Here is a 114,576-nt window from a genome sequence, read left to right as displayed (position 1 = left end):
TCGACCGCTGCGAGGAGCTGGCCAAGCGGGTGGTGTCCCAGGTGCGGTCGATGGGCATGGCGTTGACGGCGCCGACGGTGCCGCACGCCGGGCAGCCGAGCTTCGACCTCGACGCGGACGAGATGGAGATCGGCATCGGTATCCACGGCGAACCCGGCCGAGCGCGAGTGCCGTTGACCTCGGCCGAGGACATCGTGCAGCTGTTGCTGGATCCGATCGTCGAAGACCTGCCGTTCACTTCCGGCGACGACGTCCTGCTGTTCACCAACTCGATGGGCGGGACCCCGCTGCTGGAGCTTTACCTGGCGCACGGCATCGCCGAGCGGCTGCTGGCCGAGCGGGGCATCCGCGTCCAGCGGCGACTGGTCGGCCCGTACGTCACGAGTCTGGAGATGCAGGGCGTGAGCCTGACGCTGCTGAAGCTGGACGACGAGCTGACCGAGCTCTGGGACGCGCCGGTGCACACCGCGGCGCTGCACTGGTGAGGGAGAACGCCAGATGGGTTGCACTGCACACGACGTGATCGTCGCTCTGCGGGCGGGCGCGGCAACCGTCGCCGAGCATCGCGATGAGCTGATTCAGCTGGACCGGGAGATCGGCGACGCCGACCACGGCGAGAACATGGATCGCGGTTTCCGCGCCGTGGTATCCAAAGTGGACACTGTGGCGCCGGAGACACCGGGCGCGGCGCTGAAGCTGACCGCCACGGTCCTGATCTCCACCGTCGGCGGCGCATCCGGACCGCTCTACGGCACCGCGTTCCTGCGCGCCGCGGCAGCGGTGGCCGACGCCGACGAACTCGACGGACCGGCGGTCGCCAAAGCGCTGCAGGCCGGGATGGAGGGCGTTGTGGCGCGCGGCCGCGCGGTCGTCGGAGACAAGACCATGGTCGACGCGCTGTCCCCGGCGGTGGAAGCCGCCAAGAACGCCGCGGACTCCGGTGAGGGCCCGGCGAAGGTGCTGGCCGTTGCCGCCGAAGCCGCGCACCGGGGTGCGCAGGCGACCGAACCGCTGGTGGCCCGCAAGGGGCGCGCCTCGTATCTCGGTGAACGCAGCGCCGGGCACATCGATCCGGGCGCGCGTTCGACCGCGTTGCTGTTGTCCGCTTTCGCTGAAGCCGCGAGGTCCCGCTCATGAACGTCGGACTGGTCATCGTCTCGCACAGCGCCCGGCTCGCCGAGGGAGTCGTCGAACTCGCCTCGCAAATGGCCCCGGACGTGCGCGTCATCGCAGCAGGTGGGCTGCCGGACGGCAGCCTCGGCACCGACTTCGAGAAGGTGTCGGCCGCCCTGTCCGACGCCAACACCGGCGCCGGTGCCGTGGTGCTCTACGACCTCGGCAGCGCGCAGATGCTCGCCGAACTCGCCGTGGAATCGCTCGGTGATCCGGGCACGGCGATCGTCGCTGACGCGCCGCTGGTGGAGGGTGCGGTCGCGGCTGCCGTCGCGGCGCAGGGCGGCAGCGACATGCAGGGCGTCGCCCGAGCCGCCGAGGCGGCGGCCGAAGGAGGTGAGCTCGTCGAGCCCGGTGCGCCGAATGCCAGGGACGAAGTCCGCCAGGAACTGGAACTGGCCAACGAAGTCGGCCTGCACGCGCGCCCGGCGGCCCTGTTGGCCCGGAGCCTGACCGGTTTGCAGGCGGACGTGAAGATTTCGTTGGGCGACAACGAAGCCGACGCCGCCAGCGTGCTGGGCGTCATGGGCTTGGGGGCGCGCAAGGGCGACCAGATCGTCCTGCACGCCAGCGGCCCCGACGCGCGCCAAGCCGTCGAACGCATCCTCGACCTGGCCAAACGCAACTTCGACGAATAACCGCCGTACCTTCGGGAGCAAGGGAACCTTCCTGTCACGACGGGCCGGAAGGTTCCCTTCTTCATGCGCCGGGTTCGGCAGCGCAAGTGACAGGAAGGTTCCCTTCCTCGCAAACCGGACGCCGATCGTCGCGGCCGTGGTTGACAGGAAGGTTCCCTTCCTCGCACGGCCGGTGGGATCGGTGACAGGAAGGTTCCCTTCCTCTGGTCACGGCGGTGGTGTCGGTGGCTGCTGCTGGGGGTGGCCGCGGTTAGGCTGAGTCGATGTCGCCGCGTCTCCGTCACCGAGGCATGTCGCTGCTGCTCCTCTGGGTGCTGCTGGTGGCGGGGTGCACGCCGGAGAATCCGCAGCACGACCAGGCGGGCGGCCAACGCGGCGATGCTGGGACCGCTCAAGCGATGCTCGGAGATCTGCGGACGGTGGATCCCTGCACGCTGGCTGATCCGGCTGGCTTGCAGGCGTTCGGCCCGACCGAGAACGCGGGCACGGTGTCGTTGGATTACTGCCTGCTGCACGTGCGGCTAGGCGATGGCTCACTGGTTCAGCTCGCGATCGGCGAGTTGATCAACGCCGATCCGAATCCCCAAGGCGACCCGGTCGTTCAACGCGGCCCGCTGCGGATCGTGCAGAACGCACCGCTGCCGGGGCATTGCACTCGGCAAATCCTTTTCACCGACAACATCGCGATGCAGATCAGCGCCGACCTGCTGACTGGCGACCCGGCCGCCGGGTTGTGCTCGATCGCCCAGTCCGGCGCCGACGCGGCTGCCGAAGCGCTGGAGCAGCACCGCGTCGGCCACCGGACGTTCGCGGCGAATTCGCTGGCCCTGGTTGATCCGTGCACGCTGCTGGATTCCGCTGCCGTGCGGCAGATCCCGGGGTTGGAAGAGGCGCAACCCCAGTCGAGCCCCGCCGGGCACCAGTGCAGGTGGGGCGAGCAGGCGGCGGATGCGCCGCGGGTTCAGTTCATGCACACCGCCGGTGATCCGCCGAAGGTGCTGCACGGCGCCGCGGTCGAGGAATCGATCGCTGGTCGGCGCACCGTGCTCAGCGTCGTCGGCGGGGACCCGCAGGTTCCGCTTTGTTCCGCCGAGACCGGTCATATCCCGTTCGGCGATCCGGCTGCCGGGCAGGTCGAGGTGGCGCAGCTGGTGGTCGCGGTTCCCGGCATGACCGGAACCGATGCGTGCGAGTACGCCCGCGGCCTGGCCGGACAAGCCTGGCCGCACCTGCCGCCGTCCGGCCCGTAGTCGAACCGTTACCGTTGAGCACGTGCCCCGACGTAACCGCCCGCAGCGCCCGAAAGGTTTGACCGCGGACACCAGCCACCGCGCGACGGGTACCCCATTCGACATGTCCCGCGTCGAGCACGGGTCCGACGGCGACTGGATGGTGCGCGCCATTCCGGCAGCGCAGGCAACGAAGATCTACCGGTGCCCAGGCTGCGACCACGAGATCCAGACCGGCGTCGCGCACGTGGTGACCTGGCCGAGCGCGGAGCACGGCAGCGTCGCGGATCGGCGCCACTGGCACACCAGCTGTTGGAAGGCGCGCGATCGGCGCGGGCCGACGCGGCGCTGGTCGTAGCACGTCACACCATCTTGGCCACTCGTTCGTGGCAGGATCTGAGGTGATGAGCACCGAGATCCGCGCCAACACGATACTGCCAGCCAACCGCGAGCAGATCACCCTGCACACGGCCGACGGGCTGAAGTTGATCGGTGAGCTGGCGCTGCCGGAGTCCCGGCGGCCGAGGGCGACGCTGATCTGCCTGCACCCGCTGCCCACCCACGGCGGCATGATGGATTCGCACATCTACCGCAAGGCGGCTTTCCGGTTGCCCGCGCTTGCCGACATCGCGGTGCTGCGGTTCAACACGCGCGGCACGGTCAGCGAGGCCGGTCGCAGCGAGGGAAGTTTCGACGGCGGCGACACCGAGCGGTTCGACGTGGCGGCGGCATTGGAGTTCGCCGAGTTCCAGGATCTGCCCAACGTGTGGCTGGTGGGCTGGTCGTTCGGCACCGATTTGGCGCTGGTGCACGGTTTGGATCCGCTGGTTCGAGGTGCGGTGCTGATCTCCCCGCCGCTGCGTTGGAGCACCGAGGAGCACCTGCGGGCTTGGGCGGAGTCGGGCAAGCCGGTGCACGCGCTGGTCCCGGAATTCGACGACTACCTGCGGCCCGACGAGGCGCGTCGGCGGTTCGCGGCGATCCCGCAGGCCGAAGTGATCGGTTTCCCCGACACCAAGCACCTCTGGGTCGGCAAGGCCGAAGCCGCGCTGGACGCGATCGTGCGGGCGGTCGCGCCGGAGGTGCCGACACCGCTGCCGCGCACCTGGGACGGTCCTTCGGAGACCCGCCAGGTCACCATCATCGGTTCCTGACCGCCTGCCCCGCCGACCGGTCGAACGGGCAGGGCGATCGCGGCGGCGATCAGTTCGGCGCGAAGCTCCGGTGGCCCGACCCGATCAGGCTGTGGGGCAACGCCGTAGCGAACAGCGAACCGCGGGTCGGCGAAGAAGTGCGGTTGGATCGGGCCCCCGGACGGCAATCGGACATTGTGGACAGTCGCTGTCAGTGGGCCGGTGACGAAGCTCCCCAGGCGAATCGACACATCGAGTCCTGCTCGATCAGCGCCAGCCTCGGTACTTCCGAGGCGAATTCGCCACGGCCTCAGCCAACTTCCGCCGTCGGGCGGTGGTGAGTGACAGGAAGGTTCCCATGCTCACGTCAGGGGCCCGTGGGGACCGCGTCGCTGAGGGCGTGTCCTGGGGCCGGTGGGTGGGGCAGCGGTGCTGTCGGGCGGTGGTGAGTGACAGGAAGGTTCCCATGCTCACGTCAGCGGCCCGTGGGGATCACGGCGCCGGGTGGGTCCTGGGGCCGGTAGTCGGAACAGCACCTCGGGCTGGCCGTCGCGCTCGCGTTCCAGGTGACGCACGAACCCGAGCTTCTCCGCGACCCGCACCGACGGGGTGTTGTCGGACTTGGTCACGATCAACACCGGTCGGTCGGGCCGGTTTCGGTTTGCCCATCGCACGGCGGCCTCGGCCATTTCCGGCGCATAGCCGTTGCCCCAGGCCACCGGGCGGAGGCGGTAGTAGAGGTTGAGCACCGACTCGCCTTCCTCCACCCAAAGCCGCAGGCCGCCGAATCCGATCACGTCTTGGGATCCGATGCGGCGGATGGTCCAGTACCCGATGCCGTCGGTGCGCCAGCAGTCCTGGAAGCGTTCGAGGAGTTCGAGGGCCTGCTGCGGGGTTCGCAGGTCGAAGGGGTCGTAGCGGTAGGTTGCCGGGTCGGTGTGGACCGCGACGAACGCGTCGCTGTCGCCGGGCTGGATGCGTCGGAGGATCAACCGCCGGGTGCGAATCTCTTCAGGCTCGACCACCCGACAAACGCTATCCCCTCAACCGCCGCAGAGCACTTGTGTTTCCGTCCAGCAGGGATGGTCCGAATCGCCATCGAGGACAACGAAGTTGTGGGTCCACCACACATAGGCGGCGGGGTGGGTGCGGCCTAACGTCCTGTGCATGGGTGACAACCGGCTGGCGTTGGACGGGCGCGTTGCGCTGGTGACCGGCGCGGGCAGCGGGATCGGGCAGGCGTGCGCGCGGGCGCTGGCGGCAGCCGGGGCGAAGGTGCACGTCGTCGACCTCCACGGCGCTGCCGCCGAGCAGACCGCTGCGGAGGTCGGCGGCTGGGCGCATGTCGTCGACCTGGCTGATCCGGCGGCTGTCGACGAACTGCCCCGCGAGGTCGACATCCTGGTCAACAACGCGGGTTTTCAGCACGTCGCCGCGCTGCCGGACTTTCCGCCGGAGACGTTCAACCGGATGCAGCAGGTGATGGTGACGGCCCCGTTCCTGTTGACCCGCAAGGTGTTGCCGCACATGTTCTCCCGGCGTTGGGGACGAATCGTGCACATCTCCAGCGTGCACGGCCTGCGCGCCAGCCCGTTCAAGGCCGGTTACGTCGCGGCCAAGCACGGACTCGAAGGACTGTCCAAAGTGGTCGCTTTGGAAGCCGCCGAGCACGGGGTGACCAGCAACTGCGTGAATCCTGGTTACGTCGACACTCCGCTGGTCCGCGACCAGATCGCCGATCAGGCCGCAGCGCACGGACTTGCGGAGTCCGAAGTGGTCGAGCAGGTGCTGTTGAGCCGTGCCGCGCTCAAGCGGCTGATCGACGCCGACCGGGTCGCCGCGCTGGTGTGCTGGTTGTGCGGGGACCACGCGGCGCACCTGACCGGCGCATCCATCCCCATGGACGGCGGCTGGACCGCAGCCTGATCCGGCCCGACACGAAGGAGTGTTCGCCTTGGCCAGCAACCAAACCGGCGTCGAGCGGCGCGGCTCGATCGCGCGGGTCGTCGGCGCCAGCCTGATCGGCACGACCATCGAGTGGTACGACTTCTTCCTCTACGGCTCGGCCGCCGCGCTGGTGTTCAACCGGCTGTTCTTCCCGGACGCCGACCCGCTGACTGGCACCCTGCTGGCGTTCACCACCTATGCCATCGGGTTTTTGGCCCGGCCGCTGGGCGGCCTGGTGTTCGGCCACTTCGGTGACCGGGTGGGGCGCAAGAAGCTGCTGGTGCTGAGCCTGCTGCTGATGGGCGGATCCACTTGCGCGATGGGTCTGCTGCCCAGCTATGCGGCGGTGGGGGTGCTCGCCCCGATCCTGCTCACGCTGTTGCGGCTGGTGCAGGGCTTCGCGCTGGGCGGCGAGTGGGGTGGCGCGGTGCTGATCGTGTCCGAGCACGGCGACGACCGGCGTCGCGGGCTTTGGGCGTCGTGGCCGCAGTGCGGCGCGCCCGGCGGCAACCTGCTGGCCACCGCGGTGCTGGCGGTGCTCGCCGCGACGCAGTCCGATGCGGCGTTCCTGGCGTGGGGCTGGCGGATTCCGTTCCTGCTCTCCGGGGTGCTCGTGGTGATCGGTCTGTGGATCCGGCTCGCGGTCAGCGAGTCGCCGGTTTTCCTCGCCGCGCAGGCGAGAGCCGAGCAGCGCGAGGAGACCAAGCAGGTCCCGGTGGTGGCGGTGTTCCGGTCGCACTGGCGCGAGGTGCTGGTCACCATCGGCGCGCGGATGGCCGAGAACGTGTCGTACTACGTGATCACCGCGTTCATCCTGGTCTACGTCACCGGGCCGCTGGGGTTGCCGAAGTCGGTCGGGCTGAACGCGGTGTTGATCGGCTCGGCGGTGCATTTCGTGACGATCCCGCTGTGGGGCGCGCTGTCCGACCGGGTCGGGCGCAAACCGGTCTACCTGTTCGGCACGGTCGCGATGGCGGTGTGGGGTTTCGCGTTCTTCGCCCTGCTGGACAGCAGGTCAGCCGTGCTGATCACGACGGCGACGACGGTGGGATTGGTGCTGCACGGCGCGATGTACGGGCCGCAGGCGGCGTTGTTCGCCGAGCAGTTCGCGACCAGGGTTCGCTACACGGGGCTTTCGGTTGGCGGGCAGTTGTCCTCGATCGCGGCTGGCGCGGTCGCGCCGATCATCGCGGTGGCGTTGCTGCAGAGCTTCGGCAGCACCTTGGCGGTTTCGGTGTACGTGCTCGCGATGTGCGTGCTGACGCTCGTCGCGGTTGTGCTGGCGCGCGAGACAGCGGGCAGTTCGCTGCACGACGATGCATCGCAAAGCCGCTTGGCGCCGACGGCGCGGTGACAAGATGAGCAGGTGAACGACGACGCGGTCCGACTGCTCGACCTGCTGGCCAGCGGCGCGAGCAGTGAGCAGTTGGCGCACGTCGCGGTCGAGAACCCGCAGCTGCGCGAGGCCACCTCGCTGGCTTTGCGGATCCAGGCCACGTTGAGTGCGCATCGCCGCCGTGAGGCCGAGCTGAGCGCGCTGTTCGACACGGCCAGCGACCTGGCCCGGCTGCGCGACACCGATGGCGTGCTGCGGTCGATCGTGCGGCGGGCCCGCATGCTGCTGGGCGCCGACGTCTCCTACCTGAGCCTCAACGACGAGGCCGCTGGACGCACCTACATGCGGGTCACCGATGGATCGGTGTCGGCGCTGTTCCAGAAGGTGACGCTCGGCATGGGGGAAGGGCTGGGCGGGCTGGTCGCGCAAACCGCCCAGCCGTACGCGACCCGCGACTACTTCGGTGACGAGCGATTCCAGCACACCTGGCCGATCGATTCGGCGGTTCGCGACGAGGGGCTGACCGCCATCCTGGGCGTGCCGCTGGCCCTTGGTGATCAGGTCATCGGCGTGCTCTACGCCTCGGACCGCACGCGCCGCGAGTTCACCCCGGACGAGATCGCGCTGCTGTCCTCGCTGGCCGACCACGCGGCGATCGCGCTGGACAACGCCGCCCTGTTGGAGGAGATCAGCGCGCACAGCTCGGCGCTGCACCGCGCGGAGGAAGCCCACGACCGGCTGATGGACTTGGTGCTGCGCGGCGGTGATGTGCCCGAGGTGGCCGCGGCGGTGGCCGATGTGCTGCACGGCGCGATCGGGATGTTCGACGCGGACGGCACCGCGCTGACCAATGCCACACCGGTGCCGCCCGCACCCCCGGCGGAGGCCGTCGCCACTTCGCGCGCCGCAGGTCGCGCAGTATCCACATCGGACGGTTGGGTGTGTGCGGTGCAGGCCGGGCCAGAACTGCTCGGCAGCATCGTGCTGGCCGGGCGGGCCGATCTGGTCGACGCCGATCGGCGGTTGTTCGAGCGGGCCGCGGTGGTCACCGCGCTGCTGCTGATGCTGCGCCGGTCCGTGGCGAAGGCGGAGGACGAGGTGCGCGGCGAGCTGCTCACCGATCTGCTGACCGCGCCCGATCGCAATCCCGGAGCGCTGCTGGCCCGCGCCGAACGACTCGGGTTGGATCTGGTCGAACCGCACGCGGTGCTCATCGCGCACGCTGGCGAGGTGCCCCGCACCAGGCTGGCGGTGGCGGCCGGGCGGCTGGCGGCACTTGCCGGAATACATGCAGAGGAGGTCGTCCTCCTGGTTCCGGCGGGAGATCCCGGGCCGCTGGCGGCCCGGATCGCCGAGGCGTTGCGGTCTGCTGTGGACGGTCCGGTCACGGTCGGTGCGGCTGGCCCCGCGCACGGTCCGCAGGAGATCGCCGCAGCGCACGCGGAAGCCGCCCGCTGCCTGCGGGCCCTGCTCGCACTCGGGCGCATCGGCGAGGGCGCCTCGATGGCCGGGCTGGGGTTTCTCGGTGTGCTGCTGGGCGAACACAACGATCTGAGTGGTTTCGTGCGCCGAACGATCGGACCGGTGCTCGACTACGACGCCCGGCGCGGCACCGAACTGGTCGGCACGTTGAACGCCTACTTCGCCGCTGGTGGGAACCTCTCCCGCGCCAAGGGCGTGCTGCACGTGCACGTCAACACGGTCGTGCAGCGGCTGGATCGGATCGGATCGTTGCTCGGCTCAGATTGGCAGACCCCGGACCGAGCCTTGGAGGTCCAACTCGCGCTGCGCCTGCACACCCTGCGGGGCTCGGCCTGAGCAGCGCGTGCAGCCCGGCTGACGGGCCACCTTGTTTCCACCCGTCGGTGGCCGGGTGATCGGAGCTCTGGACGGGAACAGCTGGGCAAGAGCCGCGCTCACCCAGCAATTGCCGCAGAAGATGGACCGCTGGGGCAAGTTGATGCACTCACGCAGTCCAGGACATACATGAGTCGGGGATCCCGGAGTCGAGAAGGCCTCTGAGGGCCTGTCTTCGAACTCGTTTTGCGTGCGGGTGGGGGTGGCAGACGGGGCGATTTCGCGCTAATACGCCACCCGCCCCGGGTGGGAGCGGGGGATTTCGCGCGAAATCGCCCACCTCACCCGAGGTGGACGGCCCGACACGACCACTTCAAAAACAGGCACTGAGGTTCCGCCACCCAAACCAACCCGCGCACTCTCCAAGAACCGGGATTTTCGCTCACGAGCAGGTGCTGCCGATCGTGTCCGCTGCTGGGTTGCCGTCGAGCCAGCCTTCGAGTTCGGTGAACGCGGTGCGGAAGCACGGGGCCAGCGGGCGCAGCCGGTCCGGGAACTCGTCGACCAGGCCGTCGGTGTGGTTGCCGCCCTCGACCCGGTGATAGCGGTGCAGGTCGGATCTTCCCGACTCGGCCACCATCCGCGCGTAGACATCCGAATCGCGACTGATCGGCAGCAGCGTGTCGAGGGTCCCGTGCAGGGTGATCAGCGGCTTGCCGATCCGGCCGGTGAGCGCGATCCGCTGCACCGCGCGGTGCACCTCGGCCGGGCGGTCGGCGTAGTCGTAGTCCGCGTCGCAGCCCTCGGTCCCGCTGGTGCAGAACGGGATCCCGGCCAGCCGGTCGCCGTCGTAGCCGGGATCGAGTTCCTCGCGGTAGATCCGCTGCGTCAGATCCCAGTAGACGCGGTAGTGGTAGTCCCACAGGAATTGCGAGCCCGGCGCGAAACCGGCTGCCAGGATCGCTGATTCGTCCCTGGCTGGGAAGGCGCGCAGTGCTGGTGGCAGGAAGGTCAGCGGGTTGTCCTGCTGCGTCCACAGGGTTCCTTCCCAGTCGACTCCGCCGTCGTAGAGCCAAGGCCGGTTCTCCAGTTGCCAGCGCACCAGGTAGCCGCCGTTGGACAGCCCGGCGGCGATCGTCCGGGACGGGGGTCGGCCGTAGTACCGCGAGGTGGTGATCTTCGCGGCGACCGCGAGTTGGGTGACGCGCTGGTTCCACTCGACGAGGGCGTCCCCTGGTCGGTCGCCGTCGGTGAAGAACTCCGCACCGGTGTTGCCCTTGTCGGTGGCGGCGAAGGCATAACCCGCGGCCAAGGCCTGGTCGGCGATCGCGCGATCGTTGGCGTACTGCCTGCGGTTGCCGGGAGTTCCGGTGATCACCAGGTCGCCGTTCCACCGCTGCGGCAGGCGCAGCACGAACTGGGCATCGTGGTTCCAGCCGTGGTTGGTGTTGGTCGTGGAGGCGTCCGGGAAGTACCCGTCGATCTGGATGCCCGGCACCTCGCTCGGCGCGGGCAGGTCCTTGGCCGTCAGGCCCGCCCAATCGGCCTGCACCGTGTGCCCGGATTCGAGCGTGCCGGTCGTGGTCAGGTCGTCGAGGCAGGCCGATTCCTGATGCGCGGCACCGGGAACTCGTACCGCGGGACGGCAGTCGGCCGGTTGCGCGGCGGATTCACCCGCAACGAGCAACGTGCTGGCGAGTACAGCGGCGGACAGCAGAGCGGTTCGGCTGGGCACGGCGCACCTCCTTGTGCTGGCCGTGACGGTAGGACGTGTCTCGGCAGCCGAATATGTGGATTGAACACACAAAACGCGTTCGCGGTGTATCGCGGTCAGCTGTGGAACTGGTTGCACCATACCCATACCTTTTGTGGCATAAGCCACAAGGAGGTGGTCTGGGTGCGAATCGTCTCCCTGGTCGCGGCGGTGCTGCTGGCCATGCTCGCCGTCGCCCCGACGGCGTCGGCCGCTGAAATCCGGGAAGTGACCGGATTCGGCACGAATCCGGGCGCACTGCGCATGTTCGAGTACGTCCCGGACGGTCTACCGCAAGGCCGACCTGTTGTCGTCGCGATGCACGGCTGCACTCAGAACGCAGCTGGCTATGGAGCCGGCGCGGGATGGGTCGAGCTGGCCGAACGCTCGGCGTTCACGCTAGTGCTGCCGCAACAGGAATCCGTAAACAACATCAGCCGGTGCTTCAACTGGTTCCAACCCGGCGACACCACGCGCGGCCAGGGCGAAGCCGCGTCGATCGCGCAAATGGTCCAGCGCGCGATCGCCGACACCGGAGCGGACCCGTCCCGGGTTTACGTCACCGGCCTGTCAGCGGGCGGTGCGATGACCTCGGTGCTGCTCGGCGCCTATCCGGACATGTTCGCTGGCGGCGGCGTCGTAGCCGGTTTGCCGCTGGGATGCGCGGCGAGCTCGCTGGAGGCGTTCACCTGCATGAATCCCGGCAAGAACCTGACACCGGCGCAATGGGGCGACAAAGTGCGCGCTGCCGCCGGTTCGCACCAGGGGCCGTGGCCAACGTTGAGCGTCTGGCACGGCACGGCCGACTACACCGTGGCGTACGCGAACCAGCGCGAGCTGGTCGAGCAGTGGACCAACGTGCACGGCATCCCGGACACCCCATCGGCCACCGACACCATCGCTGGCTACCCGCACGCGGTCTACCGCGACAGCACCGGACGACCCCTCGTCGAAACCTTCTCGATCACCGGAATGGGTCACGGCCAACCGATCGACCCCGGCACCGCCGACCAACAGTGCGGCCAAGCAGGCGCGTACCAACTCGACGTCAACATCTGCGCAGCCTGGCACCTGACCCAATCCTGGTCCCTCCAACCCACCGCCGGATGACAGGAAGGTTCCCTTCCTCACCCCCAGCGGCCAAGGAGTGACAGGAAGGTTCCCTTGCTCCCAGGCCTCCGGCCGGTGGTCGGCTGGCCTGGGTGACAGGAAGGTTCCCTTGCTGCGGTCGAACCAGGTGCCGTGGGCCGGGCGGTGACAGGAAGGTTCCCTTCCTCGCGGGTCGGGCGGGCGCGAGCGCGCTCCGGTGACAGGAAGGTTCCCTTGCTCGCACGGCCCGGCCGGTTGGGGCGCGGTTGGTGGGGGGTTCCGGCAGGATGGGGTCGTGCACTACATCGAATCGGGAGTCGGAACACCGCTGGTGCTGCTGCACGCCTTCCCGCTGGACGCGCGGATGTGGAATCCGGTGCGGGCCAGGCTGGAAGATCAGGTGCGGGTGATCACCCCGGATCAGCGTGGGCTGGGCGAGAGCGCGCTGGACGGCTCGTCGGCGCGGAGCCTGGCGGAACCGGTTGCGAACCGCCTGGTGACCGAGCGCCCGAGCATCGACGTCGCCGCGGCCGACATCCTCGCCCTGCTGGATCGGTTGGAGCTGCCGCGGGTCGTCCTGGGTGGGTGCTCGATGGGCGGTTACGTCGCGATGGCGGTGTTGCGGGCCGCGCCGCAGCGGGTCGCGGGCCTGCTGCTGGTGGACACGAAGGCCGTCGCGGACAACGACGAGCAGCGCGCCAACCGCTTCGATGTCGCGGATCGCGCCGAACGCGATGGCACGAGTGGCTGGTTGACGGAGAGCATGCTGCCGAAACTGCTCGGCCGCACGACGCACGAACGGCGGTCCGAGGTGGTCGCGGCGGTGCGGGAGTTGATCGATGCGCAGCCACCGGATGGTGTCGCGTGGGCGCAGCGGGCGATGGCGAATCGCCCCGACAGCGCCACCGCACTGCGTTCTTTCCCCGGTCCAGCCCTGGTCGTCGTCGGCGCGGAGGACACCCTGACGCCTCCGGAGAACGCGCGCGATCTCGCGAACGCGCTGCCGAACAGCGAACTGTTGGTATTGCCCGACACCGGTCACCTGCCGTCGATGGAATCGCCAGACGCCTTCGCCGACGCTGTCATTCCCTGGCTTTCCCGCATCGACCGGGCGTGACCCGCATCGTCGGCAGCACCAGCCGAATCCACAGACCAGACCGAAGTGAACGCCCACCGGTGCTGCGACGAGGATGCCGATCCAGTACCGGTATCGGGGAACAGCTACCAAGATGTTGCCCGGATCGGCGCGCGCGGCGTCTGGGGCCAGTGGGTGGTTGCCCCGGTAAGAACCGGATGCTCTAGTTCAAGACATCTCTGACACTTTCTGTCTCAGCACATCGCGGACACGCACAGCCGCTAGCTGGACTTTGAGCAAGGTTGTCGTGGCGGACGTGCTGACACTTCGTGTGATCTGACCGATGCGTCGACGTCCGTGTGTGCCGCGCGGGCGCCACACACGGAAAACGTCCTGGTACGCGGCAAGCGCCACGTCAGCGGTCAACTGGCCGTGCGGTCCGGAGGCATGACGTCCAGTGAGAACCGGGATTTTCACTCACGAGCACGGGTATTGCCCGAGTCCCAGTCCGCGCGTCTTCTGAACCCGCACCACAGCTCGGCTGTGCGTTTCCGGGGCCGAAGCTCTCGCCGATCCAAGATGGGCGGCCAGCGGGGCTGGCAGATCCAGTGCTGCGGCTAGGGGCGCCCCCTCGGCCCGACGCGCATCGGCAGTTCCGGGTCAGGCGCGAAAAGGGCATGGAATCCGTTTTCTCCAGCCGAGTCCGGATTGCTTACGGCAAGACGCTCGGCGTCTTGCCGTAACCAGGGCACGACCAGCGGTTCACCGGTCGGATCGCGCCGCCGATCCGCACGGCACCGCGTCAACCACCGTCCTGTTCGGACACTGCGGAGGCGGCTCGACGCGGCCGATCGGCAAGCCCCGGCGGGCCTGGAACTACCCATTGTCCTTCTCCTCGATGGCTCGGTCCGGTGAGTTCTGCAGGTCCGCTTCGGTTCGTTTGAGTTCCTCGGCCACCTCGCTGGGCAACATGAAGTACCTCCCGGACTTCCGATCGGCCCGCGACTTGTCGTTATCACCAGATGGGAACTCCCGGTCCGCCATTGACCTGGTCCTTTCCGTAGGAGCGGGCGCGAAACGCCCGCGATCACCCTTCCCATAGGGACGCGGAAAATCCGAAACGATGACGCGGATACGCGCTGGCCAGGCAAAACATCAAATCGTCGCGATGGGCTCCTGGATTTCGGTCACCATCCCGGCCGGGTCCTCCGGGCACGCCAGGGTCACCTCGCGGTTGGTCCAGGTGGTGCGGTACCCGTTGTCCTCGATCCAGCGCGCCAGGGCCTGGTACGTGGGCAGGCAGTCGTCCATCGAACCCCGGTGAACGATCGTCGCCACCTTCTCGACAGCGGGCAGATCCACCACCGCGAAGTCGAAGGCGGCATTGGGCTCGACGTTGACGGGCAGTCCGGCGCGGTCCAGGGCCGCGCACAGGTCGTCGTAGAGACCCTGGATCACCGGGCCGATCGATTGCGGAATCCATGGTTCTGGCGGTGCCGGAGAGCTCGGCGACCCGCAACGCCGGGATCGACTTGATCGCCATGTCTTCGGTTGGCATTGTTCCCTCGGTTTCGATCATCCGCAGCATCGCCTGGACCTGCCCCAACCGGGCCGTGTCGGCCGCGATCTGGGTCTCCAGCTCCGCCTGCCGCAGTTTGAGCATTCCGCGCAGCTGTTCGGTGGTGATTCGCCGAGGATCTGCTGCACCTGTTGGCTGGGTGAAGCCCAACTCCTTCAACGCGACGATCCGGTTGAGCCGGGACAACTGGCTCGCGGTGTAGGCGCGGTGTCCGGTCGACGGGTTGACGTGTGCCAGTCGTGTTCAGCGGCTGTTGCCCCAGTGCTCCAGTGGCATGGGGCCGCGGCTGAGCACGGTGCGGATGGCGAAGGTGCTGCGGGCGTCGGTGACCGGCTCGATGGCGAGGATCTGGTCGAGCAGCAGCTGCTCGTAGTCGGCGAGGCTGGGCACCACGGCTTCGACCAGGAAGTCGGCTTCGCCGGATACGACGTGGCAGGCGACGACAGCCGGGATCGCGGTCAGCGCCGACTCGATCACGCGCGAGGTCTCGCGGGAGTGCTGCACGACCTTGAGCGAGATGAAGACGGTCAGGCCCAGCCCGATGCGCTCCCGGTCCAGCTCGGCCCGGTACCCGGCGATGATGCCGTCGGCTTCCAACGCCTTGGTGCGCCGCAGGCAGGAGGAGGGGGACAGCGATACGGCGTCGGCGAGGTCGACGTTGGCGATTCGCCCGTTGCCCTGCAGCTCCCGCAGGATGGTGCGATCTGTTCTGTCCCAGTTGTGTTCTGGCATTCTCTAACACCTCGATGCCGTTTGCGTCGAATTATATTGCGCGCCAACCTGCCTGGGCGGCCACATTTGCCATCGCGTGCCGGGCCGATTCGCGCAGTCTTGCGGCATGGCGAACACATCCCCGCAGGCACTGTCGAGCACTCGCGGTGCGGCGATGTACATCGGAGCGCTGCTCGGCCCCAGCTTGTTGTTGCTGCCGGGATTGGCCGCTGAGCTCGCTGGCCCGGCGTCGATCCTCGCCTGGGTGGGGCTGCTGGCCCTCTCCGGCTTGCTGGCCTGGGTGTTCACCGGTCTTGGTACGCGCATCGGCGGCGGTGGCGGGGTGGCTGGCTACGCCGCTGCCGGGCTCGGGGCTCGCGTCGGGCGCGCGGTCGGCTGGTGCTTCCTGACGGGGGTGATCCTCGGCGCGCCGGTCGTGTGCTTGATCGGCGGCACCTATGTCGCGGTGCTGCTCGGTGGTGGCCCGACCATGAGCCTGGTCGCGGGGGCGGCGCTGTTGGCCCTGGTCACCGCACTCACGTTGGGTGGTGCGCGGAGCACCACGGCGGTGCAACTGGTGCTGGTCGCGGTCCTCGTCGTGCTGGTGGCGGTCGCGGTGGTCGGCTCGGCGCCGACGGCACGGGCCGCGAACTGGGTTCCGTTCGCGCCGCACGGTTGGGCGTCGATCGGTTCGGCGGGCTCGGTGCTGATGCTGTCGTTCGTCGGTTGGGAGGCCATCGCGCCGCTGGTCGGTCGGCTGCGCGACCCGCGCACCCAGCTGCCGCGCGTCATCGGTGTGGCGTTCGTCGTGACCGCGGTCGTCTACCTGGCGTTGTCGACCTCGACGATCTCCGTCCTCGGTGCGCGGGCGGCCAGCAGTGTTCCGCTCGCCGACCTGCTGCGGGTGGCTGTCGGCGCGGCAGGACCGGTGGTCGCCACGATCGCCGCGGTCGCACTGACCCTCGCCGCCACCAACGCCTACCTGTCCGGTGCGGCGGCGCTGGCCGCCGAACTGCGGATGTCCCGGGTTGCACCGGGCGCATCGCGGGGGTTGCAGCTGGCCATCGCCGGTGCGGGAGTGCTGCTGCTCGGTGCCGCGGCCGCTGGTGTCGTGAACACGGCGCAACTGGTGGCGATCCCCACCACGCTGTTCCTCACGGTGTACCTGGGTTGCACCGCGGCGGGGGTTCGGATCCTAAGTGGACCGATGCGCATCGCATCCGCGGTGGCCTGCCTGGCGGTGCTCGGCGTGCTCGCGTTCAGCGGCTGGACACTGCTGATCGCACTGCTCACCATGCTCGCCGCATGCGCCAGACGCCCCAAAACACCCCCACTACCAACCCCAACCAGCACCATCAAAACGCGAACCCCATAACACCAAACCCAAACCGCACCGCTGGCGATGAGGACGGGGTGAAGGGCACCTTTTACCAAGTTACTTGGCGAAAGGTGCCCTTCACCTCTCGCTCGATTGGCGAATGCCAGCGCCACCGCTGCGGGACAGGAGTCCGCGCGAGGAGCTCGGGTCAGCCTCGGAAGTGGCCTTCGCCTGCGGGGTCGGTGATCAGCGGCGTTGCTGGTTGGAGACGTCGACGCGGGTCGCGCTGTGCGAGCGCTGCTGGCCGTTGCCGCCCTTGCCTTCGGGGACCGGAAGTTGGATGCGGCGGGTCGGCTCGTCGTGCGGGCCGTGGCCGCGGGCGGTGTCGCGGTGGATCTGCTCCGTCGGCCCGTCGTCGCCGCCTCCGGGGGGCTTGCCGCCCTGCCCCTTCGGCTTGCCCTGCTTCGCGGGGCCTGCACCGCTCGGCTGCGCCACCTCGGTCTGCCCGGCCTCGGTCTGCGCCGCCTCGGCCGCTGGCGGCTCCGGCTGGTCAGCGGACTTCGTGGGCTGCGCCGCCTCGGTCGGCTCGTCTTCGGTGTCGCGGCCGTCGCGGGCCAGGGCGGTTTCGGCGTCCTGGCGGGCTTGCTCGCGGGCTTCTGCCGCCGCTTCGCGGAGCTTGTCCTCTTCGGCGTCCTCCTGGTCGAGGCGTTCCAGGAGAGGAGTGGTTTGGCCGAGCATTTCGGCGGCGTCGCGCAGCTTCTTGGCCACCGCATCGCGCAGTTCGGTCAGCGAGTGGACGTGCTCGTCGGCCTTGGCCAGGCGGCGCTGGACTTCTTCGGTGGTCGAACCCAGGCGGCGCCGGGAGTCCTGGCGGGCCTCCGCGACCAGGCGCTTGCTCTCGCGGGTTGCGTCGTCGATGAGGCGGGTGGCCTCCTCGGTGCATTCGCGGATCATGCGTTCGGTCTTCTCGGTCGCCGCGCGGACCAGCCGCTCGGCTTCCTGCTTGGCCTCCCGCACCCGGAGTTCGGCGGCCTCGGTGCTCTCGCGCTCGCGCTGCGCGGCGGCTTCGGTGGATTCGCGGGTGAGCCGCTCGGCTTTCGCGGTCGATTCGCTGACCAGTCGGTTGGACTGTTCGGTGGCTTCCCGGACCCGGCGGTGCGCCTCGTTGGTGCCTTCCCGCAGGCGGCGGTTGGCTTCCTCGGTGGCTTCGCGGACGCGGCGCTCGGCCTCGGACTTGCTGGTGGCCTCCTGCTCGGCGAGGGTGCGCATGGCTTCGCTGCGACGCGCGGCCATGGCGATCTCGAAGTCCTCCTCGACCTGGGCCCGGCGTGCCTCGGATTCCTGGTCGGCGCGTTTGCGGTTCTCCTCGGCCTCGCGGGTGATCCGCTCGGCCTCGGCCTTGGCCTTGTCCATCAGCGAGCGGTGTTCGGTTTCCATCTCGCTGCGCCGGGCGTCGACTTCGGAGATCAGCCGCTCATAGCGGTTGCGCAGGTTGGTGGCCTCGGCTTCGGAGCGGGCCCGGATCTGGGTCGCGTCGTTCTCGGCGCGTCCCCGGATGTCGTTGGCTTCGTCCTGGGCCAGCCGGAGCATCCGCTGCAGGCGTTCGCTGAGTCCTTCCAAGGTGGTCGGCGGCTTGGCGAGCCGGTCGACCTGGCCGCGCAGGTTCTCGATCTCGGAGCGGGCCGCCTCCAGCTGCTTGGACAGGTCGCCTGCCTGGGAGACCGCGGCATCGCGATCCGCGGTGAGGATGCGGATGTCGGCGTCGAGCCGCTCTAGGTGCTCATCGACCTGGGCGCGGTCGTAGCCGTTCTTGCGAGCGAGGTCGAATCCCGATCCCAATGGCAGCAAATCGCGGTCGTCGGCAAGGCCCATGGCAACAAGCTACCTGGAAGACGACGTTGTTGTGGGAGGTGTGGCGCGTATCCGCCGGATTTCCCGCACCGGGTGGTCCGCCGCCGATCGGCGGTGTCCGGGCAGCCGAAGCTGCGGTTTTGCCCGGCGTGTCGGGCAGTGCCGGTCGAGCCGGGCGACACGAGTGACGGACAGGACAAAAGTTCCCGCCGCGATAACTTGACCGGCTGGCCAACCAAGAGTGAACATGGAGGTGTTCAAGACGGGTTCAGTGGAGGTGATCGACGTGGCCGATAGGTCGAGCGGTTCGACTGTGAAACCGTGGATCCGCTGGCAGGACTGGGTTGCTGTGGTGCTGGGCGCCTACCTGATCCTCGCGACGCTGTGGACGTCGACGAATGGTGCGGCGATGTCGGCGATGATCGTGCTGGGTGCGCTGCTGGTGATCGCCAGCGTGTGGTCGCTGGCCATCCCGGGATCGATGACCAGTGAATACAGCCACATGCTGCTCGGTGTGCTGCTGTTCATCTCGCCGTGGGTCCTCGGCTACACCGAGCTCATGGGTGCCTCGTGGACTTCGTGGATCGTCGGCGTTCTGGCCGTGATCGCCGGTGCCGCCGCACTGCCCGAGGCCAACGCCGCCCATCGCGGGGTGGCTGGCCAGCACTAACGGGTGCGCGGGTCGGTTGGCGCGAGCGACCCCCACGAACCTCGGACGTCGCCTCGGCGGCGGGTGCGTCCCGCGCGAGACGACGTCTGGGCACCCGCGAGTGGTCGCACGCGCACCGGCAGTGAGCGGTGGCGGCCCGACAGCGACCAAAACCACTCACGAATGCGACATAAGCGCGGTCCGGCGGTAACGTCCGGGCCGCGCGTTTTTGGTCAAGCAGCCCGGTGGTGCAAGCCGGCCGGAACTTGGAGGTCGGGTCCATGGCACCGGGTAACCGCGGCGCCCGCAAACGGCCGTCCACTTCGGACGTCGTCGAGGCGGAGTCGGCGGATCAGGGTGCTTCCGCGCGGGAGCGCATCCTGGCCGCGGCCGGGGAGCTGTTCGCCGAGCACGGCTTCAACGCGACACCCACCTCTCGGATCGCGGAGCGGGCCGAGGTCCCCAAAGGACTTATCCACTACTACTTCCGGCGCAAGCAGGACCTGCTGACAGCGCTGGTCGACGGGCTGCCCGACGAGCTCGTGGCATCCGATCGGGTCGCCGTGCGCGGTGATGTCGCGGGCAGTCTGCGCCGACTGGTCGGTGAACTGGACGCGAGGCTGGAGTCGTCGTTGCTGCTCAGCCACCTGCTGTGGCGGGAGGCGGACACGCACGTGGTGGTGCGGGAGGCTTTGCAGCGGCGATTTCGCGCGGTGGTGGAACAGATTCGCCTGGTGATCGAGCTGGCGCTGCCGCCGGGGCCGGCCAGCTGCGACATCGATACCGCGGCCCTGCTGCTGGCCAGAGTGGTCAACCACCGGCATTCGGTGGCTCGACACGGTGCCCACGACGACGAACTGGAGCGCGAGATCAGCTTCATCGCGCGTGCGCTGGAACTCGGCGTCGGCAAACCGCGAAAGGTCAAGCCCGCCTGACAGCCCGGTCCTGGAATTGTTCCGGGTGGGTCGAACGGCGGATTCCCAGGTGGCGCGGGTTGTTCGGGTGGGTTGAAGGCCCTCGGGACCATGCGCTGAAGCTGCTTCAGTCTTGTGAAAGATCGTTGCGCGCGCTAAAAATTCCTGCAGTCGGTCGATGCGGGAGGTCGTGGTGGGCGTTGGGCGCGTGCGGTTTTCTCGACGGCAAGGATTCGTCGCAACGGCGGCCGGTATCGCCGGGACGGGAGTGATGGCGTCCGCGACGCCAGCTGCCGAGGCCACCGGCGAAGTGAACTACCGGGTGCGGGGCCTGCGTGCCCCGGTGGAGTTGATCGAGGACCGCTACGGCGTCCCGCACCTCTACGCGCGCAGCGAAGACGACGTCTTCCTCGCGCAGGGTTTCAACGCGGCACGGGAGCGGCTGTTCCAGATCGACCTGTGGCGCCGCCGCGGCCTCGGGCAGCTCTCCGAAGTGCTCGGCCCCGACTACGTCGAGCAGGACCGCGCCACCCGGTTGTTCCTCTACCGGGGCGACATGGACGTGGAGTGGGCGCGCTACTCCAAGGACGCGCAGCGGATCGCGACCCAGTTCACCGCCGGGATCAACGCCTACCTGGACTGGCTCGACGAACACCCGGAGCAGCTGCCGGCGGAGTTCGGCATCCTCGGCTACGCACCGGCCCGCTGGGAACCCGGCGACGTGGTGCGCATCCGCAGCCACGGTCTGACCCGCAACCTGACCAGCGAGGTCAGCCGCGCCAAGGTCGCCTGCGCGGCCGGGGTGGACGCCGACCTCATCCGGCAGGGCCTGCAGCCGGATCACCGGACGACGGTGCCGGAGGGCTTCGACCCGTGCGCCATGCCGGATGACGTGCTCGCCGTCTTCGACCTGGCCACCCAGGAAGTCGAGTTCACCGACGGCGAGGTCCGCACCAAAGCGGTCCGCGACCCGGCCGGCGAGGGCAGCAACAACTGGGTGATCAGCGGGCAGCGGACCGCCACCGGACGACCGGTGCTGGCAAACGACCCGCACCGCGCCTACTCGGCGCCGTCGCTGCGCTACATCGCGCACCTGTCGACTCCCGGCCTGGACGTCATCGGTGCCGGTGAACCCGCACTGCCGGGCATCTCCATCGGGCACAACGGAACCATCGCCTTCGGGCTCACGATCTTCCCGCTGGACCAGGAAGACCTGTACGTCTACCAACTCGATCCGGCCGACCGCACCCGCTACCGCTACCAGGACGGGTGGGAGTCGATGTCGATCCTGCGCGAGCAGGTCGCCGTGCTGGGCGAGGCCGACCGCACCGTCGAGCTGGCGTTCACCAGGCACGGGCCGGTCATCCGCGTCGACGAGCAGCGGAACCTGGCGTACGCGGTGCGGACCGGGTGGCTGCAACCGGGCATGTCGCCGTACTTCGGCAGCGTCGCCTACATGCGGGCCCGCAACTTCGACGAGTTCACCGAGTCGATGCGCAACTGGGGCGCGCCGACGGAGAACCAGGTCTACGCCGACGTGGACGGCAACATCGGCTGGGTGCCCGGCGGCCTGGCGCCCAAACGGGTCGGCTACGACGGTCTGCTGCCGGTGCCCGGCGACGGCCGCTACGAGTGGAACGGCTTCTACACCGGTGACGACCTGCCCCGCCAGTTCAACCCGGCGGCGGGTTTCATCGCCACCGCGAACCAGTTCAACCTGCCGCCGGAATACCAGGACATGGGCCTCGGCTTCGAGTGGACCAACCCGTTCCGGCACCAGCGGGCCGTCGAAGTCCTGTCGCAGCAGCCCAAGCACACCGTGGCCGACTCGGCGGCACTGCAGAACGACCAGCTGTCCATCCCGGCCCGCCGATTGATCGCCCTGCTGTCCAACCTGGACAGCGGCGAGTCCGACCTGCGCCGCGCACTGCGTCTGCTGCGGGAATGGGACGCCGTCGAGGCGGCCGACTCCAACGCCGCAGCCCTGTTCGAGGTGTGGATGTCCAAGCACCTCGGGCCGGGCTTCGTGCGCGCCACCGTGCCGAAGGCGGCCGAGATCATCACCGACCCCGACACGTTGGTGCTGCTCGGCGAACTGGAGAAGCCCGGGAAGTGGCTGCCCGACGCGGCCGCCCGCGACCAACTGCTGCTGGACACGCTGCGCTCGGCCTACGCCGAGGTGCGGGAACTGCTGGGGCGCGGCGAGCCGAACTGGAAATGGGGCCAGCTGCACCACAGCTTCTTCCAGCACCCGGCGTCGGGCGCGTTCAACGAGGCCGACCGGGCCCGGTTCGATGTGGGACCGCTACCGCGCGGTGGTTCGCCGGACACCGTGAACCAGTCGTCCTACCGGACCAGCGACTTCCGGCAGACCAACGGCCCGTCGTTCCGGATGGTCCTCGACGTGGGCGACTGGGATTCTTCGATCGCGGTCAACACTCCCGGCCAGTCCGGCAACCCGGACGACCCGCACTACCGCGACCTGGCCGAATCGTGGCGCACCGGCGAGTACTTCCCGCTCGCCTACAGCAGGGCCGCGGTCGAGCGCATCGCCCAACGCCGGATGCTGCTGCTCCCGGCGTAAACCGGGTCCCGGGGGTGAGTGGCTTCCGTTGAGGATGAACCCGTGACTGCCCTGCCGATGAGCGTTGCCCGCCGACAGTTGCTCGACGAGGTGGCCTCCCGGGTGCCCGTTGCCGCTGGCGCGGACTGCGTCCGGGTGGCGGTCGACGGCGTCGACGGTTCGGGCAAGAGCGTGTTCGCCGACGAGCTGGCCGAGCGTCTTCGCCGCGCCGGTCGCGGCGTCGTGCGCGTCTCGGTCGACGACTTCCACCACGTCCGCGCCGTTCGCCACCGGCGCGGCCGCGACTCGCCGGAGGGTTTCTGGCTGGATAGCTACGATTACGCCACTCTGCGCCGCAGGGTTCTGGACCCGCTGGGCCCTGGCGGGTCACGCCGCTACCAGCCCGCAGCCCACGACCTGGCCACTGATCTACCGGTATCCCCACCACATCGGCATGCCGCACCCGGTGCAGTGCTGGTCGTGGACGGGTTGTTCTTGCACCGCGATGAGCTCGCCGATGTGTGGGACCTGTCGGTTTTCTTGCGGGTTCCATTCCACGTTTCCGTCGCCCGGATGGCCGCCCGGGATGGCGGCGTGGCCGATCCGGAGCATCCCGGTGTTGCCCGCTACGTCCAGGGTCAGCGCCGCTACTTCGCCGCCTGCACACCGTGGCAGCGCGCCGACCTCGTGATCGACAACACCGACTGGTCCGCGCCTACCCTGGTCAGCGTTCGATGATCAGAGCGCGAAACACCGCACCGTTTTGGCGGGATCCCCTGGAGGGCCACTGCGGAGGCGGTATCCGCAGTGGACGCTCCGGGGCGGTCAGCTCCACATGACGCCCGCCGGTTCCCTGATGGTGGTGTTGATGCGGTTGAAGAAGTTGGTCATGGCGATCACGAGGATGATCGCGGCCAACTGCTGTTCGTCGTAGTGCTCGGCCGCCTCGTCCCAGATCTCGTCCGGCACCGAATCCGCGGATCGGTCGGCGAGCCGGGTGGCCCGCTCGGCGAGCGCCAGGGCGGCGCGTTCGGCGGCGGTGAAAAACGGTGCGTCCCGCCAGGCCGCCACGGCGGCCAGCCGCTCGTCGGTCTCCCCGGCCTTCTTGGCCTGCTGCACGTGGCCGTGGACGCAGGCGCTGCAGCCGTTGATCTGGCTGGCGCGCAGGCCCACGAGCTCCCGCACGTGCTGCGGCAGGCCGCTGCGGTCGATCGTCTTGAGCAGGTGCTTGATGCCCGTCATCGCTTCCGGCAGGACCAGAGCCGGGTTCTTCATCCGGGATCGCATGTCGCCTCCATCGCCTAGGGTGCCGATGCGTGTCACATCGGCCGGTCTTCGCGGGTCACCGCTATGACACGAGCCGACGGAGGAATGTGACCGATGGACGACGACGATTTTCTGGCGGAGCTCTTCGAAGCCCACCGCGGCCGACTGCGGGCGGTGGCCTACCGGATGCTCGGCTCGCTCAGCGAAGCCGACGACGCCGTCCAGGAAACCTGGCTTCGGCTGAGCCGCTCCGACACCGGCGACATCGACAACATCGGTGGCTGGCTCACCACGGTCGCCGGGCGGATATGCCTGAACATGCTCCGCTCCCGCAGGTCGCGGCCGGAGGAGCCGCTGGGCGTGCACGTGCCGGACCCGATCATCAGCGGCGCCAGCGGCATCGACCCCGAAGACGAGGCGTTGCTGGTCGACTCGGTCGGTCTCGCGTTGCTCGTGGTCCTGGACACCCTGGCGCCAGCCGAGCGGCTCGCTTTCGTGCTGCACGACCTGTTCGCGGTGCCCTTCGACGAGATCGCCCGCATCGTCGGGCGCACCCCGACGGCGACACGTCAACTCGCCAGCCGCGCCCGCCGCCGGGTCCAGGGCACCGCGCCCGAACCGGACGCCGACCCGACCCGCCAGCGGGAAGTCGTCGACGCCTTCCTCACCGCTGCGCGCAGCGGCGACCTGGCGGCACTCGTCGCCGTCCTCGACCCGGATGTGGTGGTGCGCTCCGACAACGGCGCGCTGCGTCCGGGGAAGCTGCTGCGCGGTGCGGACGAGGTGGCCGCCGGGGCGGCTACCTTCGCGCGGTTCGGCGCCACCCGGCCGGTGCTCGTCAACGGCACCCCGGGAGCCGTCGCGGTCGTGGCAGGTCGGCCGGTTTCGGTCGCGGCCTTCACGATCGCCCGCGGGAAGGTGGTCGGGATCAACATCCTCGCCGACCCCGAACGCCTGCGCGGCCTGGACCTGACGTCCCTCGGCTGAGCCCGTCCTCAGTGGACGTCGGCGGGCTCGACCAGTTCGACCAACACGCCCCCGGCGTCCTTGGGGTGCACGAAATTGATGCGGCTGTTCGCGGTGCCGCGACGCGGTTGTTCGTAGAGCAGCCGCAACCCCTTGGCGCGGATGGCGTCCATGGCGGCCTCGATGTCGGTGACCCGGAAAGCGAGTTGCTGCAGGCCGGGACCGCTGCGGTCCAGGAACTTCGCGATGGCCGAATCGTCGCGCAGCGGCGCGAGCAGTTGTAGCTGCGTCGCGCCGGTGGCATCGCCTGGAGCGCGCAGCATCGCCTCGCGCACGCCCTGCTCCTCGTTGATCTCGGAGTGGGTGACTTCCAGACCGAAGACATCCCGCTGGAAAGCGATGGCCGCGTCCAAGTCGGCGACCGCGATACCCACGTGATCCACGGCCGTGACCAGGCCGTTCAGTTCCGCTCGCATGGCCGCAGCCTAACGCGCGGCGCCGGTTCGCAAAATGCTGGGAAAAGCGGCAAACCGCCAAGATCGAATTGCCCCGATAGGCGGAGTCAGGTGACCTTGCTATCCAACAGCATGTGGCTGATTCACGTGAGAGGGGCAAAAATGGCCAGCAAGCAACGTGGACCGGTCCGAAACTTCGTAACCCTCATCGCTTCACTGGGATTCACCGCAGGACTCGGCATACCGACCGCTTTCGCCGCCGGTGGCGACGGCGTGGTCGGCGGCGGGGGCGGGGAGAACCCGCGCGCGGACCAAATGCGTCGAGACCGGGCATGGGTGCTGCCCGGCCCGCTGATGTTCGGGGCCGAACCGCTCGAAGCCGTTCGCTCGGCGGCAAGCGACGCCGCCGAGCAGGCCGACTGCACGATCAGCGCAACCGACGCCACCCACCTGACGCTCGCCACGACCTGGCCCGAAGTGGCCGGTTCCGGAGAAGCACCGTCGCCGATGACCCTCTCCCGCTACGACGACCAAACCTCGCTGGCCGACCCCGAACAGCGCGCCGAAGGCCTGTTCTTCAACCCCGGCGTCGGCATCTGGCAACTCGACTCGGCCGGACTCGGCGCCCGGGAAACCGCCGCGACCGCCATCGACTCGGTCGGCGCCGCGCGGAAAATGGCGCCCTACATGGTCGGCAAGTACTGCAACGCGGTCAACGGCGGATCATCCGCCGCGCAGGCCCGCGACGCCGCGTGGACCGATTGGCACGCCTGCGACGCGGGCGCCTGCGAAACGATCTACCAACGGCTGGAATCCGAAGGCGTCACCGAGAACTCCAGTGTCACCCGATACGGCGGGGCCGAGCCGCGCACCTGCACCTATGAAGGCGCCGAATACGACTGCCTCTACGTCGACCCGAGCGCGGCACAAGGCGAAGACGCCTGGACCGCACCCGATTTCGGGCCCGCGCCCGTCCCGGCCCCGTTCTACGTCTTCGCCTACGCCGAAGGCGGCACCGACTACGAGGTCCGGTACTGGCTGAAAGCCGACTCCGGCGCGGACACCGACGTGTCGGCCTCTCGCGAACTCGGCGTCAACGCCCGGACCGAACTGTTCTGGGCCCCCGAATCCAGCCTTTGCGACACCACCACCGGCACCGGCAACTGCTGACCCGCAGAAGGGAACCTTCCTGTCACCCAACCCCAGCCGGACGCGGGGTGGGAGCAAGGGAACCTTCCTGTCACCGACCACCCCGCGAGCCCACCCCACCTGAGCCGAGCGGCGTGCGGAGGTCTGCGAGGAAGGGAACCTTCCTGTCACTCCGGGCCGGATCCGCCCGGTTGGCGAGGGCTGTGGACCGGGAGCAAGGGAACCTTCCTGTCACTCGCCGCCGCTGTGGTTATGGCGGGCGTCACAGGCGGCACTGGGTGTCATCGTGGGTATGGTCCCGGGGCGTCTGCCGGGCCATGATGGTGTCGCGACGTGGATGGCGTGGCAGTCAACGTGGACCGGGAGGTAGTGGTGGCTAGGTCTGTGATCGTGGCGGGAGCACGCACCCCGATGGGCAGGCTGCTCGGCTCGCTGAAGGACTTCTCCGGCGCCCAGCTCGGCGGGTTCGCCATCAAGGCCGCACTGGAGCGGGCCGGGGTGCGTCCGGACCAGGTCCAGTACACGATCATGGGCCAGGTGCTGACCGCTGGTGCCGGTCAGATCCCGGCCAGGCAGGCGGCTGTCGCCGCTGGCATTCCGATGGACGTACCCGCGCTGACGATCAACAAGGTGTGCCTGTCGGGGCTGGACGCGGTGGCGTTGGCCGACCAGCTCATCCGCGCCGGTGAGTTCGACATCGTGGTGGCCGGTGGGCAGGAGTCGATGACGCAGGCCCCCCACCTGCTCACCGGTTCCAGGGAAGGCTTCAAGTACGGCGACGTGCAGCTGCTGGACCACATGGCCCACGACGGGTTGTTCTGCGCGTTCGACCAGGTCGCGATGGGTGTGTCCACCGAGAAGCACAACGCCCGGTACGCCGTGACCCGCGAGGAGCAGGACGCCTTCGCCGCGCGCTCGCACCAGCGCGCCGCCGCGGCCGCGGAAAAGGGGATCTTCGCCGAGGAGATCACCCCGGTCGAGGTGCCGCAGCGCAAGGGCGATCCGGTGATCGTGGACACCGACGAAGGCGTCCGCGCCAAAACCACGGTCGAGACGCTCGGCAAGCTGCGCCCGGCCTTCGTCGCGGACGGCACGATCACCGCGGGTTCCTCGTCGCAGATCTCCGACGGTGCCGCCGCTGTCGTGGTGATGAGCAAGGCCAAGGCCGAGGAACTGGGCCTGACCTGGCTGGCCGAGATCGGTGCGCACGGCGTCGTCGCGGGACCGGACGCGAGCCTGCACGAACAGCCGTCCAACGCCATCAAGACCGCCTGCGCCAAGGAGCGGATCGACGCCGCCGAACTGGACCTGGTGGAGATCAACGAGGCCTTCGCCGCGGTGGGCGTCGTGGCCGCCCGCGCGCTGGGCATCGATGAGGACAAGGTCAACGTCAACGGCGGTGCGATCGCCCTCGGTCACCCGATCGGCATGTCCGGTGCCCGGCTGGCGCTGCACCTGGCGCTGGAACTGCGGCGTCGCGGCGGCGGTGTCGGCGCGGCGGCGCTGTGCGGCGGGGGCGGCCAGGGCGATGCGCTGATCCTGCGAGTGCCGACGGTCTGACCCCAACAGCCCTGAGATCGATTCGGAGATCCGGCCGCCACGATGATCAACTTGGCGTGCCCGGACTACCCTGGTCGGTATGAAGTGGCTTCCAGGGGGATGGCAGCGGGCCGACCGGGAGTGGGCGACCGTGCCCGGTCGACGCCCCAACCACGGCGACACGGCCCGGTATACCGCGGAACGCGCGGCCGGGCCGGAACGGGGGACGCGAGTGCAGCCGGGCGGCGGGCACCGTCCCACACTGCTCGGTGCCGACGCGCAGGACGTCGATGTCAGCGCCAGCAGCTTCAAGACGTTGGTCATCGGTGGCGGGCTGAGCGGGCTGATCACCGTGCTGATCGCCGCGACGCTGGTGAACAAGGGCAACACGGTCGGGATGTGGATCGCGCAGCTCGTCTTCGGCGTGATCTTCCTGTGGTTCATCTCATCCGCGCGCGGCATGTTCAGCAGCCGGGGTTTCCTGCTCGACCGCAGCGGCTTCTACGCCCGCACCCGCGGCGAGGTCTTCGGGGTCACCTGGGACGAGGTCGCGGCAGTCGGCGTCGGCACGCTGCCGTGGATCCAGCATCGGCGCCCGGTCGCGCCGGAACGCCGCCAGGCGCTTGAGATCTACCCGGCGGATCCGGGGTTCGCCGCGAGGCATCCCGAGTTCGACCGCTGGCGGATCGATGAGCCACCGTCGATGCCAGGGCTGCCCGGCGAGCGGTACCGCTTCCACTTGCCGCCGTTCAGCAGACTGCCGAAGACGCTGGAAGGCGCGGTGCAGAAGATCGCCCCGCACAAGTGGGTCGGCCAGTACCGCCGCCAACTGCCACCGCCGCAGGCTTAGCGGGCAGCTCTCGTGAGTGAAAATGCTGGCTCTTACCAGAACAACCGCTCACGACCCTCAGCACCACGCACGCCAATTCGTGCGGATTCGTAGCAGCGCTCGGGGTTTTCGCAGGTGATCCGAGTAGCGGAGGCACCGTCTCGCGGTCTACCCCCGACATTGTGTTGGCCCAATGCGCCAGGTCGGGGGAGTCCGGTTCAGTCGCTTTCCTCGCCAGGTAGCTGCCAACCGAGGCTGTCCGTTGGATCCGCCGAGGTCAGCAGCGGATCGTCGACGGCGAAAGTGCGGGCTGCTCCGCGCCCGGTGGTGGCCGTTTCGAACCGAACCGTGACGCGGCCGTGCCCGGCGCCCTGCACCCAGCCGTGCCCGAACTCGGCATGCCGAAGGTCGTCGCCCGCGCGCCAGGCTTGGAGAGTCGGCATGGGACTCGGTTTGTCGACCGGTTCGACGGCGGAAGTCGGGGCTTCGCCCTGGTGGACGGGGTTGTCGAACAGCGGCTCCTGCTCGGAGGTGGCCAGCCCGGAGTAGGACACGCCGACCAGCCGCACCGGCGTGCCGGGCGGAACCGCGATGTGCATGAGTCGCCGCGCCGCGGCGGACAGCGATGCGAGATCGCTGGTCGCCGAAGCGAAGGTCTCCGCACGGCTGATCGTGGTGAAGTCGGAATCCCGGACCTTGACGGTCACGGTCCGCGCAGCTCGCCCCGACGACACCAGCCGACGGTGCGCCGACTCCGCCATGCCGACCACCTCGGACAACAGCTGCACCTGGTCCGTGATGTCGACGTCGAACGTCGTCTCGGCACTGACCTGCTTCGCCTCGGCGCGCTCGGCCACCGGATGCTCGTCGATACCGTGTGCGAGGCGGTGCAGCTCCGTGCCGTGCGCCTGCCCCAGAAGCGACGTCACATCGTTGAGGTGCAGGGCGGCGAGCTCGCCGATCGTGTGGACGCCGATGCGGCGCAGTTTCGACTCAGTCACCGGGCCGATACCCCACATCTTGCGCACCGGTAGTCCGGACAGCAGCTCCAGCTGTTGTTCCGGCGGCACCACCAGCATGCCGTCCGGCTTGGCCAGGTCGGATGCGATCTTGGCCAGCTGCTTGCCCGCACCGGCCCCGATCGACGCTGTCACCCCGACCTCACCGAGCACCCGCGCGCGCAGCTGGGTGGCGAAGTGTTCCACCTGGGCTGTCGCGGCACCGGCGAGTTCGGTCGGCTCCAAGAACGCCTCGTCGACGGAAACCTGCTGGACCACGTCGGAAACCTCCCGAACGATGCCCAGCACCCGCTTGCTCACGACCTGGTACACGCGGAATCGCGGCGGCAGCACCACCGCGACGGGGCAGCGTCGACGCGCCTCCGCCATCGACATCGCCGACCGCACCCCGAACTCCCGCGCTTCATAGCTGGCGCCCGCGACGGTGCCGCGCGGACCGAGCCCGCCGACTAGCACCGGGCGGCCCCGGACGGTGGGGCGGGTCAACTGCTCCACGGATGCGAAGAACGCATCCATGTCCACGTGCAGCACCCACCTCCGCATACCTGCCATTCAACGGGACGACACCGACACCTCCCGCCACCCGACGCGCGGATGAGAGCAAGGGAACCTTCCTGTCACTCACCAACCGCGGGCACCGCGCGCGGTGGCGCGAGGAAGGGAACCTTCCTGTCACCAACACCGCAGGGAGCGGACCTCCGAGCGCGTGCCCGGGCCGGGTGGGAGCAAGGGAACCTTTCTGTCACTTCCCCGGGGAGGTGCTGGTCAACGCAGTCGTGCCCAGGCGTAGGTGGTCATCGCGTCGCGCAGGTACGCGGCCGTGCCCTTGGGCTTCTTGCGCTCGATTCGCCTGCGGAACTTCGGCTGGTTCACGTACATCTCGGCGAGCCGCAGGTAGGAGGCCCGGTCCGGGGTCCAGAAGTGGCAGATCCAGCGGAAGTGCTCGTGGATCACATGCTGGGTTCGGGGGTCGTTGCTGGAGACACCGGTCGCGAACAGCTCGGCGATGCTGGAGCTGATCCTGTTCCAGTCCTGGCCGATCTTGTACGCGATTGCCTGTCGTTGCTGAGGGGTGAGGGCTGCGTTGGATCCCGCGGGAGTGAGGTTTCCGATCAGCGCTGTGCCATCCTCGACGGCTTCGGCCTGGTCAAGACCAGGATTTCCAAACACCTTGTCCGGCTGCACGGCGTCCCTTCCTCCACTCACGCGCGCGGGCATGGCGCATGCCGAATGAGCACGCGCAGTGATCACTTGCTCCACGATTTCGGTAAAGTGTTCATCTGCCCGTGGCACATTAACGGAGCAAAGTCGACGCTGCGGGTGATTGCTGAGATCCGCTATCACCCTGTGATGACCTGCTGTCGGTCCCGTTCGACAGCGAGGGTCAATCCTGCTCGGGACCAGCGGAATCGTCGCGGTCGTCGGTATTGGGCTGCTCGGGTGGGGCGAGGAACACCACATCTCGCTCCAGATCCAACGGCCCGCCCGGATCGTGTTCGCGTGAAATGCCGCCCTGATCGCCCTCGTGCTTGAGCTTCCGACCGGGGAACAGCTCGCCATAGGTGGCCATAACCCCAAGGTAACCGCAGCCCGGCGCATTCGGAGCGGTCGCGGTGACAGGAAGGTTCCCATGCTCGCACCGCACCGGCGGAAAATGACAGGAAGGTTCCCATGCTCTGCTAGTCGGCCCGGTGGCTCGGGACGCGTGGACATCCCGAGCCACCGGGCCGGACGACGACATGAACCCGCCACGGCGCAGCCGGGCTCCGTGGCGGGTCGGGGCTCAGCAGTGCGACTTGTAGAAGTACTGGGACTGCTGGTCCAGGTTGTCGCGGGTGATGGCGATCATCTCGGTCTTGGTTTCCCGCTCGACCGGCTGGCCCTTGATCGCCGCGATGGCGCGCTTGACGCCTTCCTGCCCGATCTTGCCGGGGTTCTGCGCGATCAACGCCTGAACACGACCGTTGCGCAGGTCGTCCACCTGCTTGGGGCTGGCGTCGAAGCCGACCAGTTGCACCTGCCCGGAGCGACCCGCGTTGGACAGCGCGGTCGCCGCGCCCTCACCGGTGTTGAGGTTGGTGCCGAACACGCCGACCAGATCCGGGTTCGCGGCCAGCGTCGACGACACGATCTGGGCCGCGGTGGCCGGTTCGTTCTCGGTGTACTGGGTGGGCAGCAGCTTCAAGTTCGGATGCTTGGCGATCTCCTCCTCGAAGCCCTTGGCTCGCTCGTCGGTGGTCGAGGTGCCCGCCTTGGTGTTCAGCGCCAGCACCGAGCCCGGCTTGCCGCCGATCAGTTGCACCAAGGTTTGCGCGGCGAGCTGGCCGCCCGCGTAGTTGTCCGAGGACAGCGATGTGACCGCGATCGAGCGGTCCTCCAGCGCGGTGTCGACCTCGACGACCTTGATGCCGTTGTTCTTGGCCTGCTGCAACGGCGCGGCCAGTGCCTTGTCGTCGGTCGGTGCGATGATCACCGCACCCGGTTTGGTGCTGATGATGCCGCCCAGGATCTGCGACTGCTCGGCCTGCTCGAACTTCTCGGGAGCCTGCGCGTTTAGCTGGTAGCCCTGCGCGGCGGCTTCCTGCTGGGCCGCGCACTCCATGGACACGTAGAAGGGTTCGCCCCGCATCCCGGTGATCAGGGCGAGGTTCTTGTTGTTGGGGTCGGTCTGCCCGCTGCCGGTGTCACCGATCTGGCCTGATCCGCAGCCTGCCAGCAGCAGTGCCGCGCCCAGGGCCAGCACGGTCTTGTGCATTCTCATCTATTTCCTCCACACGCCGTTGTGCCGAAGCCGAAGGTCAGCGGTTGTTGCGCGCCCGCCGTCGGCGTTGGTCCATCCACACCGCGGCGACCAGCACTGCGCCGACCGCGATCGGTTGCCAGAAGGGGCGAACCCCGGCCATCACGAACCCGGCGTCCAGCACCGCCGGGATGAACACGCCGATGACGCTGCCGAGCACCGTCCCGATGCCGCCGAACAGGCTGGTCCCGCCCAGCACGACGGCCGCGATGGCATTGAGGTTGTCGTTGCTGTGCCCGCTGATCGTGGTGGTGCCGAAGTAGGCCAGCGACATGAATCCGGCCAGCCCCGCCAGCACCCCGGTCAGGGTGTAGACGGCGACCAGGTGGCGGGTGACCTTGATGCCGCTGCGGCGGGCGGCTTCGGCGTTCGAGCCGATCGCGTACGTGTAGCGGCCGAAGACGGTGGTTTGCAGCAGCCAGATGGTCAGCAGCGTGATCACTGCCGCGAGGATCACCAGGTTCGGCACCACCACGAACGATGTTCCGGTGCCGAGGGTTTGCCGCAGCGCGCTGGGCACCGTGCGCACGTCGACACCGTTGGTGAGCAGCTGGGCGGCACCGAGTGCCGCCCCGAACGAGCCGAGCGTGACGATCAGCGCGGGAACCCGCGCGACCGCCACGAGCAACCCGTTCAGCACACCCCACACGGCACCGCCGACGAGCGCCACCAGCAGGCCGATCGCGATCACGACCCAACCGGCGTTCGTGGCGTCACCGCCGCTGAGCCATTCCATGGTCATCGCGGAGATGACCCCGGAGAACACCAGAACCGAGCCCACCGACAGGTCGATGCCGGAGGTGATGATCACGAAGGTCATGCCGACGGCGAGCATCAGCAGCGGGGCGGCCTGCACCAGCAGGTTCTGGATGTTGAACAGGGTGGGGAACGCATCCGGGCGCAGCACGCTGAACAGCACGCACAACGCGACGAGCACCAAGCCCGTCCAGAGCGTGTTCGAGCTGGTCAGCCGCGCGCCGAGGCCCTTGGTCGGCGCGTCGGGCTTCTTCTCCACAGTGGACTCCGGTGTTTCCTGCTGGGTGGACATCAGCTCGCGTCCTCCTGTGACAGCGCGCCGGTCATGGCGCCGACCAGGTCTTCCAAACTCGCCTCGGCGGCGTTGAACCGCGCCACCCGGCTGCCGAGGCGCAGCACCTCGACCCGATCGGCCACCGACAGCACTTCAGGCATGTTGTGGCTGATCAGCACGACCGCGATGCCGGTGTCGCGAACTCTGCGGATCACGTCCAGGACGCGTTCGCGCTGCACGACACCCAACGCGGCGGTGGGTTCGTCCATGAACACGAGCTTGTTGGCCCATGCCACCGAACGCGCGACCGCGACGCTCTGCCGCTGTCCGCCGGACAGCGAGCCGATCGGCACGGACAGGTCCGGCAGCGACACCCCGAACTTGGCGAACTGCTCGGCGGCCTGGGTGCGCATTTTCGCCTTGTCCAGCATGCCGAGTCGCCCGAGCACGCCGGGCCGTCGAATTTCCCGGCCCAGGAACAGGTTCGCGGCCGGGTCGAGGTCCGGCGCCACCGCGAGGTCCTGGTACGCGGTTTCGATGCCGTGGGCGCGTGCCGCGGCGGGGGAGTCGAGCGTCACCGGCTTGCCGGAGACCAGGATCTGCCCGGAATCCGGCTGCTCGACGCCCGAAAGGCATTTCACCAGTGTTGATTTGCCCGCGCCGTTGTCGCCGATTAGGGCGACGACTTCGCCTGGTTGGACGGTGAACGACGCGCCGCGCAGTGCCTCCACGCTCCCGTATCGTTTGACCAGGTCACGGGCTTCCAGTAGTGGTTCGGTCATCTCCGGCTCCCAGCGGACGGCGGTCGGCAGTGCACCACGGTGAGGTCGCCTTCCAGTTGCGCGGCCCCGGCGGAGTGCGAGACGACGGCGGTGCTGCCGCGGTGCAGCGACAGGTCGGCGCCGTGGTCTGAGCGCAGGTTCCCGCTCCCGTCCAACACGATGAGGACACCGAAGGACGGTTCGAGTTCGACGGTCCCGTGCAGGCGGTCGGCGCGGAAGAACGGTGCCGCGTCCTCGGCGAGCAGCGGAACGCGGGAAGTCGCCTGGTCCGCGGTGTGCTTGATCAGCGAGTTCAGCACTGCGTCGTCGAACCCGCTGCGGTTGACCGTTTCGAGGGCGGTCGGCCGGTCCAAACCGAGGAACGCGCCCTCGGCGTCGGCGAGGAATCCCTGCCATTCCAGGGTGATCGAGAAGTCCGTCGGTTGCTGCAACTCCACGATGAACACGCCCGCACCGATCGCGTGCGGCGTCCCCGCCGGTACGTGCACGGTGTCACCTGGGCGGACCGGGATCTCGTTGAGTGAACCGAGCATCGCCGAGGAATCCTGGGTGGCCACCCATTCGGCAACCGTCTCCGGCGCGACATCATCGCGGAAACCCAGATGCACCACCGGGTTCGAGCCGGTCGTGCCGACCACGATCCACGCTTCGGTCTTGCCGAACCGGGAACCCAAGTGCTGCTGGGCGAAGCCATCCGACGGGTGGCAGTGCACCGGCAGTCGCTGCCCGGCATCCAACAGCTTGACCAGCAGCGCGGTGCTGTCGCCGAAGGCCGCCACGTGCTCGGCCCCCAGCCACCGTTCGGGTTCGGCTGTCACCGCGTCGCGCAGCCAGCGCCCGTCCGGTAGTCGGGAAAGCCCCGACTCGGGCTGGCCGAACCGCGTCGTGGTGGACGCGACCCAGTCTTCCGGGCCGAACTCGCGGTCGTCGCCGTCCCCGCGCAGCGCCGCGATCGACGCGCCACCCCGGTAGAACTGGCGGGGCTGATTGGCGGGCAGGGCGATCGCGGACGCCGGGCCGGTTTGCTCATTGTGGACAGAACTCAAGGTGTTACCTCTCCGGAACCTCGGGCCAACAGCCGAGTGGGGATGACCGCGCGGCGTGGCGGCGTGCTGTCGCCGTCCAGCCGCGCGAACAGCAACTCGGCAGCCGATCGTCCCAGCGCCCAGGTGTCGTGGGTGACCACGCTGATCGGCGGGTCAAGGAGATCGGCGAGTTCGAAGTCGTCGAAGCCGACGAGCGCCGGGCGCCGCGGCTGACCGGCCAGCGCGCGCAAGGCGTGGATGGTGATCCGGTTGTTGCCCGTCACCAGTGCGGTGGCGCGTTGCAGCGAGGTGCGCAACGCCTGTGCGACCGACTCGTCGGTGTGCGGGCCCATCAGGACCAGGTCCGGGTTGAACGGCACGTCGGCTTGTGCGCAGCCTTCCCGGAAGCCCCGCAGTCGTTCGGCGGCCGTGTGGATTTCCGGGGCGTCACCCAGGAACGCGATTTCCCGGTGCCCGTGCTCGGCCAGGTGCCGTGCGGCCTGAGCGGTGCCACCGGCGTTGTCGATCAGCACGGTGTCGGCGTCGAGATTGCCCGGCGGCCGGTCCACGAACACCACCGGGGTGCCCGCGTTGATCTCGTGCGCGATGTAACCGTGCTGGTGACCAGCTGGAACGACGAGCAGCCCGTCGACTCGACGTGCGCAGAACTCCAGAACCAGCTCGCGTTCCCGCGCCGGGTCCTCGTCGGATGAGCCGGTCAGGACCTGTTTGCCCTGGATCCGCGCGACTTCCTCGACCGCGCGGGTCAGCACCGAGTAGAACGGGTTCGCCAAGTCCTCCAGGACCAGCCCCAGCGTGCCGGTCCCAGTGCCCCGCCGGAGGTTGCGGGCGCTGAGGTTGCGGCGGAACCCCAACTGGTCGATCGCGGCCAGCACCCGTTCTGCGGTCGCTGGATGAACGCCGCTTTCGACGTTGACGACCCGCGACACGGTTTTGATGCTCACACCCGCGAGCCGCGCCACATCGTTCATCGTGGCGCGGCGGACGTTCCCAGAATCAGACAACGTTGTCATGGCGACCGGCATTGGATCGCAGACCGAGCCCGTTTGTCAATGGCACCGACCGACCACGCGCACACCCGACCCACGCCAGCCGCTGGCCGACCCAACCACCCGCCCACCGCCCGAACCCGAACACCACCCCAACCCGGGCCCGGAGTGACAGGAAGGTTCCCTTCCTCGCACCCACCGCAGCCGATGCCCAGCCCACCGCAGGACGCGTCCGCTGCGTGGCAGGTGACAGGAAGGTTCCCATGCTGCGGTTTTGCTGAGGCCGCCGTGACAGGAAGGTTCCCTTGCTCGCATCGTTGGCGGATGTTGGGTGACGAGGTTGTGGATCATCGCCGTTGGTCAAGTCCTCGGACGGCGGCATTCCGCGCGGCTGAACGGCACCCCCGCCATGTCGAAATCGGACAGGAACGGTGATTCGCATTGACCTGGATGTCACCGGGCGACCACGGTGGACTGGCTTGACAAGGTTGTCTAAGTGAGGAGGCGGCGATGCCCCGAGGCGTGCCCAGGAGAACCGCGCTGCGTCTGTTGGGAGGTGCGACTGTCGCAGGCGGGCTGCTGGCGATGTCATCACCGATGGCGTCGGCTCGCCGGGACTGGAAACCGGTCGCTGAAGCGGTGCGGCGCGAGTACCTGTGGGCATGGCAGCACTACGTCGAGCGGGCGTTGGGGGCCGACCACATCAAGCCGATCTCCGGCGGTCGCGAGGACTTCTTCGTCGAAGGCCACTCCATCGGGCTGAGCCTGGTCGAAGCAGTCGACACGTTGTGGCTGATGGAAGCCGACGCGGAAGTTCAACAGGCGGTGCAGTGGATCAAGGACAACCTGAGCTTCGACGTCGATGCGCCGTTCCAGGTGTTCGAGACCAACATCCGCATGGTCGGCGGGCTCGCCTCCGCCTACCACTGCACGGGTGACCAGCGGCTGCTGGAGTTGGCCGTCGATGTGGCCGACCGGCTGCTCCCGGCTTTCACCGAGTCGCCAACCGGTTTGCCCTACCGCTACGTGAACCTGGCGACCGGCGCGGTCAGCGTCCCGGAAACCAACATAGTCGAGATCGGCACCTATATCGCCGAATTCGGGGTGCTGTCGGAGTGGACCGGCGACCGGCGCTACTTCGACCTCGCCAAACAAGCCATGCGGGTCGCTTTCGACAAGCGGACCGAACTCGGGTTGCTGCCGCACGACATCCACGCCGAAACCGGTGAGTGGCGCAACCGCCAGGCGACCGTCGGCCCGCCGGGCGACTCCTACTACGAATACCTGTGGGACGGGTACGTGCTGTTCGGCGACGAGGAACTCCGCCAGTGGTACGACACGCTCACCGACGCGATCCTGGCCCACCAGGCCGAACGACACCAGAACCTGTTGTGGTTCCCGCAAGTTGACGCGTTCACCGGCGACGTCCTCAGCCGCGACCAGAGCGTGCTCGCCGCGTTCTACGCCGGTCTGCTCGGCGAGTCCGGCCGACTCACCGAGGGCCGGGCCTACCACGACGCGTTCAACATCGTGCAGGACGAGTTCGGCGTGATTCCGACCTCAGTGGACTACTCGACGATGTCGGCCACCGACCGGAGCAACGCGCTGCGACCCGAGTTCGCGGATTCCGCGTTCATGCTGTGGTTGGCCACCGGCGACGAGATCTTCCGGGAACGCGCGAACCTCCACTTCGAGAACATGCTGAAAACGTCCAAGACCACCTACGGGTTCGCCAGCCTCGCGGACGTCACGGCGAACCCGCCGTCGCAAGAGGACACCTGTCCGGGCTACTGGTGGTCGGAGCAGATGAAGTACTACTGGCTGCTGTTCTCCGACGCCCAGCGATTCGACTACCAGAACAACTACCTCAGCACCGAAGCGAACGTGCTGCGCGGCGCCCGCCGCTGACGGTGGCGTGACAGAAAGGTTCCCATGCTGCGGCGCCGACACCGCGCTCGGTGGATGACAGGTTGGTTCCCTTCTCCGCGCTTGGCGCCGGTCCGTGCCGGGTGCGGTGACAGGAAGGTTCCCTTGCTCTCATCGGCCTCGGTGTTTCGCCTTGGCTTTCTCCCGAGCGATGCGGCGTCGGTGTTGGGCTTGTTCGGCCTGTCGGCGTTTGTGGGCAGCCTTGTTCTCCACGGCGCGCTCCGCCATCGACTCCTGGAGCGCACGCTGGGCGGCCGTGCCCACCCCGTCGTCCTGCCCGGTTCTGCGGGCGCGCTTGGCAAGGCGACGATTGTTCGCTTCGGTCCGGTTGTTCGCAGGCGCCGCCGGTGCGGCGTGGGCGCGTCGGGCCAAGGCCGCGAAACCGGGCCCGGCAGCGAACTCCGCCAGTTCGGCGTTGGTGGGCTCGGCGCGGAAGACGTGTCTGGCCGCGCGGACGTGTCCGTCCTGGTGGATCTCGTAGATCCCGACCCAGAACTGCCCGTCGTGGAAAAGGGTGAACACCCCGCTTATGGAAACCTACCTCCAGGCATGACGAATCAGCCTGGCTGCACTGGTTTCCCTGCCCGTCCAGGGACAACGGGCCGAGGTGGGCTAACACCACCACCGGCCGCCCGGGCTACCTACCGGGCCGCGAGGTTCGTTCAGCCGAGGTCGTAGTTGACCGCGCCATGCTACGAGCCGAGCGGTGCCACTGGAAGATCTGATCAGCCACGCACGCGAGAGGCATCGGCACCGACGAGTTCGGCCAGGGCCAGGTGCACTCGGCCCGGATCGATCGTCGTGATCACGTACTCGCCGACGCCACGCACGACGAACGGGTCCTGAGCAACGATCTTCTCGACCTGAGCGCGGTCAACGCCCCGAGCCAGGATCGCACCCCCGAGCTCCGAGGGAATTGTCTGACCCGAGAGCACGAAAGTGCCGTCGCCGTGGTGCTGCTCCAGAAACTCGACGTGGGCCGCGACGAACGGTGCCGCTTCCTGCTCGGAGGCCGTGTACCGCAGCAACAACAGATGCAGCATGTCGTCCCTCACGTTCCTCGACTCCGGCACGCACATCCTGGCACCCGCTCCAGCCCGGATGCGGAGCAAGGGAACCTTCCTGTCACCACCGGGGCGGCAAAGCCGCAGCATGGGAACCTTCCTGTCATCCCAACGGCGCTGGGTGAGAGGAAGGGAACCTTGCTGTCATTCCTGGCCCCGGCTGGGGTGGGCTGGGCGCATGGCTGATCAGGTGCAGGTCGTGACGGCCGCCGACTCCGAGGAGTTGGCGGCCGAGTTGGCCCGCGGTGTCGTCGAGGTCCGGTTGGGGGCGTGCGTGCAGGTCGTGCCGATCCGCAGCTTCTTCGTGTGGCGGACGACACCGAGTGGCAGCTGCAGGTCAAGACCTCGACGGCGTGGCTGGCCGCACTGGTCGAGCATCTCAAGGCCAACCACGGCTACGACCGACCGGAGATCATCGCCACTCCGATCATCGGCGGCAACCCCGCTTGCCCGTCCTGGGGCGACGACCAGACCCGCCCGTAACGGACCGATATCGGTGTGACCGGCGACACCCGGCACACTCGCAGGGGAGTGCCGCTGAAACGGAAGTGGGTTTGACGTGCCGCGTACGTGTGCCGGTTGGTTCCGGTTGGTGGCGATCGCCGAGGCGTTCTCGTGGGCCGGTCTGCTGGTGGCGATGGCGTTCAAGTACGGCCTGCACCAGCCGCTGGGTGTGACGATCATGGGTTGGATCCACGGGCTGGTCTTCACCGCCTACGTGGTGACCAGCCTGGTGGTGTTCAGCCCGCTGCGCTGGCGGTTCCGGGTGCTGGTCCTGGCGTTGGTCGCGTCGGTCCCCCCGTTGGCGTCGGTGTGGTTCGAGCGTTGGGCGAACCGGCGCGGACTGTTGGTCGAGCCGGATTCGGACGAGCCGACGTTCTGGGGCCGCGTCCGGTACGTGCTGCGCGAGTTGAATTGACGCTCAGAAGTCGCCAGCCGCGTGCCGCACTTTGCCGAGCAGTTCGGTCAGCTGTTGGGTCTGCCGCTCGGTGATGCCGCGCAGCCCGAAGTCGATGTCGGTGACCGACTCGGTGGCTTTCTTCATCAGGTCGCGGCCGTCGTCGGTGATTTCCACCAGGGTGGTGCGGCGGTCCGTGGGGTGCGGCATGCGCCGCACCAGGCCGTCCTGCTCCAGTCGATCGACGATGTTGGTGACGCTGGTCGGGTGCAGCTGAAGCCGGTCGCCCATGACGCGCATCGGGAGGCTGCCGCGCCGCGAGAAGGTCAGCAGCACCAGCGCCTCGTACCGGGCGAACGTCAGGTTGTGCGGTCGCAGCGCGTTGTCGACCGCGGACTGCAGGATCTGCTGCACCCGCATCACGCTCGTCACCGCGGCCATGGTCGTGGACGGGCCTACCCGGTCGGCCCAGATCTCGGCCGCGCGCGCGATGGGATCGAAGGGCAGTGGACTTCGGGTGCTCATGGTGTTCGACGCTAGCAGCGGTTACCCGGCCAGTTGATGGCTGTGGTGCCACGACGCATGAAATCGGCGACAGTGGTGCCGTGCCGAGCATGATCGCAACGACCGGCGGACGAGGCCGGACTGGAACTTCGAGGAGCAGACGTGTTGGTGGCGTTCAGCGTGGCCCCGAGCGGTGCCGGGGACAGCGACAGCGTGAGCGAAGCGGTGGCGGCGGCGGTGAAGGTGGTGCGGGAGTCCGGTCTGCCGCACGAGACGACATCGATGTTCACCACCATCGAAGGGGAGTGGGATGAGGTGATGGACGTGGTGAAACGCGCCACGGAGGCGGTGTCGGCGCACGCCCCGCGCACCAGCCTGGTGCTCAAAGCGGACATTCGGCCTGGTTACACCAATCAACTGCACGAGAAGGTGCGTCGGGTGGAGGAGCACCTGCGGGAGACCTCTTGACCGGTGACCCGCGCTGGTGAACACGGCGAAAAGGTGTGGGGTGGCGTCGACGTCGAAGCCACCCCACACCCGTTAACGCGCGTGCCGTCAGCTGTCGGCCTTCGGGTGATCCACGATCGGCGCGTTGACGCATTCGTTGGCCTGCGGCGACAGGATCGGCACGACGATGCCGATCAGGGCGCCGACGTTGTTGCCGCACAGCTGCACCGGGATGGCGCTGACGTTGTTGTCGTCAAGCAGGTTGACGCCGTCGTTGTCGGCGCTGTCCGCGAATGCGGTGGTGCCGAGGGTCATGACGCCGAGAGCGGCGGCACCGGCGACACCGGCAACACGGGTTGCAATACGCACTGTTCTGTACCTCTCGTCGAACTACTGGCTGAAGGTCCTCTAATCGGAGGCCCCGCAGACCCGTGAGAAAACAACCGTCCCTCGCGGGCTCTGTTCCCCCTTCGGTGATCAAGGCCGCCGAACCTGAGGGGGCAACCCGCAATGCCACCTGTTCGAGTGGCATTAGTTCACTTTTTCGAATTGATCTTGAGAGGTTTCGGCGTGTCGTTCCCGGCCTCCCCTGGGGCACGCTGAGCGCGAACATCCGCCGCCCTGCCACCACCCGGCTCGTGGGACGTGTCAGGATGGTGGTGTGACGAGGCCGGATCCACGCCAGAACGCAGCAGCGATGTCCGCCGCGATGGCGGGCGCAGTCGACCTGTCGGCCCTGAAGAACCGGGCTGAGGCCACCGCTCGGGCGGCCAATCAGGCAGCCACCAACGGCGACGGCGGTGCCGCGTCGGCGAATTCGCCGATCGTGGAGGTCACCGAGGCCACCTTCCAGGCCGAGGTGGTCGAGAAGTCCATGCAGGTGCCGGTGGTCATCGACCTGTGGGCGACCTGGTGCGGACCGTGCAAGCAGCTTTCGCCGGTGCTCGAACGCCTCGCCACGGAAGGCAACGGCGCCTGGGTGCTGGCCAAGATCGACGTCGACGCGAACCCGCGGATCGCGCAGTTGTTCCAGGTGCAGTCGGTGCCCACGGTGATCGCGGTCGCTGGTGGGCAGCCGGTGGATGCCTTCGCGGGTGCGCAGCCGGAGCCGCAGATCCGGCAGTGGATCGACTCGCTGCTGGGCGCCCTGCGCGACCAGATGCCCGGAATCCGGGCTGCCGAGCAGCAGCAGGGTGCCGAGCCGGCCGCCGAGGAGCCCGAGGACCTGCGGTTCAGTGCGGCCGAGGAGGCCTTGGAGCGCGGCGACTACCCGACCGCCGAAGCCGCTTACCAGAAGATCCTCGACAGCGAGCCGAACAACGAGCAAGCGAAGGCCGCGCTCGCGCAGGTCCGCTTCACCGCGCGGGCCGAGCAGGCCGATCCGGCGGCGATCGAGCGGGCCGACGCGACACCCGAGGACATCGACGCGCAGCTCGCCGCCGCCGATGCCGAAGTGGCCGTCGGTCGCGTCGAGGCCGGTTTCGACCGGCTGGTTCGCGCGATCAAGCGCACCTCGGGCGATGATCGGGACCGGATTCGGCGGCACCTGATCGAGATGTTCGAGGTCTTCCCCGACGGCGACGAGCGGGTCGGCGCGGCCCGCCGGGCGTTGGCCAGCGCACTGTTCTGACGCGGCGCGCGCGGATCGGCGTGGTGCTGCGGGTCGCGAGCGGCCGCGCCGGTGGGAACCGGCCTTTTCGCTCACGAGCACGTGCTGCCCAGCGCCGACCCGCACGCCTGCTCAGGCGAGCAGCCGGTTGCGCAGCGCGGTCAGGTCCGCATCGGTGACACCGCTGGCGCGCAGGTATGCCGCAATGTCGCGCGAGGTCACCGCGGTGTGGATGAGTTCGTGCGCGGTGGTGCCTCGTTCAGCGATGATCTGCGCGATCTTCGGTGCGTCATCCGGCAGGCCCAGCCGCTCGTAGAGCGGTGCGAGGCGGGTGTGGCTGAGGGCGTGGTCCTCGGCGATGTCCGCCGGGCTGACACCGAGTACGGCCAGCAGGACCAGCACGATCAGGCCGGTGCGGTCGCGTCCGCCGCCGCAGTGCACCAGGACACCACCCGGCTCGGCCCGTGCGATCGCGGTGACCACGGCCGCGGTGCGCTGCGGGAACCGGTCCAGGAAAGCCTGGTAGTACAGCGGGGTGCAGGAAATGCCGCCGCCCCACCGCGCCCAGAACTCGGTGTCGGAGTGGTCGTCCAGCGGCAGGTGGGTGGTGGTCAATTCGGCCGGGCGGGGTGCGGTGTCCGGTTCTCGTTCGTCGTCCCCGGTGAGGTCGATGATCGTGCGGATGCCGTGTTGCCGTAGCGCCGACCAACCGGCTGCGGTGAGGGCGGCGGGGTCGTCGCAGCGAACCACCGCGCCCCAACGGATTTTCCGGTCGGTTCCCGCCACCCGGAGGCCACCGAGATCGCGTGCGTTGTGGCAACCGTCCCAGTCGAGATGTCGTTCGATGTCCATGGCCGTGGGACGTCCATGGGCGGTTCGGGTTGTCTGGTGCCGCGACTGGCCAATCCTCGAACGGCGGTGCGGGAGTTCATGCCAGTCCGGGTAGCAGTGCGTGCGCGTTGCCGTGCAGGACCTGCGCGAGGAGTTCGGGACGGGCCGCGAAGTGGTTGTCGACGTTGTTGGTGTACCAGCTGGCCATTTCCGGGCTCACCGCTGGGAAGTCGGTGCCGAAGAGGATCCGGTTTGGTGGCACGAAATTCTCCAGCGCGACCAGGTTGGTCTCGAAACCCGACAGCGCCGTCTCGAAGTAGAACGTGCGGAAGTCGGCGACGATCTCCTCGGGGGTGAGCTCGCAGCCCAGGTAGTGCGACAGCACGGCGACCCGGGCGGCGAGCACCGGTGTGCTGCCGCCGGAGTGCGACAGGATGATCCGCACGTTCGGGTACTGCCGTTTCCGGCCGCTGGTGACGAGGTCCGCGGCGGCTTTGTAGGTTTCGTTGGGCACCTCGCTCACCGGTGTGGGCAGGAACCTGTTCGGCATCCGGTTGCGCCCTGGGGTCTGCTCGCCGTGGAGGAAGACGAGCGTGCCGCGCCGGTTGAGTTCGGCCCAGAGCGGCTCGAAGATGTCGTCGCCCAGCGAGTGGGCTTGCTCGCCGGTGCCGTAGACGTTCGTAAACGTGACGCCGTCGGCGTCCAGTTCGTCGAGCGCGTAGGTCAGTTCGTCGAGCGCGGCGTCGATGTCCGTGGGTGTCGGGAGATGCGCGAAGAAGCCGAACCGGCCGGGGTGGTCGTCGACTGCCTGGCGGGCGAGCGCGTTGACGTCGCGGGCGAATGTTCGGCGTTGCTGCGCGGGCAGATTCCGGTCCAGGTCGTTGGGCAGCGAGAGGATCGCGGTCTTGATGCCGAGGCCGTCCATGAACGCGAGGCTGGTTTCGGGCGTCCAGCGCATCGCGCCGATGGGGAAGCGCCAGCCGGTTTCCGCGGCGAGCGTGCGCTGCAGGGATTCGGACAGCTCGCCGCTGGGGAAGATGTGGTGGTGGAAGTCGACTCGCGCCGGGCCAGGCGTGCTCGCGGTCATGTCCTCCAGTGAAGCAAATAATTGACATCTGTCAATAGTTGCCCTTGGTAGGCTGCTCGGGTGAGTGATCCGGCCCCGGAGCTGCGGCTCCTCGACGCCCTCTTCCGACTCAGCAAGTCTGTGCTGGCCGACGCGCGAACGCACGTCGCGGCCGCCGCGGACCTCGATCTCGCCGATTTCCTGGCGCTGCGCACCGTCGAGCTGGGGGTCGACACCCCAGGCGGGCTGGTGGCCGACCTCGGCCTCAACCCGGCCGTCGTGAGTCGTGCGCTGACCAAGCTCGCCAAGGCCGGTCTCGTCGAGCGGCGCATCGACCCCGACGACTCCCGGCGATCCCGCCTCGCGCTCACCGCGCAGGGTGCGCGCACCACCGCCGCGATCGCCGCGCGCGTCCGGCCGGGCCTGGCCCAACGCCTCCAGCGCCTCGACCCGGACCGACGTCAAACCCTCGTCGAGGCGCTCGAAGCACTCTGAAGGCCTGTCGTGAGCGCGGAAGCTCGGTCCAACCGCACGACGGTGCGGTCAGCTCACGCGCCGTATTTGGTGCTGCACGGGGCGAATCCCTCCTGGACGCCGACCCGGAAGGCCTCCACCCGAGCGAACCCCACGGGCACCTGGTCGCCGTTGACGTTCGCCGCGATCAGGCTGTTCTCACCGAGCAGCGCGGACACTCCCTCGTCGATGTCCTCCGGCACGATGCGCAGATTGCCGACCGGGTTGCGCTGCCCGAGCGGATCCTCGACCAGCAGGCCACTCCACGAACCGACCATGCACGCGGTGCGCAGCCCAGCGGCTTCGTCGTCCAGCGGCAGGCCCGCCGCCTTCTGCACCGACAGCGCGTATCTGGACGCGACCTGGGCGTAGGCGGCGAAATCGCCATAACCGGCGGAGTTCGCGTCCTTGCTCGGCGGATTCGCGATCTTCTGCAGCTCCGCGAGATCCAGCGAGACGGTGTTCGTGTCCGCGCAGTACGAAGCTGGTGCGGTGGACTGCTGTCGGCCGCACTGCGTCGGCTGCGTGACGATCCTCGGCGGCTCGGCGCCGGTGTCGCGGAAGACCGCCCGCAGGCTCTGCTCCACCGCGTCGAGGCTGGTCTGATCGATCGGCAGGTCGGTGTCCTGCTGCGCCTTCCAGGACTTGAACAGCGTGGTGCGCTCCTCGACGTCCTTGAGGTCCATCTCGGCGCACCGCTGCGGGCCGTCGCTGAAGCCGTACTGGAACGCCGTGACCCGGTCGAACGCGCTGCCATGCGCGTTGCTGCCGCCGTAGTCGGAGGTTCCCGGTGCGTCGCGGATGAAGTTCAGCACGCCCATGACCTGGTTGAGGCCCTGGCCGGTGGAAACCTGGAAGTACGGCGAGGAACCCTCGGCGACGTACCGGAAATACGCGCCGGTGAAGCAGTCGGCCTGCTGCTCCAGCACGATCACCTGGTCGTTCATGCTGGCCGTGCCCGCGCGGTGCTGCACCGCGTGCCCCATCTCGTGCGCGAGGACCGTCACCACGGCCATCGGCCCGAAACTGTTGCTGAGTTCCGGAAGCAGCGTGCCGCGATCCCAGGCGATGAAGTCTTCCGGTGGGCAGTAGAAGGCGTTGACCACACCCGCGGTGTTCGAGCCGCACAACTGGATGCCGGGGCCCGCCGAGTCGTAGGAGACCAGGCGCTTGACCGGATCGAACTGCTTGCCGGGGAACGCCTTCGGGAAGGTCTCCGTCCAGTAGGCCTCGACATCGGCGACCGCGTTGCGCGCGAGCTTGTCCATCGGACCGTTGTCCGTGCCCTCCACCGGCAGCGGCGAATCCGGTGCGCCGTCCTTCGGGCCGCTCGGGCCGTTGGTGGCGGGCAGCCCGGCCACATCCGTGGTCGAGTAGCCACCGAGCGTCGTGGGCGTGCCGCTGATCGCCTGCGAACACCCGCCGATCAGGGCGGCGCACGCGAGCACGGAGATCGCGGTGCCGAGGATCCGCTTCCGCCGTCGGTTTCTCGTCGATACCGATACCACTGACGCGCCCCATCCTGCTGAAGGTGCCCAAGTCCTCCTGCCACCGGTCGGCCTTGAGCCGTCCGATGCGCGAACCAGCCTATCGGGTCACTGATCAGCCTCACGGGCGATCTCGACGGATGCTCGCGCCGCCTGATGACAGGAAGGTTCCCTTGCTCGCACCGGGCGGTGGCGTGGTGGCAGGAAGGTTCCCTTGCTCTCCCGAACTCGCAGGTCGGGTGCGCAGGGCGGTGGCCGCGAGGAGCAGGGCGATGGCGGCGAAGGTCGCGCCGATGACGAACGCGAGGCGGTAACCGCTGGTGATCGCCGAGACCGGTGGTTCGCCGGTGGTCAGCAGCACATTGGTGTGCGCCGTCGCCAGGGAGCTGAGGATGGCGAGGCCGATGCGGCGCACCCCGGCCTCTGGGGCGAGCACGCGGACCGCCAGCAGCACGGCCCCGATCCCGATGGGCACGTTGACGATGAAGATCCAGTGCCAGCCGACCGTCTGGGTCAGCACGCCACCGGCGCGGATCGGCTCACGCGCCGCAGGCGGTGGCGCCGCCGAGAGCTCCGGTCCGAAACGCCGCGATCCGGTCGAATCCGGTCAGCGAGCTGGTGCCGTGCGCGTCGCGGGAGATGTCGTCGGATACGAGGACGATCTCGACGGCCTCGTCGAGATCCCCCGGCGAAAGTGCGGGTTGCGCGGCGGTGAAAGCACCGGTGAGGCAGCTGATCTGCACGCTGCTGGCGGGTCGGCCGAGTTCGGTGAGGGCGGCCAGCGCGTACCGCGAGGCGAGCAGGGTGGTGACGGCTTGATCACCGATGCCGCGGTGCGGTTCGGCGAGTGCCGCGCGGTCGACGACAACCGTCGGGGGCGGTGCGCAGAACGCCACCGGGCCGGTCGATTCGGGACAGCCGGGCGTGGAGCGGCGGATCGGCGCGGTCCACCGCCCGCCGCGCCGCGCGACGAAAGCGGCGAAGTAGCCGGACACGTCGTCGGCGCTCAGCACCGCATCCAGCGGCAGGTTGGGATCATCGGGCACCGGCGCGGCCAGCGCGGCTTCGGTCACGTCCGCGCAGCGTCGCGGACCGTCGAGAAAACCTCGCTGGAAGGCCGAGACGCGGTCGAAAGCGGTGCCGTGCGCATCGGTGCCGCTGCTGCCGACCGGGTCCCGGAACACGGTGATCGCCCGCATCGCGCCATCCAGCTGCTCGGGGTCGATGCGCAGGTGCTGGGAATGGCCGTCGACCACCCAGCGGATGAACGATCCCGCGTAGCAGTCGGCCATCTCTTCCAGCCGGGTCGAATCCTGCTGCTCGCCGAGGTTCATTCCGGCGCGCTGCTGCACCGCGTGCCCGAACTCGTGCGCGAGCACCACCACGACCGATGCGTCGCCGTAGTGCTCGCGCAGCACCGGTAGCAGCGCCGCGCGGTCCCAGGCGATGGCATCGACCGTGCCGCAGTAGTACGCGTTGCCTTCCAGGTCCTGCACATCGGCCGCACAAGGCGGTGGGCTGCCGGTGCCGGTGGTGTCGACCGAGAAGAACCCGCCGTCGAGATCCCGCCAAGGCGCACCGAACACCGCCGGGTACTGCCCCGCCCAGTACTGCTGCACGTCGGTGACGACCGTCGCCGCGAGCCGATCGGTGTCGCTGTGGTCGGTGCCGTGCACGAAGGACGGGTCGACGCTGTGATCAACCACACGGGGATCAACCACACGGGGATCAACCACACGGGGCGGCCCGGGCGGTGCCGGGGTGCAAGCGCTGATGATCAGCCCGACCACCATCGCGACCAGTCCGAGCGCGCGCACGCCGCCCAGCTTCCCATCAACGGGTCGGTGCTGCGGTCCTGGCGCTCCCGCACACGCCGGATCGGTCCGAGATATGGTCCGCTGCTGTGAGAGCCGTCCACCGCTTCACCGTGCGCGCCCACCTGCCCGAGCCGTTGAGCGCGCTCGGCACGCTGGCGACCAACCTCCGCTGGGCCTGGCACCCGCCGACCCAGGACCTGTTCGCGGCGGTCGACCCGCGGGTGTGGTCGACGGTGGGCGGGGATCCGCTGCGGCTGCTCGCCGAGGTGCCCGCCGAACGGTTGCGGCAACTGGCCGCTGACCAGGACTTCCTGGCGCGCACCAGGGCCGTTGACGACGACCTGCGCCGTTACCGGACCATGCCGCGCTGGTACCAGCAGCGGCAGGACGAGGGCGGCGAACTGCCCACCTCGATCGCCTACTTCTCGATGGAGTTCGGCCTCACCGAGGCCCTGCCGAACTATTCCGGCGGCCTCGGGGTGCTGGCCGGGGATCACCTGAAATCGGCTTCCGACCTCGGTGTGCCGATGATCGGGGTGGGGCTGCTGTACCGGTCCGGGTACTTCCGGCAGGCGTTGTCCACCGAGGGTTGGCAGGTCGAGCACTACCCGGTGGTGGATCCGCGCGGCCTGCCGCTGGAGATGCTGACCGAGCCGTCGGGGCGGCCGATCCTGGTGCGGGTCGCGATGCCCGCCGGGCGCACCCTGCACGCCCGGCTCTGGAAGGCGCAGGTCGGGCGAGTTCCGCTGCTGCTGCTGGACAGCGACCTGCCGGAGAACGACGACGACCTGCGCAGCACCACCGACCGGCTCTACGGCGGCGACGGGGAGCACCGGATCCGCCAGGAGATCCTCGCCGGGATCGGCGGCATGCGAGCGGTTCGCGCCTACTGCGAGCTGACCGGCCACCCGCAGCCCGAGGTGTTCCACACCAACGAGGGGCATGCCGGTTTCCTGGGGTTGGAGCGGGCCCGCGAGTTGCAGCACGATCCGGGGTTGCAGTTCGACCAGGCGGTGGCGGCGGTGCGCGCCGGGACGGTGTTCACCACGCACACCCCGGTTCCGGCCGGGATCGACCGCTTCCCGGTGGACCTGGTGCGGCACTACTTCGGTGACGGTCGTGAGCAGGCCCTGCTGCCCGGGATTCCCACGGATCGGGTGCTGGCGCTCGGAGCCGAGGACAACCCGGGCATGTTCAACATGGCCCACATGGGGTTGCGGCTCGCGCAGCGCGCCAACGGTGTTTCCGGGCTGCACGGCAACGTCATCCGCAAGATGTTCCGCAACCTGTGGCCGGGTTTCGGCACCGAGGAGATCCCGATCCGGGCGGTCACCAACGGGGTGCACGGGCCGACCTGGTCGGCGCGGGAACTCGGCAAACTGCTCGGGGAGTCCGAAATGGACAGCGGAGCGGGGCTGCGCGGCATGGAGCCGGTCAGCGACTCGCTGCTGTGGGAACTGCGCTGTTCGCTGCGGCAACGGCTGGTCGACGAGGTGCGCCGCAGGCTGCGGATCGCGTGGTTGCAGCGCGGCGCGTCGGATCTGGAACTCGGTTGGTGCGACTCGGTTTTCGATCCGGACGTGCTGACCATCGGATTCGCCCGTCGAGTCCCGACCTACAAGCGCGCGACGCTGATGTTGCGCGACACCGACCGGCTGCGGGAACTGCTGCTCGACGCCGATCGACCGGTGCAGATCGTGGTCGCCGGCAAGTCGCATCCGGCCGATGAGGGCGGCAAGGCGATGATCCAGAAGATCGTGCGGTTCGCCGACCAGGCCGATGTGCGCCACCGCATCGTGTTCCTGCCCGACTACGACATGTCGCTGGCCAGGTACCTGGTGTCGGGTTGCGACGTGTGGCTGAACAATCCGGTGCGGCCGTTGGAGGCGTGCGGGACCTCGGGGATGAAGGCGGCGCTCAACGGCGGCCTGAACCTGTCGGTGCGGGACGGCTGGTGGGACGAGATGTTCGACGGCCACAACGGCTGGGCGATTCCCAACGCCGACGGGGTCAACGACCCGAACCGGCGCGACGACCTGGAAGCCGCGGCGCTGTACGAGCTGATCTCCGAGCACGTGGCCCCGATGTACTACGAGCGCAACACCGACGGGGTGCCGGGCAAGTGGATGTCGATGGTGCGGCACACCTTGGCCACGCTGGGCCCCCGCGTGCAGGCGTCGCGGATGGTGCGCGAATACGTCGACAACCACTACACACCGGCCGCGCGGTCGGTGCGGGCGGTCACCGCGGACGGTTACCGCGGCGCGCGGGAGATCGCCGAGTACCGCGCCCGCTTGCAGGCGGCGTGGACGTGGGTGCGGATCAGCGACACCGAGATGTCCGTCGCCGACGGCACTCCGCTGCTCGGTGGGCAGGTGGCGGTGCGGGCGCGGGTCGACCTGGCCGGGCTCGATCCGTCCGATGTGGACGTCGAGGTGGTGGTGGGGCGCGTCGACGATTCCGATGTGCTGCACGACTTCGTCACCGCGTCGATGCATCCGGCCGAAGGCGGTCGCTACGAGGCGGAGGTGACCCTGCCGCACGCCGGGCCCGCCGGTTACACCGTCCGGGTCCTGCCCAGGCATCCGCTGCTGTCCGGCCCCGCAGAACTCGGCAAGGTCGTCCTCGCCAGCTGACCGCCACCGGCCCGTGAACGGTCGACACGCTCGGAGAACCGCCCTGCCGGAAGGCAGTGCGGCAGCCGTCCACGCAGCACGCCGTGGCGGTGCCCCGTCCACGGAGCGGAGCTCGTGAGCGATGGCCGATTTCGCGAAACCGGCGCCTCCCACGGGAACGGCGGGCGATTCCCGCGAAATCGCCCGCCGTCAAGTCCCGCGCACGGGATCAGCGCTCGGGTCGACTGCCGAAGTGCACGGTCTTCGCGGCCAGCAGGAACAGGTCCGCGCGCCGGTCGACACCCGCCGGGTCGGCGGGGTCGAGCAGCCGGTCCAGCGTCGCCACGTCCTCGGCGTCCAGCAGTTCACCGAGCATCGCGCGCTGTCGCTCCAGCGTTTGCCGCACCGACCGCCTCGGCCCCTCGGCCAGGGGTGCGGGGTGGTCCACGAGGAAGGTCCTGCTGCGCGCCTCGGTGAGTCCGGCGGCGCGCAGCATGCCGGGCCAGTCCTCGACCACCGACACCGAACCCGGCAGCTCCGCCCGCATCCGGTTGAACCGGTCCGCCAGCACCGCATCCACCCGGGCCTGCAGTCCGGGACGCCCGAAACCGAGGTCACCTGGCAGCCAGCGGGCCGGTAGACCGCCCTCGACGACGGCCAGCACGCCGCCGGGTTCGAGCAGCCCGGCCAGCTGGTCCAGCGCGCCCTGCTGATCGCCGACGTGGTGCACGACCTGCCCGGACCACACCAGATCCGCGCGCCCCAGATCGGCGAGTCCCGCCGGGAACTCGGCCAGCCGGGTACGCAGCCGGACACCGAGCCGGTCGGCCCGCTGCTCGGCGCGGGCCAGCAGTTCCGGTGTGCCGTCCACCGCGGTGACCTCGGCCTGCGGGAAGACCGCCGCCAACCGGCAGGCCGCCACTCCCGGCCCGCTGCCGATGTCCAGGATCCGCCGTGGAGTCAGGTGCTCCAGCTCCTCCAGAGCCTGGCGCACGTAGGGGCTGTGCGCTTCGCCTTCGAGTTCCAGCATGTCGGCCATCGCGGCCCAGTCGACGTCGTTCATCGCACCTGCTCCAGCATTTCTTCCTCGATCAGATCCATGTTCACCGCGATCGCCGCCTTCGCCCCGGCCGCCGCCGCGGTCACCACCTGGGTGGCGAAATCCACCACGTTGCCGACCGCCCACACACCCGGCTCGCTGGTCAGCCCACTCGGGTCCACCCGGACCCAGCCGGTGTCGTCGAGTTGGCAGCCCAGACCGGTGAGCAGCGCGTCATTGGGCGTGGGCCGGGCGGGCACGAACAGCGCGGACCGCGCCACGACGGTCCCGTCGGCCAGTCGCACACCGCGCAGCTCGTCGTTCTCGACCACCAGACCGCTGACCGAGCCGTCGATGATCCGCACACCGCGGGCGGCCAGCTTGGCGCGCCCCGCTTCGTCGAGTTCCTCGGCGAAGAACACCACGTCGTCCGACCACTGCCGCACCAGCAGCGCCTGGTGCACGGCCCCGGACCGCCAGCCGAGCACACCGAGCGGCCGGTCGCGGACCTCCCAGCCGTGGCAGTACGGGCAGTGCAGCACGTCCCGCGCCCAGCGTTCCCGCAGGCCAGGCACATCGGGCAGGTCGTCGCGCAGGCCGGTCGCCACGATCACCCGACGAGCCCGCACCGCGCCGTCGGCGAGCTCGGCCTCGAAGCCGCCGCCGTCCCGCCGCAGCACGCGCACTTCGCCCGCGACGATGCGCCCGCCGTACCGCTGGACCTCCGACCGGCCAGTGGCCAGCAGTTGCGCCGGTGGTGTGCCGTCCCGGGAGATGAACCCGTGCACCTCGTGCGCGGGAGCGTTGCGCGGCTTGCCGGAGTCGACCACCAGCACTCGGCGGCGGGCCCTGGACAGCACTAGTGCGGTGCTCAGACCGCCAGCGCCACCCCCGATGACCAATACGTCTTCCATGGGTTGAACACCTCCTCGGCCCACCATGCGGCGCGGCGGAGCGAGTTGACAAACTTCGTTGCTGTTTCTGCAATAAGGGAATGGAAGACGTACTCGCCGCCGTTGGACCCCGCCTCAAACGCATCCGCCAGCAGCGCAGCTGCACCCTCGCGTCGCTGTCGGAGACCACCGGGATCTCGGTGAGCACGCTGTCCCGGCTGGAATCCGGGCAGCGCAAGCCGAGCCTGGAACTGCTGCTGCCCATCGCCCAAGCCCACCAGGTGCCGCTGGACGAGCTGGTCGGCGCACCGCCGGTCGGTGACCCGAGGGTGCGGTTGAAGCCGGTCAAGCGCTGGGACGCGACGGTGGTGCCGCTGACCCAGCAGCCCGGCGGGTTGCAGGCCTTCAAGATGGTCATCGGTACCGCCCGCAGCAAACCCGAGCCGCGCACGCACGAGGGCTACGAGTGGCTGTACGTGCTGAGCGGGAAGCTGCGGCTGGTGCTCGCGCAGCACGACGTGGTGCTCAAGGTGGGGGAGGCCGCCGAGTTCGACACCCGGCTGCCGCACTGGTTCGGCAGCACTGGTGAGGCGCCGGTGGAGGTCCTCAGCCTGTTCGGACCGCAAGGCGAACGCATGCACGTCCGCGCCAAACCCCGTTCCTGACTCGCCAGCGCATTGGTTTCCGCTCAGCGGTCCGGGATTCCAGATCCCGCAGTCACATAGCCGCGTCCTGTGCACCCTCCACAAGGGACCGCGCAAAGTCGGCCGCGCGGTGGATGACATGCGGTTTCCCTTTCAATCAACCCGCTGGTTCGCGTATCGACAGGGCGCCACGAGTTGTCAACCAGTTGGTTGGTTGCGGGGTACAGTGCGGTTGTGTCCCGCAACGCCGAAGCCACCAGAGCCCGCATCTTCGAGGCGGCCATCGCCGAATTCGCCGCCTACGGCATCGCTGGCGCGCGCGTCGACCGGATCGCCAAGCAGGCGCACGCCAACAAGCAGCTGATCTACGCCTACTTCGGCAGCAAGGACGCGCTGTTCTCCGAGGTGCTGAACCGCACGATGGACGAACTGGCCTCCGAGATCCCGATCGAAGGGGACGACCTGCCCGGCTACGTCGACCGGCTCGCGGCCTACCACGTGGCGAACCCGCACGTCCTGCGGCTGTTGCTGTGGGAAGCCTTGGAACGCGGCGAGTCCGGCGTGCTCCCCGACTCCGAGCGCAGCGCCCACTACCGGGAGAAGACCGGCAGCGTCCGCCGCGCCCAGGAGACGGGCAAGGTCACCGACGAGTTCGACCCCGGGATGCTCGCGCTGCTGTCTGTCGGGATGATCAGCTGGCCGCTCGCGGTGCCCCAGCTGCTCCGCCTGTTCCACGGCAGCGCGAAGCTCGAAGACCTCCGAGCGGCCGCCCGAAAAGCCGTCGAGCGCCTCACCGAACCCCGCTGAACTCCCCGCCCGGCAACGGGTTTGGGCCAACTGTGTGATCTTGAAACGCAGGGTTCGGAAACTCCCGGTGACACGATGCTCGCGCACGGTAACTTTTCCTGATGCGTTGGATCTCGTGTTGGAGATCCGGCAGGCCGATGGGCTGGGGGTGTCGGGGAATGGCTGGCTTCGTCAACTCGGTGCTGAACCTGCTTCAGTTCGCAATTCTCGTTCTCATCGCGGTCGCTGGGATATCCGTGTGGCAGCGCCGATGGCCGCCCACACCCCCGTTCGCGCGGCCGCGCGGTACCAGCAGCGCCCAGTTGCGGTCCGACCAGAACGCGAAATTCTTCTACGACCGGGGTTTCCTGTTCCTGCGGCGCTGGTTCTTCGTCGGCACCGGCTGCCCACCGGCGCGCATCAACCGCCAGCGGTTGGGCGAAATGCGAACCGAGCAGGCCGACCAACCGGTCCGGGTGGCGTCCACCGCCGGTCGGACGTGGTGGTGGTTCGAGAACAACTTCTACTGGGAATCGGGCGGTTACTCGGCGTCGGATGTGATCGCCTTGGTGCGTGATCGGCAGCGCAAGGACAAGGCCAAGCTGGACCGCGCGCACGCGCAGCTCGACGGCGATCGGCGTTCACCCGCCCGCCGCCCGACGATTTCGCGCGAGGTCAAGATGCGGGTGTTCCAGCGCGACGGCGGCCGGTGCGTCCAGTGCGGCACCGATTTCGAGATCCAGTACGACCACGTAATCCCGGTCGCGCTCGGCGGCAGCTCGACAGAGCAGAACCTCCAGCTCCTGTGCGCCCGGTGCAACCAGTCCAAAGGCGCGAACCTGTGAAACCGCGTGGCCGAGAGCGGTTGTTCCGGTGAGAAACGGGAATTTCACTGACGAGCCCACACCGCCGATCCCAACCCGCATGCCTTCGGGCCTGTCTTCTCGCTCCTCTCGCGCGATGCGGGGCGGAATTTCGTAGCGCGCTCGGAAGGCGCGGCGGTCGAGCGGTCCGGTCGCCACCAGGACGAAGGCGCCCGTGCGTGTCGACGCGACGCGGGTCGGCGGCGCCGCCCAGCTGCGGTAGCTCAGCGATGATCCGCGGAACTCGGTATCGCTGCGTGGATGCCCGCCGACAGGACAGGTGAACGCCTCGCGCCGGCCTTCGAACGAAAACCAGTTCGGCAACGCCTAGTTCGGACGCGCACCCCGTCCAGCACCGGTGCGGCGCTCGATGCGCGACAAGATCCAGTCGAATGTCGACGACCCTGCCATTTCGCTGATCGCGACGAGACGGCAGGCTTGGGGGCATGACCGAAACCAGCACGATGCGTGCCATCAGCCAAGACGTCCTCGGTGGCCCCGAGGTGCTGCGGGAAGTGGAACTGCCACGGCCGGCGCCGGGGCTCGGCGAAGTGCTGATCCAGGTGCACGCCGCCGGGCTCAACCCGACCGACTGGAAGCACCGGGCCAACCGGCGATTCCTCGGCGAACCGCCGTTCGTCCTGGGCTGGGACGTCTCCGGCGTCGTCGAAGCCGTTGGGACGGGCGTCACCGTGCACAAGCCGGGTGACGAGGTCTTCGGGATGCTGCCCTACCCGCGTGGCGTGGGCTCGCACGCCGAATACGTCACCGGGCCCGCCCGCGCATTCGTGCCCAAGCCGTCCAATGTGGAGCATGTGCAGGCGGCCGCCATCCCGCTCGCCGCGCTGACCGCCTGGCAAGCCCTGGTGGACACCGCCGGGCTGCAGGCCGGGCAGCGAGTCCTGATCCACGCGGCGGCCGGAGGAGTCGGCCACCTGGCGGTGCAGATCGCCAAGGATCGCGGTGCGTACGTGATCGGCACCGCCAGCGCGGGCAAACACGAATTCCTGCGCGGTTTGGGTGCCGACGAGCTGATCGACTACCGGGAGGTCGATTTCGCGACCGCCGTCAGCGATGTCGACGTCGTGTTGGACACCATCGCAGGCGACTACCGAAGCCGTTCACTGCGCACCCTCCGGCCAGGTGGCGTCCTGGTGTCCATCCTGCCGTACGGGCGGGACGAAATCGCCGCCGAAGCAGATCGACTCGGCGTGCGCGTGGAACTGTTGATCGTCGAGGCCGACCACGCCGGGATGAACGCCATCCGCGAACTCGTCGAAGCAGGCCGCCTGCGCGCCGAGATCGCGGGGGTGTTCCCGTTGGCGGAGGCAGCGAAGGCGCACGCACTCGGCGAAACCGGCCGCACCACCGGGAAGCTGGTGCTCGCCGTGCGGTGAGCGGCTCACGCCACGGAAAGCCGTTCGCGGGTCTCGGCGACCCGTGGCGACCACGGAGCCAACTCCTCGGCCTTCGCCAAAGCGACACGTGCGGCGGCGTTGTCGCGGCACGCCATGTGCGCCCGCGCGAGGGTGGCGAAGTCGTCGGCGCGCGACAGCGGGGAGTGGTTGTACTCGGCGCCGGTCGTGGCGAGGCGGACCGCGTTGTCCGCGTCGCCTTCGATCAGCGCGAGCAGCCCGTTCGCGCCGCTGAGCTCGAACTCGGGATAGCCGAGCTGGATCGCGTCGCTGAGCGCCTTCTTCGCCGTCGGCAGCAGGGTTTCCGCAGGCAGCTGCCCGGCCTCCACCGCCTTGAACCCGAGACCCGCCAACCCCGCCAGCAGGTACGACATCTTCCGGGGCGGGATTTCGTCGTTGTCCGCCAGGTACTTCAGCAGCAACATGACCCCCGGCGCGTACTGGCCACGCGACTCCATCACGGCGACCCGACACGACATCGTGACGTTCAAACCGGGGTACTGCGCGGCCAGTTCGTCGGCGCGGCTCTGCGCATCGTCGACGTCGCCCTCGCGCAGCGCCTCGTACACGCGGGCGGCCAGCGGCGCGGCCAGGAACTCGGCGCGTTCGGGATCGGGCATGCGGGGCAAGGCGAACAGCAGCCAACCGGTCGAGGTGGTCAGCGGAACCCGCTTCGGCCACAACTTGTAGAGCATGAGCGGGGTCGCGGCGATCACGAAACCGCGACCGAACGGCCCATCGGCCAACAACCAGCCAGCGCCAACCACCGCGACCCCCACCAGCGCCGACAACAGCCCCGCCAACCAGCAGCGCAGGATCACCGGGGACCGCCACGGGCCGATCTGGCAGCGCAGCGTGATCGGAAGCGATCGAAGGGTGAACTTCACGCGGCCGAACTGCCACGACGCGACCTCACGCATGGCGCCGAAGATCACGTGCCGAACCCGCAACCCGAAAACCACCGAGCCGACCAGCAACCCGAGCTGGGTCGCGATGGGCAGCAAGATCACCCCGACCAGCGCGCCCAGCCAGCCGACGGCGGCACCACCAGCACCGGTGCCCACGACCTGCTCCACGGCCGCCACCACCGCGGCGCCCACAACGCCGCTCACGACCCAAGGGCGGAACCAAAAACTCTGCGCTCGCACAAGCCCAAAAGCGTACGGGACACACCCCAGGCCAATACCCGCTTTCACCCAGCCCCCGGCGCCAGGGTGCGAGCAAGGGAACCTTCCTGTCACCACGGGCCCGAGGAGGTCGCAGCAAGGGAACCTTCCTGTCACCGAGACCCTGGTGGTGTCGGCATCGGTGTTGGTGCGAGGAAGGGAACCTTCCTGTCACCGCACGGCCGCGCGACTCGTTGAGCACCCGGTCTGAGCGCAGCATGGGAACCTTTCTGTCACCTGGCGCCGCTCGGGGTTGAGGCCTGGGGAAGGGAAGGCATGCGGCCCGGCCGATCGCAGCAAGGGAACCTTCCTGTCAGGAATGACTGGAAGGTTCCCTTGCTGCGGATTGAACTGCTTGGTGGTTAGCCAGCGGCTGTGATCGGTAGGCCAGCTGCTTTCCAGGCTCGGAATCCGCCCGCGAGGTCGGTTGCTTGGGTAAGTCCGAGTTCCTGTGCTTGGGCAGCGGCGAGGCTGGAGGCGTAGCCCTCGTTGCATACCAGGACGACCGGGCGGTCAGCGTGCAGGCCGTCCAGCCGGTGGCCACCGGCTGGGTCCAGTCGCCACTCCAGCACGATTCGCTCGACCGTGAGCGCGCCGGGGATCTCGCCGTCGGCGAGCCGGTCGGACTGCGGCCTGATGTCGATGATCAAACCGCCCTTCCGTTGCAGCGCGAGGGCTTCTTGGGGCGAGACTCGGGTGAGCTTCGCGCGTGATTCCGCCAACAGGTGCTCGATGCCGAACGGGCCACTCGCGACACCGTCCGGTCGTTGCGGCGGGACTTCGGTCATCCGATCTCCTCGGGCTGCCGTGCTTGCGCTCGTTGCGGTGGGATCGGTGGCACGTCGGCCAAGTCCGAGTAGTAGCGGACCGGCAGCAGCGGCGGCGAATACGCGTGCACGCTCGCCGAATTCACCGAACTGACATTGCGGACCTGGTGTGCCCGCCCGCTGCCGAATCCGATGTCCGAGCCGATGTCGTGGTGCACGGTGCGCACCGGGCCAGCGGGATATCGGTAGTCCTCGCGCAGCGCCCCGAACAGCACCGAGAACGACCCGGAGGCGCCACCGTGCTCGTGCGGTTCGGTGCCCTGGCCGGGCGCCCAGGAAAGCAGCCACAGCTCGACGCCCGCGGTGAGCCCGAGCCTGGCCCACCAGCGCTTTTCGTCGTCGACGCGGACGATGTCGAGCAGCGCTCCGGTGAGTTCCGAGCTGACCAGGCCGGTGAGGTCGCGCAGCTCTCGTGGCGTCCACAACTGGCGGTCGGGGCGGATCAGGTCGTGCAGCAGCGGGACGTCGAGCCCGGGGTGCAGCTCCACCGCACCGGGTTCGGGAAGTGGTTCGATCGGGGTGTATTCGGACAGGTGGGACGATTGCTCGTCCCCGGGAAGGTGCTGTCGCACAGCGCTCATGCGTGTCTCCAGTTCGTGTTGCGGTGAGCACGGCGCGACAGGCACACCTGTGGAAGGTGTGCGTCAGGTGGATGGATTCGTCGTGCCGCGCGATGAAGGCCTGGAAATCCGGCGGTAGTGGACCGCTTCAGCGACAGGCAGAGGTGACGACCAGGAAAAGGTCGATCACGCGATCGCGGGTGAGCAACGAATCGGACACGTCAGCGATCGTGGCACGGTGTCGGCGAAGGTGCCAGCACGATCGCGGTCGTCCCGGTATTTGGACAGGCGTTGAGCGTAGCGTCGCGGATGGCCCGGCCAGGCGAGCGCTGGGTGCTCCCGGCCGTAGCTGTCGCAGTCGGAGCAGGAACAATGGGCCGCGGAGGGGACCTGCCGGTACCTGCGGCGGTCCGGACGGAGACGAACCGTTTGCGCGATGCCGCGCCGTTGCGGTCAGTCACGGCTGGGAGGTAGACGTGGACGACCTGGTCATCCGGATGGATGGCGTCGGTGTCCGGCGGGGCAAGACCACGCTGGTGGCCGACGTGAACTGGTCGGTGGAGCTCGACGAGCGCTGGGTGGTGCTGGGCCCCAACGGGGCGGGCAAGACGACCCTGCTGAAGATGGCCAGCACCGAGATGCATCCGAGCGAGGGCACGGTGGACGTGCTCGGTGAGCGGCTGGGCAAGACCAACGTGTTCGAGCTCCGTCCCCGCATCGGCTTGTGCTCGGCGGCGTTGGCGGCCCGCATTCCCGGCGACGAACTGGTCCGCGACGTCGTGGTCAGCGCCGGGTACTCGGTGCTCGGCCGGTGGCGGGAGGAATACGAGTCGCTGGACACCGACCGCGCGGCGGAGTTGCTCGACATGCTCGGGGTGGCGCACCTGGCCGACCGCGAGTACGCGACGTTGTCCGAAGGGGAACGCAAGCGCGCCACCATCGCCCGAGCCCTGATGACCGACCCGGAACTGCTGCTGCTGGACGAGCCAGCCGCCGGACTCGACCTGGGCGGTCGGGAGGACTTGGTGGCTCGGTTGTCCGCGCTGGCCATGGACCCGGACGCGCCGGCATCGGTGCTGGTCACCCACCACGTGGAGGAGATTCCACCGGGTTTCACCCACGGTCTGCTGCTGCGCGAAGGAAGCATCGTCGCGCAGGGCCTGCTCGACGATGTGCTCACCGAGGACAACCTGTCGAAGACCTTCGACCAGGACCTGGAACTGCAACGCAGCGGTGCGCGGTATTTCGCGCGGCGGCGTGGCTGAGAGAGCTCTTCCGCGAAGCACCGCAGCCGCTTGACGCGTTCGCGGTTGGCGTGGCGGGTGCCGGATTCCGCCCACCGGTGTTTTCTGCGCGGTATGTCCCGGCGTGGTGTATTGGTCGTGCCTGTTGTCGCGGATTGCGCAGCCAGAAGGCGTCTTCCGTCGTTCCGCCACCCGCACCGCCGCGCGGAACGGGTTCCGGGACTGGCGCTGAGATCAGTGACACAGCAGTCGTCGGGCGGCGCGCGATAGCCTCCGGCGTGGTGGCGGTTCGACGAGGAGGTTGCTGCGTGGGCGAGTTCGTCAAGCTTGAGGTGGACGGTGCGATCGGCACGATCCGGCTGGATCGGCCGCCGATGAACGCGCTGAACCGGCAGATCGAGATCGAACTGCGGGACGCTGCTGCCCAGGCAGCCGAGCGTGCCGATGTTCGCGCCGTGATCGTCTACGGCGGCGAGAAGGTCTTCGCGGCAGGCGCGGACATCAAGGAGATGGCCGAAATGTCCTACAGCGACATGGCGCGCAAGGAGCAGCGCGGCCTGTCGGATGCGATGAGCCAGGTCGCCGCGATCCCGAAGCCGACCGTGGCCGCCTTGACCGGATATGCCCTCGGCGGTGGCTTCGAGTTGGCGTTGAGCTGTGATCGACGCATCGCTGGGGAGAACGTCAAGGTGGGCCAGCCGGAGATCCTGTTGGGCGTGATCCCCGGTGCGGGTGGGACGCAGCGCCTGGCTCGCCTGATCGGACCCAGCAAAGCGAAGGACATCATCTACACCGGACGCTTCGTCGATGCGCGGGAAGCGCTGTCGCTGGGCATGATCGACGAGGTCGTCGCGCCTGACGAGGTGTATGCGGCGGCGCGGCGCTGGGCCGAGCAGTTCACCGGCGGTGCGGCTCGCGCGTTGGCCGCGGCCAAGGCGGCGATCGACGGTGGGCTGGACCTCGACCTGGACAACGGGTTGAAGCTGGAGACCCACCTGTTCGCCGGTACCTTCGCCACCGAGGACCAGAAGATCGGGATGCGTTCGTTCATCGAGAACGGACCAGGGAAGGCGAAGTTCACCGGGAACTGAACCCGGTGGACGCAACGAGTCGTGACAGATCGCCCCAGCCAACCATCCTGCCGCCGCGCCGCCGGGGTGTCGGCGAGTCGGTGTTCGCCGTTCGTCGCAACGCGGTTCGACCGGCGGTGTTGAGAGGCTCTGGTGGGATACACCTTCGATCTTGAGGACGTGGTCTTCCTGCGCTCGGCGACCGGCCGCGACGCTCTCGCCGAACTGTCCGGGCTCGCCTTGACCACTTCGACGCGGCTCAACGACGTCGCTGCCGCCCGCAAGCTCGTGGGAGAGCGGTTCGCCGCTGCCGCGCTGGAGACAGCCGTGTTGCGGCACCGTGCACGGTCCAAACTGGACGATTGCGCCGATTGGCTGGTCACCGATGCGGCGTTGCAGCAGGCCACGGCGAGTGCGGTGGCGCGGCACCGCGCGCGGCGGCTGGCCGGGCTCGACGTGCACGATGTGACCTGCTCCATCGGCGCTGACCTGCTGGCATTGACAGCCGTTGCGGCCCGTTGCGCGGGATCTGATCTTGACCGGGTTCGACTGTCGATGGCGCAGCACAACCTCGCGGTTGCCGGACGGTCGGCTGTGCTGGTCGAGGCCGACGCGCTGCGTCCGGTAACCAGGGGCACAGCCGTGGTCGCTGATCCGGCGCGTCGCGACGACACCGGTCGGCGGCGTTGGAGTCCGGCCGATCTCGTCCCGCCACTGGATGAACTGCTCGACGTGTACGCCCACCGGGATCTGGTGGTGAAATCCGCTCCCGGGCTCGATTTCGCGGCGGTTCCGACCGATGCCGAAGTCGAGGTGGTGTCGCTGGCCGGGCAGGTCCGGGAGGCCGCACTGTGGTTCGGCGGGCTGGCCGACCGTCAGATTCGGCGGCGGGCGACGGTGCTGCGGCCGGACGGAACCGGCTGGACGATCACCGATGCGGAGCCGGACGACTGCCCGGTCAGCGAGGTTCGGCAGTGGATCGTCGACCCCGACGGCGCTGTGGTGCGCGCCGGACTCGTTCGGCACTACGCCGCGCGGCACGGGCTGGCTCAGCTCGACCCGCACATCGCCTACCTGACCGGCGACGAAGCGCCGCCGGGAATTCGCGCCTTCCGGGTTTTCGAGCACACCCGATTCAGCGAGAAGGCGCTGCGCGCGGCGCTGCGCCGCCACGAGGTGGGGCGGTTGGAGATCCTGGTCCGCGGCCTCGATGTGGACCCGGATGTGCTGCGTCGCCGACTCAAGCTGAAGGGCGGGCAGGAGGCGACCGTGGTGTTGGCCCGCGTCGGCGACGCGGCGATGGCATACCTGTGCCATGCCGAGCGCACCTGAACAGGGCGGCCTGCGGTCTGCGGTGCTCGGGTGTCCCGCTGAGTCAGGCAGGCGGCGACGCCTCGTCCGGCGGGCTTGCGGCCAGTACCGCTGCGGGCGCGCAGGCGTGGCGTCGGGTTGACGGCGCCGGTGTGGTGTTTTGGCCGCAGCGGAGTCGGGGATCCCGGAGCGAGGCGGTATCCGCGGCCCCGTTACCCGCACCTGTATCGCTGCGCAAATTGAGCGTGGTGTCCGCCGCGTTCTGTGAGCAGGGCGAAAACCAGAGGCAAGACCTGCGGCACTTTCTCTATGCTTGGTAGGAGTATGGGTACGTCTTCTGTGAAAACCCCGCTCGTCGACCTGCGGGAACGCTTGCCCGAGCTGATGCTGCACGATCAGCGTCGGCTGCGTCGTCGCATCGAGGGTGCGCACAAGATCCATGATCCTGAGGCGCTGCAGGCGGTTACGACCGAGATCGCCGGTGAAGTCGAGGCCGCGGAGCGCCGGGTCGGCCGGCGGCGCGACAACGTGCCGAAGATCAAGTACCCGGAAGAGCTGCCGGTCAGCCAACGCCGGGACGATCTGTTCGCCGCGATCCGCGATCACCAGGTCGTCATCGTCGCTGGTGAGACCGGGTCCGGTAAGACGACCCAGCTGCCGAAGATGTGCCTGGAGCTGGGCCGCGGGATCCAGGGCATGATCGGCCACACCCAGCCCCGGCGGCTGGCTGCGCGGACCGTCGCCGAACGCATCGCCGAGGAACTCGACACCGAGCTCGGCAGCGCCATCGGATACCAGGTGCGCTTCACCGAGCGTGCCGGTACCGACACGCTGGTCAAACTGATGACCGACGGCATCCTGCTGGCCGAGATCCAGCATGATCGGCTGCTGCGGCGCTACGACACCCTGATCATCGACGAGGCGCACGAGCGCAGTCTGAACATCGACTTCATCCTCGGCTACATCAAGCAGCTGCTGCCTCGCCGCCCCGACCTGAAGGTGATCATCACCTCGGCCACCATCGACCCGGAGCGCTTCTCGCGGCACTTCGACGACGCACCCGTGGTCGAAGTCTCCGGGCGCACCTATCCCGTCGAGGTGCGGTACCGCCCGCTGCTGGACGATTCGGACGAGACCGAAGACGTGGTGCGCGACCAGACGCAGGCCATCTGCGATGCGGTCGACGAGCTTGCCGCGGAAGGACCGGGCGACATCCTGGTCTTCCTCAGCGGGGAACGGGAGATCAGGGACGCCGCCGACGCGTTGCGGCAGCAGAACCTCCGCAACACCGAAGTGCTGCCGCTGTACGCGCGGCTGACGGCCGCCGAACAGCACCGCGTTTTCCAATCGCACAGCGGTCGGCGAATCGTGTTGGCCACGAACGTCGCCGAGACCTCGCTGACCGTGCCCGGCATCAAGTACGTCATCGACCCGGGCACTGCGCGCATCTCCCGGTACAGCTTCCGCACCAAGGTGCAGCGGTTGCCCATCGAGCCGATCTCGCAGGCCTCGGCGAACCAGCGCAAGGGGCGCTGCGGCCGGGTCTCCGAAGGCATCTGCATCCGGCTGTACTCCGAGGATGACTTCTCGGCCCGCCTGGAGTTCACCGACCCGGAGATCCTGCGCACCCACTTGGCCTCGGTCATCCTGCAGATGACCTCGCTGGGGTTGGGCGAGATCGAGTCCTTCCCGTTCTTGGAACCACCGGATCGCCGCCAGATCACCGACGGCATCAACCTGCTGCACGAGCTGGGCGCGCTGGACCGCTCGAAGACCGAGTTGCACAAGCGGTTGACCCCGGTCGGTCGCAAGCTCGCGCAGTTGCCCATCGATCCCCGCCTGGCGCGGATGGTGCTCGAAGCGGAGCGCAACGGCTGTGTGGGCGAAGTGCTCGTCATCGCCGCGGCACTGTCCATTCAGGACCCCCGAGAGCGGCCGACGGACAAGCAGCAGGCCGCCGACCAGAAGCACGCGCGCTTCGTCGAAAAGGACGCCGAGTCCGATTTCCTCACCTATCTCAGCATGTGGCGGTACCTGCGCACCCAGCAGAAGGAACTGTCGTCCAACCAGTTCCGGAGGCTGTGCCGGACCGATTTCCTCAACTACCTGAGGGTCCGCGAGTGGCAGGACCTCTACGGACAGTTGCGGCAGATGGTCAAGTCGATGGGCATGACGCTCGGCGACCAGCAGGCCGACCCGGGGCGGATCCACCAGTCGGTGTTGGCCGGGCTGCTGTCGCACATCGGTCTCAAGGACGTCGAGAAGAAGTCGGGCCCGCCCGGCCGCGGCGCGAACGAATACCAGGGCGCGCGCAACGCCCGGTTCGCGGTGTTCCCCGGCTCGTCGCTGTTCAAGAAGCCACCGCGCTGGGTGATGGCCGCCGAACTGGTGGAAACCTCGCGGCTCTGGGCGCGCATCGTCGCCCGGATCGAACCGGAGTGGGTGGAGCAGCTCGCGCAGCACCTGGTCAAACACAGCTACAGCGAGCCGCACTGGGAGAAGGACCGCGCCGCGGTGGTCGCCGCCGAGCGGGTCACCCTCTACGGCGTTCCGCTGGTGGTCGGCCGCAAGGTCAACTACGGACCAATAGACCCGGAGCTGAGTCGGGAGCTGTTCATCCGACATGCGCTGGTGGAGGGCGACTGGGATACCCGGCACGCGTTCTTCCACGAGAACCGGGCGATGCTCGACGAGGTCGAGGACCTGGAGGAGCGGGCCAGGCGGCGCGACATCCTGGTCGATGACCAGACGCTCTTCGAGTTCTACGACCAGCGCATCGGCGCCGACGTGGTTTCCGGCTGGCATTTCGACGCGTGGTGGAAGCAGACCCGCCGAGATCAGCCGGACCTGCTCAACTTCGAGAAGTCGATGTTGATCAACCAGGAGTCGGCGGCGGTCAGCGACCGGGACTACCCGGACTTCTGGCTGCAGGCCGGGCACCGGCTGCCGCTGTCCTACCAGTTCGAGCCGGGCGCCGACGCGGACGGCGTGACCGTGCACATCCCGCTGCCGGTGCTCAACCAGATCGAGGCGGAGGGATTCGACTGGCAGATCCCGGGGCTGCGCGAGGAGCTCGTGGCGGCTCTGTTGAAGTCGTTGCCGAAACCCGTGCGCCGCAACTTCGTTCCGGTGCCGGACTTCGCCAAGGCGGTGCTCTCCCGGCTGCCTTCGCCGGACGGACCGCTGCTGGACGGCGTGCAACAGCAGCTCCAGAGCATGACCGGTATCGCGGTGCCGCCTGCCGAGTGGGACCTCGACCGGGTTCCGGACCACCTGAAGATGACCTTCCGGGTGGTGGACGGCAAGGGGCGCAAGCTCGCTGAGTCCAAGGACCTGGAGTCGCTCAAGCAGCGTTTGAAACCGAAGCTGCGCGCGGAGATCTCCGCCGCCGCGGAAGACATCGAGCAGCGCGGGTTGCGGTCCTGGAACTTCGGTGCGCTGCCGCGCACGTTCGAGCAGCAGCGTTCGGGGCACGCGGTGAAGGCGTACCCGGCGCTGGTGGACGACGGCGACAGCGTCGCGGTGCGGATGTTCGACACGGAGGAGGAGCAGCAGCGCGCGCTGTGGGACGGCACGCGTCGGCTCCTGCTGCTGAACCTCCCGTCGCCGGTGAAGTCCATCCAGCGCGGTATGAACGGCACCACCAGGCTGGTGTTCGGTGGCAGCCGGTACGGCGATCTCGCCGCGCTGCTGGCGGACTGCGTGAGTTGTGCGGTCGACAAGCTGATGGCGGACAACGGCGGACCGGTCTGGGAGGAAGCGGCCTTCGCCTCCCTCCAGGACAAGGTGCGAGCCCAGTTGGGCGCGGTCACCGTGGCAGTGGTGTCCGAAGTGGAGCGAATCCTGGTGGCGGCGCAGCGCGTCGAGGCGTTGCTGGCGGAGCGGCCCAAGGGGCTGCCCGCCGTCGCCGACATCCAGACCCAGCTCGGCGGCCTGTTGTATCCCGGATTCGTGACCGGTACCGGCTTCGGCCGACTGTCCGATGTGGCGCGTTATCTGCGCGCGATCGAGCAGCGGCTGGACAAGCTCCAGTACCACCCGCAGCGCGACCGGGAGTGGATGTACCAGGTGGACGAGGTCGACCAGCGCTATCGGGATCTGCTGGCCGGGGTGCCGCAGGGACGTTCGCCGAGCGAGCCGTTGCGGCGGATCGGGTGGATGATCGAGGAATTGCGGGTGAGCCTGTTCGCGCAGTCGATCGGGACGGCGCAGCCGGTGTCGGTGAAACGAATCCATCGCGCGATGGACAAGCTGGCGGGCTGATCCGAGGCTCGTCGAGACTCCCGACCAGCCGAGCAGTCGCCCGAGTGCGGTCGTGTTTCGCATGGCAGTCTCCTCAAGTTCGCTGTTTGGTGGGCGAGCACCACGCGGCTCGGTGGCCGACGTGGTTCGAAACTGGGTGCTTCGATCGCCCAACATCGAGTATTCGCGCTCGAACACGCGTTCGCATCACTCAACAGGGTGGAACCCGAGGAAGGGCAGCGGATCCGGTCGGTCAATTCGGTCGCGGGCCGAATCTCCGCTGGGGGCAAGGGAAAAGAAACACCGCGGCCCGAATTCTCCTCGTTGTCCGGGAGATCGGTGCCGCGGTGCGCGGTCGTGCGTGCTCAGGCGGGGGAGACGGTCACGCCGAGGGCGCCAGGTCCGGCGTGGGCGCCCAATACCGCACTCGTCTCCGCCAAGGTGACGCGGCGGATCTGGGGCAGCTGGGAACTCAGGTCGGCGAGCACGCGTTGGGCTCGGTCGGCGAACTGGAAGTGCTCGACGCCGACGTCGACCGGGCCGTTGCCGGCCCGCTGAACCGCGTTCGTGACCGCTTTCCTGAGCGCCCGGTCCGGCCCGATGCCCTTCGCTAGCTGGTCGATGATGCCTTCCTTGAGGATCAGCACGGGCTTGATCGACAGCGCCTGGCCGAGCCACGCCTGGGCGCGCCCGATCCGCCCACCGCGCTGCAGGTACTCCAGGGTGTCGACGTAGAGCAGTTGCGTCGTGGCGCGCAGGCGCCGGTCCAGCACGTTCATCACGCCCTGCGCCGTGGCGCCGGTGGCTGCCGCCTCGGCGGCGGCGATCACCGGGAAGCCCAGGCCCAGGCCGACTAATCGGGAATCGACGACGTAGACCGGCACGCCGATTTCGGCGGCCGCAATTCGGGCGGATTCGCAGGTACGGGACAAACCCTCCGAAATGTGAATTGAGATGATCGCGTCGACTCCCGCGGCCGCGGCGTCGGTGTAGTTCCAGAAGAAGGCCGGTGGTGGCGGCTCGCCGGTTTGCACCGGCACGCCGTCACGCATGGCCTGGGCAAGTGTGGGGTGCGGTACCCGGCGTTCGTCGTTGTACTCGTCGCCGACCTTCAGCTCCAACTGGACGATGGAGATGCCCAGTTGTTCGGCGACGTCGAGCGGAATGGAAGCCGTCGAGTCCGTCACGATGGCGACGCGTTGCCTCATGCGGCCAGGCTACTAATTAGTAAACATTCTTCATATCCACCCCGGCGGGCGCGTTGTCGTCGCGGCGCGCCGGGTTCGGCTCGGCGAAGGTGAGTACTGTCACGACTGGGCCCTGGTTGCACCCGTGCTACCGACTAGTAACATACCGGGTGGTTGGCGTCACTGTGCTTTCCCGACAGTGGCATGGCAAGGTCAACCTGCCCGGGCCGCTACCGCGCCGGGTCCGCAAGCAAAGCCGCTGGAGGACCAGCGAGCGTCGTCTGTCCGCAGGAGGTCGAAGAGGGCCCATGAATATCGTCGTCCTGGTCAAGCAGGTGCCCGACACGTATTCCGAGCGGAAGCTTTCTGCCGCGGATCACACGTTGGATCGCGAGTCGGCGGATGCGGTGTTGGATGAGATCAACGAGCGTGCGGTCGAGGAAGCGCTGTTGATCAAGGAGGCACAGGGCGGCGAGGTCACCGTCGTGTGCATGGGCCCGGAGCGCGCTTCGGATGCGATTCGCAAGGCGTTGTCGATGGGTGCGGACAAGGCGGTGCACCTCTCGGACGAGGCTCTGCACGGTACCGACGCGCCGTCGACGGCGAAGGTCTTGGCGAAGGTCGTCGGCACGGTCGAATCGGTGGACTTGGTGATCGCGGGCAATGAGGCCACGGATGGTCGCACTGGTGCGGTGCCCGCCATGGTGGCCGAGGTGCTCGGCTGGCCGCAGCTGACCTTCGCCCGCAAGGTGGTCACCGACGGTTCGACGGTGCAGATCGAGCGGGAGACCGACGCGGGGATCCTGAACGTCGAAGCGAACCTGCCCGCGGTGGTGTCGGTGACGGAGAAGATCAACGAGCCGCGGTATCCGTCGTTCAAGGGCATCATGGCGGCGAAGAAGAAGCCGGTGACCACGCTTTCCTTGGCCGATGCGGGGATTGATGCCGCTGAGGTCGGTTTGGCGAATGCGGGTTCGCTGGTGGTGGAGTCGGCGCCGAAGCCGCCGAAGTCCGGTGGTGTGAAGGTCACCGACGAGGGCGAGGGTGGCGTGGCGGTCGCTGAGTTCTTGGCTGGCGAGAAGCTGCTCTGAGTCGTTCACGGTTTTGCGAGGAGGCGTAGTTCATGGCTGAGGTGTTGGTCCTCGTCGATCACGTGGACGGCGAGGTCAAGAAGGTCACGTTCGAGCTGTTGACCGCGGCGCGCCGGTTGGGTGAGCCGTCGGCGGTGGTCGTCGGCGAACCCGGCACGACCGACAAGCTGACCGAGGCGCTGGGCGCCTACGGCGCGGCGAAGGTGTATGCGGCGGAGTCTGCCGAGGTGGGTTCGTTCTTGGTGACGCCGCAGGTCGACGTGCTGGCAGGCCTGGTGGGCTCGGCGTCCCCGGCGGCGGTGCTGGTGCCTGCGTCGATCGACGGCAAGGAGATCGCCGGTCGGCTGGCGATTCGGTTGGGTTCGGGTCTGTTGTCGGAGGTCGTGGACCTCGACTCGGAGGGCGTCGGTTCGCACTCGCTGTTCGGTGGCGCCTACGACGCGAAGGCCAGGGTCACCAAGGGCACACCGGTGATCACGGTGCTGCCTGGTGCGATCGAGCCGGAGCAGGCCGCAGGTGCGGCGGCCGTGACAGCCGTCGAGGTGCCCGCCGCTTCCGGCGCGAAGATCACCGGTCGGCAGCCCGCCGAGGCCGGGGACCGACCGGAGCTGACCGAGGCCAGCATCGTGGTTTCCGGTGGCCGGGGTGTTGGCAGCGCCGAGAGCTTCGAGGTCGTGGAGAAGCTGGCCGACGCGTTGGGCGCGGCGGTGGGTGCGTCGCGGGCGGCGGTGGACTCGGGTTACTACCCGCACCAGTTCCAGGTGGGGCAGACCGGAAAGACCGTCTCGCCGCAGCTCTACATCGCGTTGGGCATCTCGGGTGCGATCCAGCACCGGGCCGGTATGCAGACGTCGAAGACGATCGTGGCGGTCAACAAGGACGCCGAAGCGCCGATCTTCGAAATCGCCGACTTCGGCGTCGTCGGCGACCTGTTCAAGGTCGCCCCGCAGCTCACCGAGGAGATCAGCAAGCGCAAGGGCTGATTCTTCGCTGATCGGAGCAGACGGCGGGCCGCGCGAGTGGCCCGCCGTTTCGCGTGTCAGCTGGCGCGGGCCTCGTCGCGGCCCTGGCAGGCGAGCCGGTCGGCGCGCTCGTTCTCCGGGTGGCCGTTGTGCCCCTTCACCCATTCCCACTGCACATCGCCGTGGCGCAGGCATTCCTCGTCCAGACGCTGCCACAGTTCGGCGTTCTTGACCGGCTGCTTGGCCGACGTCAGCCAACCGTTTCGCTTCCAGCCGTGCATCCACTGCGTGATGCCTTTGAGCACGTACGTGCTGTCGGTGAAGATGCGCACCGCTGGCATCGGCCGGGTCAGCGCGGCCAGGCCCTCGATGACCGCCGTGAGCTCCATCTTGTTGTTCGTCGTCGCGGCGTCCTTGCCGTAGAGCTCGCGTTCGTGGTCGCCGTAGCGCAGCACGACGCCCCAGCCGCCAGGGCCGGGGTTTCCGCTGCATGCGCCATCGGTGTAGAGGTCGACGGGGTCGGTCGTTGGCTGCATGCCCCGGAATCTAGCCGTCGCCGGAGCATGCCGATCCGGCGGTGGTGACAGGAAGGTTCCCTTGCTCGCACCCGGACGGGGCGCGGGCCTGTGGCGGGCCGTGGAATGGCAGGAAGGTTCCCTTGCTCGCGCGGTTGGGTGGGCAACGGAAATCGGGTGCGGTTGTTGGTGGGGGGTGGCATGCTCGGTGGACGTGCGAATCTTGTTCACCGCTGCGCCCGGCTATGGGCTGATGTTGCCGATCGTTCCGCTGGTGTGGGCTGCGCGGGCGGCCGGGCACGAGGTGTTGGTGGCCACCACTTCCGAGATGACCGAAGTCGGGGCGCGGGCCGGACTTCCGGTGGTGGACGTGTTCCCGGCGCACGACGTGTGGGAGGAGTTGCTGCGCGGGGCCAGTTCGGGTGGGGAGTCTCCTGAGCTGGCGCGGATCATCGCCGCGGACGGGATGTCGGCGGCGTACCAGAAGGCCTCGCAGGCGGGTGGCCCCTTCGGCCTGTTCACCTTGACCATGACCGAAGGCAGCATCGAGGCCGGTCGGGCGTTCGGCGCGGATCTCGTCGTGCACACCACGGACCACACCGCCGGTCGATTGACCGCTGCGGCGCTGGGGGTTCCATTGCTGGAGGTGGGCAACCGGATCTCCTGGTCGGCGCGGGATGCGGATTTCCGCTGGGGCCAGGATTTCTACGGCGACGACGAGATCACCCTCGCGCTGCGGGCCAAGCTGGGCATTCCCGATGGTCCGCCGCGGTTGCTCGCGCGGATCGATCTGCGGGCACCCAGCATGGGCGGGTTGATCGGCGAGGAGTCGGATCCGCGGGATGGTGTTCCGTGGTGGTCGATGCGGTTCGTGCCGTTCAACGGTGGCGCGGTGGTGCCCGAATGGGCTTTGCGGCAGGCAGAACGGCCTCGGGTCGGCGTCACGCTCGGCACCGTGGTGCCGGTCATGGCCGGTATCAGCAGCCTGTCCGTGGCGATCGAGGCGCTGGATGGGTTGGACGTGGAAGTGGTTCTGGCCGCTGGGAAGACGGATCTGGCCGATCTCGGTGAGCTTCCGGCCAACGTGCGCTCCGTCGGGTTCCTGCCGCTTTCGACGTTCCTGCCGACTTCGTCACTGCTGGTGCACCACGGCGGTTCCGGCACCACTGCCGCGCCGCTGCACTACGGTGTTCCGCAGCTGGTCCTGCCCTCTTTCGCGGACAACCCGATGTCGGCGCAGCGGGTCGTGGACCGGGGTGTGGGCCTCTCCCACGATCCGACCACAGTGGACGCCGCAGCGGTGCTCGCCATGGTCGAGCGGCTGCTCACCGAGCCCGCGTTCCGCGCAGCCGCGCGCGAAGTGAGCGCCGAGATGGCCACCCAGCCCAGTCCCGCGTCGGTCGTCGAGCGCGTGACCGAGCTCGTCAGCCGTTGATCTCGGCATAACCCTGCCTGCGGGCGGATCGGCACGAATCGCGCAGGGAGTGAATCCGCCGCTTCGACGGGCTGTCGGGGCGATGTTGGGCTGCCTCCCGCGACGAGGTCAGTTGGTGCGACGGGTCTCAACGCTCGTTCGGCGGTGTCCCGGGCCGCCGTTCGGTGCAGTGCGCGGGTGCCGCACCAGGGATTCACCGAAAGTTCCTGCTCCGTGTCATCGGCTGGTGTGTTGGGCGTTCGCCGCGCGGCGATACACCTGCGGCATGTCCGAGACGCAGCTGCTGGCCAGCGCCGCACCGAGCGCGGCGGCCGACGCCCACTACTCGCTGCTGGTCGCCCGAGACTCCGACGAAGTGCACGCCGCACAACGCCTGCGCTACCAGGTGTTCGCCGAGGAGATGGGGGCCACGGTCTCCGGTCGGGAGTTCGGGATCGACCGGGATTCCTTCGACGAGCACTGCGACCACCTGATCGTCCGGGACGACCGCACCGGCGCGGTGGTCGGGACCTACCGGATGCTGCCGCCGGATCGCGCGAAGGCCGCCGGAATGCTCTATTCGGAAACCGAATTCGACCTGTCGGCGCTCGACTCGTTGCGCCCGGCCTTGGTCGAGACCGGGCGTTCGTGTGTGCACCGGGATCACCGCAACGGTGCCGTGGTCAGTCTGGTGTGGACCGGAATCGCGCGGTACATGCTGTTGCACGGCCACACCATGCTCGCGGGTTGCGCTTCGGTGTCGCTTGCCGACGGCGGTGTGCAGGCGTCGCACGTGTGGCACACGGTGTCGGCGAAGCACTACGCGCCGGAGGAGCACCGGGTGCTCCCGTACCGGCCTTGGGAGCCTTTCGAGGCTGCGGGCCGTGCGGTGATCCCGCCGCTGCTCAAGGGGTATCTGCGGTTGGGTGCGCAGGTGTGCGGCAGGCCCGCGCACGATCCGGATTTCGGGGTGGCGGATTTCTTCGTGCTCCTGGACATCAACCGTGCCGATCAGCGCTACCTGCGTTTCTTCCTGGGCGATTCGGCATGAATCACGGGTGGATACCGGTGTCGCCGTGCGGGCCGGAATGCCAGCCGCCGCGTGACAGGCGGGCGGAGGTCGGTCTGGCCCGGGTCGTGCTGCGATTGGGCAGCACCGCCGGGCTGCTGCTGATCGGGTGCGTGCTGGTGCTGGTGCTGTCGATGTTGCGGGCGGCTTGGCGGCAACGGGCGATGACGGCGTGGTTCCGGACGCTGTTGCGCGCCTTGGGAATCCGCCTCGTGATCGAGGGGCGGATGCCGCCTGGTGGCGCGCTGGTGGTCAGCAACCACGTGTCGTGGCTGGACATCGTGGCGCTCCAGGTGCTTCGCCCGATGCGGATGTTGGCCAAGGTCGAGGTCCAGTCGTGGCCGCTGCTGGGCGCGCTGGCCGGACGGGTCGGCACCGTGTACATCGATCGCGATCGGCTCTCGGCGTTGCCCGACGCGGTGCGCACGATCGCCGACGAGTTGCGTGCCGGGGCGGTGATCGGCGCGTTCCCGGAGGGGACGACCTGGTGCGGTCGGGCTTCCGGGCGTTTCCGGCCCGCCGTTTTCCAGGCGGCCATCGATGCTGGCGCGCGGATGCAGCCGGTCGCGTTGCGGTTCAGGACCGCGGCCGGGGAACCGACCACCGCGGCGGCTTTTCTGGGTGACGCGACGCTGGTCGACTCGGTTCTGGCGGTGGCCCGGATGCGGGGGCTGGCCGTGGAACTGGTGGTGCTGCCCGAGTTGATCGGCACCGACCGGCGGGAGCTGGCCAGCCGGGCGCAGCGCGCGGTGGAGGCGTCGACCGGGTCGGCATGCGGGCACGGCGATCCCGTCGAAGTGCGGATGCGGCGCAGCATCGCGGCCTGAGCGAGTGGTACCAGCGGAATTCACCGGAGACTCGCGTGGTGCCGGGCCGCTCGTGCGGCAACCCCGGTCACTGTGCTCTGACCAGCGGAAACGTGCAAATTAGTGTTTTGGCCAGGCCTGACTCGGTGTCTCAGGCAGATCCAGCAGTGCCCCGCACCTTCGAACAGGCGGGTTCGCGAGTTTGCGTTGCGTGACGCTTTACCGGAGCGCGCAGGCCGGTGCCCGATCTGCGAGGAAGGGAACCTTCCTGTCACCACCCGCCCGACGCCACCTGTCTGATCTGAGCAAGGGAACCTTCCTGTCATCCCGGCGCCGCGAACTCGCGCAGTCGCTAAATCACTGGACGTGGACCGGGGTGGAGGTTGCAGGCTGGTCGGGTGGCCACCGTTGAGAAGTCCCAGAGCGCTTTGTGGAATCCCCAACGCCGAACCTTCACCGCCGGACTGATTCTGGTCATCACCCTCATCGCGTTCGAGGCGATGGGACTGGGCACCGCGCTGCCCACGATCGTCGCCGAGCTCGGCGCGCAGCACTGGTACTCCTGGCCGTTCACCGTCTTCCTGGCGGCCAGCGCGATCGGCATGGTGATCGGCGGGCGGCAGTCGGACCTGCGCGGGCCCGCGCTTCCGCTGCTGCTGGCGCTGCCGACGTTCGCGGTGGGGCTGGTCGTGGCGGGCGCCGCACCCAACATCCTGGTCCTGCTCACCGCCCGGGTGCTGCAGGGGCTGGGCGGCGGGATGGTCATCGTCGCGTTGTACGTGATGATCGCCAGGGTCTTCCCGGAGGAGCACCGGCCAGCGGCGTTCGGTGCGCTGTCCTCGGCGTGGGTGGTGCCTGCGCTGGTGGGGCCGGTGATCGCGGGCGTCCTCACCGAGCAGGCGAGTTGGCGATGGGTGTTCCTCGGGCTCGCCCCGCTGGTGTGCATCGGCGCGGCGATGCTGGTACCGACCGCGCGCCGGTTCGGTGCGCGCACCGGTGAACCGTCCTCGCAGCGGCGTGGACTGCCGCTGGCCGCAGTGGGTGCCGCTGGCGGTGTGGTGTTGTTGAGCTTCGCCGCGCAGAACCCCTCGTTGCCGTCGCTGTTCCTGGGGTTGGCCGGAATCGCGATGCTGGCCCCCTCGGTTCGGCTGCTGCTGCCCCGGGGCACGCTGCTCGCGCGTCCCGGGCTTCCGGTGATGGTGCTCGCGCGCGGGTTGCTCGCCGGGCTGTTCTTCACCGCGCAGGCGTTCGTGCCGCTGGCACTGTCGGTGGTGCACCACTACTCGCCGACCGCCGCGGGTGTGCCGCTGACCGTTGGCTCGCTGGGGTGGACCGCAGGCGCGTTGTGGCAGAGCAGACAGCGAAAGCTCCGCCGGGAGTACCTGGTCGCAACCGGGGCGCTGCTGGTCGGGGCGGGGACCGGCGGACTCGCGGTGGCCTTGTCGGTGTGGGGACCGCACTGGTTGGTGTTCGTCTGCTGGGCCCTCGCGGGCGCCGGGATGGGCATCGGGGTGGCCAGCACCTCGGTGCAGGTGCTCGCGCTGTCGGCGGAGCGCGAACGCGGCTTCAACTCGGCGGCGCTGCAGATCTCCGACAACCTGGGTCAGGCCGCGCTGGTCGGGCTGGGCGGGGTCGTGGTCAGTGCGCTGGCCACCTCCACCGCCCCGACCAGGGGCGTCGTGCCGCTGGACCTGGCGCTGTTGGCGGGCGGTTTGCTGACGGCCTGGCTGCTCGTCCGCTCCGGACGCGATCAGACGTCCTGACCTGCGCCTTCCGCCGGAGGCGCGGGGTGGGCACGGGCGCGGCTGCATTACCCTGGACGAGCGATGACTTACCTCGACCACGCTGCCACGACACCGATGCGCCCCAGGGCGGTCGCGGTGATGAGCGAGGCGTTGACCCGGATCGGCAACGCCTCGTCCCTGCACACCTCGGGTCGCCGTGCTCGTCGTGCGGTGGAGGAGTCGCGGGAGGACATCGCCGATGCGCTGGGTGCCCGGCCGTCCGAGGTGCTGCTCACCGCGGGCGGCACGGAGAGCGACAACCTGGCGGTCAAGGGGATCTTCTGGGCCCGCCGAGCCGCCGATCCCGCCCGCCGCCGCATCCTGTCCTCGACGGTCGAGCACCACGCGGTGCTGGACGCGGTCGAGTGGCTCGCCGAGCACGAGGGCGCCGAGGTGACCTGGCTGACCGCCGATCCGTACGGCCGGGTTCGTCCCGAGGTGTTCGAGGCGGCGCTCGCCGAGCGCTCGGACGACGTGGCGCTGGCGACTGTCATGTGGGCCAACAACGAGGTCGGCACCGTCAACCCGATCGCGGAGTTGGCCGCGATCGCCGATCGGTACGGCGTGCCGATGCACACCGACGCGGTGCAGGCCGTCGAGACGCTGCCGGTCGATTTCGCCGCCTCCGGGGTCGCGGCGTTGACCATGACTGGGCACAAGGTCGGCGGCCCGTACGGGGTCGGGGTGCTGCTGCTGTCGCGGGACGTCGAGTGCACCCCGGTGTTGCACGGTGGTGGGCAGGAGCGCGAGGTTCGTTCGGGAACCCTTGACACGCCTGGCGTGATGGGTTTGGCGGCCGCGGTGCGCGAAGCCGTCGATGAGCGCGACTCGCACGCGCCGCAGTTGGCGAAGCTGCGCGACGAGCTGATCACCGGTGTCTGCGCGGTGGTTCCGGATGTGGTGCTCAACGGGGATCCGGGGCACGACGTCATCGCGGGCGGGCCGTCCCGACTGCCCGGCAACGCGCACTTCACCTTCCCCGGCTGCGAAGGCGACAGCCTGCTGATGTTGCTGGACGCAAAGGGAATCGAGTGCTCCACCGGCTCCGCCTGCACCGCTGGGGTCGCCGAGCCCAGCCACGTGCTGCTGGCGATGGGAGCCGATCCGAAGGCCGCGCGCGGGTCGTTGCGCTTCTCGCTGGGGCACAACTCGACCGCGGCCGATGTACAGGCACTCACCGAGGCCATCGGGCCGGTGGTGCAACGAGCGCGTAGCGCGGGTTTGGCCGGGTTGCGCCGATCTTCGGCGGAGTCGAAGACCGCCACGGAGGTGTGAGGCGTGCGAGTACTGGCAGCCATGAGCGGCGGGGTGGATTCGGCGGTCGCTGCCGCCCGAGCGGTGGCGGCCGGTCACGACGTGGTCGGGGTGCACCTGGCGTTGTCGGCGAAGCCCGGCACGCTGCGCACCGGCGCCCGCGGGTGCTGCACCATCGAGGACTCCCGGGACGCGCGGCGCGCCGCCGACCTGCTGGGCATTCCGTTCTACGTCTGGGATTTCGCGGAACGGTTCACCGCGGAGGTCATCGAGACCTTCGTCGGCGAGTACGCCGCCGGGCGCACCCCGAACCCGTGCCTGACCTGCAACGAGAAGATCAAGTTCGAGGCGTTGTTGGACAAGGCCATGGCGTTGGGCTTCGACGCGGTCTGCACCGGCCACTACGCCCGGTTGTCCGCAGTGGACGGTGCGCCGGTGTTGCGGCGCAGCCGGGACGAGGGCAAGGACCAGTCCTACGTGCTGGCTTCGCTGACCGCCGCGCAGTTGCGGCACTCGATGTTCCCGCTCGGTGACTCGCTGAAATCCGAGGTGCGGGCGGAGGCCGCCGAACGCGACCTCGCGGTGGCCAAGAAGCCGGACAGCCACGACATCTGCTTCATCCCGGACGGCGACACCAAGAAGTTCCTGGAGACCAAGCTCGGGCAGCAGCCCGGCAAGCTGGTCGACGCCGAAACCGGTGCGGTGCTCGGCGAGCACACCGGCGTGCACGGGTTCACGGTGGGACAGCGCAAGGGGCTCGGCATCGACGCACCGGCCCAGGACGGTCGGCCGCGGTACGTGCTTTCGCTGGAGCCGGTGTCCGGGACGGTGCAGGTCGGTTCGGCGGATCGGCTGTCGGTCACCGAGATCGACGCGAAGCGACCGATCTGGCCTTCCGAGCGGCCGTTGGACGGACCCACCGAGTGCGTGATCCAGGTCCGCGCCCACGGCGGCACGGCCGAGGCGGTCGCCGAGGCCAGCGAGGCGGGCATCCACGTCCAACTCCGCCAGCCGCTGCGCGGCGTCGCACCGGGCCAGGCCATCGTCCTGTACCGCCCGGACGCGGCAGGCGACCTCGTGCTCGGCAGCGGCATCATCTCCGCGACCCGCTGAACCGGGCGGCGCTGCTGCGCGATCCTTCGTCATTGGTGCGGCATGGGCCATGCCTTGAGCTGATCGATGCACCACTGCTCAACGGCCCTTCGAGCTCGCCCGCTTCGGTAGACGTTGCGTCCCGCGTCGCCCTTCGATTCCCGCGCGGCGCCTACGAGGCCGGGGCGTACTCGCGGAGGTCCACCGCGTTGGCCGCGCGGCGAATGTCCTTGGACAACGTGTTGGCCTTCGGCAGGTAGGGCAGGAGGCGGAACAGTTGGTTGCGCAGCCACAGGCCCGAGCGGGTCTTCGGAATCAGCGTCTTCGCCCCATCCGTGGCCATCTTCTGGTTCAACGCCACGTAATTCCGCATTTCCGCCTGGTAGCGGCGGAACGCGACGTGGTGGTCGCCGCCTGCGGCGAACAGCTCACCAGCCAGCAGGTAGGCGCCGACCATTGCCAGACTGGAGCCCTGGCCGGACAGCGGGGACGGGCAGTAGCCCGCGTCGCCGAGCAACACCACCCGGCCCCGCGCCCAGTCGCCCAGGTGGATCTGCGTGATCGAGTCGAAGTAGAAGTCCGGTGCTTGCTGGGCTGCTTCCAGCAGGCGGGGCACGATCCAGCGTTCACCGGCGAAAGCCTTGTCCAACAAGGCCAGTTGGGCCTGCGGGTCGCGGTGGTCGAAGCGCAGTTCCGGTGATTTGAAGCCGAGGATCGCTTTCGCACCGGGGTCGGTTCGCGCTTGGTATGACCCGGCCAGCTTGCCCGGCACGTTGTACAACGCGACCCAGCGGTCCAAATCGAGGAAGTTGTCCGTGCTGAAGATCGAGACGTGGTAGCCGAGGTATCGGCGGAAGCTGGACTCCGGGCCGAACACCAGCCGCCGGACGTTGGAGTGCAGACCGTCGGCGCCGACCACGAGGTCGAACCGCCGCGGCGCATGGTGCTCGAACGTCACGTGGACCCCGTCGCCGTCCTGCTCGACGGCAGTGATCGAATCGCCGAAGAAGTACTCGGCACCGCTGGTGCGCTCGTAGAGGATGCGGCCCAGCGTGCCGCGCATGATCTCGATGTCGCCTTCGCTGCTCACCAGCTCGTCCATGCGAACTTCCGCGAGCGACCGGCCCGAAGCATCGACGGCGCTCATGCCGCGCACGCCGGTGTGTGCTTCCCGGAGTTCGGCCAAGACGCCCATCCGTTTGGCCACCGTGACCGCCGCACCGCGGAGGTCGACGGCGTAGCCGCCGTCGCGCATCGCCGGGGCCCGTTCCACCACGGTCGGGTTGAAACCGTACTTGTGCAGCCAGAACGCCAGCGCGGGTCCGGCGATGCTGGCGCCGGAGATCAGGATGTTCTTCCCCATGCGTCCCAAGCTAGCCCAGTTACTTACCGGTCGGCAAGTAATTTACTGGTCGGCAAGCACTAGGATCGTCGGAGAGGAGGACGCCGATGCCGAGGACACGGGTCGACACCAGGGCGGAGATCCGCGCGGTCGCCGCGGAACTGTTCACCCGCCAGGGGTTCGAGAAGACCAGCCTGCGGGAGGTCGCCGAGCGGCTCGGCATCACCAAAGCCGCGCTGTACTACCACTTTCCGTCCAAGGCCGACCTGATGCGCGGCATCGTGCAGCCGCTGGTCGACGAGATCGAGGAGCTGTTGGCGGACCGCGAGGCGGCCGACGGGGCCGATCCGCGGCAGTTCCTGGCCGACTACTTCGACGTGATCCTGCGGTATCGGCAGGTTTTCGAGCTGATGATCCGAGATGTCGCGGCGCTGGCGCAGCTCGATCTGCTGCACCAGATGCTCGCCTGGCGCGACCGGATCTACCGCATGCTGGTCGGCCCTGATGCGTCGCCAGCGCAGATCGCGCGGGCGACCGTCGCGATCGGCGGGTTGCAGGACTGCGCTCTCACCGAGGCGGCGGTGGATGAGTTCCGCGACGCCGCACTCGATGCCGCCTACGCCGCGCTAGGCCGGTGATCTGGTCCTGGGCGCCAGACGTGCTGGTGTGCGGGCGCGATTCGCCGTTAGTGTCTGGGATCACGCGGTGGAGTGGGAGGGCTCATGCTCGATCTTCGTGCCAGCACGGTCGCCGATGTGTTGCGCCGCAGTGCCGCGCGAGTCCCGGACCGGGAGGCGCTGCGATTCGTCGACAGTGCCGGAGGGGAACGGGTTTGGACCTACGCCGAACTCGATGCCGCCGTCACCCGCGCCGCCGGTGCGCTGCTCGCCGCCGGTGCGCGCCGGGGTGACCGGATCGCGGCGTACGGCCGGAACTCCGACGCCTACCTGATCGGATTCCTCGCCTGCGCCCGAGCGGGTCTGGTGCACGTGCCGATCAACTACAACCTGACCTCCGGTGAACTGGCCTACCTGCTGGAGCAGTCCGGCAGCTGCATCGCGCTGGTGGACCCGGCGCTGGCCGACAAGCTCGCCGAAGTCCGCTCCAGCACATCGGTCGAGTGCGTGATCCCGTTGCGCGACAGCGCGGATTCGCTGCTGGCGCAGTGCGTCGATGGGCCCGTGCCGGAGCTCGACGTGGCGGTCGCCGACGACGACCTGGTGCAGCTGCTCTACACCTCGGGGACGACCTCGCAGCCCAAGGGCGCGATGATGACCCATCGCGCGCTGCTGCACGAGTACGTGTCCTGCGTGGTCGCGTTGGACTTGACCGAGGACGATCGGCCGCTGCACGTGATGCCGCTCTACCACTCGGCGCAGCTGCACGTGTTCCTGGTGCCGAACCTGATGATCGGCGCCACCAACCGGTTGGTGGAGGTGCCCGACCCGACCGACGTCCTGCGCCGGATCGAAGGCGAGCGGATCAGTTCGTTCTTCGCCGCGCCGACGGTGTGGGTGGCGCTGGCCAACCACGCCGATTTCGCCACCCGCGACCTGAAAACGCTGCGCAAGGCCTACTACGGAGCATCGATCATGCCCGGCCCGGTGCTGCGGCGACTGCGGGAACACCTGCCGGAGCTCGGTTTCTACAACTGCTTCGGACAGTCCGAGATCGCTCCACTCGCGACGGTGCTGCGCCCGGAGGAGCACGACGAACGGCCGGATTCCGCCGGGCGGCCGGTGCTGTTCGTCGAGGCGTTGGTGGTCGACGAGCAGGGTGCGGAGGTCGAGCCTGGGGAGTTGGGCGAGATCGTCTACCGGTCACCGCAGCTGTGCACCGGGTACTGGAACAAGCCGGAGGAGACCGCCGAGGCGTTCCGCTGCGGCTGGTTCCACTCCGGTGACCTGGTGCGACGCGATGCGGCGGGCTACTACTTCGTCGTCGACCGGATCAAGGACGTGATCAACACCGGTGGGGTGCTGGTGGCCTCCCGCGAGGTGGAGGACGCGCTGTACACCCACCCGGCGGTGGCCGAGGTGGCGGTGATCGCGGTGCCCGATCCGAAGTGGATCGAGCGGATCGCGGCGGTCGTGGTCGCCAAGTCCGAGGTGACCGAGGCGGCGCTGCTCGAACACGCGCGCCAGAGCCTGGCCGGGTTCAAGGTGCCCAAGGAGATCCGCTTCGTCGACGACCTGCCGCGCAACAGCGCTGGCAAGCTCCTCAAGCGCGTGCTGCGCACCGAATTCACCGACTAGGAAGGCGCGCTGGGTTCGGCAGCGCGCGGTCGCGAGTGGAAATGCAGGTTCCCGCCAAAGCGATCACCCACGAGCCGCACGGCGTTGGGGTGACAGGAAGGTTCCCATCCTCGCGGCCGGACAGGGACCGTTGACCGGGTGTTGACAGGAAGGTTCCCTTGCTCGCGGATCGGGCAAGCGCGTGCGCGATCCGGTGCAGCGTCACGCACGGCAATTCGCACTCCCTCCAACACCCGGACCCGACGACTTCGACGTTCACCACCAACCGGTGGCCGGGTACGTGGTGGCGGCGCCCGGTCGGGCGGTTGGTGGTGGGGCGTCGATAATGGCCGGGTGAATGACGCAGCTTGGGGACCCGGCGTGGCCACCGCCATCGGGTCGATGCCCGGCACCGATCCGGTGGAGGTCGCGCGCACGGTCGTCGGCGAACTGCCCGACCTGACGCCCTTCCCGGAACTACCGGGGCGCGGGGTCGGCGCCGACATGTTGGGCCGCACCGCCGGATTGCTGGTCGACCTCGCCGTCGAGGTGGTGCCCTCGGGCTACCGGGTCGCCGCCCACCCAGGCCGGGACCACCGCCGCGCCGTCGACCTGCTGCGCTGGGATCTCGACGCGGTCGAGCAGGCCGCCGCCGAAGCGGGCGCACCGCGGGTGGTGAAGGTGCAGGCGGCAGGCCCGTGGACGCTGTCCGCCGGGATCGAGCTGCTGCGCGGACACCGGGTGCTGACCGATCCCGGCGCGCTGCGCGACTTCACCGAATCGCTGACCGAAGGCCTGATCGCGCACACCGAGCGGGTCGCCGCCCGCACCGGCTCCCGGATCGTCGTGCAGCTCGACGAACCCGCGCTGCCCGCCGTGCTGGCCGGATCGCTGCCCACACCCTCCGGCTACGGCAAAGTGCCCGCCGTCCCGGAACCGGACGTGCAGCGGCTGCTGACCGAGGTGATCGAGAAGCTCGCGGTGGCGACTGGATCGCCGGTCGTGGTGCACTGCTGCGCGGCCCGCCCGCCGGTGGCGCTGCTGCGCCGCGCCGGTGCCGGGGCGATCGCGCTGGACGCCACCAGGCTCGGTGCCGTGTCCGGCGCACTGGCCGACGAACTCGGCGAGGCCTGGGAAGAGGGCACCGCCCTGTTCCTCGGCCTGGTTCCGAGCACCGAACCGACCGGTGAAACCCGCCCGCGCCAGCTCGCCCAACCCGCCTTCGATCTGGCGTCCCGCCTCGGCTTCGCCCGCCGCGCACTGGCCGAGCGCAGCGTGCCCACCCCGACCTGCGGACTAGCCGCCGCGACCCCCGCCTGGTCCCGCCGCGCGATCAGCCTCACCCGAGACCTCGCGAACCTCTTCGCCGACGAAGCCGACCAGTAGCGATCGGGCCTTCCGGCGCTGGTCGATCGGTTATCGTGGGGAAGATCGAGAAGCGCTGGACGCGGAAGGTTGCGAGATGGCCCGCTGGCTGGTCGGTTTCGACCTACCCGAGGACACCCCGGAGCGGCTGGAGAACCTGACGCAGCGGCTGCTCACCGAGCTGCGCGAGGTGGGGGCGGTCCGGGTGGATCGGGTGCGCGGCCAAGGCGCGGACGGCACGAAGTCCGGTGCCGCGCCGGAAATCGGACGACTCGTGCTCAGCGGCGTGTTCTCGGCGGCCACCGCGGCTGCTTTCGCCAAGATCATGGCCGCCCGCTTCGAGCAGGCCAAGGCTCGCCGCGTCAGCATCGAGAAGGACGGCGAGAAGGTGGACATCGAGGGCCTGTCGACCAAGGACCAGCACCTGCTGGTGGAAACCATCGCGGCCAAACTTCGCGACGACCCGTCACCGGAAGCCGAATCCTCAGCCGGGCCGCAGTAGGAGATCGGCATGCCAGGTCGTCGGGTGGCGCTGCTGGTCGCCACTTCGATGTACGGCGACCCCGGCCTGCGCGGCCTGCGCGCACCCGCCGGGGAGGCCGAGGAGCTGAAGCGGGTTCTCGAAACCCAGGGCGGTTTCGACGACGTCGATGTGCTGCGCAACGAGTCCAAGAGCCGGATCGAGTACGAGATCGAGGAGGTCTTCGGCTCCGCAGGGCCGGACGACCAGGTTCTGCTCTACATGTCCTGTCACGGGTTGCGCAACGATCGCGGCCAGTTGCTGTTCGCCGCCTGCAACACCGAGTTGGCGCACGTCGAATCCACTGCGGTCGGTTCGGACTTCGTGCGGTCCCAGCTGAACGTCTCGCAAGCGGGGATGAAGGTGCTGCTGCTGGACTGCTGCTACAGCGGCGCGTTCTCGGTCGGACTGGTCCCCAAAGCAGCGGATGAGGTCGATCTGCGCGAGTTGGTGGGTCAGGGCACTTGCGTGCTCACAGCGACCAGTTCGTTCGAGTACGCCTTCGAAGGTGGCGAATTCACCGGTACCGATGCGATGCCGTCTTCGCTTTTCACCCGTGCTGTCCTGGACGGGATTCGCTCGGGTGCCGCCGATGCCGACGGAGACGGGTTGATCAGCACTGATGAGCTGTACCGGTACGTGCGCCGGGAACTCGCCGGGCGGCAGACCCCGTGGTTGGAAAGCCGGATGGTCGGCAGCTTCTACATCGCCCGGACCGCTTCGACCGCCCCGGAGGCGATTCGGCCCCTGAACCCCGCGACCCAGCAGCCGATCCGGCGCCTGCTGGAACATCCGACCGCACAGCAGAACGGACCGGCGGGTTGCACGCTGCGCGTGGTCGTCGGATCGGACGTCGACGGGCAGCCGTTCCTGTTGAACCTCGATGAACCGCACAACCACCTGGCGGTTGTCGGAGCCACGCAGTCGGGCAAGAGCCAGTTCGTGCGGCTGCTGCTGCTCGCCTTGGCGCTCGACTCGGATCCGGCCGAAGTGCGGTTCCACATCATCGACTCCGAAGCCCGTTTCGGTGCTTTCGCGCAAATTCCGCACGTGCGCGCGGTGCTCGGCCCGGACCAGCGCACGCACATCGAGCGGCTGGTGGAGGCCGCGGAACGGGAGATCGCGCAGCGCCGTGCGATGTTTCGCACAGCCGGGTTCGAAACACTGGTGGATTTCCGCGCGGCCCGGCGCAACCGCGATCTGCCCACCGATGACGAACAGCCGGACGTCTTCCTGGTGATAGACCGGTGGGAAGCCTTCGCCGACGAAAACCCATCACTGGTACCGCGCGTGGAGCGGATCGCCGACCAAGGAACCAGCTTCGGCGTGCACCTGGTCGTAACGGCGCGGTCCTGGTCCAAGATCCCGGACGAGATCCGCCAACACCTGCGCGGCCGGGTCGAATTCGCGCCGGGTCGATCGGCGCACGCTTCGTCGCACGGGGGTTCTTTCCAAGTCGCGGTTCCCACATCGGGCGATCTTGGCGTCCAGCACCGGGGCATGCTCTCGCTGATCGAGGACGTCGCCGGAGGCCGTGAACAGCACACGCGAACCTTCGACCCGCGGCGGATCCTCGGCGTCGACGTGACGACGTTCGATCCGTCGAGCGCCTGGCGCGCCCCGGACACCCCGGACTGGCTGCGCGTCCCGATCGGACTGGACGAATTCGGCAGGCCGGTGCACCTCGATCTGAAGCCCGCCGCGGCAGGTGGTGCGGGCCCGCACGGGATGATCGTCGGTCAGCCGGGCTCCGGTGCCAGCCAGACGTTGGCCTCGCTGCTCCTCCTGCTGATGTTGACCCACTCGCCGAGCGAGCTGAACGTCGCTGCGCTGCGCGGACTGCCGTACGACCCCTACCAGGAGCTCGTCAGAATGCCGCATGTCGCGGCCCACCTGGACGTTTCGTCGTTCGCCGATTCCAAAGCCGAGCTGAACCGGAGGCTCAAGGACATCCGCCGTGAGGTGGCCCGTCGGCGCAACAGCCACCACGGCGCCCCGGAGAGGCCCAGGATGGTGGTCGCGATCCACAACTTCGTCGAGGCGCTGGCGCACCAGAAAGATGCGGCTGAACAGCTGCGCGAGGTGATGGCGCTCGGCGCGGAGGTTGGCGTCCACGTCGTCCTGCTCGCCCACAGCCTCGCCGACAGCAGGTTCCCGGAGATCGAAGAGCGCTGCAGCTTCCGGATTGTGCACCGCACCGCCAACGATCAGGATTCCGCAGCTGTGTTGGGTACGTCGGCGGCTGCCGAATTGGACCCCAGCACGCCTGGCTCCGGGTTCTTGCTGACACGGGGCGGACCTGCGACGAAGTTCCGAGCCTGGATCCCGGGCGAAAGCTGGTGGGCCGACCTGGTGGCGCGGATCAACGAAGCGGTCCCGGTGCGTGCCGCGCAACTGCACTCACCGCTGGCGGAACCGTTCGGACTCGGCGAGCTGGTGGGCACCCCGATGCGGACCGAACGCGGCTTGTCGGCGGTGGACTTCGAGCGCCACACCGAGGTCCCGATCGGTCTGGTGGACGTCGCCGAAGAGGGACGCACCGAAGTGCTCATGGTTGCGGTCGGCCAGAACATCGCCATCGGCGGCGGTCCGTTCTCCGGCAAGTCATTCCTCGCTCGAACCGTGGTCCTGTCCATGGCGTTGACGCACACGCCCGAGGAGCTGCGGTTCTACTTCATCGGGATGGGGCACGGGTACTCCTGCGGCGACGTGCTGTCGGAACTGCCGCACGTATGCGCGGTCGCGTCCGGCGATGACCAGGAGCTGGTCGGCGTGGTGATCCGCGATCTCCTCGCACTGCTCGACGCCCGAAGGCGGCAGGGCGCCGCGGGACACCACGAGGTGATTCTCGTGGTCGAGCAGTGGGACAGCATTGCCAGGCTCTTCTCCTGGTTGGTCTCCGACCTCGCCCAACTTGCCCGATTTGGCCCCGCCCACGGGATTCAGGTGATCATTTGCTCGGACGTGTGGTCGGCCGAGGATCGGGACCTGACCGACCAGTGCCCGACTCGGCTGCACCTCGGCGACGACTCGCCAGGAGTCGGCGCGGCCGGCGACCGCGTTTTCCGCGCCGCACTGCCCTGGGTCGACCCGGACGCCGACCTGGAACCCCAGTCGGAGAACACGCGCCTGTTGGCCCGCAAGATCGCGCAGCTGTGGACCGGGCCGCAGGTGCCGAGACTTTCCCTGCCGCCGTCGCTGGTGGCCTACGAGGAGGCCGCGGCCCTCGGCAGCCCGAACATCGTGCTGGGCAGGCTCGCCGGGCTCGACCGGTGGGCGGAACTCGATCTGGGCGGCCGGACCTCGCACCTGCTGTGCCTGGGCGAGCCAGGCTCGGGGAAGACGAACCTGCTCCGCGTGGTGCTCAGCGAGCTCGTCCGGTTGTACTCGCCGGAGGAGTACAACGCCATCATCATCGATCCGAAACGGGGCTTGCTCGGCGAATTCGACGGCCCGCCGTTCCGCTACGCGGCGGTGCGCGAAGACTTCGAACGCGTGCTGCACGAGACGGTCGCCCGAATCGAGCAACGTCTCGATGACCAAGGGAACCCGCATCGGAAGGTCTTCCGGGCCATGTCCGACTCCCAGCAGGTCTTCCTCGTCCTCTCCGATTTCGAGCTGATATCGGACCGCTCCGGATTGACCGGGCGAGATGTGGTGCACTCCGATGTGTTCAACAGGCTGACGAGACTGCTCGAATACGGACCGGAGATCGGGTTCCACCTGATCGTCACCCGAAACTCGATCAACATCGGGGATGCGCTGCGCAAGGGCTCGCTCGGCGGGCTTCGCTCAGCTGGGTGCGCAACCGTGGTGCTCAGCAGCGGAGACGGCGAGCGTGAGATCCTGCCCGGGGTTGGACCGACACCCCGGTCACCGGGACGCGGTCGCTACCTGCTGGATGGCACCGGCGGGACGATCCAGCTCGCATACCACGCGAAGTGATCACCTTCGAAATTGATCGTCCAAATTGGACCAACCTGCCCCAGGGCGGGTCACCGCATCGGGTTCAAGGTCGGATAGGTCTTTTTCGGAATCGGCCGTGCGGAAGTCGTTGCGCTGGTAGGAAGAGCTGCGTGGGCAGTTACTGCGTCAGCGAGCTCGATCGAACCGGGTGGATCCGGCGGAGCATCATCCAGGAGGCGGCGTGCTTGACCTTCGTGCGGGGCGACGACCTCAACCGGGTAGCTGAGGCCTTCGGCGGGGTTGCCGGGTTCGGTCGGCTGCTGGACATCGGCGAGTTCTGCGAAGAGGCGTTCGTCCACCAGGAAAAGCACCCCATGATCGCGCTGCGGCAGCTCGGCGACTGGGTGCTGGTCGTGGAGGACAGCGGTCGGCAGGGGCAGCGGCCGGAGGTGCTGCGCCGCGCCGCGCGTTTCGCCGCGGTGTCGGTGTTCTGGGACGCCTGCGCGCTGACCAGGTTCTCCTACGCGGTCGACGGCGACGTCCGGACCTCCTTCGAGGCGGTGCTGCCGGAGTACCGGGAGGGCGCCGAACCGGACGGGCTGGAAGCCGTCCGCGCTGGTTTGCCCTGGTCGCAGGCCGATCCGGTGATGCTGATGCTGGCGTTGGCCGGGCGGCTGACGGGACTTCCACCGAATCCAGGTTGGCTCGCCGGTGACTTCCACACCTTCCCGGTCGCACCGTGGCCCGATGATCTGGTCGCCGTCCCGAACCCGTTGGACAACGTTGTCGGTTACCCGATCGAGCTGATCACGGCGCTGCGGACCGCCGCCGAACACGTCCGCAGGCGGGCCGCCGCGGCGGCGGCGCGGTACGTGCTGGCCATCGCCGACTGCCTCGACCATCCCGTGGTGCGGCGCACCCTGTCGTCGATGACCAGCGGATTCTCGATCGACCGAAGCGTGCTCGGCGCAGTGGTGCGGGAGTGGACCTGGCAGAGCACCCGGCACCGCCGCAGCAGCAAGGTTCGCGACCAGCTGCGCGCGGTGGAGGTGCTGCGGCAGGCGACCCACGAGGACTCGCTGACCGCGCTGGTCAACGTGCTGGTGGGGGCCCGCCACGTGCGCGGTGTGGATACCGGCGAGCTCGCCCGCGTCGTCGCCACGGCACTGGCCTCGTGAGTGCTCGCCGCGGTGCGAACCGGGTTTTCGGCCACGAGCCCGCACCGCGCCAGGCACAATGGCGGACATGTTCAGGTTCCTCCGCCGTCGCGACGCGGCAGACAGCGCCGAACCGGTCGATGTCCACGCCGAGGCGGCCGCGCGTGCCGAGCAGTTCTGGCAGCGGTGGGACGACCTGCTGCCCGAGATCGCTTCGGCGCTCGGCGACAGCGTGCCGCAGCGGATCGAGAGCCTGGTGGCCGAGGCCGTCGCCGCGGTGCACCCCAACCTGACCTTCGCCATCGAGCACGGCGAGCAGGCCGTCTACGCGCTGGTCGTCAGCAGCCAGGCCGACCCGGACCTGCGGCCCTACACCGACGCCTGGATGGCCGCCGCCCCGGCGGCCGACACGGTGTGGGAGTACCACGACGCGGTGCCGCCGGTGCCGGACCCGACCGAGGTCACCGTGAACTTGCGGGGCGAGAAGTACCCGCTGGCCGATGTGCGGGTCGTCGCGCAGGTCGACGAGGCCGAAGGCCTGGTCGACGTCGCCGTCTACCACCCCGGCTTCCGCGGGCTGGACGACAGCACCCGGCGGGCGCTGACCTTCCTGCCGCTGGATGCCACGCTCGGCGAGCGGTTGGCGGCCGACCGGCTGGGTCGGGTCGAGACCGCCGAGCGCGAACCGGAAGGCACGATCGGCCTGCTCGAACTCCGCGAGCTGGTCCGCGAGCTCGACCGCACCGCGTCCGCTGCTGAGGGGTCGTGAGGTAGCCAAAACCGGTTTTCCCCACCCACGACACCCGACAAGCCGCTGCGTGCCGTTGTCTGGGCAGGTCGCTAGTCTCGGGGCGTGACCAGCAAGGACGTGGACGACCGCCGCAACCTCGACGACACCGAGGAGCACGTGCCCGACGATCCCGCAGCGGGCCGGGCCGCGGAAGGCGTCGAGGACGTGCCCGCCGAGGTGCGCGAGCGCTACGCGGACCTCGCTGAGGAAGTTCGCGGCCACCAGTTCCGCTACTACGTGCTGGATTCGCCGACGATCTCCGACGGCGAGTTCGACGAGTTGTTCGCCGAGTTGCAGCGCATGGAGGCGGAGCACCCCGCGCTGCAGGCCCCGGATTCGCCCACGCAGGTCGTCGGGGGCACCTTCTCCACCGAGTTCACCCCGGTCGCGCACCTCGAACGGATGCTGAGCCTGGACAACGCCTTCAGCACCGAGGAACTGCAGGCCTGGGTGGACCGGGTGCAACGCGAGGTCGGCGACGACGCGCACTTCCTGTGCGAGCTGAAGATCGACGGCCTGGCCATCAACCTGCTGTACCGGGACGGGCGGCTGGAGCGCGCCCTGACCCGCGGCGACGGCCGCACCGGTGAGGACGTGACGCTCAACGTCCGCACCATGGGCGAGGTCCCGGAGCAGCTGACCGGCACCGAGCAGTACCCGGTGCCGGGTCTGGTGGAGGTCCGCGGCGAGGTGTTCTTCCGGGTCGACGAGTTCGCCGAGCTCAACGCCAAGCTCGTCGAGGCGGAAAAACCCCCGTTCGCCAATCCGCGCAACGCCGCCGCCGGGTCGCTGCGGCAGAAGGACCCGCGGATCAGCCGCACCCGGCCGCTGCGGCTGATCTGCCACGGCCTGGGCAAGCGGGACGGTTTCGATCCCAGCCGCCAGTCCGAGTCGTACGCGGCGCTGAAGGCGTGGGGCCTGCCGGTGTCCGAGCACACGGTCGTGCTGTCCACTATGGACGAACTGGTCGCGCACATCGACTACTGGGGCAAGCACCGCGACTCCGCGGAACACGAGATCGACGGCGTCGTGATCAAGGTCGACGAGGTGCCGTTGCAGCGCCGACTCGGCACCACCTCCCGCGCGCCGCGCTGGGCCATCGCCTACAAGTACCCGCCGGAGCAGGCCACCACGAGACTGCTGGACATCCAGGTCAACGTCGGCCGCACCGGCCGCGTCACACCGTTCGCCGTGATGGAGCCGGTCAAGGTCGCCGGTTCGACGGTGTCGATGGCGACCCTGCACAACGCCGACGAAGTCCGCCGCAAGGGCGTGCTGATCGGCGACCGGGTGGTGATCCGCAAGGCCGGTGACGTGATCCCCGAGGTGCTCGGCCCGGTGGTCGACGTGCGCACCGGCAACGAGCGCGAGTTCACCATGCCGACCGTGTGCCCGGAGTGCGGTTGGGTGCTCTCGCAGCAGAAGGAAGGCGACGTCGACCTGCGCTGCCCGAACGCCCAGGGCTGTCCAGCCCAGCGGCGCGAGCGGTTGTTCTACCTGGCCAGCCGTCGGGTGCTGGACATCGAGGTCCTCGGCTACGAGGCGGCCGCCGCGCTGCTGGCCGCCGGGGTGGTGGAGGACGAGGGCGACATCTTCGACCTCGACGAGCCGAAGCTGCTCAAGACCGCGTTGTTCCGCACCAAGGAAGGCAACCTGTCGGCCAACGGCGCCAAGCTGCTCGCCAACCTGGCGACCGCCAAGCAGAAACCGCTGTGGCGGGTGCTGGTGGCGCTGTCGATCCGGCACGTCGGGCCGACCGCCGCGCAGGCGCTGGCCCGCGAATTCGGCTCGCTGGACCGGATCGAGGCGGCGTCGGAGGAGGAGTTGGCGGCCACCGACGGCGTTGGGCCGACGATCGCGGCCGCGGTGCGCGAGTGGTTCGAGGTCGACTGGCACCGCGAGGTGGTGCGCAAGTGGCGGGCCGCCGGGGTGCGGATGGCCGACGAGCGCGACGAGTCGATTCCGCGCACTCTCGAAGGCCTTTCCATCGTGGTCACCGGCACGCTGCAGACCTTCTCCCGCGACGAAGCCAAGGAGCTGATCATGGCGCGGGGTGGCCGGGCGGCCGGTTCGGTGTCGAAGAAGACCGCGTTCGTCGTGGTCGGTGACGCACCGGGCTCCAAGTACGACAAGGCCGTGCAGCTCAAGGTCCCGGTGCTGGACGAGAACGGCTTCCGGGTCCTGCTCGACGAGGGGCCGGAAGCCGCCGCCGAGCATGCGTTGCCCGTCGAGGATTGAGGCGTGCGCTGGAAAGATCCTCGGGCATGACGATGATTCGGACTGCCCGGCCAGTTGAGTACGAGGCGATCGGTGCCGTCGCCGTGCGCGCTTACACCGAGGCCGGAAACCTGCCGAAAGATATCGACTACGTCGGCGTGCTGCGCGATGCCGCCGACCGGGCGGCGAAGGCGGAGCTGCTCGTCGCGGTCGATGACGACGAGGTTCTCGGCACGGTCACCGTGGTCCAACCCGGCACCGCGTACACGGAACTGGCCGAGCCGGGTGAGCTGGAGGTGCGGATGTTGGCGGTGGCTCCGGAAGCCGCTGGCAACGGCATCGGGCAGGCGTTGGTCGAGGCGGTGATCGACCGGGCTCGCCACGACGAACTGCGGCGGGTCGTGCTCTGCGTCCGGGAGGACGCGGCCCCGGCGCAGCGCCTCTACCGGCGCCTGGGCTTCGAACGCCGCCCCAACCGAGACTGGGAGGTCGCCCCAGGTGTACTCCTGCTCGCCTTCGCCCTGGAACTGGACGTGAACTCCAGAATCCCCAACGGTCAGGTGGTGTGACCGGGGGCTGGCGTCAGCCGTCTAGGACGACTGCGACGATGCCCGCCAGGTGCGCCAGGCGGGCGAGTTCGGCGGCCCGGAACATCGGGCCGCCCGGCCGCCCGGCCAGCAGCACGCGGTCCGGCTTGCCGATCGGGGTCGCGGCCAGTTCGGTGCCCAGCTCCTGCCAGGTTTCCGGCACCCACGGCTCGTCGCCGTCGAGGATCGTGGCCCGCGGCAGCGGCAGCCACGGCAGCTCCAAGTAGCCCTCCTGCGGGGCCGAGGTGCTGGCCGCCAGCTGCTCGGCGCCGCCCGAGCGGTGCCCGAAGACGATCGCCCAACCGGATCTGATGATCTTGGGCACCCCTTCGGCGAAGATCTGCAACCCCCGGCCCGGCTCGGCGGCGATTTCCTCCACCAACTCCAGCTCGCGGTGCGTGTCCAGCACGCCCGCGTACGGCCGGACCGCGTCGACCTCGACGCCCGCGACCGATTCGGCCGCGGTGATCAGCACGTCGGGCAGCCGACCGGAGGGCAGCTCCACCACCAGGTCGTCGATCGCCACGCCGTTGTTGCGCTCGACCACGTCGACGCTGAGGATGTCGGCACCGATCTCGCCGAGCGCGCTCGCCACCGACCCGAGGTTTCCGGGCCGGTCCGGTATCTGCACCCGGATCAGGAAGGACACCGGACTCAACGCCTCCAACTTCGTGCGCGACACCTCGCCGGTCGCGCTGTTCCATCCGCGAGAAGCCGCCACGCAGCGGCTCCTCGTGCGAGGAACTGGCGCTTGAAATTGTGTCAGACGCGGCCCGCTGGCGGTGCCCCTGGCGTCCACGCAGTGGAACGACCTGCGGTTTTCCACCGGTTCCAGGCTCGTTCGTCTGGCGGAACTTCAACCGCCACCTCGCTGTGGGTTCCCCGCCCGCGACGCGTTCAACGCGCGGCGTCGAGTCGGCTTCCCACCCCGACAACGTCCGAGCACCCGCGACAGTGCCGGTGGGAGACGGCAGGCGCCGCCCCCTCCAGGGCTGGGTGCGGGCACGGCCATAGACTGAGCAGTACCCGTGAAACCGGACATGACCAGGGAGCCTTCGCAGTGTCCAAGATCTCCCGCGACGAGGTCGCACACCTCGCCGGCCTGGCGCGGCTGGCCGTCACCGAAGACGAGCTGAACACCTTCGCCGGCCAGCTCGACCAGATCCTCGATGCGGTGGCCAAGGTGGGCGAGGTCGCGGCGGACGACATCCCGCCGACCTCCCACGCCGTGCCGGTGACCAACGTTTTCCGCGAAGACGAGGTGCGGCCGTGCCTGTCGCGCGAGCAGGTGCTCGCGGGGGCGCCCGCAGCCGAAGAAGACCGGTTCCGCGTGCCGCGGATTCTCACCGAGGAGGCCTGATGAGCCACACTTCTGCCGGGGCTCGTCAGGTGCGCCCGGATGCGGGTGTCCCGCAGAGCACCGAGGAGGCCTGATGACGTCGACCGCATCCGGTGGCAGCCTGACCGGGCTGACCGCATCCGAGCTCGCCGCCAAGCTGCAGGCGGGCGAGGTCTCGTCGGTCGAGGTGACGCAGGCGCACCTGGACCGGATCGCCGCCGTGGACGCGGCGGTGCACGCCTTCCTGCACGTCGACGCCGAGGGCGCGCTGGCCGCCGCGCGCCGGGCCGACGCGGATCGCGCCGCGGGCAACGCCGCGTCGCCGCTGACCGGTGTGCCGCTGGCGCTCAAGGACGTGCTGACCACCACCGACATGCCCACCACCTGCGGCTCCAAGATGCTGGAGGGCTGGGTTCCGCCGTACGACGCGACGGTGACGCGCCGCCTGCGCGAGGCGGGCGTGGTGATCGTCGGCAAGACGAACATGGACGAGTTCGCGATGGGTTCGTCCACCGAGAACTCCGCGTACGGCCCGACCCGCAACCCGTGGGACCTGGACCGCATCCCGGGCGGCTCCGGCGGCGGTTCCTCGGCGTCGCTGGCGGCCTTCGAGGTGCCGCTGGCCATCGGCACCGACACCGGCGGCTCGATCCGCCAGCCCGGCGCGGTGACGGGCACGGTCGGCGTCAAGCCCACCTACGGCGGGGTGTCCCGCTACGGTCTCGTCGCGTTCTCCTCGTCGCTGGACCAGCCCGGCCCGTGCGCGCGCACCGTGTTGGACGCCGCCCTGCTGCACGAGGTGATCGCCGGGCACGACCCGATGGACTCCACCTCGATCGACCAGCCGGTGCCGCAGGTCGTCGCGGCCGCCGAGCAGGGCGCCTCCGGTGGTCTGCAGGGCGTGCGCATCGGCGTGGTCCGCGAGTTCTCCGGCGAGGGCTACCAGTCGGGCGTGCAGCGGGCTTTCGAGGCCGCGGTCCAGCAGTTGTCCGCGCTGGGCGCGGAGGTCATCGAGGTCTCCTGCCCGCACTTCGACTACGCGCTACCGGCCTACTACCTGATCGCGCCGAGCGAGTGCTCCTCGAACCTGGCCCGCTTCGACGCGATGCGCTACGGCCTGCGCGTCGGCGACAACGGTGCCCGCAGCGCCGAGGAGGTCATGTCGCTGACCCGCGAGGCCGGGTTCGGGCCCGAGGTGAAGCGGCGCATCATGCTCGGCACCTACGCGCTGTCCTCGGGCTACTACGACGCCTACTACGGCCAGGCGCAGAAGGTGCGGACGCTGATCACCCGCGACTTCACCGCCGCGTTCGAGCAGGTCGACGTGCTGGTGTCGCCGACCACCCCGACCACCGCGTTCAAGATCGGTGAGCGGGTCGACGACCCGATGGCGATGTACCTCGCCGACCTGTGCACCATCCCGTCCAACCTGGCGGGCAACGCCGCCATGAGCGTCCCCTGTGGACTGTCCGATGAGGACGGACTGCCAGTGGGTCTGCAGATCATGGCCCCGGCGATGGCCGACGACCGGCTCTACCGGGTCGGCGCCGCGTACGAGGCCGCGCGCAACGCGGTGCAGGGTGGCCCGCTGATCAACAAGGTGCCCCAGCTGGAGGCGGTATGAGCGGCGCGTCCCCGTCCCGCTCGCACCTGCCGAGGTGGGTGCGAGCACCCCGAAAGCTACTGGAGGTCCAGTGATGAACCCGAAGATCAAGGCAGCGTTCCAGCTCGCCTCCGTGCTCTCGGCGGCGCTGGGGCTGCGGGCGAGTTTCCGAACGGCGCGGGAGAAGAACGACAAGCTCGCGCTGGCGGATGCGATCATCACCGCGCTCGGGCTGATCACCGGCACCGCGCTGGCCGTGCGGGCGCTGCGCAAGGGGGAGGACGACAAGTGACCGCCGTCGCCGAGATCATGGACTACGACGAGGTCCTCGACCGGTTCGACCCGGTGCTCGGCCTCGAAGTGCACGTGGAGCTGTCCACGAACACGAAGATGTTCTGCGGCTGCGCGAACGTCTTCGGCGCCGAGCCCAACACCCAGGTCTGCCCGGTGTGCCTGGGTCTGCCGGGGGCGCTGCCGGTGCTCAACAGCAAGGCCGTGGAGTCGGCCATCCGGATCGGCTTGGCGCTGAACTGCCAGGTCGCCGAGTGGTGCCGGTTCGCCCGCAAGAACTACTTCTACCCGGACATGCCGAAGAACTTCCAGACCTCGCAGTACGACGAGCCGATCGTCTTCGACGGTCACCTCGACGTGGTGCTGGACGACGGCGAGACCTTCCGGGTCGACATCGAGCGGGCGCACATGGAGGAGGACACCGGCAAGTCCTCGCACGTGGGCGGCAGCACCGGCCGCATCCACGGCGCCGAGTACTCGCTGCTGGACTACAACCGGGCCGGGGTGCCGCTGATCGAGATCGTCACCAAGCCGATCGTCGGCGCCGGGGCACGGGCCCCGGAGGTCGCCCGGGCGTACGTCACGGCGCTGCGGGACCTGCTGCGCGCGCTGGACGTTTCGGACGTGCGGATGGACCAGGGCTCGCTGCGCTGCGACGCGAACGTGTCGCTGATGCCCAAGGGCGCGGCGGAATTCGGCACCCGCACCGAGACGAAGAACGTCAACTCGCTGCGCAGCGTGGAGCGCGCGGTGCGCTTCGAGATGCAGCGGCACGCGGCGGTGCTCGTTTCCGGCGGCACGATCCTGCAGGAGACCCGGCACTTCGACGAATCGACCGGCACCACTTCGGCGGGCCGCCGCAAGGAGACCTCCGAGGACTACCGCTACTTCCCGGAACCCGACCTGGTGCCGATCGCACCGGCGCGGGAGTGGGTCGAGGAGCTCGGCAAGACCCTGCCGGAGCTGCCGTGGGAGCGGCGCAAGCGGGCCCAGGAGCAGTGGGGCCTGTCCGCCGAGGAGCTGCGCGACCTGGTCAACGCGGGGGCGTTGGAGCTGATCGCGCAGACCGTCGACGCGGGCGCGGCCTCCGGCGATGCCCGCTCCTGGTGGGTTTCCTACCTGGCGCAGCAGGCGAACACCCGCGGTGTCGAGCTCGGCGAGCTCGACATCACGCCGAAGCAGGTGGCGCGGGTGATCGCGTTGGTCGCCGAGGGCAAGCTGACCAACAAGCTGGCCCGGCAGGTCGTCGACGGGGTGCTCGCCGGTGAGGGCGAGCCGGACGACGTCGTCGCGACCCGCGGCCTGGAGGTCGTCTCGGACGACTCCGCGTTGCAGCGCGCGATCGACGAGGCGCTGGCGGCGCAGCCGGACATCGCGGACAAGATCCGCGGCGGCAAGGTGCAGGCCGCGGGCGCGATCGTCGGTGCGGTCATGAAGGCCACCAAGGGCCAGGCCGACGCCAAGCGAGTCCGCGAACTCGTCCTCGCCGCCTGCGGCCAGTAACCGCGTTTTTCGGAGTGAGGGGCACCTGTGACCAAGTAAGTTGGTCACAGGTGCCCCTCACTCTTCACGCTTTCGAATTAGCGGCGCATTCTCGTGGTTACTCCACAGTGGACTTCGAGTTGGTCGTTGCCTGCGGATCTTCGTCCGTTCCGGCCTAGAAGGGGGCGTGCGTGAAAATCCCCGTTCTTACCAGAACAACCACTCGCGAGCGCAAGCATCACCAAGCGGCGGTCTTGGTTTCGGTGATTCGTCCGATGTAGTCGTTCGGATGTACCAGGGTCGCGTCGGTCAAGTCGTATGTGCGCCAAGGCATCCTGGCACACCGGTGTTCTGACCCTGCCCGTCGGTCGGTGGGTGCATGTGCGCGGCGTTCCTGCCGGAATCGCCGCACATCGGCATTTTCGGCCGCATGTTCGGCCGCCACACCGTGGAGCGGGTCAGATCGTGCGGATCGGACCTCCAGCGAAGTCGTCGAGCAACCGTTGCAGGTCGGCTCAGTCCTTGCCCGCGGAGCCGCCGGACGGCGGTTCGATGCGCAGCGCGCGGTCGTCGCTGGACTTCGGACTGCCGCCGTCCTTGTTCGAGGTGCCCAGCCACAGCAGCCCGTCCGGGCCGAGCGCCGCGGCGGAGAACCGGCCGTAGGTGTTCTCCATGACCTTCGTCGGCTGGCCGGTGAAACTGCCGTCCGGCGCCGGATGCAGGGTGTAGAGCGCGGCGGCGTCGCGCAGCGCCACCACCACCGTCGACGGATCGGCGACGCAACCGGCGACACCGGGCCGCTCCGCCCAGGTCCACGCCGGTGAGCCCAGCGGCTGCCCGAACCGCACCCGGTACAGCGCGTCCTGGCCACCGCTGCGATCGGTCACCCAGTACATGCCCATCGCGGGCGTGCCGCACAGCCCGCCCGGCGCGGTCAACCCGGCGGCGACCACCGGTGACTTCGGGTCGGGATTGCTCTCCGCCGGCTTGCCGAAACCGTCGATGCGCAGCACCTTCCCCGCCAGCGACTGCGGGTTCGCGGGATTCGCCGGGTTGCCCGCGTCGCCGGTGGCGATGAGCAGCGCCCCCTGGCCGTCGTCGAGCATCGCCCCCGAGTTGCCCGTGGCGCCCTTGGGGATACCGGTCAGCACGGGTTTGGGCCGGTCACCGGCCGCGACCCGGACGACCCGGTTGTCGCTGCTGGTGGTGACGTAGGCGTAGAACAGCTCGTCCTCGTGGTAGCTGGGCGACAGGGCGAGTCCGGTGAGCCCGCCGCCGCCACTCGGGTCCACCGGGATCTGGGCCAGCTCAACGGGTTTCTCGCCGCGCTGGACGCGCAGCACCCGCCCGGTGGCCCGCTCACCGACCAGCGCGCTCTGACCGTCGGGCAGCACCACCATCGCGCCGACCGGATCCAGGCAGGTGGCCACCACCGCCGGATCCGGATCCTCGCAGCCCACCGACTGCGGGGGCGCCTGCGGTGGGGTGGGGCGGTCATCGTTGGGCGGGGGCTCGCCCTCGATCGACGGTTGCGGACCGGCCTGCGGTTCCAGCGACGGCTGGTCGCCCCACGGCCTCGGGTGTTCGTCCGGGAACTGTGCGCAGCCCGCCAGCAGCGTGCCGAGCACCGCGGTCATGCCCAGCAGAAGACGACGCATGCGAAACGAGACTGCCACGACGCCCGAGCCTAATGGGCCACGGGTAAACCGCCGGTGAGACACCATGCCGTCGGTCCTGAGCGGCCAGCTCGCTCGCGCACTCACGTCCAGTGTTCGGTGCGGCGGCGCAGCCCCGGCTCGGGGACGCGGACCCGGATGCGCCGCACCGGCGGCGGTGGCGGGTCGATGCCCAGGCGGGCGCACTCGACCGCCTCGACGCGGCGCAGCAGCAGGGCGAGTTCGTCCCGCACCACCTCCGGGGCCTCGAACGGGATGAAATGCGAGGTCGGCAGCATCCGCACCCGGGCCTGCGGCAGCGCGGCCACCGCCTTGGCGACGCTGCCGAAGTCCGCCAGCACGTCGTGCCGCCCGGCGAGCACCGTCAGCGGACAACTCAGCTCGGCCACCCGGGTCCGGGCCGACGCGCCCCAGGCCAGGCTCAGTTCGGCGTGCCACCGCCAGTCGTGGTGCAACAGTTGCCGCAGCGCCGCCGCGGCGGCCGCCTGGTCCGCATCGGGGCTCATCAGGCCGCTGCAGCGCAGCAGCTGCGCGGCGAAATCCGTGACGGGCAGCCGGGAGGTGATCGATTCCAGCAGCCCACCGGTGAGCCGCAGCGAGGCGGAGCCGCTCGCGGCGAGCAGCCGCCGAACGATTTCCGGGACGCCCAGCGCGCCGAGCAGCGCGTCCGCGCTCGCGGTCGGTGGACCCGCGAGCAGCATCAACCCGCGCACCCGATCCGGGAACCGCTGGGCGAGCTCCAGCGCCACCACCGTGCCCGCGGACCAGCCGACGACCGTGCAGTCCTTCACCCCGGCCGCGTCCAGCACGCCGACTGCGTCGTCGACGTGATCACTGGGCGTGTTCGCCGGATTGCCCGGCGGGAACCAGCTCAACATCCGGGCCGCCGAATCCACCGGCAGCAGCTCCGGCGCCGAACCGAGCTCGGGACACGCCAGAACCGCCTGCGGACCCACCCCGGTTTCGTCCGACCACCCCCGCAGCCGAAAACCACCTGCGGAAACGTCGAACTCCCGGAATGTTTGGTCCACCATCGAACCATTCTCCACCAATGGTGGATCCGGTGGCCCACGTGTGGTATCGAACAAATCACGTGTCGGAAGGTTTTACCGGAAATGCTCGCACGTTGGGGTGACCATGCCCTAGCCTCGTCCGGCGTGAGGATTCACGACGATCGCCCCGGCGGTGCGGGCGGCTACCCCGACGATCGCAGCTACGGCGCGCACGCCCAGCAGCCCTCTGCTGGGACGGGCGCGCAGGGTGCACCCGGTACCAGGAGCACGCAGGGCCTCGGTGCGCAGAAGTACAACTACTACGACGACGATGACGGCTACAGCGACGCCGAAGCGACGTCGGTGGTCAGTCAGCGCAACGCCCCTTCCGAGTACTACGACGAGCTCGGCAACACGCGCAAGCCGTTCGGCTGGAACGCGGGCACCGACATCGGTCTGCTGATCCTGCGCTTGGCGCTCGGCGGGATCTTCCTCGCGCACGGCGCGCAGAAGCTCTTCGGCGCCTTCGGCGGTCCGGGACCGGACGGTTTCGCCGAGGTGCTCGCCAGCATGGGCTTCCAGCAGAACGCGATGCTGGCCCTGGTCACCGGTGGCACCGAGCTGGGGGCCGGCGCGCTGCTGGTGCTCGGCCTGTTCACGCCGCTGGCCGCCGCGGGTGTCGTCGGTGTGATGGCCAACGCGATCTTCCTCAAGCTCGGCGCCGGATTCTTCGCCGCCTCCGGTGGTTTCGAGCTGGAGGCGACGCTCGCGGTGCTGGGTCTCGGGTTGATGTTCACCGGACCCGGTCGGGTGGCGCTGGACTACGGGCGGGTGTGGTTCCGCCGTCCGCTGATCTTCGGGCTGATCAGCCTGATCATCGCGGTCGCTGCGGCGGCAGTGGTGCTGATCTTGTTCCACCGCCCCTGACCGCAACAGCGAGAACGGGCCCCGCGCAGCGTCGCGCCGGGCCCGTTTTCATTCGTCTGGGTTAAGAGTGAAGGGCACCTTTGACCGAGTAAGCCGGTCAAAGGTGCCCTTCACCTGGAAAAAATCACTTGTTCGCGTCGCGGACTGCGCCGTAGGAGGCGGAGGTTGCCAGGCGGGCGTAGGCGCGGAGTGCGGCGGTGACCTTGCGGTCGCGGCCGACCGGCTGCCAGGGGTACTCGCTGGCCTCCAGCTTCGCGCGGCGCTCGGCCAGCACCTCGTCGGACACCAGCAGTTCCAGCTTGCGCTCGCGGACGTCGATGCGGATCTGGTCGCCGTTTTCGACCAGCCCGATCGTGCCGCCGCTGGCCGCCTCGGGCGAGATGTGTCCGATGGACAACCCGGACGAACCGCCGGAGAACCGGCCGTCGGTGATCAGCGCGCACTTCTTGCCCAGCCCGGAGCCCTTCAGAAACGCGGTGGGGTGCAGCATCTCCTGCATCCCCGGGCCGCCCGCCGGACCTTCGTAGCGGACCACCAGCACGTCGCCGGGCTGGATCTCCTTGTTCAGGATCACCGAAACGGCCTGCTCCTGGCTTTCCACCACCCGCGCCGGACCCTGGAAGCTCCACAGCTCCTCTTCGACACCGGCGGTCTTGACCACCGCGCCCTCTTCGGCGAGGTTGCCGCGCAGCACGGCCAGCCCGCCGTCGGCGGTGTAGGCGTGCGCGACGTCGCGGATGCAGCCCTTCGCGGCATCGGTGTCCAAAGAGGACCACCGGTTCTCGGTGGAGAACGCCTGCGTGGTGCGCACTCCGCCGGGCGCCGCGTGGAACAGCTCGACGGCCTCCGCCGAGGGCGACTCGCCGCGAACATCCCAATTGGACAGCCACTCGGTCAGGCTCGCGCTGTGCACCGAGGAGACATCGCGGTGCAGCAGCCCGGCGCGGTCGAGTTCGCCGAGGATCGCGCTGATGCCGCCCGCCCGGTGCACGTCCTCCATGTGGTAGTCGGAGTTCGGGCTGACCTTGGACAGGCAGGGCACCCGGCGGCTGGTTTCGGCGATGTCCTCCAGGGTGAAGTCGATCTCGCCTTCCTGGGCGGCGGCCAGCGTGTGCAGCACCGTGTTTGTGGAGCCGCCCATCGCCATGTCCAGCGCCATCGCGTTCTCGAACGCCTTCTTGTTCGCGATGGATCGCGGCAGCACCGACTCGTCGTCCGCGCCGTAGTAGCGCTTGGCGATGCGCACCACGGTGCGCCCGGCCTCCTGGAACAGGGCGCGGCGCGCGGCGTGGGTGGCCAACGTGGAGCCGTTGCCGGGCAGCGCCAGGCCGAGGGCCTCGGTGAGGCAGTTCATCGAGTTCGCGGTGAACATGCCCGAGCAGGAACCGCAGGTCGGGCACGCCGAGCGCTCGACCTCGTCGAGCCCGGCCTCGTCGACCGCGGAGTTCGCGGACGCCGAGATGGTGGTGATCAGGTCGGTGGGGGCGTGTGCGACCCCGTCCACCACGACCGCCTTGCCCGCTTCCATCGGGCCGCCGGAGACGAACACCGTCGGGATGTTCAGCCGCATCGCGGCGTTGAGCATGCCGGGGGTGATCTTGTCGCAGTTGGAGATGCACACGAGCGCGTCGGCCTGGTGCGCGTTGACCATGTACTCCACCGAGTCGGCGATCAGCTCGCGGGAGGGCAGCGAGTAGAGCATCCCGCCGTGGCCCATCGCGATGCCGTCGTCCACGGCGATGGTGTGGAACTCCCGCGGCACGCCGCCCGCTTCGCGGATCGTCTCGGCGACCACGTCGCCGAGGTCGCGCAGGTGCACGTGACCGGGCACGAACTGGGTGTAGGAGTTGGCGATGGCGACGATCGGCTTGCCGAAGTCGTCGTCGGTCATGCCGGTGGCGCGCCACAGCGAGCGGGCGCCTGCGGCATTCCGTCCGTGTGTAGTGGTGCGAGAGCGCAGCTGGGGCATATCCACCTTCTTCTATCGAGGATTCCAGGCTCATTTTGCGTGGCGGTGCCGGTAGTGGAACCTCAGAAGCCTTCTCGTCTCCGGGATCGACCAATACGCCACATCGGGGCTGTCCTCGCGAGATAGCTCGGGGTGTGGGGTGTCCCCGCATGGCACTTCTGAGAACCCGCGGCGGTGCAAGTTACGTTGGTGGGCCAAGCGGCTTCGCCACTTGCCTGACGGCAGTTCGGTTGAGCCCACGCCCAACCCGACTGGCAGGGTCGAGCGGCGCCTTGTGGGCGCGAAAGAAGTCGCGGTGCCAGCGACATTACTCCTGCGCAGTCGGGTCGGGCAGGCGCCCACCGCTCATCGCCGCGAGCCGGGGCAGGTCGCGTACCCGGACCGCCGGGAGTTTGATCTCCTTGCCGGAGCGCAGCACGGCCTTCAGCCAGCGCCGCTCGTCCAGCCGCAGCGAGGCCACCTCGTCCCAGCCGAACTTGCCGCCGCCGAAGATCGTGCGCACCACGACCCGCTCCGGATCCACCGTCGTCCGGGTCCGCAGGATCCACGCCAGCAGCACCAGCGGAACCAGGTAGATCAGCAGTCCCCACGGCGTGGCGGTGGTGGCCAGCGGGGTGGCGCACAGCGCGATCACCAGCACGGCCAGCAGCGATACCGGCGTGATCCGGAACGTCAACGACTTCGGCCCTTCGGGTTGTTGCTGGGCAGCGTCCCGCTCGGTGTCGGGCTGCTCGGGCTCCTGCGGGGTCTCGCTCACGCCCCAGATGCTCTCACCCGCGCGGATCGGGCCGCTGAGCCCGTCGTCCCGGTCGGACCGATCGAAGCGGCGCACGTCACACCTGATGCTGGCGGCGTCCCGGCCCGGCGCCGCTGACCAGCGGAGCAGCGGTGGCGGTGGCGGGCGACGGGGCGGCTCCGATGTCCACCATGCGAGATGATCGTTCCGCATGGTTTGACGCGACCGGTCGCATTGATTAACGTCCTTGCCATGCTGCGACTGCACGACATTCTCGTACTTCCCTGGCGCGTCGACGCCTAAGGAAGTTCGCAGCGTCGACGCGCCAACCCTCGTCAGGCCATCAGAGCCTGCGGGGGTTTTTTCGTGTCCGGCCCACCTCCGACCCCTAGGCAGACCCGATGACCAGCGCCAATACCAGGCAGAATCCGGTCCCGGCGCCCCCGCCAGGACGCCGTCCCAAGCCCGCGCCGCCCAGCGGTGCCCCAGTGAAGATGACCGGTGCGCAGGCACTGGTGCGATCATTGGAGTCCGTCGGCTGCGAGATCGTCTTCGGGATTCCGGGTGGCACCATCCTCCCGTCCTACGACCCGCTCCTCGACTCGAACAAGGTCCGGCACGTGCTGGTGCGCCACGAGCAGGGGGCCGGGCACGCGGCCACCGGCTATGCGCAGGCCACCGGCAAGGTCGGGGTGTGCATGGCCACTTCCGGTCCGGGCGCGACCAACCTGGTCACCGCGCTGGCCGACGCGCACATGGACTCCGTGCCGGTCGTCGCGATCACCGGTCAGCAGAGCACCGGTCTGATCGGCACCGATGCCTTCCAGGAAGCCGACATCTGCGGCATCACGCTGCCCATCACCAAGCACAACTTCCTGGTCACCGACGCCGACGACCTGCCGCGGATCATCGCCGAGGCGTTCTACATCGCCAGCAGCGGTCGCCCCGGCCCGGTGCTGGTGGACATCCCCAAGGACGTCCAGCAGGCCACCATGTCGTTCTCCTGGCCGCCGGAGCTGAAGCTGCCCGGCTACCGGCCGACCAGCAAGCCGCACGGCAAGCAGGTCCGGGAGGCCGCCAAGCTGATCACCGAGGCGCAGCACCCGGTGCTCTACGTCGGCGGCGGGGTGATCAAGGCCGAAGCGCACGCCGAGCTCCGGCAGTTGGCCGAGCGCACCGGCATTCCGGTGGTCACCACGCTGATGGCGCGCGGCGCGTTCCCGGACTCGCACCCGCAGCACCTGGGCATGCCCGGCATGCACGGCGCGGTCGCCGCGGTCGCCGCCATGCAGCGCGCCGACCTGCTCATCGCGCTGGGCACCCGCTTCGACGACCGGGTCACCGGTCAGCTCTCGTCGTTCGCGCCGGATGCCAAGGTGGTGCACGCGGACATCGACCCGGCGGAGATCTCCAAGAACCGCTACGCCGACGTGCCGATCGTCGGTGACTGCAAGGACGTGCTGGCCGAGCTGATCGACGCGGTGGCCGCCGCGACCGAGGAGCACGGCACCGCGGATCTGGCGCCCTGGTGGGAGTCGCTCGACGACCTGCGCAAGCGGTTTCCGCTGGGCTACCAGTGGCCGACCGACGGCAGCCTGTCGCCGGAGTACGTCATCGAACGCCTGGGGAAGCTGGTCGGGCCGGATGCGATCTACGCGGCCGGTGTCGGTCAGCACCAGATGTGGGCCGCGCAGTTCGTCGGTTACGAGCACCCGCGCAGCTGGCTGAACTCCGGTGGCCTGGGCACCATGGGCTACGCGGTGCCCGCCGCGATGGGCGCCAAGGCCGGGGTGCCGGGCAAGCCGGTGTGGGCCATAGACGGCGACGGCTGCTTCCAGATGACCAACCAGGAACTCGCCACCTGCGCCATCGAGGGCATCCCCATCAAGGTGGCCGTCATCAACAACGGCAATCTGGGTATGGTCCGTCAGTGGCAGAGCTTGTTCTACGCCGAGCGCTACTCACACAGTGACCTCGGCACCCACAAGCACCGCATCCCGGACTTCAAACTGCTGGCCGAGGCCTACGGCTGCGCGGGCCTGCGGTGCGAGTCGAAAGAGGACGTCGACAGCGTCATCCAGCGGGCGATGGAGATCAACGACCGACCCGTCGTGATCGACTTCGTGGTGGGCAAGGACGCCCAGGTGTGGCCGATGGTGGCCGCCGGTACCGGCAACGACGAGATCATGGCGGCGCGCGGCATCCGCCCGCTGTTCGACGAGGACGAGGGGTGAGCGGGCGATGACCCGACACACGCTGAGCGTGCTGGTGGAGAACGTCCCCGGGGTGCTCGCCCGGGTGGCCGGTCTGTTCTCCCGCCGCAGCTTCAACATCGAGTCGCTGGCGGTCGGCCCGACCGAGCACCCCGAGATCTCCCGGATGACGATCGTGGTGGCCGTCAGCGACCAGCCGTTGGAGCAGGTCACCAAGCAGCTCAACAAGCTCATCAACGTGATCAAGATCGTTGAGCTGGAGACCGAGGGCGCGGTGCAGCGGGAGCTGCTGCTGGTCAAGGTGCGCGCGGACGCCTCGGTGCGCAGCCAGGTGCTGGAGACGGTTCAGCTGTTCCGGGCGAAAGTGGTGGATGTCTCGCCGGAGGCGTTGACCATTGAAGCCACCGGTACCGCCGATAAGCTCGACGCATTGCTGCGAATGCTGGAACCCTACGGCGTCCGCGAGATGGTGCAGTCGGGAACGATCGCGATCGGGCGTGGCCCGCGTTCCATCACGGCCACAGCAACGCGCTGAACCCGGCGCCCCGCCACCGACAACCGAAGAAGTCTCGAAAGGAAACGCTGAATCACCATGGCAGTTGAAATCTTCTACGACGCGGACGCCGATCTGGGCATCGTGCAGGGGCGCAAGGTCGCGGTCATCGGCTACGGCAGCCAGGGGCACGCGCACGCGCTGAGCCTGCGGGACTCGGGCGTGGACGTGCGCATCGGTCTGCCCGAGACCTCCAAGTCGCGCGCCAAGGCGGCGGAGGAGGGCCTGCGGGTGCTCACCCCGGCCGAGGCCGCCGCCGAGGCCGACCTGATCATGATCCTGGCGCCCGACACCAAGCAGCGCGAGATCTACGCCAACGACATCGCCCCGAACCTCAAGCAGGGCGACGCGCTGTTCTTCGGCCACGGCTTCAACATCCGCTACGGCCTGATCCAGCCGCCGGCCGACGTGGACGTCGCGATGGTTGCGCCGAAGGGGCCGGGCCACCTGGTGCGCCGCCAGTTCGTCGACGGCAAGGGCGTGCCCTGCCTGATCGCGGTGGAGCAGGACGCCTCGGGCAACGCCCAGGCGCTGGCGCTGTCCTACGCCGCCGCCATCGGTGGCGCGCGGGCCGGGGTCATCAAGACCACCTTCACCGAGGAGACCGAGACCGACCTCTTCGGCGAGCAGGCGGTGCTCTGCGGCGGCACCTCCGCGCTGGTGCAGAGCGGTTTCGAGGTACTGGTCGAGGCCGGTTACCAGCCGGAGATCGCCTACTTCGAGGTGCTGCACGAGCTGAAGCTGATCGTGGACCTGATGTGGGAGGGCGGCATCGCCGGTCAGCGCTACTCCTGCAGCGACACCGCCGAGTATGGCGACCTGACCCGTGGCCCGCGGATCATCGACGCGCACGTCAAGGAGTCGATGCGCAAGATCCTGGGCGAGATCCAGGACGGCAGCTTCGCCAATGAGTGGGTGGCCGAGGACGAGGCCGGGCGGCCCAACTTCAACAAGTTGCAGGCCGAGGGCAACGCCCACCAGATCGAAGAGGTCGGCAAGAAGCTGCGCTCCCTGATGTCCTGGACGAACAAGTAAGCCCGTCCGCGAATCGTTTCGCGTGGTGGCGCGGGCGGTGATCCGCCTGCGCGCGCCAGCCGCGAGCAGACCTCGGCGGCGCGACATCCAGCGCCCGCCGATGCGAAAAGGCCCGGTGAACCCCAAAAGGGATCACCGGGCCTCGTGCTCCCGCCACCGGTGCGGGGACGAGCCGACTTCCCGCCCTGGTAGCCGGTAGATTGCGACGGCCTGGCATTCCCATTCGCCAGGGATCGATTTGGTTGCTACGCGTGAGGGATACAGTACGCATCGTGAGTGCAGACAACGAGATCGTCGACGACAAGGCGCACATCCGACACCAGCTGGACTTCACCGACGCGGAGTGGATCACCAGCACCGATGACCCGGACGAGCCGGGGGTGGAGATCGCGTTCGTGGACGGCTACATCGGCATGCGAAACGGCGCCGAACCCGACGGCCCGGTCCTGGTTTTCACGCCCGAGGAATGGGATGCCTTCGTGGCCGGGGCCAAGGACGGCGAATTCGACGAGCCGTGATCGCGGTCATGCGCGCCGAAAGCGGCCGCGCGCCTTCACGACCGTGCCACACCCCGGTTGATCTGCGACAATGCCGAAGAATCGGGTTTAACGGGCGGGTCTGGCCGAATGCGGTGATACGGGCTACACCCTTGTGAACACTTTCTCAATGTCCCGTTAAACTGCGATCCCGTCCGGGCACATCGTCGTGCCGAACAGTGATCTTCGCCAACTGGAGTTCGCCCGTGACCAACGCAAGCCGTCCCGTCGTCCTGATCGCCGAGAAGCTGGCACCCTCCGTGATCGACGCCCTCGGGGACGAGGTCGAGATCCGCAACGTGGACGGCACCGACCGGCCAGCGTTGCTCGACGCCGTCGCCGACGTTGATGCGCTGCTGGTCCGATCCGCCACCAAGGTGGACGCCGAGGTGCTCGCGGCGGCGAAGAAGCTCAAGGTCGTCGCCCGCGCCGGGGTCGGCTTGGACAACGTCGAGGTACCCGCCGCCACCGAGCGCGGCGTGATGGTGGTCAACGCGCCCACCTCCAACATCGTCTCGGCCGCCGAGCACGCCATGGCCCTGCTGCTGGCAGTGGCCCGCAACGTGGCGCAGGCCGACGCGAGCCTCAAGGGCGGCGAGTGGAAGCGCAGCTCCTACACCGGCGTCGAGCTCAACGGCAAGACCGTCGGGGTGGTCGGACTCGGCAAGATCGGCCAGCTGTTCGCCCAGCGCGTCGCCGCCTTCGGCACCAAGCTGATCGCCTACGACCCCTACGTGTCGCCGGGTCGCGCCGCCCAGCTGGGCATCGAGCTGGTCACCCTGGACGAGCTGCTGGCCCGCGCGGACGCGATCTCCATCCACCTGCCCAAGACCGCCGAGACGCTGGGTCTCATCGGTGCCGAGGAGCTGAAGAAGGCCAAGCCGGGCCTGCTGGTCGTCAACGCCGCCCGCGGCGGCCTGATCGACGAGGACGCGCTGGTCGACGCGCTGCGCAACGGCCACATCGGCGGCGCGGGCATCGACGTGTTCAAGACCGAGCCGACCACCGAAAGCCCGCTGTTCGGGCTGTCCAACGTGGTCGTCACCCCGCACCTGGGCGCCTCCACCGCCGAGGCGCAGGACCGCGCGGGCACCGACGTGGCCCGCTCGGTGCGGCTGGCGCTGCGCGGTGACTTCGTGCCGGACGCGGTCAACGTGCAGGGCGGCGCGGTGGGTGAAGAGGTCCGCCCGTACCTGTCGCTGACCCAGAAGCTGGGCCAGTTGCTGGCGGCCCTGCTGGGCAGCACGCCGAGCTCGGTGACCGTCGAGGCCCGCGGCGAACTGGCCGACGAGGACGTCTCGGTGCTGCAGCTGGCGGCGCTGCGCGGGGTGTTCGCCGGTGCCGTGGAGAACCAGGTGACCTTCGTCAACGCGCCGCAGCTGGCCGAGGACCTGGGGGTGCACGTCGAGGTCAAGACCTCTTCGGAGAGCCCGAACCACCGCAGCGTGGTGTCGGTGCGCGCAGGTCTGCCCGACGGCCGCACCGGTGTGGTCTCCGGCGCGCTGTCCGGGCCGAACCAGGTGGAGAAGCTGGTGGAGGTCAACGGCCGCCACTTCGACCTCCGCGCCGAGGGCAACGTGCTGCTGCTGGAGTACCCGGACCGCCCGGGTGTGATGGGCAAGGTCGGTACCCTGCTCGGCGAGGTCGGCGTCAACATCGAGGCGGCCATGGTCAGCCAGACCACGCAGCGCTCGGACGCGATCATGCTGCTGCGGGTGGACCGGCCGGTCGAGCCAGGCGTCCTGGAGCCGATCGGCGCCGCCGTCGGGGCGCGCATCGTGCGCACCGTGAGCTTCGAGTAGGAGCAGCTCGCGCTTACCGCGAGTGGTTGATTCCGAAATATCACTCCGCTCAGTGATACGAGGGCCGTTCCGCCATTTGGGACGGCCCTCGTATCGTGCCTGGGACTAAATGTCCTCTCACCCGTCCGGGTGTCCCACGTTGCGAGACATATCATCCACTTGGTGGGCCCGGCGTGCCGTGACCCACGACCATGCCGGTAGCCTTCGGCTCAACAGTTCGAGCCCCGCAGGTCGGGGTGGTTCTCGGGAGGTGTGTAGATGCGGCTCGCTGTGATCCCCGGCGACGGGATCGGGCCGGAGGTGGTAGCCGAGGCACTCAAGGTCCTCGGTGAGGTTGTGCCGGATACCGAGATCACCCGATACGACCTTGGTGCCGCCCGTTGGCACTCGACCGGGGAACTGTTGCCCGAGTCGGTCCTGGGTGAGCTCCGGCAGCACGACGCCATCCTGCTTGGCGCGGTGGGCGACCCGTCGGTGCCCAGCGGCATCCTGGAGCGCGGGCTGCTGCTGCGGCTGCGCTTCGAGCTCGACCACCACGTGAACCTGCGCCCGGCCCGACTGTACCCGGGTGTGAAGAGCCCGGTGGTCGACCCCGGTGAGATCGACATGGTCGTGGTCCGCGAGGGCACCGAGGGGCCGTACGCGGGCAACGGCGGTCTGCTGCGCAAGGACACCACGCACGAGATCGCGACCGAGGTCAGCATCAACACCGCGTTCGGCGTGGAGCGGGTGGTGCGCGACGCGTTCGCCCGCGCCGCCTCCCGGCCGCGCAAGCACCTGACCCTGGTGCACAAGACCAACGTGCTCACCCACGCCGGGTCGTTGTGGTCGCGCGTGGTCGAAGAGGTCTCGTTGCAGTACCCGGACGTCACGGTGGCCTACCAGCACGTGGACGCGACCATGATCCACATGGTCACCGACCCGAGCCGGTTCGACGTGATCGTGACCGACAACCTCTTCGGCGACATCCTCACCGACTTGGCGGGCGCGGTCACCGGTGGCATCGGACTGGCGGCCAGCGGCAACATCGACGCGACCCGGCGCAACCCCAGCATGTTCGAGCCGGTGCACGGCAGTGCGCCGGACATCGCCGGGCAGGGCGTGGCGGACCCGACCGCCGCGGTGCTGTCGGTGGCGATGCTGCTCGACCACGTCGGTTTGGCCGAGGCCGCCAAGCGGGTCGAGGCATCGGTGGCGTTCGACCTGGCCACCCGCGACCACTCGGCACCGGGCGCCACCTACGCCGTCGGCGACCGGCTAGCGGCGCTGGTCTCCTCCCGCGAGGTAGCCCCGCAGACCTGACCTCAACAGATGCGAAAAGGGCGTCGCCTGTTCGGGCGGCGCCCTTTTTCGCGTTGACCGGCGGTGCGCCCCCGCGTCCGCAGTGGACGGCCCAGCACCGGACGACCCGCCTGGTGCGGTTCGGATCGTGAGAACTCGGGCAGCCGGTGTCGGGATCGCGGTGCGTTGTGGCAGCATGGGGTCGTGGCTTTCCGCAGTGTGATCATTATTGGCGAGCGCGCCGGGTAACGACTCCGCACCCCGGCGCGCTGACCTCTCGCATTCGCGGGGGGTCTTTTTTGTGTCCGCACCGCGCTGCCGCATCCATCCGAGTTCGACGCCGACGGGAGAGACCAGTGACCCGCACCACCCCGGCCGGAACCCCTCTGGACGACGACTTCCACGTCTACGACACGACCCTGCGGGACGGCGCGCAGCGCGAGGGGATTTCCTACTCGGTCACCGACAAGCTCGCGGTGGCCCGCCTGTTGGACTCCTTGGGAGTCGGCTTCATCGAGGGCGGCTGGCCCGGCGCGCTGCCCAAGGACACCGAGTTCTTCCACCGCGCGGCCGACGGCGAACTCGACCTCGACCACGCCGCGCTGGTCGCGTTCGGCGCCACCCGCCGCGCCGGGACCACAGTGGACGCGGATCAACAGGTGCGGGCACTGCTCGATTCCCGGGCCCCGGTGGTGACCTTGGTGGCCAAATCGGACCGTCGGCACATCGAGCGGGCGCTGCGCACCGATGTGGCGGAGAACTGCGCGATGGTGGCCGACACGGTGCGCTACCTGGTCGATGCGGGGCGTCGGGTGTTCCTCGACGCCGAGCACTTCTTCGACGGATACGCCTTCGACCCGGACACCTCGCTGCGGGTGCTGGAAGCGGCCGCGACCGCGGGCGCGGACGTGCTCGTGCTGTGCGACACCAACGGCGGTCAACTACCGCTGAAACTGGCCGAAACCGTCGGCGAAGTCGTTGCCCGCACGGGGTTTCGCATCGGCATCCACTGCCAGGACGACACCGGCTGCGCGGTGGCCAACAGCGTCGCCGCCGTGCAGGCGGGCGCGACGCACGTGCAGTGCACGGCCAACGGCTACGGCGAACGCGCGGGCAACGCGGATCTGTTCGCGGTGCTCGGAAATCTCGCCACGAAACTGGCGATGCCGGTGTTGCCGGAGGGAAAGCTGCGCGAGCTGACCAGGGTTTCGCACGCGCTGGCCGAAATCGCCAACCTCGCCCCGCAGACCCACCAGGCCTACGTGGGGCAGTCCACATTCGCGCACAAAGCGGGGTTGCACGCCAGTGCGATCAAAGTGGACCCCGAGCTCTACAACCACATCGATCCGGCCGTGGTGGGCAACGGAATGCGGGTGCTGGTCACCGAAATGGCCGGGCGGGCCAGTTTGGAGCTCAAGGGCGCCGAACTCGGCCTCGACCTGTCGGGGTCCCCGGCCGCTGTCACCGGTGCGGTGCGCCGGGTGAAGGAGCTGGAGGCCCGCGGCTGGTCCTTCGAAGCCGCCGACGCGTCGCTGGAACTGTTGCTGCGCCGCGAGATGGCCGCGGCCGAGGGCGCCGAGCCGGTCGAGGCGCCGTTCGAGCTGGAGTCGTACCGGGTGGTGCTCGACCACCGATCGACCGACGAGGTGGTCTCCGAGGCGACCGTCAAGGTGCACGTCGCGGGGCAGCGCGTGATCGCCACGGCGGAGGGCAACGGTCCGGTCAACGCGCTCGACGCCGCGCTGCGCAAGGCGCTCGTGCCGCACCTGCCGTGGCTGCGAGCCGTTGAACTGTCCGACTACAAGGTGCGCATCCTCATCGATGCCCCGGGCACCGATGCCGTCACGCGGGTGCTCGTGGAATCCCGCGACGGGGCGGAGGAGTGGACCACGGTTGGTGTGCACGGCAACATCGTCGAAGCCAGCTGGCTGGCGCTCTGCGATGCGCTCGCGTACAAGGCATTGCGCCGCAACGAGGTTGGCGCCGCGGCGGCCCAGGGGGCGTGAGTTCGGGCGCCCGCGTCCCTTTCGTCGCACTGCTGACCAGCCACAACGCCGTTGTCGTCGTCGCCAGCGCTGCGGCGGGCACGCCCGTGTGGTGGTGCTGGGCGCGGGTTAGGCTGATGAGACGGTCCACATTCGAATCCGGAGGTTCGTCTTGCGCTTGGCACGTGTCGCCCACTCCGACGGGGTGTCGTTCGTGGCACTGGAGCCGGATCCGGCCGCACCGCAGGAGAAAGTGCTCGCCGTCGAGATCGACCAGCACCCGTTCGGCGACCCGACGTTCACCGGGCGCAGGTGGCCGATGGCCGATGTTCGGCTGCTCGCCCCGATCCTGCCCACGAAGGTCGTCTGCGTCGGCAAGAACTACGCCGAACACGCCCGTGAGATGGGCGGCGAGCCACCGGAGACCCCGGTGATCTTCATGAAGCCGTCGACCTCGGTCATCGGCCCCAACGCGGCGATCAAACTGCCGCCGAACTCCGAGCGGGTGGACTTCGAGGGCGAGCTGGCGGCGGTCGTGGGGCAGCCGTGCAAGGACGTGCCGGAGGCCCGCGGCACCGAAGTGCTGCTGGGCTACACGATCGCCAACGACGTCACCGCGCGCGACCAGCAGCAGGCCGACGGCCAGTGGACGCGGGCCAAGAGCTACGACACGTTCTGCCCGCTGGGGCCGTGGATCGACACCGCGGCCGACCCGGCGGACCTCGGGATCCGCACCGAACTCGACGGTGAGCTCAAGCAGCAGTCGCGGACCTCGCTGCTGCTGCACGACGTCGCGGCGCTGGTGTCCTGGATTTCGCGGGTGATGACGCTGCTGCCCGGTGATGTGATCCTCACCGGTACCCCGGCGGGCGTGGGCCCGATGAAGCCCGGCCAGAAGGTCTCGGTGTCCATCGACGGTCTCGGCACCCTCACCAATCCGGTCCAGCAGGGGTCGTGAGTGCCGAAGGCGCCGGGTGAGCGGAACTCCCGCCCGGTTTTCCGGGCGAAAGCGCCGCTCATCCGGACACCGATGGGCCCGGACACCGACTGGTGTCAGCGCAGGGCGGTCTTCGGTGGGCGTTCGAGGACCGCGCCGTAGGCGAGGAGGTACGCCGGGATCTTGCGCAGCTGCGGGATGTTCGACATGGCCCGCAGCGGCAGCGGGAGGTGCGCGGTGCTGCCGAAGTCGATCTCACCGCGCAACGCCGGTCCGACCACGTTGTCGTGGATCAGCCGCTGGAAGCGCTGGATGAGCACCGTGGTCGGCCAGCGCCGCCGCTGCACCGCAGCGACGTGCTCGCGCCGCAGCCGCCCGTCGCGCAGCGGCTCGGCCAGGTGCCGGGCGGCGGCCACCGCGTCCTGCACGGCGAGGTTGATGCCGACACCGCCGACCGGCGACATC

General features: G+C 68.9%; 103 protein-coding genes and 1 pseudogene (2 of these 104 running past the window's edge). 66 read left to right on the top strand and 38 right to left on the bottom strand.

What is annotated here, in order from left to right:
• The 6 genes from dhaK to ACTWQN_RS19490 form a co-directional block, all read left to right on the top strand.
• Positions 1–485, top strand: the final stretch of a protein-coding gene (gene dhaK, locus ACTWQN_RS19515; protein ID WP_443204931.1) for a dihydroxyacetone kinase subunit DhaK. Its footprint begins 511 nt before the window's first position; 485 of the gene's 996 nt are visible here — the last part of the coding sequence; its start codon lies beyond the left edge, outside the window; it ends in the stop codon at positions 483–485.
• A 13-nt stretch (positions 486–498) separates the two neighbouring features.
• Entirely contained in the window at positions 499–1,137 is a 639-nt protein-coding gene (gene dhaL, locus ACTWQN_RS19510; RefSeq protein ID WP_443204930.1) for a dihydroxyacetone kinase subunit DhaL, read from the top strand.
• Positions 1,134–1,811 carry a dihydroxyacetone kinase phosphoryl donor subunit DhaM gene (dhaM, locus tag ACTWQN_RS19505; protein ID WP_443204929.1) on the top strand — a complete coding sequence of 226 codons (678 nt, stop codon included), beginning with the start codon at positions 1,134–1,136 and terminating at the stop codon, positions 1,809–1,811. Before dhaL ends, dhaM begins: the two co-directional genes overlap by 4 nt.
• Before the next feature lie 263 nt (positions 1,812–2,074).
• The gene (locus ACTWQN_RS19500; RefSeq protein ID WP_443204928.1) at positions 2,075–3,061 is read left to right on the top strand and encodes a DUF3558 domain-containing protein; all 987 of its coding nucleotides are present in this window, start codon (positions 2,075–2,077) and stop codon (positions 3,059–3,061) included.
• A 103-nt stretch (positions 3,062–3,164) separates the two neighbouring features.
• Entirely contained in the window at positions 3,165–3,398 is a 234-nt protein-coding gene (locus tag ACTWQN_RS19495) for an Rv1322 family protein (protein ID WP_443204945.1), read from the top strand.
• Positions 3,399–3,444: 46 nt separating this feature from the next.
• On the top strand, positions 3,445–4,194 hold the full coding sequence (locus ACTWQN_RS19490) for an alpha/beta hydrolase (RefSeq protein WP_443204927.1): 750 nt from the start codon (positions 3,445–3,447) through the stop codon (positions 4,192–4,194).
• Between the two features lie 449 nt (positions 4,195–4,643).
• On the opposite strand, the gene ACTWQN_RS19485 is transcribed toward ACTWQN_RS19490, so the two are convergent.
• Positions 4,644–5,198 (bottom strand): GNAT family N-acetyltransferase, encoded by a 555-nt coding sequence (locus ACTWQN_RS19485; RefSeq protein ID WP_443204926.1) that lies wholly within the window; start codon positions 5,196–5,198, stop codon positions 4,644–4,646.
• A gap of 142 nt (positions 5,199–5,340) precedes the next feature.
• On the opposite strand from ACTWQN_RS19485, the gene ACTWQN_RS19480 reads away from it, so the two are divergent.
• The 3 genes from ACTWQN_RS19480 to ACTWQN_RS19470 are packed head-to-tail and all read left to right on the top strand — an operon-like array spanning position 5,341 to position 9,274.
• Entirely contained in the window at positions 5,341–6,099 is a 759-nt protein-coding gene (locus ACTWQN_RS19480; protein ID WP_443204925.1) for a 3-hydroxybutyrate dehydrogenase, read from the top strand.
• Between the two features lie 28 nt (positions 6,100–6,127).
• Positions 6,128–7,474 carry an MFS transporter gene (locus tag ACTWQN_RS19475; protein ID WP_443204924.1) on the top strand — a complete coding sequence of 449 codons (1,347 nt, stop codon included), beginning with the start codon at positions 6,128–6,130 and terminating at the stop codon, positions 7,472–7,474.
• Positions 7,475–7,486: 12 nt separating this feature from the next.
• A complete protein-coding gene (locus tag ACTWQN_RS19470; protein WP_443204923.1) occupies positions 7,487–9,274 on the top strand; it encodes a helix-turn-helix domain-containing protein in 1,788 nt (595 codons plus the stop codon).
• Between the two features lie 421 nt (positions 9,275–9,695).
• Here the strand turns inward: ACTWQN_RS19470 and ACTWQN_RS19465 are convergent, their stop codons facing one another.
• Positions 9,696–10,988, bottom strand: a complete 1,293-nt coding sequence (locus ACTWQN_RS19465; protein WP_443204922.1) for a tannase/feruloyl esterase family alpha/beta hydrolase — start codon at positions 10,986–10,988, stop codon at positions 9,696–9,698.
• Positions 10,989–11,189: 201 nt separating this feature from the next.
• On the opposite strand from ACTWQN_RS19465, the gene ACTWQN_RS19460 reads away from it, so the two are divergent.
• Both ACTWQN_RS19460 and ACTWQN_RS19455 read left to right on the top strand, forming a co-directional pair.
• The gene (locus ACTWQN_RS19460; protein WP_443204944.1) at positions 11,190–12,116 is read left to right on the top strand and encodes an extracellular catalytic domain type 1 short-chain-length polyhydroxyalkanoate depolymerase; all 927 of its coding nucleotides are present in this window, start codon (positions 11,190–11,192) and stop codon (positions 12,114–12,116) included.
• Between the two features lie 274 nt (positions 12,117–12,390).
• Positions 12,391–13,212, top strand: coding sequence for an alpha/beta fold hydrolase (locus ACTWQN_RS19455; RefSeq protein ID WP_443204921.1), 822 nt, complete (start codon positions 12,391–12,393; stop codon positions 13,210–13,212).
• 1,113 nt (positions 13,213–14,325) lie between these two features.
• On the opposite strand, the gene ACTWQN_RS19450 is transcribed toward ACTWQN_RS19455, so the two are convergent.
• The gene (locus ACTWQN_RS19450) at positions 14,326–14,628 is read right to left on the bottom strand and encodes a GyrI-like domain-containing protein (protein ID WP_443204920.1); all 303 of its coding nucleotides are present in this window, start codon (positions 14,626–14,628) and stop codon (positions 14,326–14,328) included.
• 23 nt (positions 14,629–14,651) lie between these two features.
• On the opposite strand from ACTWQN_RS19450, the gene ACTWQN_RS19445 reads away from it, so the two are divergent.
• On the top strand, positions 14,652–14,951 hold the full coding sequence (locus ACTWQN_RS19445) for a hypothetical protein (protein ID WP_443204919.1): 300 nt from the start codon (positions 14,652–14,654) through the stop codon (positions 14,949–14,951).
• Positions 14,952–14,992: 41 nt separating this feature from the next.
• On the opposite strand, the gene ACTWQN_RS19440 is transcribed toward ACTWQN_RS19445, so the two are convergent.
• Complete coding sequence (locus ACTWQN_RS19440) at positions 14,993–15,481, bottom strand: Lrp/AsnC family transcriptional regulator (protein WP_443204918.1); 489 nt, start codon at positions 15,479–15,481, stop codon at positions 14,993–14,995.
• A gap of 106 nt (positions 15,482–15,587) precedes the next feature.
• On the opposite strand from ACTWQN_RS19440, the gene ACTWQN_RS19435 reads away from it, so the two are divergent.
• The gene (locus ACTWQN_RS19435; protein WP_443204917.1) at positions 15,588–16,835 is read left to right on the top strand and encodes an amino acid permease; all 1,248 of its coding nucleotides are present in this window, start codon (positions 15,588–15,590) and stop codon (positions 16,833–16,835) included.
• A 189-nt stretch (positions 16,836–17,024) separates the two neighbouring features.
• Here ACTWQN_RS19435 and ACTWQN_RS19430 read toward each other — a convergent pair whose 3' ends face one another.
• Positions 17,025–18,650: a coiled-coil domain-containing protein gene (locus tag ACTWQN_RS19430; RefSeq protein WP_443204916.1), complete on the bottom strand. Its 1,626-nt coding sequence runs from the start codon at positions 18,648–18,650 to the stop codon at positions 17,025–17,027.
• Between the two features lie 250 nt (positions 18,651–18,900).
• Here ACTWQN_RS19430 and ACTWQN_RS19425 point away from each other — a divergent pair, with 250 nt between their 5' ends.
• From ACTWQN_RS19425 to ACTWQN_RS19410, 4 genes are all read left to right on the top strand, one after another.
• Positions 18,901–19,299 carry an SPW repeat protein gene (locus ACTWQN_RS19425; protein WP_443204943.1) on the top strand — a complete coding sequence of 133 codons (399 nt, stop codon included), beginning with the start codon at positions 18,901–18,903 and terminating at the stop codon, positions 19,297–19,299.
• 260 nt (positions 19,300–19,559) lie between these two features.
• Positions 19,560–20,213, top strand: a complete 654-nt coding sequence (locus tag ACTWQN_RS19420) for a TetR/AcrR family transcriptional regulator (protein ID WP_443204915.1) — start codon at positions 19,560–19,562, stop codon at positions 20,211–20,213.
• A 157-nt stretch (positions 20,214–20,370) separates the two neighbouring features.
• On the top strand, positions 20,371–22,776 hold the full coding sequence (locus ACTWQN_RS19415) for a penicillin acylase family protein (protein ID WP_443204914.1): 2,406 nt from the start codon (positions 20,371–20,373) through the stop codon (positions 22,774–22,776).
• A 42-nt stretch (positions 22,777–22,818) separates the two neighbouring features.
• Positions 22,819–23,493, top strand: a complete 675-nt coding sequence (locus ACTWQN_RS19410; protein ID WP_443204913.1) for a nucleoside/nucleotide kinase family protein — start codon at positions 22,819–22,821, stop codon at positions 23,491–23,493.
• An 87-nt stretch (positions 23,494–23,580) separates the two neighbouring features.
• Here the strand turns inward: ACTWQN_RS19410 and ACTWQN_RS19405 are convergent, their stop codons facing one another.
• Entirely contained in the window at positions 23,581–24,042 is a 462-nt protein-coding gene (locus tag ACTWQN_RS19405; RefSeq protein WP_443204912.1) for a carboxymuconolactone decarboxylase family protein, read from the bottom strand.
• A gap of 93 nt (positions 24,043–24,135) precedes the next feature.
• Here ACTWQN_RS19405 and ACTWQN_RS19400 point away from each other — a divergent pair, with 93 nt between their 5' ends.
• Positions 24,136–25,008 carry a sigma-70 family RNA polymerase sigma factor gene (locus ACTWQN_RS19400; protein ID WP_443204911.1) on the top strand — a complete coding sequence of 291 codons (873 nt, stop codon included), beginning with the start codon at positions 24,136–24,138 and terminating at the stop codon, positions 25,006–25,008.
• Positions 25,009–25,016: 8 nt separating this feature from the next.
• Here the strand turns inward: ACTWQN_RS19400 and mce are convergent, their stop codons facing one another.
• A complete protein-coding gene (gene mce / locus ACTWQN_RS19395; protein WP_443204910.1) occupies positions 25,017–25,463 on the bottom strand; it encodes a methylmalonyl-CoA epimerase in 447 nt (148 codons plus the stop codon).
• Between the two features lie 141 nt (positions 25,464–25,604).
• Between mce and ACTWQN_RS19390 the strand changes: the two genes are divergently transcribed.
• The 3 genes from ACTWQN_RS19390 to ACTWQN_RS19380 all read left to right on the top strand — a co-directional run bounded on the left by ACTWQN_RS19390 (position 25,605) and on the right by ACTWQN_RS19380 (position 28,980).
• Positions 25,605–26,612: a hypothetical protein gene (locus ACTWQN_RS19390; protein WP_443204909.1), complete on the top strand. Its 1,008-nt coding sequence runs from the start codon at positions 25,605–25,607 to the stop codon at positions 26,610–26,612.
• A 351-nt stretch (positions 26,613–26,963) separates the two neighbouring features.
• Entirely contained in the window at positions 26,964–28,151 is a 1,188-nt protein-coding gene (locus ACTWQN_RS19385; protein ID WP_443204908.1) for an acetyl-CoA C-acetyltransferase, read from the top strand.
• 79 nt (positions 28,152–28,230) lie between these two features.
• Positions 28,231–28,980 (top strand): hypothetical protein, encoded by a 750-nt coding sequence (locus ACTWQN_RS19380; RefSeq protein WP_443204907.1) that lies wholly within the window; start codon positions 28,231–28,233, stop codon positions 28,978–28,980.
• Between the two features lie 197 nt (positions 28,981–29,177).
• Here the strand turns inward: ACTWQN_RS19380 and ACTWQN_RS19375 are convergent, their stop codons facing one another.
• The 8 genes from ACTWQN_RS19375 to ACTWQN_RS19340 form a co-directional block, all read right to left on the bottom strand.
• On the bottom strand, positions 29,178–30,521 hold the full coding sequence (locus ACTWQN_RS19375; protein ID WP_443204906.1) for a DNA polymerase IV: 1,344 nt from the start codon (positions 30,519–30,521) through the stop codon (positions 29,178–29,180).
• A gap of 222 nt (positions 30,522–30,743) precedes the next feature.
• Positions 30,744–31,229 carry a TipAS antibiotic-recognition domain-containing protein gene (locus ACTWQN_RS19370; protein WP_443204905.1) on the bottom strand — a complete coding sequence of 162 codons (486 nt, stop codon included), beginning with the start codon at positions 31,227–31,229 and terminating at the stop codon, positions 30,744–30,746.
• Positions 31,230–31,362: 133 nt separating this feature from the next.
• On the bottom strand, positions 31,363–31,548 hold the full coding sequence (locus ACTWQN_RS19365; RefSeq protein WP_443204904.1) for a hypothetical protein: 186 nt from the start codon (positions 31,546–31,548) through the stop codon (positions 31,363–31,365).
• Positions 31,549–31,761: 213 nt separating this feature from the next.
• Positions 31,762–32,739 carry an ABC transporter substrate-binding protein gene (locus ACTWQN_RS19360; protein WP_443204903.1) on the bottom strand — a complete coding sequence of 326 codons (978 nt, stop codon included), beginning with the start codon at positions 32,737–32,739 and terminating at the stop codon, positions 31,762–31,764.
• 37 nt (positions 32,740–32,776) lie between these two features.
• Entirely contained in the window at positions 32,777–33,826 is a 1,050-nt protein-coding gene (locus ACTWQN_RS19355; RefSeq protein WP_443204902.1) for an ABC transporter permease, read from the bottom strand.
• Positions 33,826–34,590: an ATP-binding cassette domain-containing protein gene (locus ACTWQN_RS19350; protein WP_443204901.1), complete on the bottom strand. Its 765-nt coding sequence runs from the start codon at positions 34,588–34,590 to the stop codon at positions 33,826–33,828. The genes ACTWQN_RS19355 and ACTWQN_RS19350 overlap by 1 nt, the downstream gene beginning before the upstream one ends.
• Positions 34,587–35,636: a class I mannose-6-phosphate isomerase gene (locus ACTWQN_RS19345; RefSeq protein ID WP_443204900.1), complete on the bottom strand. Its 1,050-nt coding sequence runs from the start codon at positions 35,634–35,636 to the stop codon at positions 34,587–34,589. Before ACTWQN_RS19345 ends, ACTWQN_RS19350 begins: the two co-directional genes overlap by 4 nt.
• On the bottom strand, positions 35,633–36,607 hold the full coding sequence (locus tag ACTWQN_RS19340; protein WP_443204899.1) for a LacI family DNA-binding transcriptional regulator: 975 nt from the start codon (positions 36,605–36,607) through the stop codon (positions 35,633–35,635). Before ACTWQN_RS19340 ends, ACTWQN_RS19345 begins: the two co-directional genes overlap by 4 nt.
• 528 nt (positions 36,608–37,135) lie before the next feature.
• Here ACTWQN_RS19340 and ACTWQN_RS19335 point away from each other — a divergent pair.
• Positions 37,136–38,533, top strand: a complete 1,398-nt coding sequence (locus tag ACTWQN_RS19335) for a glycoside hydrolase family 47 protein (protein WP_443204898.1) — start codon at positions 37,136–37,138, stop codon at positions 38,531–38,533.
• Positions 38,534–38,662: 129 nt separating this feature from the next.
• Here ACTWQN_RS19335 and ACTWQN_RS19330 read toward each other — a convergent pair whose 3' ends face one another.
• Positions 38,663–39,073 carry a YjdF family protein gene (locus ACTWQN_RS19330; protein ID WP_443204897.1) on the bottom strand — a complete coding sequence of 137 codons (411 nt, stop codon included), beginning with the start codon at positions 39,071–39,073 and terminating at the stop codon, positions 38,663–38,665.
• Positions 39,074–39,276: 203 nt separating this feature from the next.
• Entirely contained in the window at positions 39,277–39,630 is a 354-nt protein-coding gene (locus tag ACTWQN_RS19325) for a YciI family protein (RefSeq protein ID WP_443204896.1), read from the bottom strand.
• Between ACTWQN_RS19325 and cutA the strand changes: the two are divergent.
• Positions 39,593–40,098 (top strand): annotated as a pseudogene (gene cutA, locus ACTWQN_RS19320) (divalent-cation tolerance protein CutA). The gene ACTWQN_RS19325 and the pseudogene cutA sit on opposite strands and share 38 nt — an antisense overlap.
• Positions 40,099–40,174: 76 nt before the next feature.
• A complete protein-coding gene (locus tag ACTWQN_RS19315) occupies positions 40,175–40,534 on the top strand; it encodes a DUF3817 domain-containing protein (protein WP_443204895.1) in 360 nt (119 codons plus the stop codon).
• 3 nt (positions 40,535–40,537) lie between these two features.
• Here the strand turns inward: ACTWQN_RS19315 and ACTWQN_RS19310 are convergent, their stop codons facing one another.
• Positions 40,538–41,038: a MarR family winged helix-turn-helix transcriptional regulator gene (locus ACTWQN_RS19310; RefSeq protein WP_443204894.1), complete on the bottom strand. Its 501-nt coding sequence runs from the start codon at positions 41,036–41,038 to the stop codon at positions 40,538–40,540.
• 141 nt (positions 41,039–41,179) lie between these two features.
• On the opposite strand from ACTWQN_RS19310, the gene ACTWQN_RS19305 reads away from it, so the two are divergent.
• Positions 41,180–41,485 (top strand): MTH1187 family thiamine-binding protein, encoded by a 306-nt coding sequence (locus ACTWQN_RS19305; RefSeq protein ID WP_443204893.1) that lies wholly within the window; start codon positions 41,180–41,182, stop codon positions 41,483–41,485.
• An 87-nt stretch (positions 41,486–41,572) separates the two neighbouring features.
• On the opposite strand, the gene ACTWQN_RS19300 is transcribed toward ACTWQN_RS19305, so the two are convergent.
• Positions 41,573–41,833 (bottom strand): hypothetical protein, encoded by a 261-nt coding sequence (locus tag ACTWQN_RS19300; protein ID WP_443204892.1) that lies wholly within the window; start codon positions 41,831–41,833, stop codon positions 41,573–41,575.
• A 340-nt stretch (positions 41,834–42,173) separates the two neighbouring features.
• On the opposite strand from ACTWQN_RS19300, the gene ACTWQN_RS19295 reads away from it, so the two are divergent.
• Positions 42,174–43,094 (top strand): tetratricopeptide repeat protein, encoded by a 921-nt coding sequence (locus tag ACTWQN_RS19295; RefSeq protein ID WP_443204942.1) that lies wholly within the window; start codon positions 42,174–42,176, stop codon positions 43,092–43,094.
• Positions 43,095–43,205: 111 nt separating this feature from the next.
• Here ACTWQN_RS19295 and ACTWQN_RS19290 read toward each other — a convergent pair whose 3' ends face one another.
• The gene (locus tag ACTWQN_RS19290) at positions 43,206–43,925 is read right to left on the bottom strand and encodes a tyrosine-protein phosphatase (RefSeq protein ID WP_443204891.1); all 720 of its coding nucleotides are present in this window, start codon (positions 43,923–43,925) and stop codon (positions 43,206–43,208) included.
• A gap of 76 nt (positions 43,926–44,001) precedes the next feature.
• On the bottom strand, positions 44,002–44,991 hold the full coding sequence (locus ACTWQN_RS19285) for an amidohydrolase family protein (RefSeq protein WP_443204890.1): 990 nt from the start codon (positions 44,989–44,991) through the stop codon (positions 44,002–44,004).
• 60 nt (positions 44,992–45,051) lie between these two features.
• Here ACTWQN_RS19285 and ACTWQN_RS19280 point away from each other — a divergent pair, with 60 nt between their 5' ends.
• The gene (locus ACTWQN_RS19280; protein ID WP_443204889.1) at positions 45,052–45,465 is read left to right on the top strand and encodes a MarR family winged helix-turn-helix transcriptional regulator; all 414 of its coding nucleotides are present in this window, start codon (positions 45,052–45,054) and stop codon (positions 45,463–45,465) included.
• A gap of 53 nt (positions 45,466–45,518) precedes the next feature.
• On the opposite strand, the gene ACTWQN_RS19275 is transcribed toward ACTWQN_RS19280, so the two are convergent.
• The 3 genes from ACTWQN_RS19275 to ACTWQN_RS19265 form a co-directional block, all read right to left on the bottom strand.
• A complete protein-coding gene (locus ACTWQN_RS19275; RefSeq protein WP_443204888.1) occupies positions 45,519–46,931 on the bottom strand; it encodes a neutral zinc metallopeptidase in 1,413 nt (470 codons plus the stop codon).
• Between the two features lie 160 nt (positions 46,932–47,091).
• On the bottom strand, positions 47,092–47,490 hold the full coding sequence (locus ACTWQN_RS19270; RefSeq protein ID WP_443204887.1) for a hypothetical protein: 399 nt from the start codon (positions 47,488–47,490) through the stop codon (positions 47,092–47,094).
• 19 nt (positions 47,491–47,509) lie between these two features.
• Positions 47,510–48,676, bottom strand: coding sequence for a neutral zinc metallopeptidase (locus tag ACTWQN_RS19265; RefSeq protein ID WP_443204886.1), 1,167 nt, complete (start codon positions 48,674–48,676; stop codon positions 47,510–47,512).
• A gap of 197 nt (positions 48,677–48,873) precedes the next feature.
• On the opposite strand from ACTWQN_RS19265, the gene glgP reads away from it, so the two are divergent.
• On the top strand, positions 48,874–51,423 hold the full coding sequence (gene glgP, locus ACTWQN_RS19260) for an alpha-glucan family phosphorylase (protein ID WP_443204885.1): 2,550 nt from the start codon (positions 48,874–48,876) through the stop codon (positions 51,421–51,423).
• A gap of 208 nt (positions 51,424–51,631) precedes the next feature.
• On the opposite strand, the gene ACTWQN_RS19255 is transcribed toward glgP, so the two are convergent.
• Together ACTWQN_RS19255 and ACTWQN_RS19250 are read right to left on the bottom strand one after the other, a co-directional pair.
• The gene (locus ACTWQN_RS19255; RefSeq protein WP_443204884.1) at positions 51,632–52,465 is read right to left on the bottom strand and encodes a class I SAM-dependent methyltransferase; all 834 of its coding nucleotides are present in this window, start codon (positions 52,463–52,465) and stop codon (positions 51,632–51,634) included.
• A complete protein-coding gene (locus ACTWQN_RS19250) occupies positions 52,462–53,355 on the bottom strand; it encodes an NAD(P)/FAD-dependent oxidoreductase (RefSeq protein ID WP_443204883.1) in 894 nt (297 codons plus the stop codon). The genes ACTWQN_RS19255 and ACTWQN_RS19250 overlap by 4 nt, the downstream gene beginning before the upstream one ends.
• A gap of 80 nt (positions 53,356–53,435) precedes the next feature.
• Between ACTWQN_RS19250 and ACTWQN_RS19245 the strand changes: the two genes are divergently transcribed.
• The 4 genes from ACTWQN_RS19245 (at position 53,436) to ACTWQN_RS19230 (ending at position 57,024) form a co-directional block, all read left to right on the top strand.
• Positions 53,436–53,999 (top strand): helix-turn-helix domain-containing protein, encoded by a 564-nt coding sequence (locus ACTWQN_RS19245; protein ID WP_443204882.1) that lies wholly within the window; start codon positions 53,436–53,438, stop codon positions 53,997–53,999.
• Between the two features lie 213 nt (positions 54,000–54,212).
• Positions 54,213–54,785, top strand: coding sequence for a TetR/AcrR family transcriptional regulator (locus ACTWQN_RS19240; RefSeq protein WP_443204881.1), 573 nt, complete (start codon positions 54,213–54,215; stop codon positions 54,783–54,785).
• A 158-nt stretch (positions 54,786–54,943) separates the two neighbouring features.
• The gene (locus ACTWQN_RS19235; RefSeq protein WP_443204880.1) at positions 54,944–55,609 is read left to right on the top strand and encodes an HNH endonuclease; all 666 of its coding nucleotides are present in this window, start codon (positions 54,944–54,946) and stop codon (positions 55,607–55,609) included.
• A 482-nt stretch (positions 55,610–56,091) separates the two neighbouring features.
• Complete coding sequence (locus ACTWQN_RS19230) at positions 56,092–57,024, top strand: NADP-dependent oxidoreductase (protein ID WP_443204941.1); 933 nt, start codon at positions 56,092–56,094, stop codon at positions 57,022–57,024.
• A gap of 5 nt (positions 57,025–57,029) precedes the next feature.
• Here the strand turns inward: ACTWQN_RS19230 and ACTWQN_RS19225 are convergent, their stop codons facing one another.
• The 3 genes from ACTWQN_RS19225 to ACTWQN_RS19215 all read right to left on the bottom strand — a co-directional run bounded on the left by ACTWQN_RS19225 (position 57,030) and on the right by ACTWQN_RS19215 (position 59,616).
• A complete protein-coding gene (locus ACTWQN_RS19225) occupies positions 57,030–58,154 on the bottom strand; it encodes a hypothetical protein (protein ID WP_443204879.1) in 1,125 nt (374 codons plus the stop codon).
• 416 nt (positions 58,155–58,570) lie between these two features.
• Entirely contained in the window at positions 58,571–58,996 is a 426-nt protein-coding gene (locus ACTWQN_RS19220; protein WP_443204878.1) for a rhodanese-like domain-containing protein, read from the bottom strand.
• The gene (locus ACTWQN_RS19215; RefSeq protein ID WP_443204877.1) at positions 58,993–59,616 is read right to left on the bottom strand and encodes a cysteine dioxygenase; all 624 of its coding nucleotides are present in this window, start codon (positions 59,614–59,616) and stop codon (positions 58,993–58,995) included. The genes ACTWQN_RS19220 and ACTWQN_RS19215 overlap by 4 nt, the downstream gene beginning before the upstream one ends.
• Positions 59,617–60,092: 476 nt before the next feature.
• On the opposite strand from ACTWQN_RS19215, the gene ACTWQN_RS19210 reads away from it, so the two are divergent.
• The 4 genes from ACTWQN_RS19210 (at position 60,093) to hrpA (ending at position 67,483) form a co-directional block, all read left to right on the top strand.
• Entirely contained in the window at positions 60,093–60,860 is a 768-nt protein-coding gene (locus ACTWQN_RS19210; RefSeq protein ID WP_443204940.1) for an ABC transporter ATP-binding protein, read from the top strand.
• 287 nt (positions 60,861–61,147) lie between these two features.
• A complete protein-coding gene (locus ACTWQN_RS19205; RefSeq protein WP_443204876.1) occupies positions 61,148–61,930 on the top strand; it encodes an enoyl-CoA hydratase/isomerase family protein in 783 nt (260 codons plus the stop codon).
• Between the two features lie 132 nt (positions 61,931–62,062).
• Positions 62,063–63,241 carry a THUMP-like domain-containing protein gene (locus ACTWQN_RS19200; protein WP_443204875.1) on the top strand — a complete coding sequence of 393 codons (1,179 nt, stop codon included), beginning with the start codon at positions 62,063–62,065 and terminating at the stop codon, positions 63,239–63,241.
• Between the two features lie 303 nt (positions 63,242–63,544).
• Positions 63,545–67,483: an ATP-dependent RNA helicase HrpA gene (gene hrpA / locus ACTWQN_RS19195; RefSeq protein ID WP_443204874.1), complete on the top strand. Its 3,939-nt coding sequence runs from the start codon at positions 63,545–63,547 to the stop codon at positions 67,481–67,483.
• A gap of 344 nt (positions 67,484–67,827) precedes the next feature.
• On the opposite strand, the gene ACTWQN_RS19190 is transcribed toward hrpA, so the two are convergent.
• Positions 67,828–68,670 carry a DegV family protein gene (locus tag ACTWQN_RS19190; RefSeq protein WP_443204873.1) on the bottom strand — a complete coding sequence of 281 codons (843 nt, stop codon included), beginning with the start codon at positions 68,668–68,670 and terminating at the stop codon, positions 67,828–67,830.
• Positions 68,671–68,957: 287 nt separating this feature from the next.
• Between ACTWQN_RS19190 and ACTWQN_RS19185 the strand changes: the two genes are divergently transcribed.
• Together ACTWQN_RS19185 and ACTWQN_RS19180 are read left to right on the top strand one after the other, a co-directional pair.
• Entirely contained in the window at positions 68,958–69,740 is a 783-nt protein-coding gene (locus tag ACTWQN_RS19185; RefSeq protein WP_443204939.1) for an electron transfer flavoprotein subunit beta/FixA family protein, read from the top strand.
• A 32-nt stretch (positions 69,741–69,772) separates the two neighbouring features.
• Positions 69,773–70,723, top strand: a complete 951-nt coding sequence (locus ACTWQN_RS19180) for an electron transfer flavoprotein subunit alpha/FixB family protein (protein WP_443204872.1) — start codon at positions 69,773–69,775, stop codon at positions 70,721–70,723.
• 56 nt (positions 70,724–70,779) lie between these two features.
• Here ACTWQN_RS19180 and rnhA read toward each other — a convergent pair whose 3' ends face one another.
• Positions 70,780–71,238 carry a ribonuclease HI gene (rnhA, locus tag ACTWQN_RS19175; protein WP_443204871.1) on the bottom strand — a complete coding sequence of 153 codons (459 nt, stop codon included), beginning with the start codon at positions 71,236–71,238 and terminating at the stop codon, positions 70,780–70,782.
• Positions 71,239–71,431: 193 nt separating this feature from the next.
• Here rnhA and ACTWQN_RS19170 point away from each other — a divergent pair, with 193 nt between their 5' ends.
• From ACTWQN_RS19170 to mnmA, 6 genes are all read left to right on the top strand, one after another.
• Complete coding sequence (locus ACTWQN_RS19170; protein WP_443204870.1) at positions 71,432–72,652, top strand: glycosyltransferase; 1,221 nt, start codon at positions 71,432–71,434, stop codon at positions 72,650–72,652.
• A gap of 265 nt (positions 72,653–72,917) precedes the next feature.
• A complete protein-coding gene (locus tag ACTWQN_RS19165; protein WP_443204869.1) occupies positions 72,918–73,682 on the top strand; it encodes a GNAT family N-acetyltransferase in 765 nt (254 codons plus the stop codon).
• On the top strand, positions 73,679–74,527 hold the full coding sequence (locus ACTWQN_RS19160; protein WP_443204868.1) for a lysophospholipid acyltransferase family protein: 849 nt from the start codon (positions 73,679–73,681) through the stop codon (positions 74,525–74,527). Before ACTWQN_RS19165 ends, ACTWQN_RS19160 begins: the two co-directional genes overlap by 4 nt.
• Before the next feature lie 377 nt (positions 74,528–74,904).
• A complete protein-coding gene (locus tag ACTWQN_RS19155; RefSeq protein WP_443204867.1) occupies positions 74,905–76,269 on the top strand; it encodes an MFS transporter in 1,365 nt (454 codons plus the stop codon).
• Positions 76,270–76,332: 63 nt separating this feature from the next.
• A complete protein-coding gene (locus ACTWQN_RS19150) occupies positions 76,333–77,565 on the top strand; it encodes a cysteine desulfurase family protein (protein WP_443204866.1) in 1,233 nt (410 codons plus the stop codon).
• Positions 77,566–77,568: 3 nt separating this feature from the next.
• Positions 77,569–78,657: a tRNA 2-thiouridine(34) synthase MnmA gene (gene mnmA / locus ACTWQN_RS19145; protein ID WP_443204865.1), complete on the top strand. Its 1,089-nt coding sequence runs from the start codon at positions 77,569–77,571 to the stop codon at positions 78,655–78,657.
• 151 nt (positions 78,658–78,808) lie between these two features.
• Here mnmA and ACTWQN_RS19140 read toward each other — a convergent pair whose 3' ends face one another.
• Entirely contained in the window at positions 78,809–79,999 is a 1,191-nt protein-coding gene (locus tag ACTWQN_RS19140; RefSeq protein WP_443204864.1) for an FAD-dependent monooxygenase, read from the bottom strand.
• A gap of 86 nt (positions 80,000–80,085) precedes the next feature.
• On the opposite strand from ACTWQN_RS19140, the gene ACTWQN_RS19135 reads away from it, so the two are divergent.
• From ACTWQN_RS19135 to ACTWQN_RS19095, 9 genes are all read left to right on the top strand, one after another.
• Positions 80,086–80,616 (top strand): TetR/AcrR family transcriptional regulator, encoded by a 531-nt coding sequence (locus ACTWQN_RS19135; RefSeq protein ID WP_443204863.1) that lies wholly within the window; start codon positions 80,086–80,088, stop codon positions 80,614–80,616.
• Positions 80,617–80,700: 84 nt separating this feature from the next.
• Positions 80,701–82,233, top strand: a complete 1,533-nt coding sequence (locus ACTWQN_RS19130; RefSeq protein ID WP_443204862.1) for a fatty acyl-CoA synthetase — start codon at positions 80,701–80,703, stop codon at positions 82,231–82,233.
• A gap of 333 nt (positions 82,234–82,566) precedes the next feature.
• Positions 82,567–83,598, top strand: coding sequence for a methionine synthase (locus tag ACTWQN_RS19125; RefSeq protein ID WP_443204861.1), 1,032 nt, complete (start codon positions 82,567–82,569; stop codon positions 83,596–83,598).
• A gap of 76 nt (positions 83,599–83,674) precedes the next feature.
• Complete coding sequence (locus ACTWQN_RS19120) at positions 83,675–84,079, top strand: hypothetical protein (protein WP_443204860.1); 405 nt, start codon at positions 83,675–83,677, stop codon at positions 84,077–84,079.
• A gap of 9 nt (positions 84,080–84,088) precedes the next feature.
• Complete coding sequence (locus ACTWQN_RS19115; protein WP_443204859.1) at positions 84,089–88,042, top strand: caspase, EACC1-associated type; 3,954 nt, start codon at positions 84,089–84,091, stop codon at positions 88,040–88,042.
• A 131-nt stretch (positions 88,043–88,173) separates the two neighbouring features.
• On the top strand, positions 88,174–89,181 hold the full coding sequence (locus tag ACTWQN_RS19110; protein ID WP_443204858.1) for a DUF6461 domain-containing protein: 1,008 nt from the start codon (positions 88,174–88,176) through the stop codon (positions 89,179–89,181).
• A gap of 67 nt (positions 89,182–89,248) precedes the next feature.
• Positions 89,249–89,929: a hypothetical protein gene (locus ACTWQN_RS19105; protein WP_443204857.1), complete on the top strand. Its 681-nt coding sequence runs from the start codon at positions 89,249–89,251 to the stop codon at positions 89,927–89,929.
• A gap of 84 nt (positions 89,930–90,013) precedes the next feature.
• Positions 90,014–92,188 carry an NAD-dependent DNA ligase LigA gene (ligA, locus tag ACTWQN_RS19100; RefSeq protein WP_443204856.1) on the top strand — a complete coding sequence of 725 codons (2,175 nt, stop codon included), beginning with the start codon at positions 90,014–90,016 and terminating at the stop codon, positions 92,186–92,188.
• A gap of 26 nt (positions 92,189–92,214) precedes the next feature.
• Positions 92,215–92,736 carry a GNAT family N-acetyltransferase gene (locus ACTWQN_RS19095; RefSeq protein ID WP_443204855.1) on the top strand — a complete coding sequence of 174 codons (522 nt, stop codon included), beginning with the start codon at positions 92,215–92,217 and terminating at the stop codon, positions 92,734–92,736.
• Between the two features lie 13 nt (positions 92,737–92,749).
• Here ACTWQN_RS19095 and ACTWQN_RS19090 read toward each other — a convergent pair whose 3' ends face one another.
• A complete protein-coding gene (locus ACTWQN_RS19090) occupies positions 92,750–93,403 on the bottom strand; it encodes an ACT domain-containing protein (protein ID WP_443204938.1) in 654 nt (217 codons plus the stop codon).
• A 411-nt stretch (positions 93,404–93,814) separates the two neighbouring features.
• Here ACTWQN_RS19090 and gatC point away from each other — a divergent pair, with 411 nt between their 5' ends.
• The 4 genes from gatC (at position 93,815) to gatB (ending at position 97,490) form a co-directional block, all read left to right on the top strand.
• Positions 93,815–94,114: an Asp-tRNA(Asn)/Glu-tRNA(Gln) amidotransferase subunit GatC gene (gene gatC / locus ACTWQN_RS19085; protein ID WP_443204854.1), complete on the top strand. Its 300-nt coding sequence runs from the start codon at positions 93,815–93,817 to the stop codon at positions 94,112–94,114.
• A gap of 73 nt (positions 94,115–94,187) precedes the next feature.
• Entirely contained in the window at positions 94,188–95,717 is a 1,530-nt protein-coding gene (gatA, locus tag ACTWQN_RS19080; protein WP_443204853.1) for an Asp-tRNA(Asn)/Glu-tRNA(Gln) amidotransferase subunit GatA, read from the top strand.
• Between the two features lie 73 nt (positions 95,718–95,790).
• The gene (locus tag ACTWQN_RS19075) at positions 95,791–95,988 is read left to right on the top strand and encodes a hypothetical protein (protein WP_242190872.1); all 198 of its coding nucleotides are present in this window, start codon (positions 95,791–95,793) and stop codon (positions 95,986–95,988) included.
• On the top strand, positions 95,985–97,490 hold the full coding sequence (gatB, locus tag ACTWQN_RS19070; protein WP_443204852.1) for an Asp-tRNA(Asn)/Glu-tRNA(Gln) amidotransferase subunit GatB: 1,506 nt from the start codon (positions 95,985–95,987) through the stop codon (positions 97,488–97,490). The genes ACTWQN_RS19075 and gatB overlap by 4 nt, the downstream gene beginning before the upstream one ends.
• A 494-nt stretch (positions 97,491–97,984) precedes the next feature.
• Here the strand turns inward: gatB and ACTWQN_RS19065 are convergent, their stop codons facing one another.
• A complete protein-coding gene (locus ACTWQN_RS19065; protein ID WP_443204851.1) occupies positions 97,985–99,127 on the bottom strand; it encodes a PQQ-dependent sugar dehydrogenase in 1,143 nt (380 codons plus the stop codon).
• 101 nt (positions 99,128–99,228) lie between these two features.
• On the bottom strand, positions 99,229–100,179 hold the full coding sequence (locus ACTWQN_RS19060; protein ID WP_443204850.1) for an alpha/beta fold hydrolase: 951 nt from the start codon (positions 100,177–100,179) through the stop codon (positions 99,229–99,231).
• 123 nt (positions 100,180–100,302) lie between these two features.
• Between ACTWQN_RS19060 and ACTWQN_RS19055 the strand changes: the two genes are divergently transcribed.
• Positions 100,303–101,064, top strand: a complete 762-nt coding sequence (locus ACTWQN_RS19055) for a DoxX family protein (RefSeq protein WP_443204849.1) — start codon at positions 100,303–100,305, stop codon at positions 101,062–101,064.
• Between the two features lie 124 nt (positions 101,065–101,188).
• Here ACTWQN_RS19055 and ilvD read toward each other — a convergent pair whose 3' ends face one another.
• Together ilvD and ACTWQN_RS19045 are read right to left on the bottom strand one after the other, a co-directional pair.
• Positions 101,189–103,033 (bottom strand): dihydroxy-acid dehydratase, encoded by a 1,845-nt coding sequence (gene ilvD / locus ACTWQN_RS19050; protein WP_443204848.1) that lies wholly within the window; start codon positions 103,031–103,033, stop codon positions 101,189–101,191.
• 307 nt (positions 103,034–103,340) lie between these two features.
• Positions 103,341–103,865 (bottom strand): PH domain-containing protein, encoded by a 525-nt coding sequence (locus tag ACTWQN_RS19045; protein ID WP_443204847.1) that lies wholly within the window; start codon positions 103,863–103,865, stop codon positions 103,341–103,343.
• Between the two features lie 392 nt (positions 103,866–104,257).
• Here ACTWQN_RS19045 and ACTWQN_RS19040 point away from each other — a divergent pair, with 392 nt between their 5' ends.
• From ACTWQN_RS19040 to ACTWQN_RS19005, 8 genes are all read left to right on the top strand, one after another.
• Positions 104,258–106,003 carry an acetolactate synthase large subunit gene (locus ACTWQN_RS19040; RefSeq protein ID WP_443204846.1) on the top strand — a complete coding sequence of 582 codons (1,746 nt, stop codon included), beginning with the start codon at positions 104,258–104,260 and terminating at the stop codon, positions 106,001–106,003.
• Between the two features lie 7 nt (positions 106,004–106,010).
• Positions 106,011–106,517 (top strand): acetolactate synthase small subunit, encoded by a 507-nt coding sequence (gene ilvN / locus ACTWQN_RS19035; RefSeq protein WP_443204845.1) that lies wholly within the window; start codon positions 106,011–106,013, stop codon positions 106,515–106,517.
• 57 nt (positions 106,518–106,574) lie between these two features.
• Positions 106,575–107,570, top strand: a complete 996-nt coding sequence (gene ilvC / locus ACTWQN_RS19030) for a ketol-acid reductoisomerase (protein ID WP_443204844.1) — start codon at positions 106,575–106,577, stop codon at positions 107,568–107,570.
• A 272-nt stretch (positions 107,571–107,842) separates the two neighbouring features.
• Positions 107,843–108,088 (top strand): DUF397 domain-containing protein, encoded by a 246-nt coding sequence (locus tag ACTWQN_RS19025; protein WP_443204843.1) that lies wholly within the window; start codon positions 107,843–107,845, stop codon positions 108,086–108,088.
• A gap of 224 nt (positions 108,089–108,312) precedes the next feature.
• Entirely contained in the window at positions 108,313–109,908 is a 1,596-nt protein-coding gene (serA, locus tag ACTWQN_RS19020) for a phosphoglycerate dehydrogenase (protein ID WP_443204842.1), read from the top strand.
• Positions 109,909–110,166: 258 nt separating this feature from the next.
• A complete protein-coding gene (locus ACTWQN_RS19015; protein WP_443204841.1) occupies positions 110,167–111,210 on the top strand; it encodes a 3-isopropylmalate dehydrogenase in 1,044 nt (347 codons plus the stop codon).
• A 335-nt stretch (positions 111,211–111,545) separates the two neighbouring features.
• A complete protein-coding gene (gene cimA, locus ACTWQN_RS19010; protein WP_443204840.1) occupies positions 111,546–113,195 on the top strand; it encodes a citramalate synthase in 1,650 nt (549 codons plus the stop codon).
• Positions 113,196–113,346: 151 nt separating this feature from the next.
• A complete protein-coding gene (locus ACTWQN_RS19005; RefSeq protein ID WP_443204839.1) occupies positions 113,347–114,132 on the top strand; it encodes a fumarylacetoacetate hydrolase family protein in 786 nt (261 codons plus the stop codon).
• A gap of 95 nt (positions 114,133–114,227) precedes the next feature.
• Here ACTWQN_RS19005 and ACTWQN_RS19000 read toward each other — a convergent pair whose 3' ends face one another.
• A protein-coding gene (locus ACTWQN_RS19000) for an FAD-dependent oxidoreductase (protein ID WP_443204838.1) crosses the window boundary here: on the bottom strand, positions 114,228–114,576 show its final stretch. Its footprint extends 881 nt past the window's final position; 349 of the gene's 1,230 nt are visible here — the last part of the coding sequence; the start codon falls outside the window, past its right edge — the gene reads right to left on this strand; the stop codon is at positions 114,228–114,230.

It is taken from the genome of Saccharopolyspora antiqui (assembly GCF_052246905.1).
In the GTDB taxonomy this organism is placed as follows: domain Bacteria; phylum Actinomycetota; class Actinomycetes; order Mycobacteriales; family Pseudonocardiaceae; genus Saccharopolyspora.
Note: the sequence above shows the minus strand (reverse complement) of the source record. Positions and strands in the feature narration are given on the sequence as shown.

Excerpts from the sequence above, each read along its gene's own strand:
- ACTWQN_RS19160 (WP_443204868.1), top strand. The coding sequence starts at position 73,679 with ATGAATCACGGGTGGATACCGGTGTCGCCGTGCGGGCCGGAATGCCAG.
- ACTWQN_RS19060 (WP_443204850.1), bottom strand. The coding sequence starts at position 100,179 with ATGGTGGACCAAACATTCCGGGAGTTCGACGTTTCCGCAGGTGGTTTT.
- ACTWQN_RS19120 (WP_443204860.1), top strand. The coding sequence starts at position 83,675 with ATGGCCCGCTGGCTGGTCGGTTTCGACCTACCCGAGGACACCCCGGAG.
- ACTWQN_RS19350 (WP_443204901.1), bottom strand. The coding sequence starts at position 34,590 with ATGACCGAACCACTACTGGAAGCCCGTGACCTGGTCAAACGATACGGG.
- ACTWQN_RS19375 (WP_443204906.1), bottom strand. The coding sequence starts at position 30,521 with ATGCGGAGGTGGGTGCTGCACGTGGACATGGATGCGTTCTTCGCATCC.
- ACTWQN_RS19015 (WP_443204841.1), top strand. The coding sequence starts at position 110,167 with ATGCGGCTCGCTGTGATCCCCGGCGACGGGATCGGGCCGGAGGTGGTA.
- ACTWQN_RS19490 (WP_443204927.1), top strand. The coding sequence starts at position 3,445 with ATGAGCACCGAGATCCGCGCCAACACGATACTGCCAGCCAACCGCGAG.
- ACTWQN_RS19360 (WP_443204903.1), bottom strand. The coding sequence starts at position 32,739 with ATGAGAATGCACAAGACCGTGCTGGCCCTGGGCGCGGCACTGCTGCTG.
- ACTWQN_RS19235 (WP_443204880.1), top strand. The coding sequence starts at position 54,944 with ATGGCTGGCTTCGTCAACTCGGTGCTGAACCTGCTTCAGTTCGCAATT.
- ACTWQN_RS19075 (WP_242190872.1), top strand. The coding sequence starts at position 95,791 with ATGAACCCGAAGATCAAGGCAGCGTTCCAGCTCGCCTCCGTGCTCTCG.
- ACTWQN_RS19245 (WP_443204882.1), top strand. The coding sequence starts at position 53,436 with ATGGAAGACGTACTCGCCGCCGTTGGACCCCGCCTCAAACGCATCCGC.
- ACTWQN_RS19445 (WP_443204919.1), top strand. The coding sequence starts at position 14,652 with ATGGTTCTGGCGGTGCCGGAGAGCTCGGCGACCCGCAACGCCGGGATC.
- rnhA (WP_443204871.1), bottom strand. The coding sequence starts at position 71,238 with ATGCAGCCAACGACCGACCCCGTCGACCTCTACACCGATGGCGCATGC.
- ACTWQN_RS19220 (WP_443204878.1), bottom strand. The coding sequence starts at position 58,996 with ATGACCGAAGTCCCGCCGCAACGACCGGACGGTGTCGCGAGTGGCCCG.
- ACTWQN_RS19285 (WP_443204890.1), bottom strand. The coding sequence starts at position 44,991 with ATGACCGCGAGCACGCCTGGCCCGGCGCGAGTCGACTTCCACCACCAC.
- ACTWQN_RS19250 (WP_443204883.1), bottom strand. The coding sequence starts at position 53,355 with ATGGAAGACGTATTGGTCATCGGGGGTGGCGCTGGCGGTCTGAGCACC.
- ACTWQN_RS19185 (WP_443204939.1), top strand. The coding sequence starts at position 68,958 with ATGAATATCGTCGTCCTGGTCAAGCAGGTGCCCGACACGTATTCCGAG.
- ACTWQN_RS19295 (WP_443204942.1), top strand. The coding sequence starts at position 42,174 with ATGGCGGGCGCAGTCGACCTGTCGGCCCTGAAGAACCGGGCTGAGGCC.
- ACTWQN_RS19130 (WP_443204862.1), top strand. The coding sequence starts at position 80,701 with ATGCTCGATCTTCGTGCCAGCACGGTCGCCGATGTGTTGCGCCGCAGT.
- ilvD (WP_443204848.1), bottom strand. The coding sequence starts at position 103,033 with ATGCCCCAGCTGCGCTCTCGCACCACTACACACGGACGGAATGCCGCA.
- ACTWQN_RS19065 (WP_443204851.1), bottom strand. The coding sequence starts at position 99,127 with ATGCGTCGTCTTCTGCTGGGCATGACCGCGGTGCTCGGCACGCTGCTG.
- dhaL (WP_443204930.1), top strand. The coding sequence starts at position 499 with ATGGGTTGCACTGCACACGACGTGATCGTCGCTCTGCGGGCGGGCGCG.
- ACTWQN_RS19365 (WP_443204904.1), bottom strand. The coding sequence starts at position 31,548 with ATGGCCACCTATGGCGAGCTGTTCCCCGGTCGGAAGCTCAAGCACGAG.
- mce (WP_443204910.1), bottom strand. The coding sequence starts at position 25,463 with ATGCGAGCGGAACTGAACGGCCTGGTCACGGCCGTGGATCACGTGGGT.
- hrpA (WP_443204874.1), top strand. The coding sequence starts at position 63,545 with ATGGGTACGTCTTCTGTGAAAACCCCGCTCGTCGACCTGCGGGAACGC.
- ACTWQN_RS19355 (WP_443204902.1), bottom strand. The coding sequence starts at position 33,826 with ATGTCCACCCAGCAGGAAACACCGGAGTCCACTGTGGAGAAGAAGCCC.
- gatA (WP_443204853.1), top strand. The coding sequence starts at position 94,188 with ATGACGTCGACCGCATCCGGTGGCAGCCTGACCGGGCTGACCGCATCC.
- dhaM (WP_443204929.1), top strand. The coding sequence starts at position 1,134 with ATGAACGTCGGACTGGTCATCGTCTCGCACAGCGCCCGGCTCGCCGAG.
- ACTWQN_RS19105 (WP_443204857.1), top strand. The coding sequence starts at position 89,249 with ATGTTCAGGTTCCTCCGCCGTCGCGACGCGGCAGACAGCGCCGAACCG.
- ACTWQN_RS19430 (WP_443204916.1), bottom strand. The coding sequence starts at position 18,650 with ATGGGCCTTGCCGACGACCGCGATTTGCTGCCATTGGGATCGGGATTC.
- ilvN (WP_443204845.1), top strand. The coding sequence starts at position 106,011 with ATGACCCGACACACGCTGAGCGTGCTGGTGGAGAACGTCCCCGGGGTG.
- ACTWQN_RS19390 (WP_443204909.1), top strand. The coding sequence starts at position 25,605 with ATGGCCAGCAAGCAACGTGGACCGGTCCGAAACTTCGTAACCCTCATC.
- ACTWQN_RS19165 (WP_443204869.1), top strand. The coding sequence starts at position 72,918 with ATGTCCGAGACGCAGCTGCTGGCCAGCGCCGCACCGAGCGCGGCGGCC.
- ACTWQN_RS19150 (WP_443204866.1), top strand. The coding sequence starts at position 76,333 with ATGACTTACCTCGACCACGCTGCCACGACACCGATGCGCCCCAGGGCG.
- ACTWQN_RS19180 (WP_443204872.1), top strand. The coding sequence starts at position 69,773 with ATGGCTGAGGTGTTGGTCCTCGTCGATCACGTGGACGGCGAGGTCAAG.
- ACTWQN_RS19400 (WP_443204911.1), top strand. The coding sequence starts at position 24,136 with ATGGACGACGACGATTTTCTGGCGGAGCTCTTCGAAGCCCACCGCGGC.
- ACTWQN_RS19095 (WP_443204855.1), top strand. The coding sequence starts at position 92,215 with ATGACGATGATTCGGACTGCCCGGCCAGTTGAGTACGAGGCGATCGGT.
- ACTWQN_RS19230 (WP_443204941.1), top strand. The coding sequence starts at position 56,092 with ATGCGTGCCATCAGCCAAGACGTCCTCGGTGGCCCCGAGGTGCTGCGG.
- ACTWQN_RS19115 (WP_443204859.1), top strand. The coding sequence starts at position 84,089 with ATGCCAGGTCGTCGGGTGGCGCTGCTGGTCGCCACTTCGATGTACGGC.
- ACTWQN_RS19215 (WP_443204877.1), bottom strand. The coding sequence starts at position 59,616 with ATGAGCGCTGTGCGACAGCACCTTCCCGGGGACGAGCAATCGTCCCAC.
- ACTWQN_RS19255 (WP_443204884.1), bottom strand. The coding sequence starts at position 52,465 with ATGAACGACGTCGACTGGGCCGCGATGGCCGACATGCTGGAACTCGAA.
- ACTWQN_RS19335 (WP_443204898.1), top strand. The coding sequence starts at position 37,136 with ATGCCCCGAGGCGTGCCCAGGAGAACCGCGCTGCGTCTGTTGGGAGGT.
- ACTWQN_RS19340 (WP_443204899.1), bottom strand. The coding sequence starts at position 36,607 with ATGAACGATGTGGCGCGGCTCGCGGGTGTGAGCATCAAAACCGTGTCG.
- ACTWQN_RS19405 (WP_443204912.1), bottom strand. The coding sequence starts at position 24,042 with ATGCGATCCCGGATGAAGAACCCGGCTCTGGTCCTGCCGGAAGCGATG.
- ilvC (WP_443204844.1), top strand. The coding sequence starts at position 106,575 with ATGGCAGTTGAAATCTTCTACGACGCGGACGCCGATCTGGGCATCGTG.
- ACTWQN_RS19415 (WP_443204914.1), top strand. The coding sequence starts at position 20,371 with ATGCGGGAGGTCGTGGTGGGCGTTGGGCGCGTGCGGTTTTCTCGACGG.
- ACTWQN_RS19435 (WP_443204917.1), top strand. The coding sequence starts at position 15,588 with ATGGCGAACACATCCCCGCAGGCACTGTCGAGCACTCGCGGTGCGGCG.
- ACTWQN_RS19135 (WP_443204863.1), top strand. The coding sequence starts at position 80,086 with ATGCCGAGGACACGGGTCGACACCAGGGCGGAGATCCGCGCGGTCGCC.
- ACTWQN_RS19420 (WP_443204915.1), top strand. The coding sequence starts at position 19,560 with ATGGCACCGGGTAACCGCGGCGCCCGCAAACGGCCGTCCACTTCGGAC.
- ACTWQN_RS19290 (WP_443204891.1), bottom strand. The coding sequence starts at position 43,925 with ATGGACATCGAACGACATCTCGACTGGGACGGTTGCCACAACGCACGC.
- ACTWQN_RS19440 (WP_443204918.1), bottom strand. The coding sequence starts at position 15,481 with ATGCCAGAACACAACTGGGACAGAACAGATCGCACCATCCTGCGGGAG.
- ACTWQN_RS19190 (WP_443204873.1), bottom strand. The coding sequence starts at position 68,670 with ATGAGGCAACGCGTCGCCATCGTGACGGACTCGACGGCTTCCATTCCG.
- ACTWQN_RS19140 (WP_443204864.1), bottom strand. The coding sequence starts at position 79,999 with ATGGGGAAGAACATCCTGATCTCCGGCGCCAGCATCGCCGGACCCGCG.
- ACTWQN_RS19310 (WP_443204894.1), bottom strand. The coding sequence starts at position 41,038 with ATGAGCACCCGAAGTCCACTGCCCTTCGATCCCATCGCGCGCGCGGCC.
- ACTWQN_RS19500 (WP_443204928.1), top strand. The coding sequence starts at position 2,075 with ATGTCGCCGCGTCTCCGTCACCGAGGCATGTCGCTGCTGCTCCTCTGG.
- ACTWQN_RS19460 (WP_443204944.1), top strand. The coding sequence starts at position 11,190 with ATGCTCGCCGTCGCCCCGACGGCGTCGGCCGCTGAAATCCGGGAAGTG.
- ACTWQN_RS19325 (WP_443204896.1), bottom strand. The coding sequence starts at position 39,630 with ATGTGCGTGCCGGAGTCGAGGAACGTGAGGGACGACATGCTGCATCTG.
- ACTWQN_RS19380 (WP_443204907.1), top strand. The coding sequence starts at position 28,231 with ATGAAGTGGCTTCCAGGGGGATGGCAGCGGGCCGACCGGGAGTGGGCG.
- ACTWQN_RS19210 (WP_443204940.1), top strand. The coding sequence starts at position 60,093 with ATGGATGGCGTCGGTGTCCGGCGGGGCAAGACCACGCTGGTGGCCGAC.
- ACTWQN_RS19495 (WP_443204945.1), top strand. The coding sequence starts at position 3,165 with ATGTCCCGCGTCGAGCACGGGTCCGACGGCGACTGGATGGTGCGCGCC.
- ACTWQN_RS19480 (WP_443204925.1), top strand. The coding sequence starts at position 5,341 with ATGGGTGACAACCGGCTGGCGTTGGACGGGCGCGTTGCGCTGGTGACC.